The following is a 115,343-nucleotide window of genomic DNA, read 5'->3' on the forward strand; positions in this document are numbered from 1 at the left end:
CCACTGTGCTTCGTCCAGAACAAGGGTGCGCGGGTGGGTGGCGAGCGTGCTCTTGAGGAGGTGGTCGAACTCGGTGGCGTAGCGCGGGGGCTGTCCGGCAGCTCCAGGGCGGTGAACAGTTCGTGGCGCACGGCGCGGGTGGTGGCGCGGGCGTGGAAGGTGATGCGGCGAATGTCTTCGCTGGCTTGGAGTTCGCGGAGACAGCTGGTGACAGCGACCGTTTTACCGAAGCCGGCGCCGCCGTGGAGGCACATCATCGCGCGGGCGTTGATGGTGTCGGTGAGGTTCTCCCGGGCGGTGAGCAAGGCGCGGGTGGTGACCAGGCGGGCGTCGGGCAGGGCGGTGTACTGGTCGGCGGGCGCAGGCGGCAGGCGGGTCATGGCGTGTCCTCTTCCTCTGGGGTGGGGGTGGGCTTGGGGGGGTGGGTCGGGTGCGGGCTTTGAGGGTGTCGGGGTGGCCCAGTCGGCGGGTGGCGGTGCGGGTGGGATCAGGTCTGGCAGCGCCAGGTGGGCGAGGTCGTTCTCGTGCTGGCGGGCCAGTTCCCGGGTGGCTTCGGCCGCAGTGATCGTGTTCAGGCGCAGCGCGTCGGTGGGGGTGGTGGCGGGGGCGAAGCGTTCGTGGCGGAGTTGTTCAGCGGCCTTGGCGTCGGCCCGCAGGCGCCGGGCGCGCCGGGTGCGGGCGTGGCGCAGCGCGGTGAGTTGTTCGTCGGTGGCCTGGTCGGCGAGGTGGGCGGTGCCCAGGCGGCGGCCGTGGGGTGTGCAGACTTCGATCTCGTGGGTGTGGTGGGGCATGAAGCGCACGGTGACCTCGCGGCCAGCCTGTCCGGTCATCCAGTCGGCGATGTAGTCGCGGTTGCGGAACCGTAGGCCGTGGCTGGTGAGAACGCGGGGGCGGGCCGTCGTCTTCGAGAGTGAAGGACCACACGTCCGCGGCGGGGACGTCGTTGAGCGGAGTCGGGTCTGCCTGCCATGCCTGAAGCGGGGTGGCGCCGTGGAGCTCTGTGGGGAGGTGCTCGGTGTTCCACCACGTCACCCAGGCCAGGAGTTCCTCGGTGAAGGCCTGGAAGGTCATCGGCGGCCCGGTGGGGCGGCGGTCGGGGCGCTTGCGCGGCTTCTTGGGGGTGTAGCCGGGCAGGGCGGCGAACAGCATCACGGTGGCGCAGTGGTTGAGGTTCTCGATGCTGCCTTTCAGGTGCGGGCTGTAGGGCGGCAGGACGGTGATGTTGGAGTCCAGGGCGGTCAGTGCGTGGACACGGTACGGGAGAGGAAGTCGCGGCCGCGGTCGACCGCACGTGCGCGGGCAGCCCGCCGAAGGGCCCGTAGGGGGTGGTGCGCACGATCGCAGAGCGCAGGGCGGCCAGGACCGAGGCACGGGTCGGGCAACCCGGAGTGACCGCGACACCGGTGACGGCCTTTGGTCGCGCAGTCGATGAAACCAGGTGACGTAGGGGTGGACGAGAGTGCCGTCGGCGTCCACGTGGAGCGGGGCCTGGACGTGGTCGGCCTCCCACACCTCGTTGCGCCAGGTGCGGGGACGCTTGGCGAACACGTCATGGGCGCGGGCGGCCTCGGGGTCCTGGCGGTATCCGGCCCTCTCCCCCGCGGTCAGGTCCCGGCGGACCGCCCGCAGGAACGTCGCCAAAGAAGGCACCGGTTCGAGCAGCGGGACGGCCTGTGGAGGGGCGCCGCCCGGGACGGAAGAGCGAGGCGGCGGCACGGCCGGTTCGGAGGCGGAAGGGCCAGTGTCCGGTGGTGCGGGTGTGGTGGGTGTCGTGCGGGCGCGTGCGACGAGCTCGCGGTGGACGCGGAGGCGTTTGCCGTGCCAGTACGCCAAAAGCACCCGGAGTTCAGGGGTGATCTCGAAGCGGGTCGTACGGCGGGCGCCCGGGGACGCAGTGGTGGCGGGTGTGGTGCTGGCGTCGGCCAGCCACCTCCACACAGTGCGGTCCGAAACATTCAGGCACTGTGCGGTCGCCGACACATGACCGCGGCTGAGCCTGCCCTCGGCCCGCAGTCGAAGGAGATGGCGTACGGACGGGGCGCGCAGGGCAGTCAGCGATATTTCGTCCAGAGCCGGGACAGCAGGCTGGGCGTGCAGGGGTGCCGTGTCGGGGAGAGGGGCATGGTGCGTGTTTCACCGGTCGTCCTTCGGTGAGCCCCCGCTGGCGGGGCGGGGGTGGCCGGAGCAGGTTCGGCCGGGGCGCGGGGTTAGGAAGCGGGGCCCAGGCGGGCGCAGGCGGCGGACAGCAGAACGTGATCCACACGGGTGCCGGGGCGGCGGGCCAGGGCCGCGTACACGTGAGAGGTGACCTTCGCCCAGGTACGGAAGTTCCCCCGCGTGCAGGTCTCATCGGCGTGGCAGCAAGTCAGCGTCCGTAGCGGTGTCCCACAACGGGTGGAACAGGCGCCGGAAGATTTCAAGTCCAGTGAGACGGTCGTATCGCTATGGGGTTTGTGGTGCGGGTTCGCGGCCGCTTGGCCGGGTCGTTGATCCAGGCCGTCTGGGGTATCTCGGGTGGTCGGGGGCGGCGGCCGAAGCGTTCGGGGTGGCGGGCGTATGCCTCGGCGAGGGTGGACCGCGCGCTGGTCGCGGACTTCCTCGGCGGTCCCGAAGTGGACGGAGGCGGGGTGTGTGCCAGCCGATGCCGGAATGCCGGTGCTCGTGGTTGTAGTACGCGATGAAGGCGTCGAACCACTCGCGGGCGTGGGTCAGCGAGTCGAACCGTTCGGATAGTCCGACATGTACTTCGTGGTCTTGAAACTGGGCCTCGCTGTAGGGGTTGTCGTTTGGAGACCTTCGGCCTCGAGTGCGACCGCGTCACACCCAGGTCGATCAGCAGCTGGGAGACCTTCTTGCTCGTCATCGAGGTGCCGCGGTCCGCGTGCACCGTCTCGGCACGATGCCGTTGCGGGTGATCGTCTCGCGGATCAGCTCCTCGGCACGCACCGCGGATTCGGCCCGCTCGACGGTGTGGCCGACGATGTACCGGCTGAAGATGTCGATGATCACGTACGCGTGATACCAGACGCCCTTGAGCGGTCCGGCCGCCTTGGTGATGTCCCAGGTGAACACCTGCGACGGCGCGGTGGCGACCAGCTCGGGCACCGCCTTGGCGGGATGGGTGGCCTGGCCGCCGGCGCTCGCCGGACTGCCCCCGCTCGCGCAGGATCCGGTACATCGTCGAGACCGAGCAGTGATAGCGCCCCGCGTCCAGCTCACGCGCCCAGATCTGCGCGGGCGCAAGCTCGGCGTACTCCCTCGCTGTTCATCAACTCCACTACGGCCGCACGCTCTTCGGCTGTCAGGGCCGACGGCTGCACCTGCGGGACACGTGCTCTGCGCGGTGGTACCGGCCGCAGCCGGCGGTAGTGGGTGGCCCGAGAGCGCCCGGTCAGCCGACAGGCCGCCGTGATGCCCAGCTGAGCCTCGACGCCGGTGAACGCCTCGTCCACGACAGGGCCGGCGGCAGGATTCAGTCCGCGCTCTCGGAGATCATTTCCAAGAGCGCGGAAGCTTTTCCCATCACCTCGAGTGCGGCCTTGTTCCGGGCCAGGTCCTTCTGCAGCCGCTCCACCTGCTGCCGCAGCTTTCTCGTTCTCCACCTCCGTGGCGGACTTCTTCACACGGGCCGGGCCGGTCCGGCGGTCGACCAGGTTTTCCAGGGCACCGGCATCCCGCGCGGCCCGCCATTCCTTGACGTGCGAGTGGTAGAGCCGTTCGCGGCGCAGGACCGCACCCTTCTCGTTCCTGGGCGCGCCGTCGTACTCGGCGACGATCCGCAGTTTGTACTCCGGACTGAACGAACGGCGCTTCGGCCTGGGAGCCGGGTCGGATCCGGCGGGCTTGGTGCTGGTCATGAGGCGTGGTTCTCCTGTCGTGCCCTCTCAGGCTAACCCGCCGAAGCGGAACGTCTCACCCAAGGCTGACAGAGAGGGGCGGGTACCAGGGGACGAAAAGACAGCTCAGCGCACTGTTCCCCGTATCAGGCCAGGGCGACACCCAAACCCGCTGACACCACCCCACCCATTCACAGACCAGAAGTTGAGCTTTCGTAACTGGGTCGGATTTCCTGCAAGATCATTTGTACTCCGGAGGGGGCGCGTGCCATGGGGGTGTCCGCGACTGGGTCCGGTAAGACGATCACCGCCGCTGCGTGCGCTCTGAACCGCCCCGGCTGGACGCCAAAAGACGGGGGACTTCCCCCAATTGGGGAAGTCCCCCTCAACGACGGGGATCAGCCCTCAACGAGTTCAGCGTCCACGACGACTTCACCGTCGATGATGTCGCCATCAGCCTCAACCTTCACCTTGCTGAGGATGCGGCCGATGCGACGGATGGCGTCTTCCTGACGCTGGGCCTTCTCACTGCTGCGGGCCCGGCGCGCAGCCTTGTCCTCCGTGGCGTTCTCGATTACCTCCCGCGCCGTAGCCCAGTAGCCGGAGAGCAGCATCGACCGGGTCTGAGCTCCGGCCGGAGGCGCCGCCCTGCTCGCCCTTCGCTTCGGCCCTTTTGGGTAGGCATCACCGCTTCTGGCGCGGTCGTCCAAGCGGCGCTGACGGCTTGGCTGCGTTCAGCCGGGTCGGACACGCCCTTGGCTGCCGCCACTGCCTTCTTCACTCGCTGCTGCACCTGGTTGGCTACGAGCCGTACCCCGCCAGCCTGGGTACGCCCAGTACAGCTCGGCGTAGGCATGCGCGGCCTCTTGGTCGTTGGTGCGCTCCGCGTACGGCTGGAGCTTGCGCAGGTGACTGTCGGGCAGGGGCCGGCCCAGCTCTTTCTGCACGGTCTGCGCCAGACGCCAGGACTTCTGGAGGCGGTCGGCCTCGCTGGTGGAGAGGCCGTCGTGCTCCAGGTTTCAGGTACTGCTCCCAGGTGCGAGTGCCGTCGCCGCGGTACAGGCGGCGCCGTCGCACCACCTCCAGGGAGAAGCCGAGCATCCACCGGGCCGAGCGGGCGTTGTCGACTGCCCGGTGGGCCTCGGAGAGGAGACGCTGTTCCTGCTCATCAAGCGGGCCGTGCGCGGTCTCCGGCGTAGCGTCGACGTCCGGAAGGGACAGCCCCCAGTGCTCCATCGTGAAGGGCTGAGCGCGCATCTGCGGAGGATCAGCGGGCCGGTCAGGCACGGCGACAGTGTCCGACACTGGGGGCGCACTGCTGGCGGGAGACTGCTGGGCGCCCTTGTCGGCTGCTGCTCGGAAGTCGCGACGCTTAGTACTGCAACCGCATCTGCCGTGACTGGTGCTGGATTGGCTCGTTGTTCCGACTGTGCGATGAATCGTTGACGGTTGAGCAGGTCGAGTCGTGGTCCGAGGGGATAGCCGGGTTCCATGCTCGGTTCGCCCACCGTTTTGGCAGGTCGGAGCCCCGCGAGCGGGCGTCGGACTACCTGAACGGGTTGCTCGCGCCGCTTGAGAAGAAGAACGGGTGGACGCTGTCGGAGCAGGTCGGGCAGTTTGCGCCCCGACGGCGTCCAGCGCCTGCTCAACCACTCCGACTGGGACGAGAACGCGGTCCGCGACGATGTGCGGGACTTCGTCGTGGAGACCATCGGTGCCAAGGATGCGGTGCTGATCGGCGACGACACCGGCTTCCTGAAGAAGGGCACCAAGTCCGCCGGTGTCCAGCGTCAGTACACCGGCACAGCCGGCCGCACGGAGAACAGCCAGATCGGAACCTTCCTGGCCTACGCCTCCGCCAGGGGGCGGGCGTTGATCGACCGCGAGCTCTACATCCCCGTCTCCTGGACGGATGACCGTGACCGCTGCCGCGCGGCCGGGATCGACGACGAGGTCCCCTTTGCGACCAAGAACGAGCACTTCAAGTGGATGCTGCAACGCGCCATCGACGCGGGTGTCCCATTCGCGTGGGTCACCGCTGACGAGGCATACGGGCAGGTCAAGCACCTGCGAGTGTGGCTGGAGGAACGTCGGGTCGCGCATGTGCTGGCCACGAAGGTCAACGACACCGTGATCACCGCGCAGGGGGCGGACGCGCGGGTGGACCAGCTGGTGGCCGCGCTGCCCCGCCAGCGGTGGAAACGGATCTCCGGCGGGGCCGGCGCGCACGGTGAGCGGATCTACGACTGGGCGCGTGTCGCGATCCGCCCGTCCTGGGAAAACGGCTTCGGGCACTGGGTGCTGGCCCGACGCAGCGTCAGCGACCCGAGCGAGATCGCCTACTACGTCTGTTACGGCCCGGTCGCCTCCCGACTGAAAGACCTGGTCAAAGTGGCTGCCGCGAGGTGGGCGGTGGAGGAGTGCTTCCAGACCGCGAAGGGAGAGTGCGGCCTGGACCACTACCAGGTACGGCTCTACCGGGCCTGGTACCGCCACATCACCCTGGCGATGGCCGCCCTTGCCTACCTGACCGCCATCCGCGCCACAGAAGCCACAAAAGGGGCACTCTCGACGACGAGCAAGACCTCATACCCCTCAGCGTCCCGGAGATCCGCCGACTGATGGGCCACGTCGTCGTCACGCGCCACTGCCACAACAACGAGCACCATCTGCACTGGTCACGCTTCCGACGACGCAGCCAGGCCCGTGCCCGCCGCTCCCACTACAAACGCCGAGGCCACATTCTCCAGATGCGGTTGCAGTATTAGGCACTTTTGACCAGCCCCGCGTCTGCATCTCGGTGATCAGCTCACCGAATGGTCCCCTGGCCGCGTTTTCGACAGGGAAGCCCGTGGCCTGCTTGATGTCGTCAAGGACCGGGATCTTCACCGTGAGCACGTTGTAGTCGGCGTCGGCGAGCAGCCCCCGGATCTCCTTCTCGCTGCGGACGTTGGGGCGTACTCGGTTGAGGAGCACCCACATCGGCGGGGCGGTGCGTGAGGGCCTGTCGAACGCCGAGCGGCCGACCATGGTCTTGACCGGGGTGGAAGTGCGCGGCTGGTGAACACGCTGATAGTCGGCCATGGAAGGTTCCATGTGGACGATGACCAGGTCAGCCACCTTGAGCACGCTGTCGGCGATGTGCGGGTGGTTCTCGGTGTGACCGACATCGACGATGTCGATCCCGTCTTCTCCGAGCGGCGTGTACTCCTCAGCGAACTTGGCGGAGGCGTTGTGCTCGACAGAGAAGGGGAAGCCGGCGAGTTCGGACCACTGCGTGAGGTGCTCGGATTCGTCCGCGTCCCACAGCTGCACACGGTATCCAGCTTCGTGGAAGGCGTGTCCCATCATGCCGGTGTCGGTCGTCTTGCCCATACTTCGTGGGCTGATGTTGGCGATCAGCACGGCGGGGTCTCTCCTCATGCGGTGGCTACCTTCCGCATGATGCTGCCCACGTCTCGCGTGCCGCGAGGACGGGCACCACGTCACAAGTCGCGACCGCCTTGCTTCTGAACGAAAAAAGAGCACTGCACGCCGCGTTGACGGGGTGCAGGGCTTCGGAGGGCGCTGTCACGTTGTTGGGTGTGTGAGTGTCTGATGGTGCGTCGGGGCGTGGTGGGCGTGCGTTTCGGGCCTGGGGTCAGGCCGTAGTGGACCGGCCGGCGGCGGCGGTGGCCTGGTCCCAGATGTCGAAGCGGTGGTCATCTCGGTGCGGTATTCGGTGGCGGTCACCAGGTGGCGGCGTGGTCGGAAGTGGGGTGAGATGCTGCTGAACGCGGCGAGGAACTGCTGGGCTCCGCCGACGCTGCGCAAGCCTTTCATGGCGCGTTCGCGTTGCCGGGTCGGCCGATGACTGTTCTCGGCCCGGTTGTTGAGGCCCTTGTGGGCACGGTGCTCGACTGAGGGCATGACCTCGCGGTGGGCGGCGCCGTAGGAGCGCAGCTTGTCGGTGACGATCACCCGCGGCACCGTACGGGTCTTCTTCAGCAGTCCGCGGAAGAACCGCCGGGCCGCGGCGGTGTCCCGCCGGTTCTGGAGAAGGATGTCCAGGACGGTGCCGTCGGCGTCCACAGCCCGCCACAGGTACTTGTGCTCGCCGTTGATCTTCACGAAGACCTCGTCCAGGTCCCACTTGTCGCCCGGCTGCACACGCCGGCGACGCAGGCTGCTGGCGCAGGCCTGCCCGAACTTCGCACACCACCGGCGCACTGTCTCGTGGGAGACGACCACACCGCACTGCAGCAACAGCTCCTCGACCTCGCGGAAGCCGAGCGGGAAGCGGAAGTACAGCCACACGCAGTACGCGATGACTCGACCGGGTACCGGTGCCCCTTGCACGACGGCGACACGGACGACACGAGCGAACCCCTCCCCAACACGACCAACTCCAAGATCATCCCAAGCCCGTCAGCCAACGTGACAACGCCGTCCGGCGGGACGCCGAACTGCCTCGAAGGCAGCTTCGGCGCCCGTGTGGGCCCCGCCCGTCCGATAGAGCCGCGCCGGCCAGTAGGCCGCCTTTTCCTGGAACGGCAACAAAGATTGCCCCGGCGGGCGACATGCTCCACCCTTTGCGGCGGAGGTGATCGCCGTGACCGGCGCAAACAACAACACCAAGGACCGGACCTCGTACGACGTGATCGTGATAGGCGGCGGGGCGGGCGGGCTGAACACCGCGCTCGTACTCGCGCGGGCCCGTCGCACCGTCGCCGTCGTCGACGCGGGGGAGCCGCGCAACGCTCCCTCGGCTCACATGCACAGCTTCCTCTCCCGTGACGGCGTTCCCCCGTCCACCGTCCTCGAAATCGGCCGCGAGGAGATCGCGCGCTACGGCGCGGTCCGGATCGAGGGCCGGGTGGACCAGGTGGAGGCCGGCGAGGACGGGGGGTATGTGGTCCGCCTCGAAGGCGGCGCGACCCTGGACGCCCGCCACGTCGTGCTCGCCACCGGCCTGCGCGACGAGCTGCCCGAGATTCCGGGCGTGCGCGCGATGTGGGGCGAGGACGTGCACTTCTGCCCGTACTGCCACGGTTTCGAGGTCCGCGACCGTCCGATCGTCGTGCTCGGAGTGCACCCCGCCTCCCCGGGCCAGGCGCTGCTCCTTCGCCAGTGGTCGCCGCACATCGTGTACGTACCGCACAGCCAGCCGCTCACGGACGAGGAGCGCGAGCGCATGGACGCTCGCGGGGTCGAGGTCGTCGAGGGCCCCGTGTCCACGCTCCTGCGCAAGGAAGGCAGGCTGTACGCCGTCGAACTCGCCGACGGGCGGACGCTGGAGTGCGCGGGGGTGTTCCTCTTCCCGACGATGACCCCGAACGACGGGGCCTTCGACGGCCTCGGCTGCGAGCGGAACGAGCAGGGCTGGCTGGTCACCGACCCGGCCGGCCGCACCAGCCGCCCCGGCCTGTGGGCCGTGGGCAATGTGGTGGACTCGCGGGCCCAGGCTGTCACGGCGGCCGGCATGGGCGCGCAGGCCGCCTTCTACCTCAACCACGACCTCGTGGACGAGGAGATCGAGCGCGACCTCGCCGCGCACCGCGCCGCCACCGGCCGCGCGTCCCAAACGCCCGTGCCCGCGTCCTGACCACACGGACGGCCTCCCGGACACGGGCTCGCGCCCGCCCCCGGCTCACCCGCCGGGGGCGGGCGCGGGCCGCGTCGGGTGCGCGCGTACATGCATGCGCTCGCCCTGGCGGCCGAAGAGGCTCAGGACCTCGACCGGGCTCTCCCCGGCGCTGCCGAACCAGTGCGGCAGCCGGGTCTCGAACTCGGCCACCTCGCCGGCCTCAAGGATCAGATCGTGGTCGGCCAGGACCAGCCGCAGCCGCCCGGAGAGCACGTACAGCCACTCATACCCCTCGTGGGTGCACAGCTCAGGGGTGTCGCGGCTGGCCGGCAGGACCATCTTGTAGCTCTGCAAGGGGCCGGGCTGTCGGGTCAGCGGGAGCACCGTGTTGCCGTTCACCGCATGCGCCTTGAGCCGGACGCGGGGATCGCCCACCTCGGGCGCGCCGACCAGTTCGTCGAGGGGGACCCGGTGGGCCTGGGCGATGGGCAGCAGCAGTTCGAGGCTGGGTCTGCGCTGCCCCCCTTCGAGGCGCGACAGGGTGCTCTTGGAGATTCCGGTGGCCTCCGACAGTGCGGCGAGGGTGACACCACGAGCGGTGCGCGCGCGCTTGAGCCGGGGACCGACAGCGGACAGGGCCTGGGCGATCGTCAGTGACTGCTCCACGTCGCCATTAGACCGAGCGGTTCCTCGAATCGCAACTATGGATGCCGAGTTGGGGAAGAGGCACGGCTCGCACCGCCGAGGCACGGTTGGCCGAGGCGGTGCGAGGCGGGGTGAGGCAAGGGGGGACAGGCGTCCCCGGGGTGGGTCAGGGGTCCACGGGGTGGGTCACAGGCCGAGGGACCGGCCGATCAGCTCCTTCATCACCTCTGTCGTTCCGCCGTAGATCGTCTGCACCCGGCTGTTGGCCCACTCGCGGGAGATCGGGCTCTCCTTCAGATAGCCGTAGCCGCCGTGGATCTGAAGGCAGCGGTTGGCGATGTCGACCTGGAGCTCCGTCGTCCACCACTTCACCTTCGCGGCGTCCGTCACCGAGAACCGGCCGGCGTTGAGTTCGGCCACACAGTGGTCGAGAAACACCTGCGCTATCGTCAGTTCGGTTTCCATGGTGGCGAGTTGGAAGCGCGTGTGCTGGAAGCTGCCGATGGTCCGGCCGAAGACCTCGCGGGTCTTGGCGTACTGCAGGGTGTCCGTCACCATCCGCTCGGCCGCGCCCACCGCCACGGTGGCGATGCTCAGCCGCTCCCGGGGAAGCGCCGCCATCATGTAGGCGAGGCCCGCGTTCTCCTTGCCGATCAAATTGTCGGCCGGCACCCGGCAGTCGTCGAAGAACAGCTCGCAGGTGTCACTGGCGTGCCAGCCCAGCTTCTCCATGCGGCGCCCCCGCGTGAAACCCGGCGCGCCGCGCTCCACCACCAGCAGACTGATGCCCTGGGCGCCGCGCTCGGGAGCGGTCTTGGCGGCGACCACGATGACGTCGGAGTTCTCGCCGTTGGTGATGAACGTCTTCTGTCCGTTCAGGACATAGGAGTCGCCGTCGCGGACGGCCGTGGTGCGGATGTCGGCGACGTTGGAGCCGGCGTCGGGCTCACTCATCGCGATCGCCGCGACGAGCTCGCCCGAACACAGCCCGGGCAACCACCTCTTGCGCTGCTCGGCGGTGGTCCGCTGGTCGAGATAGGTGGCGATGATGTCGTTGTGGGCCACGAAACCGGGCGCCGTCGCCCGGGCCCACATGATCTCCTGCGACAGCACCGCGGGGTAGCGGTAGTCGGGCTCGCCGCCCCCGCCGTACTCGGGGTCCACGCCGATGCCGAGGAGCCCCGCCAGGCCGGCCTTGCGCCACACCTCCCGGTCCACGATGCCCTCCCGCTCCCAGCGGGCGTGGTGCGGCAGCACCTCCCGGTTCAAGAACTCCCGGCAGGTGACCCGGAACTGCTCGTGCTCGGCCTCGTACCGACTGCGTGCCATGCCGTCACCTCTGCCCGGGGTCGATGTCGTCGACGATGGTGGCCAGCGTGTCCTTGGGCCGCTGGACGGCGGCGAAGTGGCCGCCGTCGATCTCGACCCGGTGGACGTCGGCCGTGCTGTGCGCGGCCCACTGCCACACCTGTTCCGGCGGCGCGTAGACGTCCTGCCGGGCGGCGATCAGGGTGAGCGGGAAGTCCACCCGCAGCCCGCCCGCCTCCTGCGGGAACTCGGTCCGGACCACGTCGTCCTCGCGGAGCATGGCAAGCAACATCCGGCTCATCGTCGGGTTGGCGAGAACGGCGGCGGGGGTACCGCCGTCGGCGGCGGTCCTGGCGAGCAGTTCCTCGTCGGACACCGAGTCGAGCAGCGGGCCGGGCCGTTGGAGCGCGGGCGGCACCGCCCCGGACAGCACGGCCCGCTCCGGCGCGAGGCCCACCTGGCGGGTGACCTCCGCGGCCACCGCCAGGCTGGTGGTCGCGCCGAAGCTGTGCCCGAAGGTCGCCCAGCGCAGACCGGGGACCCGCTCCCGTTCCGTCAGCAGATCGGCCACCACCTGCTCGGCCATGCACCGTACGAGGGTGTGGAAGTTACCCGCTCCGCGTTCCTGGCGGCGGGTGCCACGGCCCGGCGCGTCCACGCCCCGCACCAGCAGGTGTGGCTCGCCCAGCGGCTGCCAGGCGCGGTAGACCAGGGAGGTCGCCCCGGCGTGCGGAAATCCGTAGAGCCGCACCGGAGGCCTTGATTGGGGTCGCACCGTCACTCCTTCGTGCTCCGGGCCAGCTTCTCAGCCAGCATCAGGGTGGTCAGATTGGTGGGCGCGCTGGGGATCACCGGGAAGAGCGAGGCATCGGCGATCCGCAGGTTCTCGGTGCCGTACACCCGTCCCTCCTGGTCGGTGACCGCTCCGGGATCGTCCTCGCGGCCCATCCGGCACGAACCGGCCGCGTGCCAGCCGGGGTTCATGATGTGGCGGACTCCGCTGCGCACGACCCCGTCGTTGGCGACCATCCGGTCGCTCCAGAACTGGGTCTTGGTCAGCCGGCTCGACAGGCCGGGGGAGCTCAGGAAGTTCCAGGTGCGGCGCACCCCATGGCACAGCCGCTCCACATCCTCGGGATCGGTGCCGATGCCCAACTCGATGACGGGTGAGGCGAGGGGATCGCGGCTGTCGAGGAAGACTCGGCCACGGGAGCGCGGACGCATCAGCATCACCGACATCCCGACGACCAGCGGCCAGCCGAGCCGGTCGGCGAAGCCGGGGATGGTGCGGCTCTCGACGTTGTTGAGCAGCCCCACCTGGATGTCCACGTCGTCGTCGAAGCCACTGCTCATCCTGGCCGCGACCTGACGCCAGGGCAGACCTGCGGTGCACACCCCGTCGGCCGGCTTGGACCAGATGACGACCGAGGGGTGGTCCACCAGATCGCGGCCCACCCCCGGCAGGTCCGCCACGGGCGCGATGTCCAGGGCCCGCAGAAGTGCGGCGCCGGCGACGCCCGAGCGTTGCAGGATGACGGGGGTGCCCACCGCCCCGGCGCTCAGGACGACATGGCGTGCCCGGATCGTGCTGAGCGTGCCGTCGGACTCGATCTCCACACCGACGGCCCGGTTCTTCTCGAACAGCACCCGGATGACCCGGACGCCGGTGCGCAGCTGGAGGTTGGGCAGATTGCGGGCGCCGTCGAGGAAGGCGGTGGCCGCGTCGATGCGTTCGCCGTCCACGGCGTTGCCGGGAATCGGGCCGACGCCCGCCTCATGGCCGTCGTTGAGGTCGGCGAGGTCGGTGACGCCCTGGCGGTTGCACTCCTCCCAGAACGCCGCGTCCAGCGGGTGCACGTCACCACGCGGGGTGCGGCTGATCGGCAGCGGCCCGCTGTCGCCGTGCAGCCGGCCGGGGAAGTCGGCGTCGTTCTCGATGTCCTTGTAGAAGGGCAGCACGCGCTCCCAGGACCAGTCCGGGTTGCCGGCGGCCTCCCAGGCGGCGAAGTCGCGGGGCAGGCCGCGCAGGGCGATGGCGCCATTGACGGCCGAACCCCCGCCGACGACCTTGCCGAGCTGATAGGGGAAGCGTTCCCACAGGGCCCGGTTCGCCACCCCGCCGCCGGCCGCCGCCGAACCCCCCGCGCCCTGCCCGACCAGGTCGTCAAAGCGGCTGCTTGTGCGCAGGTTGGCGCGGTAGTCCCAGTTGTGGCCGGCCAGGACGAGGCGTCCGGCGTCGGCCAGCGGGTGGGACCGGTCACGGGGGCGCGGCTGGTCGTCGCCGGCCTCGATGAGCAGGATGTCCCCGCAGTCCCGTGCGGCGAGCCGGGCGGCGGTCACGGCACCGGCGGAGCCCGCGCCGACGATCACGTACTCCCACTCGCGGGCCGGAGCGACGTCGTCATGGTGGGTGCTCACGCGGCGGACTCCTTGACACTCGCGATCAGTTCGGCGAACGACTCGATCGACGCGTTCATGAACAACCCCTCGACCATCTCCTGCTCCATGTCGGCCCCGATGCCGAACTCGGCGCGCAGATGGGCCAGCAGACCGACGGCGTGCAGGGAGTCGCCCCCGATGTCGAAGAAGCCCTCCTCGACCCCGAAGTCGCCGTGACCGAGCTGCTGGGACCAGAGCGCGAACAAGCGCTCCTCGACCCGGTCGCGCGGCGCCACCCGCGCGGACGCGGTGTCCGACGTCTCGTTCCACGGCGCGGGCAGCGCCTTGTGGTCGATCTTTCCGTTCGCCGTCAGGGGCAGGGTGTCAAGCGTCAAAAAGCGGCTGGGCACCATGTAGCCGGGCAGCAGGGCGGCCAGGGCCTCCCGCAGCACGGCCGGGTCCGGATCCGCGCCCGGCTCGGGCACCACGTAGGCGGCGATCTGCCGCTGCCCAGTACGGGCGTGGGCGGGCGCGGTGACGAGCGCGGTGCGCACACCGGGCTGGCGCAGCAGCGCGGCCTCGATCTCGCCCAGCTCGACCCGGTAGCCGTTGATCTTCACCTGGAAGTCCTCGCGGCCCAGGATCTCGATGTCACCGCCGGGCAGGTAGCGGCCGAGGTCGCCGGTGCGGTAGACGCGTTCCCCGGTGACCGGGTGGACCAGGAAGCGCTCGGCGGTGCGCTCGGGGTCGCCGAGATAGCCCTGGGCCACTCCGACGCCGCCGATGTGGATCTCGCCGGTGACCCCGACGGGGGACGGTTCGAGCCACTGGTTGAACACGTGCATGGTCTGGTTGGCCAGCGGCTTGCCATACGGAATGCTCGACCACTCGGGCGACACGTCCCCGATCGGGTGGTGGATCGACCAGATCGAGCCCTCGGTGGCGCCGCCGAGGCTGATCACCCGCATCGCGGGCAGCTTCTCGCGGATCCGGTTCGGCAGGTCCACCGGGATCCAGTCGCCGCTGAGCAGGGCCAGCCGCAGCCGGCAGCCGCGCGGCACTCCTTGTTCGCCGAGCGAGTCGACCCACATGCGCATCGGTGCGGGCACGCTGTTCCATATGGTGACGCCGTAGCGGCCGATCAGCTGCGACCAGTGGGCGATGTCGTTGCCGCGCGCGGGATCGGGCACCACCACGGTGCCGCCGGCGCCCAGGACACCGAAGAGGTCATAGACGGACAGGTCGAAGCCGGTCGGGGCGAGCGCCATCGTCCGGTCGTCCTCGCCGACGGAGAACCGCCGGTTGATGTCCTGCACGGTGTTGGCGGCGCTGCGGTGGGTGATCATCACCCCCTTGGGCTCGCCGGTGGAGCCCGAGGTGAAGATGACATAGGCCAGGTCGTCAGGGCCCTGCCGGCTCGCGGGCCGCTCGGCGGAACACTTGCGCGTTGCCTCGTCGTCCAGGGTGAGGACGCTCACCCCCTGCGGCCAGGCGAGCTCGTCCCGCAGGTCCGGCTCGGTGATCACGGCCCGCACGGAGCACCGGGCCAGCAGCTTCAGCCGCCGCTCCTCGGGCAGTTCCGGGTCGATGGCCACATAGGCGGCGCCGGAGTGCAGCACGCCGAGCAGCGCGGAGAACTGGGCGGCGCCCGGCCGCATCGACACGGCGACGATCTCGTTCGGCTCGGCGCCGAAGCTCTCGATGAGCCGGTGCGCGACGCGGTGCGCGTCCTCGGTGAGCGCGCGGTAGGTGGTCTCGGTGCCGGGCGTGATGACCGCGATGTGGCCGGGGCGGCGCGCGGCCGCTTCGGCGACGAGCTCGTGCAGCAGCGCCGGCGGGATGTCCTGGGCCGTGGCGTTGGCCCGCTCCCGCTCTTCGGCCTGCGCGCTCGGCAACGGCACGATCCCGCGCGTGGTCTCCCACACCGAGGCGTCGTCCACCAGCCGGCCCAGCAGCGTCACATACGCCTCGAACATGGCCTCAAGGGTGCCCTCGGGGAACAGACCCTCCACCGCGTTCCAGTTGACGCTGAGCCGGTCGTCGAGCTCCAGGATCTGGTTCTCCAGCCATACCTGGGGGGTCCGGCTGTGGTCGTGGACGAGGTCGCCGAACGACTCCAGGCGGCCCGCGTCCGGTGCGCCGGCGCCGAGCGTGCTGGAGAAGACCACGGGCATCGAGGCCCGGTTGTCGTCCCTGCGGCGGGCCAGGTCGCGCAGGACCCGGATGCCGCCGTGCGTGGAGTGCGCCAGGTCATCGAGAGCCTGGTGCTGCAGGCCCCGCGCCCGCTCCTCAAAGGTCTCAACAGCCCGGCCGCCGACGGCGAGCAGGCTCGGCGCCAGGAAGTCACCCATGACGGAGCCGAGCTGCGGGTGCAGCCCGAGCCGGTGGAACTGGGTGACGGTCAGGGTGAATTCCTGCCGCCGCGACCAGGCCCGCACCACCTCGGCGTACGCGGCGAGCAGCACACCCGAGGGGGTCAGGCCGTGCCGCTCGGCGCTCTCGCGCAGCGCCGCCCAGTGCTCCGGCGCGAGCACCGCCCGGTGCCGTACGAAGCGGGGGGTGCCCAGCTGCTCGGGCGCCGCGGCGAGCGGCAGCTCGGGCGCGGGGGGCAGCGTGTCGAGCCGGCTGGTCCAGTACTCCTCGGCCTCCGCGCCCAGGGTGTCGCCGCGCAGCTCCTCCTGCGCGAGCACATAGTCGCGGAACGACAGCTCAAGGGGTTCGGGAGACCAGGAGGGCTCGTCGTAGTGGCGGCGCCACTCACCAAGGAGCCGGTACAGGCCCCGCATGTCGAGGAAGAGCAGGTCCACGGCCAGGTGCAGCCGCAGCCGCCCGCCGTCGAGCAGTGTGGCGCGGATGTCGAACAGCGGGGCCCGGTCCACGGGCAGTACCTGGTCGGTCAACTCTGCTCGGATGGCGGCCAGTTCGGCCTCCTGAACCGCGCCGTCGCGGCCCCGCAGGTCGGTGGTGCGGATGATGTACGGGTCCACCTCGTGTGCGGCAAGTACCCGCTGGGTCTGGTTGGGCCCGGCCACCGTGCGCAGGGCGTCGTGCCGCTCGACGACCTTGCGCAGGGCCTCGGTCAGCTGGTCCACGTCGAGACCTGGACAGTCGAACTCGAGGTAGTACTGGCTGGAGATGCCGCCGAGCTCAAGTCCCCTGTGGCGGCCGATCAGATAGGCCTGCTGGATGTCCGTGAGCGGGAACGGCTCGTGACGGTGCTCCGGCTGCGGCTTGAGGTCGGGCAGCCGGGTGTCGTCCAGGCGGGGGTGGCCGTCTTGGCCGCGCAGCTGTGCGAAAAGATCCTCCATCGAGATCCGCCCCTTTTCATCAGATGCCCCGGTGGGCTTTCGAATTCCCGTACGGAATCGGAGGTTAGGCAGGGCGGCAAACGGTCTCAATACGGTCCGACCGTAGGGACGACCGTAGGGTTCGGTCCACACTCGACCTCCGCTGGACCCGCGCTGGACTACCGTGCGACGAAGGGGAGTTGACCATTGACCGCGGCCCGGAGCGCGGCGACATCATCGGGCATGGAAAATCGAAACTCCCCTCAGACCGCCGGGAAACGCATACTCGTCGGGGCCACCGGTTCCATTGCGGTGACCGGGCTTCCGTCGTATATCGAGGCGATGCGCCGAAGGATCGCGGGCAGCACGTTCACGGTTCTCCTCACGCACACCGCGGCCTCGTTCGTCTCACCCGACAGCCTCGCGCTCTTCGCGGAGCGCGTGGTGTACGGGGACTCATCCGCGCACTGGCCCACCGACAAGCCCTCCCGGCTCGCCGGTGACCACGACGTCCTCGCGGTCCTGCCGGCCACCGCCCACACCCTGGCCGCCGCGGCCGGCGGCGCCGCGCCCAACCGCGTGCTGACGGTGGCCCTTTCGGTGGACTACCCCGTCGTCTACTTCCCGGTGATGGGCGCCAAGATGTGGCACAAGCCGGCCGTCCAGCGCAACATCGCGCAGATCCGCGAGGACGGCGGGATCGTCAACGAACCCGAGTGGCACGACGGTTTCGACCCGACCACGGGCACCGCGAGCCACCACCCGGGGCTGCCCTCGCCGGACGCGGTGGCCACGGTGATCGACGGACTCCTCGCCAAACAGCGCTGAGCGGCCCCTGCCCGTGGCGTACGACGCGAGGCCCCAAGGGTGCGCGGGGCCTCGCGTCGTACGCGGTGCGTCAGGCGGCGATGGCGGTCGCCTCGACCTCGATGAGGAAGTCGGGTTCGGCGAGCGTGGCCACCCCGACCAGGGTGGTGGGCCGGATGACGTCCGCGCCCAGCTTGGCCGCGGCGCGCTCGGCGCCGGCGGTGATGGCCTCCCACTTGTCCAGCGACCAGTCCACGACGTAGACGGTCAGGCGCAGTACGTCGTCGAAGGTGGCGCCCGCGGCTTCGAGGCCGGTGGCGATGTTGAGGTAGACCTGCTCGGTCTGGGCCGCGAGATCGCCCATGCCGACCGGCTCGCCGTCGGCGGTGCGCGGGGTCTGGCCGCTGAGGAATATCACCCGGCTGCCGGTACCGACGGCCAGCTGCCGCCATCCGTAGGGCTTGGGGAGGCCCGGCGGGTCTATCGCCTCGACTGCCATGGCACTGTCCTTTCTCGAAGTGCCGTGCGGGCAGAAGCGTTGGGTCTGCCTGCCCGCACGGCTGCTGTGTGGTGTGGAAGGGGGAGTCAGCTGTTCTCGCGGCAGGTCGCGTAGTACTTGCGCAGCAGGCTGACCAGCTCGGGGTCGAAGCGGGAGGCGAACAGCAGCTCGGCCGGCGGGGTGAACTCCGGGTCGAGCTCGTTGGCCCAGGCCAGGGTGGCCGGGCGCAGGTCCATCTCGATCCACTGGTGCCACTCGACGGGGATCGTCCAGTCCTGCTCGTAGCCGATGCCTATCTGGTGGTCGATGAGGACGTCGACGATCTCCTCGCGGGTGCCCGTGGGCAGGGGCTGGCGCAGCGGGGTGAAGCGGTCCAGGTCGGCCTGCGGCTCCTCGCCCAGGATCCGGGCGGCGAAGTCCTGGGCCAGGAGCGGGGAGAGGTGCAGACCGTCGCGGTAGGTGCCGGTCATGATCCACAGGCCCTTCATGCCGCCCTGGCCGAGCAGCGGGGAGCCGTCCATGGACACCGGCCGGTTGCCCACCTGCACCTTGGTGACGTCGCTGTTCCACAGGTTGCGGCGGACCTGCCGGTGGGCGCACTGCAGGAGGAAGACGAGGTCGCGCATCTCGGCCGTGTCGCGCGGCTCCACGGAGATGACGTTGGTGGCGCCGAGGTAGACGTGCCCGTCGCCGCGCGGCACGACGTGCAGACCGCAGGCGAAGGAGCGGTTGGGGGTGCGGATGACGCTGTCGGGGATGGTGCCGTCCCCGGTCTTGACCAGCGCCGAGACACCGTATCCGCTGACCAGGCGCGGGACGCGGGAGCCGATGGGCAGGCTGTCGATGAGCTCCTGACTGCGCGCGCCGGCGGCCAGCGTCACATGGTCGGCGCTGATCGTCTGCCCGGAGGTGGTGACGACGCCGGTCACCTGCTCGCCCCGGTGCACGACGCGGGTCGCGAACTCCGGGACGAGGGTGGCGCCGGCCCTGACGGCCGCCTGCTCAAGGCGCTCAAGCAGGGCCGCGGAGTTGACGGCGTGCTCACCGGGTATGTGGAAGGCCCTCAGCGGCCGGGAGATCGGCTCGGCGTCCACCCAGTCGACGTCGGTGGCGTCGACGTCCTCGAAGGGCTCGTCGTAGCGGGTGAGCTCGGCGCGGATGGCGTTGTAGTTGGCGTCGTCGATCTCGGCCGTGCCGATGGTGTTGAGGATGACGCTCGTGCCGTTGGCCGTCCTCACCGGGGCACCCTCGGTGCCCTCCTCCAGCTGGGCGAGCCACTGCGGCCACAAGTTCTTGGCCTGGATGCCGAGTTCGAGCTTGGCGCGGCCCTGCTCGGTGGCGAGCAGCGAGGTGGTGACCTCACCGAAACAGCCGAGCATCGCTCCGGACGCGGTCGATCCGGCCCAGGGGCGGTGCGGCTGGCCCAGCACGGCGACGCGCTGTCCCCGCTGTGCGAGGACCCATGCGAGCGAAAGCCCGAGGACTCCATTGCCGACAATGGCGACGTCGAAGCCGGAACCGTTCGCGTTCCCGTTGGCGCTCATGACATTCCCATCTTCCGGGGCGACCGTGCCGCCCTCACCTGAAATCGAATTCGTCTGACCTAGCTCGATACGGGGTGTCCCGGCGTGGGCCGGGAAGGCGGATCAGCGGCGCTGGAAGGTGTACATCGTGAAGTCCATGTCCACGATTCCGCGCTCGTTGGTGTGGGCCGCGACCACCGGGGACCGCGGGAAGTCGGCCGCGGGCAGTTCGGCGGACTCGCTGCGGTGGCGGTGGCCCTCGAAACCGGCGTCGGCGGCCGCCCGCAGCAGCTTGTCCTTGTTGCCCATGGCCTCGCTGGTGCCGATGCACACCGTGCCGCCGGGGGCCAGGTGTCCCGCGACGTCGCGGAAGAACCTGCGCACCATCTCGTATCCGGGGTCGAAGACCGCGCGCTCGATCTGGTCGGCGTAGGGCCGGCTCTCGGGTGCCTCGATGAACGGGGTGTTCCAGAAGACGAGGTCGAAGGTCTCGGTGGGCTCAAGGGCGTCGAACAGATCGCTGGCGAGCGCCGTGACCCGGTCGGACACCCCGTGCTTTGCCGCGTTGCGGCGGGTGTTCTCGGCGGCGGCCGGGTTGATGTCGAGGGCGACCACGTGCTCGCTGCCGTTCTGGGCGGCGAGGACCGCGGCGATTCCCGCGCCGCATCCCATCTCCAGGAAGCGGCTGCCCTTCTCGTACGGCACCCAAGAGGCGAAAAGCCCGGGGCCCGGGTCGGTGTAGGGCGGAAACACCTCGGGAAGCAGTTCCCACTCCTGGTCCAGCAGAGTGAAGACCGTCTGCGTGGGACGGTCCGGACTCTGGATCTGCGACACCACCCAGTTGCCGAGTTCGTAACCGAGTTTGTTGTCCATGGGGTCCTCCCTCAGGGGGAGCCGCAGGGAGATCCTGTCGAGGATCGCCCTGCGGCTCCCTGCGATGGGTTGCTTGCGGCGTACGAGGAGCGCACGCCGTACGGTGGTGCGTGAGCGCGGACCTGGAGCGGGTGCGGGAGGGGCGAGGTCAGTTCTCGCCGGCCCCCGGGCTCCACGCCCGGCCGCGGGCCATCGTCCGTTCGATCAGGACGACGGGGATGGTGAGGACGGCAAGGCCCGCGCCCAGCCAGGGGATGACGTCAAGACTGGCTCCGGCTCCCATGGCCACGCCCGCCAGGACGGGCACGAGGCTGATGCCGAGCTGGAACATCGAGACGGCGGTGGCCCCCGCGAGCGTCGGCGCGTCGGCCGCCACGGTGAACACCCGCCCGTAGATGGCGGGGTTGAGCACGAACCCGGCGACGCCCAGGAGCAGCACCAGGATGACGACGGCCACGACATGGTGGCCGAGGACGGCGAGCAGCGCCGAGGTGACCAGAATGCCGCCCGCTCCGATGAGCAGCGCGTGATGCGGCCGCCCGTCGGCGATCCGGCCGCCCACCGACAGGCCGGCGAAGGCGCCGACGCCGAAGAGCACGAGGATCGCGGGCACCCACACGGAGCCGACGCCGGTGATGTCCTTCAGGAAGGCCGCCAGGTAGTTGTACGAGATCATGTACGCGGCGGTGCTCAGCAGGGTCGCCGCGTACACCACCCACAGCTGCGGCTTGCGCATGGTGCGCAACTCGCGGGCAACGCTGGGCTCTTGGACCGCCGTGGTCGTGGGGACGACGACGGCGGTGGAGATCGCGCCGAGCACGGTCAGGGCGACCACCGCCCAGAATCCGCCCCGCCAGCCGGTGAAGTGGCTGAGCAGCGCGCCGGCCGGGCCGCCGGCGACCATGGCGATGCTGAGTCCGCTGACCACCACGCCGGAGGCCCTTGCGGTGCGGTCGGGGGTGACGAGTCCGATCGCGGTGACCGCGGCGACCGCCCAGAATCCCGCGTAGGCCAGACCGCACAGGAAGCGGGTGATGATCAGCACGGTGAGGTTGTCGGTCACCAGGCCGGCCGCCACGAACAGGGCGAACAGGACCTGCGAGACCACCAGCGTGGTCCGGCGCGGCCAGCGCAGGGTCAGGACCGCGAGCGGCGGGCCGCCGATGACCACGCCGATGGCGAACGCGGAGATCAGCGAACCGGCGGAGGAGAGCGAGATGTGCAGGTCGTCGGCGACGTCCGGCAGGACGCCGGCGAGCAGGAACTCGGCGCTGCCCATGGCGAACAGGCTGAACGCGAGCAGATAGACCGCGAAGGGCAGCCGGTTGCTCGCCTTCGGGGAGGCCGCCTCGTGCGTCTCGGTCTGGGCGCTCATCGGCTGCCGCCTCCCGTCCGCTCGGTGGCCGTCCGTCGGCCGCGGGGGACGCACTCGGAATGTGTCGGCGCAAAGCCGCTGTGCGCCGGCACAGAGGGGGTCAAACGCATGGGCGAACTCCTTGTTCGGATGGTTCGGGCGGATCAGGGCGACCGTGCGCCGGTCGGCCGGGCTTGCGGAGTGCGGCGCCACGTGGCTCCCGCCGCGGCCGCCCGGGTGGCACGGACGCCTCCGCTGTCCGCCGGAAGGCGGTGGTGACCAGCGGTCCCCATGCTGGAACCGAGCGTGGCCAACCGACAATCTTTGTTGCCGAACCAGGGAAACGCGAGCGGGATCCGGCGAAGCCGCCCGCGCGCTTTCGCCACCGGGTCAGTCCTCACCGGGCACGGCCTCGCCCCAGCCCCACTTCTTGATGGTGGTACGGCTCGAAGGTGCCGCCCCACGCTGGGAGTTGGCCATCGCGCGGCGCGAGCCGAACTCGATGTACCCGACGAACGCGGAGCGGAACTCGGCGTCCTCGGGAAGGCCCACGACATCCATGGCCTCCAGCATCAGTTCCACCCACCGCGCGCGCTGCTCCGGCTTGATGGACCGGCCCCGGTGGCGCGAGACCATGTGCGGGTAGCCGCCGTGGTGCTCGGTGTAGGCCTCGGGGCCGCCAAGGACCTCGCCGAGGAAGGTCGCGACGTGCTGCGGGTGGTCGTCCTCCATGTACTGGAAGAGCGGTGCCAGCATCTCGTCCTTGCGTACGCGCCGGTAGAATTCCTCGGTGAGGCGTTCCAACGCCTCGGCGCCGCCGATGCGTTCGTACAGGGTGGGTATCCGGTCCGTCACTGGGTCACCTCTTCTGTGGGTGCTCGCTGTCCGTGGTGCGGCGTGCTCAGGCCGCGTACAGGTCGAAGGCCCGGGTGGGCGGGCCGCCCCGCGTGTCCGTGTCGAGCCGGGGGTCGACCATGAGCATCGCCTGGTGCAGGCGCTGGAGTTGGGGAGCCGGCTCAAGGCCAAGCTCCTCAATCAGTCCCCGGCGCAGCCTGCGGTAGAGGCCGAGGGCCGCGGACTGCCGCCCCGAGCGGTAGAACGCCACCATGGCCTGGGCGTGCAGCCGCTCGTGTGCGGGGTGACGCTCCGTCAACTGGACGAGTTCCGCCAGGAGTTCGGCGTGCCGTCCGAGCCGGAGCTCGGCGTCGACGCACCGCTCGGTGGCGAGCATCCGGCTCTCCTCCAGAGCGGCCGCGTGGATCCGCAGCGCCGACCCGGCCCGTACGTCCACGAGCGCCGGTCCCCGCCACAGCGCCAGGGCCTGGCGCAGCAGCCGGGACGCAGACTCGTCGTCACCGTCCGAAAAGGCCGCGTGGCCGGCCCGCGCCGCCCGCTGGAAGGCGAAGGCGTCCACGTCGTCCTCGGTGACCCGCAGCGCGTAGCCGCCGTGCCCGGTGGACAGGAGCTGTCGGGCCCTCGCCGGTCCTTCGGGGCCGCCCAGGCCCTCGGCCAGGGCGCGGCGCAGCCGCAGGATGTACGTCTGGAAGGTGTTGTGCGCGCTGCGCGGCGGCACTGGCCCCCACAGCTCCTCCCGCAGGACGGTCACCGGGACGAGCTGTCCCGCACGGAGCGCGAGGAGTGCCAGGACCTGCCGCGTCTTCGCCGCCGTGGGGACGACGGGAACACCGTTCGTCTCGGCGTGCAACGGGCCAAGAATCCGTATCTTCACGCGTCCTCCGTCGCTCGCTCGTATCCTGTCCGGCGCCCCGTCGTCGCCGGGGTGGCCGCTTGGGAAGGAAGGTAGGAGTGCGGGCGCCGCCGCCTCAATACGGTGCGACCGCAGGACTGACCGAAGCATCTGCGGCTGTGGTCGCCCTACGGTCGCGCGGGCACGCGAAGACGGCCCGCGGCGAGAACGCCACGGGCCGTCTGAACTGCGGTGCTGCCGCCGCGGGCCGGGTGCCTCACGGCACCGGACGCGGCCTTCGCGCGCCGGGGCGGGACCCGTGCGGGCGGCGCCGGGACACACGGGCGCCGCGCACACGGACGCGCCGTGGGGGGCGCCGTGGGGGGCGCGGTGGGGACGCGGTGGGGGGTTCGGCGGCCGGGTGCCGGGTGGGTCAGTCCCGGGGACCGCACAGGCGGGCCGTGTGCACGGTGACCGCCGTGAGGTAGAAGGCGTCGGGACGCCACAGGATGCCCGTACAGGCGTCCCCGTCCAGGAGCTGTTCCACGGTCAGCCGGTCGACGAGGTCGAGTTCGTCGCCCAGTTCTTCGAGGATGCGGCGCAACCGGGTGTGCAGATGCCGGCGCGCGGCCAGGCCCAGCGGGGCGGGCAGGTCGATGAGGAAGCTCCGGCTGCCGGTGGGGACGAGTCCGGCGGACGCCAGCATGCACGGCCAGTCCTCGATCACGGAGGTGACGCCCGGAAGCCGGGCCCTTCCGGCGGTAAAGCGTTCCTCAAGGGCGGAGTCGAGGCGGGCCTGGAGGCCGGGCTTTCCGATGCCGATGTCGCGGGGCAGGAAGCGGGGCGCGAGGCCGCGCTCGGCGACGGCGAGCATGCCGCCGGGCCGCAGCGCGGACGCCAGGCTCCGCAGCGCCGCCTGCTGGTCACCCAGATGCCGGCAGACATTGCCGGTCCAGATGAGATCGGCCGGCCCCAACCGGCCGAACTCCTCCGGCAGTTCGGCCTGCCGGGTGGTGACTTGCCCGCCCAGGCCGCACTCGGCGGCGCGGATCTCGGCCTGGGCAAGATGCTCGGCGGACCGGTCGACGGCGACGACGTCCGCCCGGGAGAAGACGCGGGCCAGTTGGCAGGAGGCCTCGCCGGGCCCGCTGCCGATGTCGAGGATCCGGCGGACCGCCGCCGTGACCCGGTCCTCGGGTCCGAGCAGGTCACGCAGCCAGTGCGACGCCTCCGCAAGGAAACCGGAGAGCGGTTCCGCGTCGTGCTCCGGCTCGTCACCAAGGGCCTCGCCGTCGAGGCCCTTGGCGCGGTGAGTGGGTGTCATACGGTCACCTCCAGCGGCCAGGATGTGGACGCCGCGGAGCCCGCGCAATTCTTGTTGCCGATTTGGGAACCGGGCCGCTCGGGCGCCGGTCCCGGGGTCAGTATCCGGCGACCGAAAGCAGGCGCCGGGCGGCCGCCGGGCGGATCAGATCCCGCCCGAACGTCTCCAGGATCTCCTGCTGTGCGGTGAGCGGGAAGTAGTGGTCGCCGGGGAACATCTCCACCCGCAGGGCGCGCCGGGTGCACCGGCGCCAGCCGCTCAGGTCCGCGCCGGTCAGGCCGCGATCGCGTACCCCGCCCATCGCGGTGACCGGGCAGTGCAGGATGTGGCGCGGGTCGCGCCGGTAGGCCTCCATGACGGTGAGGTCCGCGCGCAGTGCGGGCAGTGCCCGGGCCGCTCGTCGCGGGTCACGGGAGACCGGGGGCATCCGGCCCCGGTCGCGGAGCCTGCCGATCATGGCGGCGTCCGGCAGATGGCCCACCGCCCGCTCCGGCACGGTCCGGTTGTGCGGGATGCCGGAACCCGACACATACAGCCGTTCGGCCACCGCGTCGTGCTCCCATTCGAGCCGGGCCGCTGTCTCGTAGGCGAGCAGGGCGCCGAAGCCGTGCCCGTACAGCGCGAACGGCCGGTCGCACATGCGGGCCACGTACGGCATGATCTCGGCCATCAGCGCCTCAAGATCACGGCACGGTCTGGTGCGCGGATGGCGTCCGCGGCCGGGCAGTTCGACGGGCGTGATCACCAGTGAGCTGCCGGTGATCCGGGCCCACGGCAGATACACGCCGGCCGACACCCCCTCGAAGGGGAGACAGAAGAGCCGTACTGAATTGTCGCCCTGGGTGCCCTGGTCGCCGCTCATCGGTTCACCCTCCCGGCGAACAGGTTGTCCGCATCCTGCGGGCGCCGCGGGGTGCCGCCGCGCAGCAGGACGGCGTAGGCCTCGGTGGCCTGGTCGAGCAGCCGAAGGCCCGCCGCGCGGTCCATCACGTCCCGCCTGTAGCGCCAGGCGAAGGACCAGGTGCGGTCGTCGCGCCGGATGAGCGTGGCCCGCATTCCCGGTCCTTGGTCCAACGGGGTCCAGGCGGCGGCCTCCTGGGCCAGCCGCTCGGCGAGGCGGACGTCCTGCACGTCCGCGCGGGTGGCCCGCCAGTCGATGATCTGGAGCCGGAAGCCGGGGCCGAGCACCGTCTGCCAGGCCTGCTCGTACACCAGGGGCAGCAGGCCCGTCAGGGACAGCAGGAACTGCTCGGTGCGGCCGCCCCCGGACGAGGGGGAAACCGCCGCCGGCGGCCTGGCCGGGCGGTTTTCCCATAACGCGCGAAACTCCTCACTGGTCGCGGTCACGCGAGCACCCATCCTTCCGTCTGATTTCGCCATTGGGTCGCGGGGCCAATTCGGCGGTATCCGGATGAGCGCTTTCCGGGCACGTCGCCTGCGACCTTCGCAATGCCGCGCAGACCGTACCCATGCGGTACCTGTGCACATCAATACGGTGGGGCCGAAGGAATGACCGATGGAACACGCGCCGATTCCTTCGGCCGGAAGGCGTCCTGCCTAGGGAGCGGGGGCCGTGCTAGCGTCTGGACACGTCACAGGTGTACACTGTTCACCAGCGGTCGGCGGGCGTAGCGGGGGGACTCGAATTCACCGTCACAATTGTCCGAAGAAGCTCTTCCTGCCAGGGCTTCAACGGCTTGGCAGTGGCCGAGAAACGGCCTTGACGACGCTGGTTCGGACACGCTTTACCGGACCCGCTGCGTCGTCCAGTCATTCACTGTTCAGGAGATGTAGGGCGATGGTCCAGGAGCTGTTCGGCAGGAGCGAAGAATTCAAAATCATCACTGAGATGCTCGATTCCGCTGTCGCGGGTGCGGGCGCGGTCTCGCTGATGGAGGGAATGATCGGGACGGGGAAGACCGCTCTGCTCCGCTGGGCCGAGGCGACCGCCCGCGACAAGGGAATGGTCGTACTCTCCGCCACCGCGTCCCCCGTCGAACAGCACTTCTCGCTGGGCATCGTGCACCAGCTTCTGGCCACCCTGCCGCAGACCGCGCAGGGCTGGGAGCGCGCCCTGGCCACGTCCACCAAGAGCGACGGCGGCCGGACCGGGCACGACTACCCGCTGCTCGCGGAACTGTGCGCGGGCGTCGGCCGGGCGGCACGGTGCTCCCCGATCCTCCTGACGGTCGACTCCCTACAGCACGCCGACCGCGAGTCCCTGCTCTGGCTCGGCTTCCTCAGCCGCCGCCTGGCCAACCTGCCCGTGGTGCTGCTCGCCACCAAACGCTGCGGCGAGACGGCGAGCGACCAGCACCTGCTGGTCGAGTTCATGGAGGGCATCCGCCCCGACCGCCACATCCACCTGCGCGACCTGAGCCCCAGCGCCGCGTCCGATCTGGCCGCCGCGCTGTGCGGCCACGACCACGAGTCCGTGGACGCGCTGGTGGCCGGCGCGGGCGGCAACCCGTATCTGCTGACCGAACAGATGCGCAACGTACCCGCCGAGCAGATACGGACCACGTCCGCGGGCCCCGGCGCCCGGCCCCACGACGGTCCAGGGCATGCCGCCGACGAGATCAGCGCCGAGCAGCCACCGGCGGGCCCGCAGGACGAACGGGTGCACCTTCAGGGCGTCAAGGAGCGCATCCTGTGCATGCTCCGCCGTCTCGATCCGCACTGCCTGAAAATCGCCCGGGCGGCCAGCACCCTCGGCTCACCCCTGGATCCCGCCATCCTCTCCGACCTGTGCGGGGTGCCGACGGAGGAGGCGTGCCGCAGCCTGTCGCGGCTCACCGAGTCCGGGCTGCTGTGCCGGCACGACATGAAGTTCCGCCACCCCCTGCTGTCGGAACTCCTCTACCAGGACATCCCGTGCGCCGAGCGCGCCGAACTCCATCTGCTCGCCGCCCGGTTCATGCGGCGCAGGGGCGCGCCGCCCGCGGACGTCTCCGCGCATCTGCTGCGCTCCCACCGGCTCGACGAGCCGTGGATGGTCCGGCTGCTCCTGGACGCCGCGCAGGGCATGGTCGGCCGCGACCCCGCGCGGGCCAGGCGGCTGATCGAGAAGGCCGTCCTGCACGGCGTACCCGACGAACTGGCAGTCCGCGCCGAGGGAATGCGGATCCAGGCGCTCACCGCCCTCGACCTGCCGGCCTCCGCCCGCGCGCTCACCGCGCACGCCGCCGGGCCCCTGCGGCCCGAGGAACGGCTCCGTGAGGCGCTGCGGCTGTCCGACATCCTGCTGCGGCTCGACGAACTCAGCGGTGCCCGAGAGGTCCTGGAGAAGGCCCGGGCCGAACTCGGCTCCGCCGACCCCTCGTCGGCCGCACGGCTGCGGCGCCGGCTCACCCATGTCCGGCTCCACGAGGGCACCTACCGCGCGGATGACCGGTGCGGCGGGGAGGACCGGCTCGAACGGGTGCTGCTGCTGCGCACCGCGACGGGCGACTCGGCCCGGGCCGCCCGGCGCATCGCCAACCGGTCCCTGACCGTGCCCCGCGCGCCGTACGGCTCCTCCACCTGGTACCACGCGTTGCTCGCCCTGCTGTGGTCGGGCGACGTGGACGAGGCACGGCGGCACCTGGACACCGAGGTGCGGCTGGCCCGCGCCCAGGGAGCGGTGACCCGGATCGCGGAGGCCCTGGTCGTAAGGGCTCTGGTACAGCTGCACCGGGGCCTGCTCGCGGACGCCGAGGACGACGCCTGCCAGTCGCTCGAACTGCTCACCCGGATCCGTGCCTCGCGCCACCACGTGGGAGCGCTGGCCCGCAGCGTCCTCATCGACGTGGCCCTGGAGAAGGACGACATCGCCGCGGCCAGCGCCCTGCTCGACGAGGCGCCGCCGCTCGCGGGTGAGCAGCCCCGCACCTGGTGGCGGCTGTACCTCCTGCACAGCGCGGGCCGTGCTCTTGGCCGGCTCGGGCAGGTCCCGCGCGGTCTCGCCCTGATCGCCCAGTGCGAGGAGGAACTGGCCCGCAGGGGCATCGTCAACCCCGCGGTCCTGCCCTGGCGCTCCACCCGCTCCGGGCTCCTGCTGGCGCAGCGCAACGTGGTCGCGGCCCGCCGCGCGGCCCGCGAGGAGACCGAGCTCGCCCGCCGCTGGAACGCGCCCTTCGCGCTGGGCCGCGCTCTGGTCGCGGAGGCCGCGGCGAGCTCGGGATCCGAGGCGCTGCACCTCACGGGCCAGGCCCTGGACATCCTCGAACCGTCCCCCACGCCCCTGCTGTTCGCCCACGCCCTGTACGAGGCGGGGCGTGCCCACCGCCAGGCCGGCAAGGCCCGGCGCACCCGTGAACTGCTGCACCGGGCCAATGAGATGGCCATCTCGCTCGGCGCCGACGGGCTGGTGGAGGCGGTGCAGTGGGAGCTGCGGTACGCGGGCGGCCGGCCCGATCCGCGCAAGGACTCCGCCGAGTCGTTGCTCACCCCCACCGAGCGGCAGGTCTCGGAGCTGGCCGCGCGCGGGATGAGCAACCGGGACATCGCGCGGCTGCTCAAGGTGAGCCTGCGCAACATCGAGTCCCATCTCACTCACTCCTACCGCAAGTTGCGGATCAGCAGGCGGCACGAGCTGGCCAAGTACTTCCCGCCCGAGGAGGAGCCCGCGGCGCCGCCGGTACTGCTGCGGCAGATCCGCACCGCGCTCACCCCGCCACATCAGCTGCGGACCGGCTGACCATCGAGGGGCTCTCGCCGGCGGACGGACGGCCGTGCGGGGGGGGCGTGTGCTGGGGGCTCGGGGTGTGCTGGGGGTGCGACTCCGTGATCTGCGGAAGAACTGCCGGGCCGCGGCGGTGTCCCGCCGGTTCTGGAGAGGGATGTCCAGGACGGTGCCGTCGGCGTCCACGGCCCGCCACAGGTACTTGTGCTCGCCGTTGATCTTCACGAAGACCTCGTCCAGGTCCCACTTGTCGCCCGGCTGCACACGCCGGCGACGCAGGCTGCTGGCGCAGGCCTGCCCGAACTTCGCACACCACCGGCGCACTGTCTCGTGGGAGACGACCACACCGCACTGCAGCAACAGCACGACCAACTCCAAGATCATCCCAAGCCCGTCAGCCAACGTGACAACGCCAACGCGTCTACCAGGAGGAGACCATCCCCCGCGGGTGCGGGGAGCAGACTGCTCCCCGCACCCGCGGGGATGGTCCTGGCCAGGGCCCGTCGGACTGGTAGTCAGGTTCCCTGCAGCCCGCACGGAGTCCGCGTTGCGGCATGATGCTGCGTAGCTCAGTCGCTGAAAATGAACGGAATCGGGATTTCATGACGAGTGCGCCGGACTACAGCCAGGGGATCGACGTCGAACGTGCTCTGAAGTTCGCCGTGCAGCACATTCGTGGAGACCGCGTTCAGATCATTGAGGGGATCATCGAGACCGTGTCACCGACCTGGGATCACGAGCGTGCCGCGAAACTTGTGCGGCGGCAGATCGAGGCTCGGGTTGACGAGCTTGGATGCGTCGAGGGTTCCGGAAACCTGGATTTGCCTGGGTCGTCGAACTGGTACGTTCCCGACATCGCAGTCGTCCCTGAGGATCTCGCAAGGGGTGGCGGCGCGTTGCTTCCGGATCAGACGCTGCTGATCGTCGAGGTGACTTCAGAGTCAAATGCGGAGACGGATCGAGTGGTGAAGCGCCGCAGGTACGCGGAATACGGTGCTCCTCTCTACCTTCTCGTCGACCGCGTCGAGGGTAGCTTGACTTTGTTTTCAGAGCCGGGACGGCTTGGCTACACACGAGTCGACGGACCGCACCCCTTCGGGACGTCCGTGCACCTCCCCGAACCCTTCGGCGTAGACATCGATACCCGTGGCCTGCAGGCGATCTGATTTACGGCCAGGGCGAGTCCGATGTTGGGTAGCTCAGCTTCGAGACTGGTTATCCGGAAGGCCACGTGCTTCCTGCCGGCCGCGCGAGTGCGACACGGGCCAGGTCGACGCCGCTCGACGAGGTGTCACTCATACCGAACTCCCGTCGCGGTGGTGGTTCCGAGGAAGGCCGCGATGTCGGCGGCCGCGTCACGGTCGGTCAGGTCGTCCAAGCCGCGCTCGGCCTGGACGGCGGAGTAGGCGGCGAGACCTACGGCCAGGCCGTCCAGCACACTGCGCACCAGGTCGGGCCGCGATGCGGTCAGGGCACCGGACGCCTCCTGCTCGTCCCAGCCCTCCGCTGCCTCGAACTCGGCCGCCACGTGCTCGGCCGCGGTCTGCTGGGCGAGCTGGGCGCGGATGTACTCCGCCGGACGGGCCGGGCGCCAGGTCAGCATCCAGGAGTGGAGCTCCGCCGCGATCGTGTCGGCGTCCAGGCCCGCGTCGATCCACGGGCGCAGCACGAATTCCAGGCGCCGCAGCCGTACGCGCTGGGTCCACTGGACCCGGGCCCGCACCTGCCGGGTAATCCAGATACCGCGCTGCACCTGACGAGCCGTCCGGCGGCCCCCCGGGCTGTTGCCGCTGACTTTGTGGGCGGAAGGAGACGTGGTGGAGCGGCTCGCGCGCTCGCGCGAGGTGTCTTTACAACCTGTCTCAACATCAACTGCGGGCTGCCGGTGGTAACTACCAGGAGAATGGGGCTCACGGCCACTGGAGCAGGAGTTATCCACAGCCGGGTTATCCACAGGGTGGCCCCCACGGCGAACTGCCTGTTCGCAACGGCCGGTCCGGTGACTCTGCTTCCGCCGGGCGTCACTCCGAGCGCCCGAGGCGACGACCGCGAGCTCCCGGCCGGCGGGAGTCACTCCGCACACCCGCGCCTCGTAGCCCGTCCCGTCCAGCCGGTGCCCCATGGCGTCGTCGAACGCCTGGGGGATCACCGCGCCGTAGATCGTCGCCGTCGCCATGTACGCCTCGCCGGGCAGCGCGAGGTTGCGCTTGCTGCCGTGGACCATCCAGACCAGGGCGCCGAGCTCCCGCAGCACCTGTACATGCCGCTTCACTGTCGCCTCCGACAGCCCGGTCCGCTCGGTAACGCCCGCCAGGCCGTAGACCACGATGCCGCGCCGGAAGTCCATGCGGGCCGCGAGATCCCGCGCGACCACGACGGTCGTCGGACCGACCCTCGGGTGCAGGCCTGACCCCGCCAGCCAGACCACCGCTCGAAGCCACGCCCGCGGCTCAGCACGACGTGACCGTGTACGCAGCACGTCCTGCTCCTCCCCCACAACCGGCCGCTGCGGTGCGGCGTCCAGGGCGGGATGCTTGGCCGAGTCGACGGCCGCCGCGCTCTCAGCCGTACGAGCAACGGGCATCCGTAGGCCCGCAGGCGCCAGGGGGCTCATCGGAACACCGCCATGACGGAGACGGAGGCGGCGCGAGGGCGGATGAAAGGGCCTCTGCCCTCGCGCCCGCAGAGCAAGGGCAGGGGCAGGGAAGTGATCTTCACCGCGCAGCGCCCGCTCCGCAGCGCGGGAACAGGCCGGAAAAGGGATGTGTGGGCATGCCGAAGCTGGCCGCCGCACGAAACGTCGTGCACAATGACTCCCGTGACGCGGGGCCCGCCTCGTGACACGACGAAGCCCCGAAAAGGCTTCGGTTTCCGGAGAGAAACCTGATGTTGAACCGCTCGACCGGCGTACCACCGGGCGGGCAATCCCTTCGGGGAGCTCGTCAAAGCTCCCCGGTGTCAGATGGGCACTCCACCCGAGGTGACGTCAATCACCTCGCGGCTCGAAGGCCCGGGGCGGCAGGCCCTGATGGGTGCCGCCCCAGAAGGACCTATATCATCCCGGCTCCCTCAGCAGAGGCGTGTGCAGGGGCGTATGCAGGCAGCACGAACACCCCGTCGAAGGTCCAGCGACTGAGGTCGCTGAGCCCACGGCGGGGTGCAGTGTGTGCGCGTGCGGGTACGGGTACCCTGATCACGTCGCCACCTCCTGGTTCCTAGGAGTGCGCGGCCGGCCCAAGGACCTCCACTACAAGGTTCTTTGGCCTGAGTGGCCCCTCCCGGTTGCCAAGCCGGTCGACGGGGCCACTCGCATTTTGCTTTACGTCGATCGCCACCTTATCGCCCCAGAAGGACTCGTTCCCCGCTTGGGCGCGACGTGGCGCCCTAAGCGCTGACGGATCCTCATGAGGCGTTCCGGGGCGAGGAACGCGCCGGTGGCAGCGCGCTTTTCGGGGTTCGGTATCAGCTGGTGGGGGCGTCGCTGGCGGCACGATGTGCCTGGATCACGTATGCGTACGCGGCTCCGAGGTGGCCGTACGCCGTGGCAGAGCCCACAGGGATCGCGGAGGCGGCCGACTCTGCGGCCCGGCCCAGCTGCTGGGCAACGGCGGGGAGGAGGGGCGGCGTAGCTGCGAACTCACCCAGGCTCCGCGCGATCTCGGAGAGGGGAGCGTCCTCAAGTACGCCGGTCGGACCGTCCGCGCCCGAAAGTGCGGGGATCCACCCGTTCGCGTGAACCTTGCCCGGCCGAAACGCGTGCCGACGCTCGCGCAGGAACGGGCCCTGGAAAGGGCGATGGCAGCCAGGTCCACCTGCCCGGAGTGCAAGCGCCGGACCGGTTCGGCCAGTACAGCACCCACGAACTCGGCATCCAGCCCGAGGCGTACGACCCGAAACTCGACGTCGACTTCACCCCGCTGCGAAGAGCAGGACCTGACCCCCGCCGGCCTCGGCCAGGCCGCCTGAACCGTGAGGTGAACTAGCTGGTGACGCCTTCACGGGAGCGGGCCGGTATAGGCCGGTATAGCCCAGAATCCTGCTACGAGGGTCAGCCTCCAACACCGTGGCCTGGGCAGGTGATCCGATAGCGCTGCCGTGGGGACGGGGTTTGTGACGGTTCTCGTGAGCCCTCGCCGTATTCCAGAGGGATACCCGCGCTGATCTGCCAGCGGCAGAACACCAGCCGGACCGGGCCCGACGATCACTACAGTCCAGTCTCATGACCACGATTACGACGCGTACGGTCGAGTATCCGGCCGACGGTTTGACGATGATCGGGCACCTCGCGCTCCCGGCCGGTGTCGACCGCCGGCCCGCGGTGCTGCTCGGACCAGAGGGCATGGGGCTCAGCGACGTCGAGCGCCGCCGGGCCGATGCTCTCGCCGAACTGGGATATATAGCGCTGGCCTTCGACCTCCACGGCGGGCGCTATTTGGGCGACCCCGAGGAGATGCTGGCCCGTTGCCTGCCGCTGCTCGCTGATCCCGACCGGATGCGGGACATCGGCCATGCGGCGCTCGACGTGTTGCGCACCGAACCGCGGACAGACCCCGACCGGATCGCCGCCGTCGGCTACGGCACCGGGGGCGCCGTCGGGCTGGAACTCGGGCGCGGCGGCGTCAGCCTGCGCGCGATCGGGACAGTCAACGCAACTACCACGGGCCGACCGGGCGAGGCGGCGCGCATTCGCTGCCCGGTGTGGGCCGGGGTCGGGTCAAAAGACCCGATCATGCCGCCCGCGCAACGGGACGCGTTCACCGCTGAGATGCAAGCCGCGGGCGTCGACTGGCGCCTCACGGTCTACGGCGGCGCCTTGCACGCCTTCCACCACCCGCCGGTCGCCCACCCTGTGGTCCCCGGCGTCGGCTACCACCCACGGCACGCGCAGCGCGCCTGGCGCGACGTCGTCGACCTGCTCGCCGAGTGCCTGCCCGTGACGGAGTAACTGGGGCATGTCCCAGGTAAGCATGCTGGCGCCGGGCACTGACAGTCCCGACCAGCGGGAACAGTCTGCGCGTAAAAGGCCGGGCAGATGGGCGGGGCTCAGGACGTCGCTTCGGGCGGTCGTCCCAGCGGTGGGTGGTCCAGGCCCGGCGGATCAGACTACGAACGGTGATGATCGTGTCCGCGAGGTCGAAGAAGGCGTTGGCGACGGTCGCACGGCGCTCGTAGCAGCGGGCAATTCGGTGGAAGGCGTTCTGCCAGGCGTGCGCGGGCTCGACGTGCCACCGCTCGCCGGCCTGGATCGGCGCCCTCTCGCCCTTGTGCGCGATGCGGCCGTGCAGGTTGCGGGCGGTCAGTTCGGTGCGGGTCTTGTCCGTAGCCGGCATCCAGGTGCACGGTGATGTCGTCGGGCACGGCGGTGCCCCGAATGCGGGCACATCGCCAAGGAGAACCGGCTCACCCAGGAGAAGTTCCACTGCGTCGTCTGCGGCCACAGGGCGCACGACGACATGGTGGGCGCCCTGAACGTTCTACGGGCCGGGCTGGTTCGTCGCGAAGCCCAACCGGCATAGCGAGAAGCCCTCTCGTCCACGAGGGGGAGGAGTCACAGGTCCTCTTCGACGCTCTTCTGTCACCTGGCACGGTGCGCACCACGATCTCCTGAGGGAGTGAAATCCACTACCCGCCGCCGCTTCGGCCCGGCCGCGTCATCGGAGGACGTTGTCACCGCTCTACGGTAAACAGGCCACCGGGCCCGGCCCTCCACGCGAGGTCCGGGCCCGGCACATGTCCGGCTACTTCAACGGGTGCTGCCTTGTGGGGTGGGCCGTAGCGGCATGAGCGGTGAGTGCCGGCCCTTCGGCGGCCGCACGCGGGCTGCCGTCCTCGGGTCGCGCCCAGGGCAGCCCGCCCGTCGGTACGCGAGTCAGAACTTGACGCAGACAGGGCCTTGGTTGACGTTCACCACGCCGAGCTGCGTGACGGCCGCGTTGCAGGAGAAGTTCAGCCCGCCGCCGTTCTTGTGCCCCTCGTGCCTGTAGGAGGTACCAAAGTCGATGCAGACAGGGCCCTGGTTGACGTTCACCACGCCGAGCTGCGTGGTGAAGTCGTTGCACTGCGCGTAGAGCGTCGGCTCCCCTCCCCGCTCGGAGTAGTCGTTGGCCGAGGCGATACCGGGACCGGTCATCAGCGCGGCAGCGGCCAGAGCAACGGCCGCGAAGGTCTTACGGAAAGACAGCATGGTTTTCCTTCCAGGAAGCAGAGGATAGGGACGCAGCAGACTTCACCAGTGCCCGGCTCCCTCAGCCGGCCGGGACACGCTGGTTCATACGAACAGGCGCCACAATGCGCTCTCTTGGCCGTGCGCCGACTCGCACTCCCGGCCGGATGAGAGTGGCTCGCCCCGGTCGCACGCCCGTTTGCCGGACAGAGGTTCCTGCATTGTCAGGTGGTCGCGTCACCCCTGCCGCGCCGGGCGTTGCCCCAGGTGGGAGGGGTGCGGTCCTCGGTGGCCCTTTGGTGCTGAGGGGCGTCGGGGGCGCTGTCGGGTTGGCTGGCCGGGTGGGATGATCTTCGAGATGATCATGGTGGAGGGGGTTGTCCGTGGGCAGCACGCCGCCGTCGTACAAGGGGCACCGGTACCCGGTCGAGGTGATCTCCCACTGCGTGTGGCTGTACTTCCGCTCCCCGCTCAGCTTCCGCGAGGTCGAGGAGCTGATGCTCGAACGCGGCGTGGTCGTCTCCTGCGAGACAGTGCGCCGGCCTCCCGGTGGACTTCACCGACGACCAGTTCCGTGCCCTGGACCCAGCCGCTCTGGCTGCGGAGTTCCACGGAGACGCGGTATGGAAGAACGGGCCCCGCCGCGCGCTGATGGACACCGCCAGCGTCGAGCTTTTCGAAGCAGGCAAAGTCACGTCTGTGGACGGCGTCGCCATGCACACCGTGGCCGATGTCCGCGTCCCCGACGTGGAGGGGTTCCTCAGCTCGCAGCGACCGCCCTACACCCAGCTCCTGGTGAATCGTACGACGCAGTGGACCTTCCTGAAGTGACGCGACGTCCACGAGCTCGTCTCCCCCGACGGGCACGTGTATGTCATGCAGAGCCTCTCCAGGCACGTTGACCCGGACCTGGACCGCGACCAGCTGGCCACCCTTGGCGAGCGTCTGAGCCCTCCTGCCGGCTGGCAGTACCGCGTCCGCACGCTGGAGGAGGACCTGCGGGTGGGCCCGCACGGGGACGCGCACATCGTTCTCGACGAGTACGAGAACAACTACCAGCGTGAGGACTGACTGACGGGGCGCTGATCCCCGACCGGCGCCGGCCTGCTTCCGTGTAACTCCACCAGGATCCCCGGCCGGGCCGCCGACACGTTGTCCGTGTCTCCGGGAGGCCGGCGCTGCTGCCCGCCTCACCCGTTCGAGCGTCAAAAGGTGCGGTGGCTAAGCCCGCTGAAGCACGGTGGGCTGTATGACCGACACACCGCTGCGCCTGGAAGACCTTCGGGCGTACGCCCAAGGCGTACGCCCGGTGTGTGCGGGGTACGACCGACGCTGTCGTGCGCTTTGATCTGTGAGGCACAGCGTCGCCTGCGCCGACCAGGCGGCAGATCGTCAACGGAGTTCTCGCGCATGACTGAGGAAGAGTCCGGCACCCCCCATTGGCTGTTCGGCGATCAGCTCGGCCCCCATTTCGTCGATCCGGCGAGGGGCGGCCCTCATCGGGACGCGCCGCTGCTTATGATCGAGGCCAGGAGCGTCTTCCGGAGACGACGGTTCCACCGTGCCAAGGCCCACCTGATCCTTTCCGCGATGCGCCATCGGGCCGCCGAGCTCGGTGACCGCGTGCGGTACGTCAAGTCGGACACGTATCGCCAGGGCCTGCGCGAAGCGGTGGGGGACGCCCCGGTGACGGTGCACCATCCCACGTCCCACGCGGCCCTCGCCTTCGTGCGCGCGCTGCCCTCCGTACGCGTCTTGCCGGCACGCGGCTTTCTCGTGACTCACGACGCGTTCAGGAACTGGGCGGACGACCGCGGGACGAAGCACCTGCGCCAGGAGGATTTCTACCGATGGGTCCGCCAGACGCACGACCTGCTGATGGACGGTGACCGCCCCGCCGGCGGCCAATGGAACCTGGATCACGAGAACCGGCAGCCCCCGCCCCGCGGCGCCACCGGCCTGGGCGTTCCGGCGCCCTATCGCCCCCGGGAAAGCGGCATCGACGCCGAGGTGCGGTCCGACCTCGACCGCTGGTCGCGCGACGGGGACGTCGAGTTCGTCGGCGAGGACGCACCACGGGGATTCCCCGCCACACGCCGCGAGGCACTCGCCGCGCTCCGCCGCTTCGTCGAGCACCGGCTCGCCACGTTCGGCGCCCATGAGGACGCGGTCCTCGCCGCGGACGCGACGATGAGCCACAGCCTGCTCTCCTCCTCGCTCAACCTCGGCCTGCTGGATCCCGCGGAATGCGTCGAGAGGGCCGAGGCGCGCTGGCGATCGGGCGGCGTGCCACTCAACAGCGCCGAGGGATTCGTGCGGCAGATCGCCGGATGGCGGGAGTTCGTCTGGCACGTCTACTGGTACTTCGGCCCGCGGTACCGCGCGGGCAACGCCCTGCGCCACCACGAACGGCTGCCCGGCTGGTTCGCGGAACTGTCCTCGGACGCGACGGAGGCGAACTGCCTCGCCCACGTCCTGGCGCAGGTCAGAGCGACAGGATGGACACACCACATCCCACGCCTGATGATTCTGGGCAGTTTTGCCCTGCAACGGGGGTGGGAGCCCCAGGCCGTCACTGACTGGTTCCACCGCAGCTTCGTCGACGGCTACGACTGGGTCATGGTCCCGAACGTGGTGGGCATGTCGCAGTATGCGGACGGTGGCCGCATGACCACCAAGCCCTACACGTCCGGAGGCGCGTACATCGACCGCATGAGCGACCTCTGCGGCCCCTGCCGGTACAAGCCGTCCGTACGGGTGGGTGAGGACGCCTGCCCCTTCACCGCCGGGTACTGGAATCTTCTGCACCGCCACCGTGACCGGTTCGAACGCAACGCGCGGATGATCCGGGCGGTGCGGGGGCTGGACCGGCTCCCCGATCTCGAGGAGTTGCTGGAGCAGGAGCGCGACCGCCGGGACTGAGACCCGCCGCACGACGACCGCATCGTGCACCCTTGGTTGCACAGCGCGCGGAAAGGAGAGGCACGTGGATCAGCCGGCGGAAGAAGCCGCCTCGGGAGAGCCTGAGCAGCGGGCGCTTTCGCGTGGTCGGACACCGCACCGCCACAGGCCCCGTACCGGGCGTTCCGGGACAGTCCGCAGGCGCGTAGGCTGCTCGACGTACGTGAGGTCCACGCGCAGCCGGCGGCCCTCGACTCCCCGCGCGGGCAGCAGGTCATGGTCCGGCTGCCGGGAGTGCGCGTGACGGAGGTCCGCGGCCACTGGCGCACCCCTCCCTCCACGGCAACGACGGCAACATCGCCCGGTGGGTCCGCGTCAAGACCGAGACGCTTGTCCTCGGGGTCAAGGCCCATCGGGAGTTACACCGAATGTGAGACAGAGCCGAACGACTTACAGTCCCAGCCTCGGTCAGTGGTCTTCGATCGTCTGCAAGAGCGGCTTCCAAGCAGCAACAACTGCCCTGGGTCCGGGGTCAAGGCCCGTGTCCGGTAACCCCTGGCAGGCCTGCATGAGCGGGATGGGGCTCACCGTGCCCCAGTGCCCGTAACGTTGGTCAGCGGCGCATCGAGAACCTACGTACAAGAGCGGTGGACCTTGGGTACGAGTGGAAGGCAGCGTGGTGAGCAACTCGCCGACACCTGCGCTGAAGCCGGACGGCGCCGTATGCACCTCATCGGCCAGTTCCGGAGCATCGCCTCCCGCACACCGCATGCCGCCACGACGTATGCGCGTCACCTGCCCGGCCGGCATGACATCGGCACCGCCCTGAGGCGGACACCGGCATCGGTGTGGAACGACAATCTGACGGACTGCGCAGCCGCGCTCACCTACTACGCGGTGCTCGCGCTTTTCCCCACCCTCCTCGTCACGGTCTCACTGATCGGGATCGCCAGCCCCTCGGCCACAGAGAACCTCATCAGCAATGTGATCGCTGTTGTCCCGGCCGAGTCCCGGCCGGTAATGCACAGCACGCTCAGGAGCATGGCCGACCAGCGCACAGCTGCCTGGGTTCTGGCGGTCTTCGGCACGATCGGCGCTCTGTGGTCTTCCTCCAGCTACCTGGGAGTCTTCCGCCGAGCCCTGCACGCCATGCACGGCGTCGAGGACCTCCGGCCCGCATGGAGGACCGCACCACGACTGGTGATCACCGCTCTGGTATTGCTGGCGCTTCTGGTCACCAGCGCCCTGGTGCTCATCCTGACCGCCGAAGCGGCCCCCGTCCTCGGCCGGCTGGTGGGCATGGACAGCATGGCCGGCACCGCCTGGAACGTAGTGAAGTGGCCACTCCTGCTGGGCCTGGTCGCCGTCCTGGTGCTGGTGTTGTTCCGCTCGGGGCCGGCTCAGACGCGCGGCGTGCGGCAACGACTTCTGGGCGACGCTCTGGCCATGACCCTGTGGCTCGCCGCCTCCGCCGGCTTCGCCCTCTATGCCTCGCAGGTCGGCTCCTACAATCGGCTGTACGGCTCCCTCGCCGGGATCGTCGTCTTCCTGGTGTGGGTCTGGCTGTCCAACCTAGCCCTGCTCATCGGTGCCCAGTTCAACGCCGAACTAGCCAAGATCCACCGCTGACAAGAACCTGCGCCTCTCTCACGCCCCAGGGAAACCCGATGGCTGGGCGGTTCGGCCAAGGAGCATCAAGGGGGGCCGACCGGAGAATGCCGACTGTGTTGCTCGCTTCAGGCTATGGGGTAGCCGTCCGTGGTGGCAGCTGCTGCGGTCGTTGCTGTTGTCGAGTGTCACGCTGCCGTACTCTTCGTCGGCCACCTACTCGGCCTTGACCGAGATTCGGATATCCCGGCTATCGGGGTGGAGCCTGAGGCGTAGTTGTTCTGGGCTGTCGGCCGGAAGTATGAAGGGGAAGCCTCTCCGGTCAGACACAGCGTTCTTGGCTGTTGGCTCTACGGGGCGACCGCCTCCAGCTGCTCCGCCAGGGTCACCGCGCGCTCCGGGTCCTTGCCCCAGGCCGGAGTTCGCCGACCAGTTCGGTCTCGATGCGGTGGGACCGCCCCCCTCCCCCCAGCGTCACACGGGGCCCAGTTGAGGCTCGTCGAAGGCGGCCGCGACCTTGCGCCATCGTGTCGCGTGCAGGAGCAGGTCGTGATCCCGTCTCCGCTGGCTGGGCCGCCGACTGCGGTCGCCAACAGCAAGGATTAACCACCCGGGCGTCGCGCCAGCCAACCCGGCCATGACACAATCAAACTTGATCCGTTGGTGGTCAATGTCCGCCACGGTCGCTGAGGTACCCGACAACGCACTGTTGCCGCCATGCCCGCCCAACGTTTCCTGGGCGAGACGACCTGTACGGACACGTACGGTCCCTGCGTGAACCGCCGCGCAGCGCGCCACTCCACAGCTTGGGTATCGGAATGATGATCCTCGTCGAACTCGTCCAAGGCGCCCTCATTACCGGGCGCGCCTTCGACGTCGATGATGTACTGCTCAACACCACTGGTGCCCTCCTGGGTTACCTGCTGATCGGCCGCCGGATGGGTCGCGCAGTGCATCCCCTACGCCACCATTGGTGGCACCGGTTCACCAAACGCCAGCTGACTGCTGAAGAGCCGGCATAGGTACGCCGCGCCGCGCCCCCTGTTCCGCCGCCCATTGCCGGGCGCACCATGGAGTTGGGCGTCGAGGAGCGAGCCGGGCGAGGATCCGGCCATGGAGGCGGTTGGCCGGGCGGATGCGGTACGACTGACCGAGCAACTGCGAGCGGCGATGGGTGAAGCGCGGCGGGCACAGTGTCCCGGCACAGCGGGTACGGGACGCGCGCTGGGCGCGGGTGCGGATATCGCCTGGGTATGGCGGCGGGTGAGGTGAGTACTCGCGAGCCGAACTCGGGATCAGCAGGGCGCAGGCGTACCGGCTGATCGACATCGCGGAGTCGGCCGAAGGGCTGAGCCGGGCGATCGGCGCGGCCGGGGTGTCACCGGTGCGACCGGGGTGATCGATCTGGGACTGCCGCAGCGGGCGCTGCGCGAAGTCCACGGCCGGCTCGATGAACTGACCACCGTCGTCACCGAGCGGCTCACCACAGCAGCCCGATCCGGGTAGCTCGAGGGGCGGCGGTCCGCGCCATCGGCCGGGCGGTCGCCGCGCTCCCCCGCCCTCCCCTTGTCGTCAGCGGTGACACCGGCGAGGGCGACGACGGTGTTACGGAGCGGGCGCTCGCTGACACCGCAGCACCAACCCGCTGACACGAACGCGGTGCGACGCCTTGGGAAGCAGCTTACAACCGGGCCGGTCACATCAGCCGGCCTGCCGGGTGCCCGCCGGGATCGTCGGCCAGCACGATCGCGGCTGTGACTCGCTTGCCCACCGGCTCGGGGCGGATAACGGTGCATCGCTCCGGGCAACACGGCGCCGCACCAGGGGTGCGGCGCCGTGTTGCCCGGCCGGGCGGTCGGGTCAGTGGACGCTTTGAGGTGGGTCGGCTTGGTGCTGCTGGTGACGTTGCCCTTGGCCTTCCCTTCGGCTTTCGGGCCTTCTCGTCCAGATGGAGTTGGAAGCGGCGTTCGTACTCGACCTCGAAGTCGCCGGCGTCCAGTCTCATGCCGCGGGGCAGGGCCTCGACGTCGCGCTGTTGTTCGCGGAAGTCGTTGAAAGCGGCGATCATCGGGTGGAGCTGGAACCGTCCGCGGCGGACTACGGTGACGAGGCGGGCGGCGACCAGGTGGGGCGTGGCCCGGCTGGTCATGCCGCGCTTCATGGCGAGGCCGGTGGGGAGTTCGTCGTGCGTCGCGACGACCAGGCCACCTTGCTCCTGCTCGGTCATCATGAGCAGTAGCAGCGTGCCCTGCTTCTTCTTCCACTTCGCGGTGATACCCTCGCGCTCCGCCAGCCCAGTTCTGGGCCACCTCGCGGAACCGCTTGCAGCCCTCCTCTCCGCGAGCCTCATTGGCCGCGTGCACCGCCTCGTGCAGCAGGTAGCCGAACACAGCTTGCTGCTCAGCTGTGAGCCGCTTCGCCGTGCACGGTGAGAAGCCGGGAGAGGAGCACCTGTTGCTGCTCAGCGGCCATCTTCTGCAACACGAGTTCCGCGACCGCGGAGCCGTCATGCCACGGCATTTTGGTCACACGGCCGAGCGGTACGAAGGCCGACTCCCCCGGTCCAAGCGCTGGGACGTCTGCCTGCTGACTGTCGGGTTCCGCGCGCTGGTTTGGCAGCTCATCAGGAACATCCTCCGCCTTTGGACGAGCGGCGGAGTTATCACGCCGTGATAGGTCCGGCTGGGCGGAGTTATCACGCCGTGATAGGTCCGGCTGGGCGGAGTTATCACGCCGTGATAGGTCCGGCTGGGCCGGCCGCGTGATCTGCGTTGGGGCCGGGGCCTCAGCCCGCGTCGGGGCGGCGACTCTCTGAACTACTCCCCCGCTGGGGGCGACCGAGGACTTCTGCTTGGCGGAGGCAGTCGCTCGTGCATCCGCCTTCTGGCGCTGTTCCTCAGGGGGCAGTTTAGCCAGGTTCCGCACGTGCTCGATGGTGCGACGTCCGGCGACGAGGTCTGCTTGGAGTTCGGGGTTGAGGTCGAGGATCGACAGCTTTGAGGAGATGGTCGACTGACCGATGCCCAGTCTCTTGGCCGCCTTGTTCTGCGATCCGTAGAACTCGACCAGCTTGCGTAGAGCCTGGGCCTGCTCGAGTGGGTTCATGTCGTCGCGGTGGACGTTGGCGACGAAGGCCGCTTCGAGAAGGGATTGGTCGGTGGAGACGAGGGCGTTGTCGACGCTGACCCTGATCGTCGGAGCGCCGGCAAGCCGGGCGGCTTCGAGGCGGCGGTGGCCGTCGATGACGATGTAGCTTGCGCCTTCGTCCAAATCCTTTGCCCTGTCCGGGCGCTCGGCGAGGTAGGCACCCACGCTGGCGATCGTGATGGCGTTGATAAGCCCGATCTCGCGGATGCTGTCGGCCAGGCCATCGAGGTCGCGGAGTTCCGCACGGGGGTTGTCGGGGTTCTGGCTGATGTCATCGAGGGGGAGCTCGGTGGGATCGGGAACTCCATCGGTCGGCGCTCCGGTGGCGGCGCCGATGGCTGCTCGGCGTGCGCTGATGGGGCGTGCCTGTGCGAAGGATGATCCGGCGCCGAGGTTCTTGGCCTTGCTCACTTGCTGATCTCCCGGGCGAGGGCGCGCAATGCGACGGACTGGTCGCAGCGGGGCGAATAGGCGAGGAGGGGCCGCTTGGCGCGGACGGCCTCCTTCTGTTCTTTGAGGTCTCCGATGACGCCGACGACTCGGGGATCCTTTATGTCCATCCAGGACTGCAGGGATGACGTGGCGATGTAGCCGCGGCGGGCGTCGTAGTGGTTGACGACGAGGCCGAGGTAGTCGACGTCGAGTCCGAGGTCGGTGCGCATGTCTTCGATCTGGGACGTGAGGAGTCCGTAGGCGTCGGCGCTGCTGTCTTCGGCCTGGACCACGATGAGGGCGCCTGAGTTGCCTGGGGACTCCTGTGGACGGCGGCGGCCGTAGTAGGTGGCGGCGTCCATGCTCAGTCCGAGGCTGGGCGGACAGTCGACGAGGATGACGTCGTAGTGGGTCTCGATGGGGGAGAGGGCGCGTTCCAAAGATGCCTCACGCGCGCGTACCGATGCGAGGCGAACGTCAAGGAGGAAGGCGTCGGTGCACGCGGGCAGGAGGTGGAGGCGGTCGCCGAAGCGGTCCTCGTCGATGGGAACGATGAGGTCGCGGAGGTCGCCCTTGCCATCGCCGGCCATGTGGTTGGTGAGGGAGTCCCCGTCCATGGGGAGGGGCTCTTGTCCCAGCTGCCGGGTGAGGTGGCCCTGCGGGTCGAAGTCGACGAGCAGAACGCGTTGCCCGAGCCCCGGCAGGTCTTCGAGTGCGAGCGGGTCCTGCCTAGTGGTCTCGTCCTCGTTGAGGAGGGCAGCGAAGTGCTTGGAGACACGTACCGGTACGAGCGCGGTGGGGGCTTCCGCGAGTGCTTCTCCTGTGCCTGCGGTGATCGCGGTTTTGCCGACCCCGCCCTTCTGGTTGCAGACGACGATGCGGCGGACGATCTCCGGTCGCTTCACAGCGGGGGCGGGATTGATGTCCAGCCACATCTGCACGGACTGCGCGAGGCCCTGGATGAGGGATACCCCTCTTAGTTTGCAGTCCGCACGGAATCCCGACCACAGCTCGGCGGGCAGGAACGTCGCGAAGGACTCCGCGCCGCTCGTGTCGATGGGGCTGAGGTTGGACCCGAGGCCGCGCCAGGCTTCGATGCCTGCTTCGACGGCGTCCTGCATGTCAACGCCGTGCTGCACGGCGCGGATCTTCAACTCCTGGCGGAGCCAGGAAGGCAACTTGGAGACGACCTTTTCACGGTCGCCACTGGTGTCAGGTGACGTCATAAACCGTCACTCTACTAACGCGATAGATTATTTGGGCACGCCACGCGTTAGCTATGCATCTTTTTTTGCCGGCGTGGGCTATCACGGCGTGATAACCCACCCCGGCCCTGTGACCCGTCTCCACGAACCTTGACCGATCTCACCGAACCTTGGTCGCCTGGCCGCTGACCGGCTGGCAGCAGACGACACGCCTGGCGGACAACGGTCCGATTCGGTCCGGTTCGGTTCGGTCCGGACCCAGATAGTCAGTCAGTCAGGATCGGTTGGGGGCGCCGCCGAACAGCGGGTCCAGGGGAGCTTCCTCGTACCCGACAACAAGGCATGCCTCCGCGGCAGGTCCCCCGGGAGAGTTCCACGAGCCGGGCCAGGGCCGCCGCCTCGGACGGGAGTGCGGCCGGATCGAGGTCCAGTGCTCGGGCCGTGCGGTTGCGTCGTCGGTCGAGGCCGGGCAGGTCCTCACGGTACGCGTCGGCGACCGCCTGGAGTTCCTCGGCCATCCGTCCCGGAGCATCCCGTCACCACGGCGCCATGAGACACAGCCGCACCAACTCATCGAGTCCGAGGGCGAGCGGTCCGGCCTCGCCGTCGAGGCCCACGTTCATCACTGGGCGTTCCGCTGCGCCCTCGCCGACGAAGCAGAACGCGTCCCCCTGTGCCCGCCCGTGCGAACTGATCCAGCCGGGCACCGGAGGTGAGCCGAAGCCGGTCCTCCAGCTCATGGTCGGCCGGGGCCGTCGCGTCGAGGTCCGCGACCCCGTCGAGGAAGGCGACGACGTTTTCGGGCTCTCCTGTCGGATCCGTGGGTGGTCAGTGCGGGAGTTGACGGCCTGGTAGGTGGGGGCGGTGGCCGCCGAGGCTGAGCGTGGCCAGGGCGATAAGGGCCTGAGGGTTCTTGAAGCCGAAGGCGATCCGGGTGATCAGCCGGATCTTGGTGTTCATCGATTCGACGAGTCCGTTGGACAGGCCGTGCTCGGCCGCCGCGGTGATCGCGTCCCAGTGCTTGACGATGAAGCGCTGGAGCTCGACGAAGGCGTCGATGCGGCAGCGGCGGGCCCAGATCACCCAGTCCCGCAGGGCCTCGGGAGTGTCGGTGCCGGACTTCAGGGCGAGGCGCCTTCAGTAGGTAGGCGCGGTGCAGGACGGGGTGGGCCTTGGCGACGAATTGAAGCTGGGAGCGTTGGTAGGCGGTGAGGTCCTCGGGGTTCTTCCAGAGCGCGAAGCGGGCCTTCTTCAGAGACTTCGATCCCGGGGTGGTGCGGCCCTTGCCCTTGCGTTCGGTGTTCCAGACCTCACGGCGTACGACGTCCAGGGCGTCGGTGGCCCACTTGACCGTGTGGAAGGGGTCCATCACGCGCACCGCCTGCGGACAGTGCACGGCCACGGGGCCGGCGACCCAGTCCGCCGCGTCGGCCGACACGTGTGTGATCTTCGCGCAGCGTTCCGGGCCGAGCAGGGTGAAGAACATGTTCAAGGTTGCCTTGTCCCGGCCGGGTTCGGCCCACAGCAGACGCCCCGAATCGTGGTCGACGACGACGGTGAGGTACTTGTGGCGCTTCTTGTAGCTGATCTCGTCGATCCCGATCCGCCGCAGCCCGGCCAGCCGGTCGGTCTGTGCCTCGGTGTCCGCCCAGACCCGGGCGACCACGGCACCGACCGTGCGCCATCCGATCCGCATCAGCTGGGTGACGGCCGTCTTGGAACAGCAGGTGGCCAACCAGGCGACTCTGTGCCCGCCCGCGCCGAGCTCCGCAACGAGCTGCGCGCCGGAGGAGCCACGGGCCACGACCAGGAGGTGCGCGTCTGCGGACTGGCGCAGGATGTACTCCGCGGCGACGCGGCCGATCCCGCGACTCGCGCCCGCTCAGCACGATGGTGGCTTCGTGACTCCTCCCCCTCATGGACGAGGGGGCTTCTCGCTATGCCGGTTGGGCTTCGCGACGGACCAGCCCGGCCCGTAGAACGTTCAGGGCGCCTACCGTGTCGGCGTGCGCGGTGTGGTCGCAGACGACGCAGTGGAACTTCTCCCTGCTTGGTCTCGCAGCCTGAGTACGCATCAGCCCTGGCCACACGCAGGGGACCTATCACGGCGTGATACGCACAGCTCGCTCCCGACCTATCACGCCGTGATAGGTCTCCGGCTTCCCCAGTGGGTGTGCAGTCACCCATGCAACACCGAAGGAACGCACATTGAACTTCACATCCTCCACCGAAGGTGACATGGAGATCTTCCTTTCCGTGGTCGGTACGCATCTGGGCAAGATAGGCGCGGAGACCGTGCTCGATCTGTATGTGGATACAGCCATCACCGACCCTGCACCAGAGCGTGTCCTCGAAGAGATGATCGAGGAAGCAAGGTCGGCGCAAGGGCCGGCATCTGCCAGGCGCGGGGACCCTCTCATGGCCGTGCCTCTTGATCTGCACTCTCAAAGAGGCCTTGAGCGATTCTCGCTCCTCGCGCATCGCACCATTGGATGCGAGGCATCGGTGGGCGCTGAGCTCGTCTTCTCGACTGTTGAGAACGAGCGCATTGTCTGCCTCGACCTGCCGCAGGGTGACGTCGAGGCGCTCGAAGCCGAGGCCCGGCTGGAGGGCGCGAAGTCCCTCATCCGCGTCGCGTAGGCCTGTCGGGTCACATCGTGAACGGCGGCCCCACCTGACGCGCTGTAACCTCGGGGTGGCATTGCCTTCGCTGCTGCCGTGGCTGACCTCTCCAGGTACCAGCCGACCTCCCATTCACGACCAGGCCGTGGAGGCGAGCCGCCAAAGTGTTGCAGGGCGACGGCGATGACTTCGGGCCCGTGGTCGCCTCCCGGCCGGGTGTGGGCCCGCTCTCCGAAGGGACCGACGCGCACGGCGACATCCTGGCGCAGGCTCGGCGCCGAGGGTTCGGGGGAGCGGAGAGCATCGAGTGTCGAGCGAACCACGTTGCCTGACCTTCGAGGTTGAGGGTTTCCCGGGAGCATGCCCGCAGCAGCGGAAGATTCGTCGGGCCATGGGGCGGCTATCCTCCTGCCCGGGGTTGGCGGTGCGAGTGCCTACGGGCGTCTTGGGTACGCGCGGCGGATGAATCTGCAGGTGCGAACTGAGCTTCCAGCTGAGCATCGAGATATCTAGTGGGCGAAATCTCAACGCCTGCCGACAGCCACCCTGGCGAGCTCGACCCGGTTGGCAGAGTCAACTTGATGCGGCCCTGAAGGACCGGGCTTGGAGGTGGGGCGCCACTGGCTGTAGTGTGGCCTCCTCCGTCCGGACCACCTATGGGGTGGCTGGGACGCGTGACTCACGCCCCGCTGTCCACACAGCTTCGCCCTTGCGGTCGATGTTGTGGGACGCGCTGTCGTCCGCGTGCATGGTGACGCCACAGGCGCGGCACGCGAACGACCGCCCCTTGGGCTACGGTCCGATGAGTCGGGTCATCAGGTCACGTCACTCTGAGGGCCTCGCGGTCACTCGAAGAACGACTCAGCGGACACCTCCTCCTCCCTCAACCTCACTTGAGGCAGCCCCATTGGGCTGTTGAGGCGAGGCCCATGGTCGTCGAAATCTCACGTACGCCGATCTGACGGCCTCCCATCCGGGCTAGGACCCCGAGGCACCGAGAGCTCGGAGATCGGGCGTCTACGGCACGATTCTGTGGGTCGCTTTTGTGAGCAGAACAGCTTTTGCGTCGAATATGGAGCCAGGCCGTGCACTCCGTCGACAGCTTTGGCGTCTTCTCTTGACATCCTCCCCCTCCTGAAGGAGGGGGATTCCTACGGCTCGCGCCGTGGGGTTTTCTGCTTCGTCGCCGACTGCCCGCCCGGAGAACTCCGTTGAGGTCTTACACCGGCTCCACAGACTGTCACCGAGAGCCCCTCGGCCAGTACGTTCTTCGCGGCGTTCACGTCACGGTCGTGAGTGACACCGCACCTACACGTCCACATACGGATGTTCAGCGGCATCTTGCCCTGCAAGGTGCCGCAGGCGGAGCACAGCCTGGAGGAGGGGAACCAGCGGTCGATGGCGACCAGGTCCCTTCCGTGCCAGGCGCACTTGTACTCCAGCATGCCGCGCATCGTGCTCCAGGCAGCATCCGAGATGGCGCGGGCCAGAAAATGGTTCTTGACCATGTTGCGTACGGTGAGGTCTTCGATCACGATCGTTTGGTTTTCACGAACGAGTCGAGTGGTCAGCTTGTGCAGGTGGTCACGCCTGCGGTCGGTAATGCGGGCATGGACCTTGGCGACCTTGCGCCGGGCCTTGGCCCGGTTCGCTCCGTCACCCCTGGCCTTCTTCGCCAGCACCCGCTGAGCCTTGGCGAGACGGGCGCGGTCCTTGCGCTCGAACCTGGGGTTGGTGACCTTCTCTCCGGTGGAGAGCGTCACCAGGCTGGTGATCCCGGCGTCGATCCCGACCGTGTTCGTGGTCTGGGGCATGGTTGCGGGGATGTCGTCGCACAGCATCGACACGAACCAGCGCCCAGCCGGATCCTGCGAAACCGTCACCGTGGACGGCGTCGCACCTTCGGGAAGGGGGCGGGACCACACGATGTCGAGCGGTTCGCTCATCTTGGCGAGGGTCAGCTTGCCGTCCCGGTAGCGGAAACCGCTGGTGGTGTACTCAGCGGACTTCCGCGACGTCTTCCGGGACTTGAAGGCCGGGTACTTGGCCCGCTTCTGCCAGAAGTTCCCGAACGCTCCTTGCAGATGCCGCAACGTCTGCTGCAACGGCACAGACGAAACCCCGGACAGGTAGGCCAGCTCGTCGGTCTTCTTCCACGAGGTGAGCATCACGGAGGTGGCGTTGTAGTTGACCCGCTCCTGACGGAGCGTCCACGCCTCGGACCGTGCGGCGAGCGCCAGGTTGTAGACCTTGCGAACGCAGCCGAACGTGCGCGACAGCTCGACCGCCTGCGCATCGGTCGGACAGAAGCGGTACTTGAACGCCCGCTTCACCTGCTTCGTGGTCATGCTCACAAACTAGCGGTGCCGCGACTTAAGATCAAACCTGCGGGTCGCGGCACCGGAATCCGCCCTGGCGGCGAATCCCAGCCCACCGCCCTGCTCCGCACGGGCTGAGTTTCCTCCCCGAGCCAAAGCACGGGGTATCCACACAGGAGGAAGAGATGACCGTGGCCTCGGCATGGGGTTCGACGGCTGGCCGAGGCCAGGACGGTTGTGCGGTGGCCCGGGTCCGGGCGGCGACCTTGCGTTGTCTGCGGCTGCGGCCCGGTGGCGCAACTTGTGGACTGTCCGGTCCATCGGCGGCCTGGTCCAGCGGGGCGACGGCGGTCTGGGCGATCTCTTCCTCCGTGGCCCGATCCGATCCGCGCTCGGCAAGGATGCGGCGGGCGTGGTCCCAGTCACGTGTCGGAGATGTAGGCCATGCCCGGTCGCAGACGATCGTCTCCGGCGTGATCACCGGGACGGCCGCGGCGTTGGCCAGCCGTTCGTCGAGCGCGATGAGCGAGGCGTGCGGGAGGACCGAGCGGGACATCCGCAGCGCGTCTGCCCAGCCCGGCCGCATCGGCTCCGGGGTCATCGCCCGCGCCAGCAGCAGAGCGGCATCCTCCGTCTTCGTAGAGGGCCGCAGCACCGCCGCGGCCAGCGTGCGGGTCGCGATGTCCGCGATGCCGGTCAGCTCGACGGTGTCCACCGTGCCGTCGTCATGGACGACCAGCACGTCCAGGGGAGTTGAGTCGATCTCCATCACCTCGCCCGGCCGGACTACGGTGAGCTGACCGAACATGCCGTCCGGCTGCTTGGCCAGCGAGCGCCGGGTGCGGGCCGAGCCCAGGGTGTGCCGCCCGGAGGAGAGTGCGGACAGCAGCCGGTAGAACGTCGTCCGGGACGGCAATGCCACCACTCCCGGGCCGTGTTCGGCCTCCAGCGCGCGTTCCATCCGGCGCCGCAGGACCTGAGCGGACGCCGTGGAGCGACTGGTCTGGTCCTCCACGACCTTCCGCAGGGCCTCGACGACCCTCCGGTCGACGCGGCCGGTCCCGTCCGAGACGGACCGCAGCCGCGGGTCGACCAGGCCCAGTACGCCCTCGCGCTCAAAGCGTCCCCGTATCCGCTGGATCAGCTTCAAGGACGCGGGATGCCCACCCGCCTCAAGCTCCGCTGCCTTGGTCAGCTCCCGCTGCCGCAGCGACCGGACCGCCGGATCGTATGCGGCCCGCACCCGCCCGTGCGGGTCCTCCATCGGACGGCCGGTGAGCATCTGCACCAGGTGGCGCTGCCACCACTCCGCCCGTTCAACAGCCTTGAGAGGAAACCCCAGCACCCCGGCCGCCGGAACCGCCGCCCGTACCGAGGACGGCGTGACCACCTCGAAGCCGGCAGACGACAGCAGGTCGGCCAAGAGAACCACGCTCGGCAACTGGCTCTCGTCGACGAGGCGGACCGCAGTCCCCTCCAAAGCCGCCACCGTGTGCAGACGGCCGTCAAAACGGACCAGGTCACCTGCTCGCAGAAGTCGCGGACGCGACGGCATCACCGCCCCCTTCCCGTACCTCTCCGAGCCCGACCCGCGTACCCGCCGACAGCAGTCCCGCGCGGAGATCCACAACAAGGACGCGCTGCCAGAGCAGGTGGAGAGCACCGGAAGCACCGCGATCTGACCGCCCACCCGCCTGGCTCCGGCCAGCAGCGAGGCCCTCTCGCCGAACACCTCGACCAGACGATCGGCGACCCGTGGGCGGTGCACGCGCGGATGCCGGTGTGCAGTCATACAGGCACCCGTACGTACGACGCCGACCATTCACACCGACCGTACGAAAGGCCCTCGCCACCCTGCCCACAGAAGACTGGAACACCTCGGAACCTGCCTACAGATGACCGGGACGGTGATCCTCTTGCCCACGGAAGAGCGGGACTGCCCACACATCACTGGGATCGGACACATTCGACCAGGACAACACCGCATGGTGCCCCCGAACGCACTTCGCGCGCCATTCGTACGCCAAACGTACGCGCATCGTACGTTTCGTGGGGTAGGGTCTTGGTCAGGAGGTGCTCCATGTCCGAGTTGTTCGACGCGGTCGACGCACTGCTCGCGTCCCGCGCCGCGCTGCCGTCACCGGCGGAGCGCAAGCGGCTGCGCGCCGCGCACGGCCTGACGATCGATGAGGTGGCGGGCGCGCTGAAGGTGCGCCGGGCCACGGTATCCGGCTGGGAGTCCGGCAAGACCGAGCCCCGCCCGCCGGAGCGCGACGCCTACGCCCGACTCCTGGACAAGCTCGCCGAGCTCTACCCCGCCGACCCGGTCGCCCCCGTCCAGGACCCTGCGGTGCCGGCCACATTCACCGCTGTGCCCGCCCCGGCGGAAGCGCAGCCGCTGCCCACCGGTCCGGCGCCCGAGGCCGCGGGCATGGCTGAAACCAAGAACACCCCAGCCCCAGCAGCCGCCCCGCGTCCGGCGCCCGCCACCGGGCCGTCGTCCTCGTCGACGACGACGCGCCGTCCGGGTACGAAGAAGGCGGCCCCGGCCGCGACCACGGCGGGCGAGATCGACCCGCGGTTCGAGAACGGTCCGCTGGCGGTCGTCGACGTCGAGGACGGGAAGGTACTGGCGTACTGCGTCGGCGGCCTGATCCTGGACGTACCCGCCAAGTCGCTCCCGTCCTTGGTGGACTGGACGCTCAAGGAGGCGAAGCTCGGAGCGCCGAAGCTGTCCGGGCCGGGAAGGCCGGCCGATCCGCTGCTCGTGCTCACCGAAACCGCGCTGGAGCGTTACGGCCTCCCCCTCGCCCTCACCCAGGAAGAGCGGATCGCCGGACGCATCCCGGAGGGCCACAAGGTCATCAAGCAGCTCACCCGCGCCGACTGGAAGCTCACGAAGCGCGGCTTCGGACCGTGGGCGCGGATCTACCGCCCGGCCAAGGGCACGGACCGCCAGTGCGTCCAGCTGTGCATCCCCTCGTGGAACGCGCTGGACAACCGGCACTGGGGCACCGCCGGGCAGCTGCCGCCGGCGGAACTCGCACGGGTCCTGGGCGTGTATGCGGCCCGCGTGATGACCCCGCGCGGTTCCACAGCCGTCACCGGCCTGGAACTCATGACAGCACTGCACCCGCCGACCTACGCCGTGCGGGACGAGGAGACCGGCGTTCTGCGGCAGGCCGACGACAAGACCCCCGGCTCGCTGGGCAAGGACCCGGTGGACTGCGCCCCGTGCGAGGCCCCCGACGGGCACCCGCTGCTCAAAGACCTGCCGCGCTTCCACATCCGCACCCCGGCAGAGAAGGTTTTCGAGGAGGCGTACGACTGGGCCCGGCCGTTCACCGACGACGAGTGCATGCACCGCAACCTCGTGGGTCTGGACGTGAACATGGCGTTCGCCGCCGGAGCGAACGGGCTGCCCGTCGGCCTGTGCGCGCCGACGCACGTCAAGAACCCGGTGTTCGACCCGAAGCTGCCCGGCTCGTGGCTGGTCGACCTCAGCCACGTCGACCTGTCCCGCGTGAAGGTCAGCAAGGAGTGGGTGGAGCTGGACGCGAGTCTGCTGCCCAGCCCGTTCACGCCGAAGGGCAACCGCCCGGAGGGGCCGGCCTGGTACGCGACGCCGACCGTCGCCTACGCGGTGGAGCTCGGCTACGGCGTCGCACCGGCCGAGGCGTACGTCCGGCACGAGAGCGGCCGCTACCTGGACGGCTGGTACAACCGGCTGCGCGACGCCTACCTCGCCACCATGGCCGACCTCGGCGTCGGCGCCGACCTGTCGCCGGCCGATTTCCTCGCGGCAATGAACGGCTACAAGAGCCGTGACCCGGAGCTGGCGATCGTGGTGTCCGCTGTCAAGGCCACGGTGAAGGGCGGGCTGGGCAAGCTGCGTGAGCGGCCCCGGGGCGAGGGCTGGAGGCCCGGTGAACGGTGGCGGGCCCTGGAGCGCCCGACGTGGCGGCCGGACATCCGCGCGGCGGTCATCTCCCGCACGCGGATCAACCTCCACCGGAAAATCGTCAAGCACGCGGCGTTCACCGGGCAGTACCCGGTCGCGGTCAACTCCGACTGCGTCGTGTACGCGGTCGACGGCGAATCGCCGCTGGACTTCCTGCCCTACCGCGAAGGCAAGCCGCTGCCGGGCGGCTTCAAACTCGGGGTGAACCCGGGCCTGGTGAAGCACGAGGGCACGCAGACCGTGCTGTGGGGCGAGGGCGTACGGGAGCAGTACCAGGCACCTGAGCTCAACCTCGCCCGCTACATCAAGGACGGCATCGTCACCGACAAGGACAACGGGGAGTAGGCAGGCGATGAACAAGGAATTCGGGGACGGCCTGGACCAGGCGGTGCAGAAGTCCTTCACCCGCCCCGTGCCGAAGTCGGCCGGCGCGCAGATGCGCTACCTGGTCAAGCAGTACAAGGGCACCAGGGCGGTCGCCCAGATGCTGCGCGTCTCGCAGCGCACCGTCGAGCGGTACGTGAAGGACCAGATCAAGACGCCCCGCCCGGACCTCGCCGCTCGCCTGGAGCGCGAGGTGAAGGCCCGGTGGCAGCCGCAGATCCGGGCCAGGGCGAGGGAGAAGGCGGCGACGACCGGCGGCATCGTCATCGACGTCCACGCCCGCCTCGGCTACGCCGGGGCGCCGATGGACACGACGGACGAGGACCGCGTCCGCCACCTCACCGTGGCCCTCCCGCCCCAGCACGCCGCCCGCCTCTTCGACGCCCAGCAGCAGGGCGCCGGCGACGACCGGCTGCGCGAGCTCACCGCCGAAGCCCTCAAGGAGGTCTACTTCCAGGACGGCGGTCGCCGCGCCGGATCTCTGCAGGAGGTACAGATCAACGACGTGCTGAACCTGGAGTTCGAACTGTAGAGACCCCGCCCCGAACGACCCGCGAGCCCGCTTGTGACTGGGCGCTTCAGTTGGCGAGTATGCGCGCAAGTTGGCGTCGGACCCGGGGGCGTCGACGGCTGGAAACGCTCAGTCACAGGCAAGGTGGCTGACGTGTGAGAACGCCTATGTGAGGGGGTGTCCGGGGCCGGGTGCTCGGCAGTGTCTGGTTCAGCCCTGGAGGGCGGTGAGCCAGTCGGGCAGCAGGCGGTTGACCTCAGTGGGGCGTTCCTGCTGGATCCAGTGGCCGCAGCCCTCCAGCAGGTGGAAGGCGAACAGGGCGCTCTTCGACGGTGCCCACACGGGGGAGCAGCTGATGCGGGGCGCCCAGGGCGCTCTGGACGAGTTGCTGACCGAGCACGGCCGCGCGCTGCTCGCGCCTCCAACAGGGCCACTGGGGGAGGCGCTGCGCGCAACCGACGCTGTATGCACCGACGGGCACCCCGTGTCCCGGTGCGGCTCTACATGGCGACCGGTGACGAGCAGGTCACCACCGACTACACCGGACACTGCCAGGCGGCCGGCTCTGCTCAGGAATGGCGTGGACGCCCCGGCCGTCGATCGTGAGCTGGTCCGGTGAACTGCTCCAGCAGTGACTGGAGCGCCCCGGCTCCACGGTCCCGGCCCGGTTTCTTCGGTCAGAGCCGGGGGTCCCGGAGTCCGCAGGCCCGCTCAGGAACGGCCTGTGGGCTCGGTACGGCTCGTCCGACCGGTGGCGGGCCCGCAGAGCCTCTCCGCACCAGCTCGCCCCCTCTTGCCCCCTTCACGTCCCGGAACCGGGCATCGGGCGCAGACCCCGCCTCGGTGAGAACGCTTCCTGCGGGGGGGGGGGGGGGGGGGGGGGGGGGGGGGGGGGGGGCCACCACCGGGGCCTGGGCAGTGGGTGTCGCCGGGGTACGCGCACCCCGGCGACAGCTTCGCGTGGCCTGGGGACACAGCGCCGTTCAGTCCCTGTGTTCAGTCCCTCGACATAAGGCCAGGTCAGAGGCTATGCCAGCAGAAAAGTCAGGGACTGAAGGGACCGAAGGGACTCAACTTTCCTGTTCCACTGATCACGTGTGCGTGTGTATGCGTACGCGTAAGACTTAGTACCCATAGTCATGAGTGGCTCATAACTAGAAGTTTCAGTCCCTTCAGTCCCTCGAAAGAGAGGCGAAAGGCTTCTGACCTGCGCATTTACCGGAGGGACTGAAGAGGGACCGAACAGGCCGACTTTCTTCAGTCCCTAGCCCAGCGGGGCGAGGCGCTGAAGCCGACACGCCCGGCCTGGAATGCGGCGTAAACAGGTCGAGGGCGGCTTCCTCACCCAACTCCCCAGGGACGCAAAGGGACCGAAGGGACTCAAAGTCGGAAACGGCTACACAGAAGCCCAGTGCCCTGTTGTAGGCTCTGGACCCATTGGAAAACTCAGTCCCTTTGGTCCCTCGTTTGTCAGCAACAACTGCTCTGACCAGGTCTTTTTCTGGACAGAGGCTGAAGGTCTGTTGGCCCCCTGCAAGGACGATCAGCGTGCAGCGTCAGAGCGAGACCAGCGTTCCCCGTACTGCGGGACACGCCAGTCCCCACGAAGTCGCACGCTGGTGCGCCGCGAACGGCTGGCCCGTCCACCCGCTTGCCGTAGGACGCAAGACCCCAGCCGCGAACTGTGCCTCCTGCCGGAAGACCACACACCGGCCGCACCAATGCCCCTGCCACTCCGCGGGCAAGTGGTGCCACGGCTTCCACGCAGCCACGACCGACCCCGAACTCCTGGACGCCTGGTGGGGGAGCAACCCCACCCTCGGGGTCGGAGTCTCGTGCGGGCCTGCGCGTCTCGTCGTCCTCGACATCGATGCCCACAGTGTGGAAGTCCCCGACCGGAACCGGCTCCTGCCAGGAATCCCCATTCACGAGAACGTCAACCTCGACGGCCTGGCCTCAGGCTTCGACACCCTGGCTCTTCTTGCCGCGCTCCGAGGCAGGAAGAGCCCAGCAGACGATGACTCCACCCTTCGCGTCCGAACGCCCTCCGGAGGGCTCCACGTCTGGTACCAGGCCCCGGGCCACGGCCTCCGCTACAGGTCCTCGGTCGGCTCCAGCCCCAAAGTCGCCCTTGCCTGGCAGGTGGACATCCGAGCCACCGGCGGATACATCGTCACCCCAGCCACACGGACACCCGCCGGTACCTACCGTGCGCTCGGCACGACCCGCATCCCGGCCCCCCTGCCCAGTTGGCTCGCCACGGAACTCCACCGCACAGGTCACACCGTCAACGACCTTCCTGCACCCGGCATCCGCCCGAGCCCGAGAACGGCGGCCCCGGCCGCCAAGCAGGCTCACGGACTTCTCGAACCCCTCCTGGCCCAGGTGCAAGCGTGCGCTTCCGCATCCGAAGGGATGGGGTTCACGGAGAAGCTGAACCGCGCCGCCTACACGGCCGGAGGCCTGGTAGGCGCAGGCCACCTCGACCACAGCCAAGCGCACGACCTGCTCAGCGCGGCCGCCGACGCCGCGCGCCCCCACCGCCACCGTCACAGCAGCGCCGTCATTTCCTCTGCCCTGTCCGCCGGCGCCAGTCGGCCGCTCCATCTCAAAGGACGCCCATGAGCAGCGCCGACAGCTCCCGCTTCGACGCCACGGCAGCGGCTCAGCAAATGCTCGAGCTCGAGGTCCAGACCACACAGCCCAGCCTCCCCACCCAGCAGAACACCGCGAGCGTCACCATCCGCCAACCGGCCATGCCCCAGGGCCTGCTTCCGGCGATGCTCACCGACCGGGGCAACGCCAAGCTGTTCGCCGTCATGTTCGGTGACCAGTTCCGGCACGTGGAAGGCCTGGGCTGGTACCACTGGGACCAGTACCGATGGAAGCGCACCGGCGGAGAGAAAGCCGCAGTCTGGGCAGCCGGTGACCTCGCCGAACAGATGCCCGCCACCGATCCGACCGGGAACTTCAACGACCGGGAAATCAACGCCCACCGGCGCAGGTCGATGTCCACCCCCGGCATCAAGGCGCTGCTCACCCAGGCCAAGGCATCCCCGGCGCTGGCCCTGGACCCCGATGTCCTGGACGGCGACCCCTACGCCCTGTGCACCCCGGCCGGCGTGGTCAACCTCCACAGCGGCGATCTCCACAAGCCCGACCCCGAAGCCGACATGCACTCCAGGGCCACCAGCGTCGCCCCCGAAGCCATGCCCACCCCCCGTTGGCACCGCTTCCTCCACGACACCTTCGGCGAGGACGCCAAGGGCCAGGAGACCATCCACTTTCTCCACCTGCTGCTCGGCTACTCGATCACCGGTGACGTCGGTGCCCAGGTCCTGCCCTTCCTCTACGGCACCGGCGCCAACGGTAAGTCGGTCCTGCTCGACGTCATGACGCAGATCCTCGGCGACTACGCCCAGGCCGCCCCGCCAGGCTTCCTCATGGAGAAGGGCAAGTTCTCCGAGCACTCCACCGAACTGACGGAACTTCACGGCCGGCGCATCGTGGTGTGCTCCGAACTCAAACCCAACGACAAGTTCGACGAATCCCGGGTCAAGCTCCTGACCGGTGGCGACCGCATCATGGCCCGCCGCATGCGCCAGGACTACTTCAGCTTCAACCCCACCCACAAGCTCTGGCTGCTCGGCAACCACCGCCCCGAGGTCGGCACCGGCGGCCACGCCTTCTGGCGCCGTATCCGGCTCATCCCCTTCGAGCGCGTCGTCCCCGCCGCCCGCAAGATCGACAACCTGGCGAAAGAACTCGTGCAGAGCGAAGGCCCTGGCATCCTGCAGTGGCTCATCGAGGGAGCCAAGCTCTACCTCGCCACTCGAGACCCCCTCGCAGGCCCGGCCACAGTCCGCTCCGCCACGGAGGCCTACGCCACCACGGAAGACCACATCGGCCGCTTCCTCACGGAATGCTGCACCACCGCCGGCCCCGACAAGGGCCCGGACCGGGCCACCGGAGACCTCCGCGTGGAGCAGGGCCTGCTCTACGCCACGTACTGCAGCTGGTGCAGCGCCGGCGAAGGCATCCGCCCTGCCACCGCACGCGCCTTCGCCACCCGGGTCCGCCAGGAACTCTCCCTCGCCTCACCTGCCGACATGATGAAATCCAGCGGCAAGAAGTACTACCCAGGTCTCGGCCTCCTGGCCGACGAAGAACCTCAGGGTGACCATGCCTGATTCTCGCGCCCTACGCACCGGGACCGTGGCGGCCTATCCTGGACACGGTGCCCCCACACGGGAACGTGCTAGCCACACAAACACTGGCCCGCAAACGGACAAAGACAATGAAAAGGGGCTGCAGTCATGAGCTCGCTGCTGAACGAGAGCGACCTCTGCCACGAGAACGCAGTGGTCTGGCTGGAGAGCCCCGATGAGCTGGACTACGTCCGCCAGGCTCTCGACAAGACCCCCCGCCGCCGTGGCAGGCCCCGCTACGAACGCGACGGGCGCATGGTCGGTTACGCCGAACTCGACGCCCAGGCCGAAGCCGACCCCGACAGCGGCCTCCAGCTCCGCCGCGTCTTCTTCCTTCTCCCGCACGACCGCGATGCCAACCCGGACGGCCCCTACCACGAAGGCGCTCCAGGGGAAGCCGTCGACCCCCGCACCATCGAGCCCCGCCGCGTCGGCGACAAGACCCCCCGCTCCCAACGTGGACCTGCCGCGATAGCGGCCAACAGCAACTACTGCGGCTGAACTCCTGGTGCCGTAGCGGCTGAGGGTCCTTGATCCCCGCGCGGTCGGCGCAGAGGTGGCACAGGGCAGGCCCAGTACGTGGTGGACGGAAAGCCGCTCCGCGTCAGGCAGTTGTCCTTCGCCCGGCCCGCCGGCCGATGTGCCGTGCCCGCTCGTTCAGCAGCAGATGACCACAGCCCTCTGCGGCCGGAGGCGTTCCTGCGGGACTGCCGCCTGGGCCCTGATCACCGGGGCACCGGGGCACCGCAGCGACCGGTGATCCGTTCGGTCGCTTGCCGTCAGCTGCGGAGAACACCAGGTCGGAGACACTTCTCCACTTCCGTAGCGACTCAAGCGACTGAAAGTCCGGGTATATGAAGGCATTTCTGTGTGCGCGTGTGTTCCATAAATAGGTGAGTTGAGTCGCTTCAGTCGCTGTCGGACGTCCGAAGACGCTCCGAACTGCTGCTATGTCGATTTACGGGTTGAGCGACTCAAGGGCTTCGGTCGCTGGCGAAAACGTACGACCGAGTAGGTGCGTCTCGAGCCTCGAACCGGTGCAAGATTCGGGGGGACGAACTTCCGCACAGAGGGGATGTATTCGCTAATCTGTGTTGGTCGTTGGGTCGCTACGGTCGCTACTGAGGAACGGTGTATGGCTCCTGAGCTGCGCCTTCTGGGACTCTCCTCCGCACGTCCCGGCCGCGTCTGCCGGGCTGTGCCGCAGTCCCTGGCCACCGCCCGGTGGTCCGCGCAACAGGGCTGGCCGGTTCACCCGCTGGCCGTCGGCCGCAAGACCCCGGTGGGCAACTGCGACGCCTGCCGCCGTCCCGGCCACACCCACTCGGACTGCCGGTGCATCACGGAGGGCCGCTGGTGCCACGGTTTCCGGGCCGCCACCCGCGACGCCGAGAGGATCGGCCGGTGGTGGGGGAGCAACCCTGGTTTCGGGGTCGGGGTCTCGTGCGGCCCCGCAGGCCTGGTGGTCATCGACATAGACGCGCATCAACAGAGCCTCCCCGGTCGCAGCCGTCTGCTGCCGGGCATCCCGATACCGGAACAAGTGGACCTCACGGGCCTGACGAACGGCTTTCACACCCTGGCCGTCCTGGCAGCACTGCGAAACGCCCCCGACCCGGCCACCGACGGGAGCACCCTGCGTGTGCGGACCCCTTCCGGCGGCCTCCACGTCTGGTACCGGGCTCCCGACGCCCGGCCATGGCAGAGCTCCGCGGGCTCGGGCAGCGGGCGCGCGCTGGCCTGGCAGGTGGACGTCCGCGCCCACGGCGGGTACATCATCGCGCCGGGGACCACCACCAGGGCGGGGACCTACACCGCGCTCAGCCCGGTCACGAGCCCCGCGGTGCTGCCCACCTGGCTCGCCGAGGAACTCGAACGCACAGGGCACCTGCCCCAGGAGCGGCCGGCCCGGCCGAAGCCCGTACCGCCGAGAGCCCTCCAGGCCGTCGCCGCCGCAGGCGGCGGCAGACAGGGAGCCTTCGGCGTGCTCAGCTCGGTGCTGGCCGAAGTGACCGCCTGCGCCGCGCACACCGAGGGCGCCGGCTTCTCGGAAAAGCTCAACCGGGCCTCGTACACCGCGGGCGGGCTCGTCACCGCAGGACATCTCACCCAAGAGCAGGCCGAGCAGATCCTCCAGGACGCCGCCGCCGGGGCCCGCCCCGGTCAGGACCGCAGGGCGGCTCAGATCATCCGCAGCGGAATGACCGCGGGATCGCGCCGTCCGCTCTACCTGGGGAGATACGGATGACCTCAGGGGACGGTTCGCTGTACGGCTTCGACGCCCAGTCCGTGGCGGCTCAGATAATCGCCCGGAGCACGTCTCCCGTCGGCCGCGCCGGAGCGGAGGCCGCGACGCACCTCCCGGCGGAGAGGGGGGTGGCCCTGCTCCAGGAGCAGGTGTCGGCGGCGGGGTTGTTACCTGATTCGTTGACGGATCGGGGGAACGCGAAGTTGTTTGTGCGGTTGTATGCGCAGGATTACCGGCATGTGACGGGGCTGGGGTGGTATCGGTGGGACAGCACGCGGTGGCAGAGTGATGAGGACGACACGGTGTTGTGGGCGGCGGGGGAGATGGCGGAGAGTATCGCCACGACTGATCCGCGGGGGAGGTATTCCGACGCGGCGTTGCGTAAGCACCGGCGTCGTGCGCTGAGTACGTCGGGGATCAACGCGTTGCTGGTGCAGGCGAGGTCGGCGCCGGGGATGGTGCTGACGGCGGGGGCGCTGGACGCGGATCCGTATGTGCTGTGCACGCCGGCGGGGATCGTGGATCTGCGGTCGGGGGTGCTGCGGGCACCGGACCCGGACCGGGACTTCCATTCCCGCTCGACGTCGATCGGCCCGCGTCGGATGCCGACCCCGCGCTGGGACCGTTTCCTGACCGACACGTTCGGGGACGACGAGCAGGGCGCGGAGATGATCCGTTTCCTGCATCTGCTGCTGGGTTACTCCCTCACCGGTGATGTCGGGGCGCAGGTCATGCCGTTCCTCTTCGGGTCGGGGAAGAACGGCAAGTCCGTCCTCCTGGACGTCCTGATCAAACTCCTGGGCGACTACGCCGACGCCGCGCCTCCCGGGTTCCTGATGGCCCGCCCCTTCGAGGGGCACCCCACCGACCTCGCCGAGCTCCACGGCCGGCGGGTCATCGTGTGTTCCGAGGTCAGACCAGGCGACCGGTTCGATGAGGCCCGCGTGAAACTCCTCACCGGCGGCGACCGTATCAAGGCCCGCCGCATGCGCCAGGACTTCTTCTCCTTCGCGCCCACCCACAAACTCTGGCTCCTGGGCAACCACCGCCCCGAAGTCGGCACCGGCGGCTACGCCTTCTGGCGCCGGATGCGCCTGATCCCCTTCGACCGCGTCGTCTCCGACCACCGGAAGATCGACAACCTCGCCGACATCCTCGTCACCGAGGAAGGCCCCGGCATCCTCAACTGGCTCATCACCGGAGCCCACCACTACCTCAACAGCCCCCGCGACCTCACCGGACCCGAAACCGTCCGCATCGCCACCACCGCCTACGCCGAGACCGAGGACCACACCGGCCGCTTCCTCACCGAACGCTGCACCCTCCAGCCCCACCACCGCGTCGAACAGACCCACCTCTACAACGCCTACAAAACCTGGTCACGCAACGAAGGCATCACCCCCACCTCCTCCCGCGCCTTCGCCGCCCGCATCCGAGAAACCATCGGACTGTCCTCACCGAAGGAGATGCTGCTGTCGAATCAGCGCAAGTACTACCCAGGCATCGGGCTTCTCGCCGACGAGGAGGAGGAGGAGGCGGAGTGAGTGCTCTGATCGACAGGGTCGAGATCAGCGAGGAGGCGGAGCTGGTCTGGCTGGAGGACATCTCGGTGCTGGACTACGTGCGCCAGAGTCTGGACCGGTTGCCGACCCGGCGGGGGAGGCCCGCCTACCACCGTGACGGGCGAATGGTCGGATACGCGGTACTCCGCCCCGGGGCGAGGGCCTCGCGCTCCTCGGGCACCTTCCGCCGGCGGGTCTTCTGGCTCCTGCCCCACGACCGGGACACCGACCCCCAAGGCCTCTACGCCACCGGCGCACCCGCCGAGGCGATCGATCCCGCCACCCTCGACCCCCGCACCAAAGGACACAAGACCGAACGCTCCGAAGGCGGACCCCTCTCCAGCACCACCCACAGACTCGACGTCATCGATCCCGGGTCCCGGCCGGGGCAGCACAGGTGATCACGGCGTTTCCTTCTGGTCGGGGAGAAGCCCGATGCCTGGGTAGTACTTGCGCTGGTTCGACAGGACCATGACGCGGTGGTCGGACAGTCCGATGGTTTCTCGGATGCGGGCGGCGAAGGCGCGGGAGGAGGTGGGGGTGATGCCTTCGTTGCGTGACCAGGTTTTGTAGGCGTTGTAGAGGTGGGTCTGTTCGACGCGGTGGTGGGGCTGGAGGGTGCAGCGTTCGGTGAGGAAGCGGCCGGTGTGGTCCTCGGTCTCGGCGTAGGCGGTGGTGGCGATGCGGACGGTTTCGGGTCCGGTGAGGTCGCGGGGGCTGTTGAGGTAGTGGTGGGCTCCGGTGATGAGCCAGTTGAGGATGCCGGGGCCTTCCTCGGTGACGAGGATGTCGGCGAGGTTGTCGATCTTCCGGTGGTCGGAGACGACGCGGTCGAAGGGGATCAGGCGCATCCGGCGCCAGAAGGCGTAGCCGCCGGTGCCGACTTCGGGGCGGTGGTTGCCCAGGAGCCAGAGTTTGTGGGTGGGCGCGAAGGAGAAGAAGTCCTGGCGCATGCGGCGGGCCTTGATACGGTCGCCGCCGGTGAGGAGTTTCACGCGGGCCTCATCGAACCGGTCGCCTGGTCTGACCTCGGAACACACGATGACCCGCCGGCCGTGGAGCTCGGCGAGGTCGGTGGGGTGCCCCTCGAAGGGGCGGGCCATCAGGAACCCGGGAGGCGCGGCGTCGGCGTAGTCGCCCAGGAGTTTGATCAGGACGTCCAGGAGGACGGACTTGCCGTTCTTCCCCGACCCGAAGAGGAACGGCATGACCTGCGCCCCGACATCACCGGTGAGGGAGTAACCCAGCAGCAGATGCAGGAAACGGATCATCTCCGCGCCCTGCTCGTCGTCCCCGAACGTGTCGGTCAGGAAACGGTCCCAGCGCGGGGTCGGCATCCGACGCGGGCCGATCGACGTCGAGCGGGAATGGAAGTCCCGGTCCGGGTCCGGTGCCCGCAGCACCCCCGACCGCAGATCCACGATCCCCGCCGGCGTGCACAGCACATACGGATCCGCGTCCAGCGCCCCCGCCGTCAGCACCATCCCCGGCGCCGACCTCGCCTGCACCAGCAACGCGTTGATCCCCGACGTACTCAGCGCACGACGCCGGTGCTTACGCAACGCCGCGTCGGAATACCTCCCCCGCGGATCAGTCGTGGCGATACTCTCCGCCATCTCCCCCGCCGCCCACAACACCGTGTCGTCCTCATCACTCTGCCACCGCGTGCTGTCCCACCGATACCACCCCAGCCCCGTCACATGCCGGTAATCCTGCGCATACAACCGCACAAACAACTTCGCGTTCCCCCGATCCGTCAACGAATCAGGTAACAGCGCGGCTGTGCTGCCCGGTTCGGGTGTCGCCAGGTTGTGGACGTGCGGTGCGGACTGGCGTACGGCGGAGTGCGGGTGGCCGATCGGGGCGCTCGGGATGCTGTGCACGATGTGGAGGAGTCTGCTCTCGCGTACCGGGTCGGCACCGGTGCTCCGCCGGCCGGGAATTCCGTGCCGTCCGGGACCTCCGGACGGCACGTCGGCGCGAGGCCCGGTCATGCCGGCCGTCATGGTGGACGTTGTGTTCGAGGGGGGGTGACCTGCGTGGTCAATCGCGGGTCGGGCTCCCTCAGCCACGGATTCTCCTGGTCGTCGGTGGGTTCGGAAGTTCTGCCGCGCTCCGGCCTACGCGCGTCGACATCCCGCGTCAGGGTGTCCTCGAGGAATGCGCGTGGGCCTTGTCCAGGCCCTGCCGCCCGGGGCGGAGGGCTGGTCGGACGTCCTGCGGGGCGCGGCGCACGGCGGGGGAGCGGAGGTGGGGCCAGTGAGCGGATCGCGTCCCCCCGCCGTACGCGGGCCAGGGTGCGGTGGTGGGCGGGGCGGGGTGACGGTCGGTGCGGGTACCCCGCCCCGCCTTCCGTATGTCAGGCCGGTGCGGTCGTGACCAACGCGGATACGGCCACGACGTCCCCTTGGGTGGCGATGAGCTGGATACCGGAGGTGCCGAGTCTCTCTCCCTCGATCAGACAGGGCTGGTCGAGTTCCACGTAGCGCTTGAAGACCGCGTCGAGGGAGAGGGTGCGGGTCTCCTTCGGTGCGCACAGGGCTGTGGACGCCTGGTCGAAGGCCTCCAGGAGCACCATGCCAGGGACGTGGTCGTGCGGGTGGTCGAAGAGGACGGGGTGGGTGAGGTCGGGGCGCAGGAACCACAGGTTGTCCCGGGTCGTCGGGCTCAGGACGACATCGCCGTCGCTCTCTCGGCCGACCAGGGCGGGGGAGAGGGGGCGACCGGGGAGGAACGCCCGTGCACAGGCCTCGGCCGCGTCGGCGTAGGGGCCGCGCAACCTGCGGTAGAGAGCCTCGGGGTAGGAGGTGTACCTGATCTGGGCGGTGCCCACGCGTACTCCGTCGCGTACGGCCTCGACCTCCGCCGACAGCCGGGCGCAGCCCAGGCGGCGCCGGCTCACCGAGGTGTGGGAGATGTGCAGTTCGACGGCTGCCGGTTCCGCGGTGGTCCGCAGGCCCTCGGGGGTGGCGGAGCAGCTGATGTAATCCCAGCCGAGACGGTGGTCGAGGGGTATCCGGAACTCCGTGTGGGACAGCAGGGCCAGGGCCTGTCTGATGCTCTCCGTGAGGAGCAGAGGTCTGTGCGCCTCCGGCTCCGGGGTGTAGAACGGATGGGAGAAAGGCCATTCGGCGCTGACGACGTGCTGGTTCTCCGAGACACCGCGCCACGCGGTGATGAGCACTTCCGAGGGATTCGTCTTGCGGACCAGGCGGCTGGCTACGGTGGGGCGTTGCGGGTGCAGGCCGGTCGGGGCCTTGTTTTCGGCTGAACTCATCACGTGTGCACTCCCCCTGGATCATCGAATGCTGACCGTGCTTGGGTGCCTGAACGTGCTACGGCGCCCCGCCTCGAAGTCCGGACGGAGGGCCTTCGCTGTATCGTAAGAGTTATTCTTTTTTTGTCTACGAGACGGGACATATGACGGAGTCACCCGAGCAGCGCCCACTGATGCAGGAGCGCGCACGGCGGACGCGGGCCAAGCTCATCCGCGCTGCCGCCGAAGTGTTCGCCGAAAGTGGCTTCGCGGGTGCGAGCGTCTCGCGGATCACGGACCGGGCCGGCGTGACGCTCGGTTCCATGTACTTCCACTTCAAGAACAAGGAAGCGCTGGCTCGGGAGATAGTGCGCAGCCAGCCGGACATCGTCTCGCCGCCGCTTGCCGCGAAGGGCCTGCAGAGGTTGATCGACATCACTCTGACCTGGTCCTACCAGATGCTCGACGAGCCGCTTCTGCTGGCTGGGGCCCGACTGGTGACGGATCAGGAACTGTTCATCTCCGCCGAGGAGAACTCGCATCAGCAGTGGGCCGAGGTGGCCGCGCTGGCCTTGACGGAAGCGAAGGACATGGGTCAGCTCCGCGACGGTGTGGACATCCCGGCCTTCGCACGCATGGTGGTGAGCGCCTGCACCGGAGCGCAGATGCACGCCCAGATGGAATCCGGCCGACGCGATCTGCCCCAGCGTGTGGAGGAGATCTGGTACTGCGTGCTTCCCGCGATCGCCGGGCCGGGCACGGCCGAGCTGATGGTCTTCGGCGAGACGCGCGGCAGGCCGGCGGCCGGTCTGAAGAAGCGGAAGCCGTAGGGCCCAGGCTGACCCGGCGCCCCAGATTTCTGCCGATAGACCCTGGGCGTTCACCCGACGCCCGCTATGGTCGTGCCGGGGGGACACAGTGATCGGCGTCACGTCCCTGTCCTCGGCGGGGGCGTGTGGGGGAGGGGTACATGAACACAGGCTCGGGCGGATTACTGCGGAACAGCGGATTGCTCCGGGACAAGAGAATCATGATCACGGGTGCCTCCAGCGGGATCGGGGCCGCCGCGGCCCGTCTCTTCGCCGCCGAGGGCGCCTCGGTCATCCTGATGGCACGGCGCGAGAAACTCCTGTACGACCTGGTGGAGGAGATCCGCGCCGACGCGGGGCGGGCCGTCGCGGTCATTGGTGACGTCACCAGTCCCGCTGACGTCGAGCAGGTCGTCTCGGTGGCGGTGGAGCGTTTCGGAGGACTGGACGCCGCCTTCAACAACGCGGGGTGGGGTTCGCGGGGAACCGATCTGCACGAGACGGAGGACTCCGTCTACGACCAGATCATGGACGTCAACGTACGCGGGGTGTGGAACTGCCTGCGCCACCAGATACCGCTCATGCTGGACCAGCGCACCGGCGGAACGATCGTGAACACCTCCAGCACCGCGGGTCTTTTCGCCACCGGAGCGCTGGCTCCTTATGTGGCCGCCAAGCACGCGGTGCTCGGGCTGACCAAGGCCGCGGCCGCCGAGTACGGGTCCAGGGGAATCAGGGTCAACGCCCTGGTGGTGGGAAGCACCCGCACCGAGCTGACGGAGGGGAGCGTGCGCAGCGGGACGAAACGGCCTGTGGCCGCGCGCGCCATCCAGCACCGCATGGCGGACCCGCTCGAAATCGCCGAGGCGGCGGCCTGGTTGTGCAGCGACCGTTCCTCCTTCGTGACCGGTGGCGCCGTGCCCGTGGACGGGGGCTGCAGTGCGGTCTGACCCCCTCCCCCGACGCCGGTGTGACGGGCGCACCCGGGGCATGCGCCGTCATGGCGGGACCCCCGCGGCCGAGGAGGCGGGCCTCACCCGGGGGCCGGCTCGTTCGCCGCCCCCGTCATGACCAGCTGCCAGATACGGCTCAGCAACTCCACCGAACTGTCCGGGGTCGGCAACCCGGCGGCACGATGGCGGCGGAAGACGATCTCGGCACCGGCCACCAGGTGCACGATCAGCGCTGCCAAGACCTCGGGGTGCGCCGAAGGCAGCAGGTCCCCGTCCTCATAGGCCCGTTGCAGGAGTTCGTCGGCGGTGGGCAGCCAGATCTCCGTCCATGCCGAGCTGCCCGGACGCTCCCTCTCCAGTCGTAGCAGGGCTCGGACCGCGTCCTTCTGCTCGATGAGGCGGGCGAGTTCCAGAGTCAGATCGGCCAGGTGCCGCAAGGGCGCGTCGGAGAGGTCCTCGATCCGCTCGATGGCGGCCCTGACCGTGGCCCGCCCCTCGGCCTCGACGGCCTCGGCGAGGTCGGCCTTGGAGGAGAAGTGGAAGGTGACCGCACCCAGCGAAATGCCGGCCGCCTTGCTGATCTTGGCCAGCGAAGCACCGGCGTACCCGTCGAGGTCGAACTGCGCCGCGGCGGACCGCAGGAGAGTTCTCCGTGTACGTGCCGCCCGTTCCTGTTTCACCATGTCCTCTCCGACAATCTTCGGCCGTAGGGCGCACGCTGCGCGGCACCTCGATGCCGATAGGGGTTGCGGTGTTCTCCCTCGGGCGGTCGGCGACGTCCCAGCTCGGGCGGGACCGCGACGGAGGAGCAACCACGATGGCTCAAGTAGGTAAAAGGCTTGGTCAAGCGAGGGTTGGAGCGTCCTTGATCTTCGTTTACGACCAGGTTCGGCGCTCGTTCCCAACCGACGGGAGCGCTCCCCCGTCCTGTTGGAAAAAAAGATAACGTTCGCTATTCTATCGGAGCGCTCGATCGGATGCCCAGTAGAAGGGAACGAACCATGGCGGCCCACGACGTGAGCCACGCGCACGTGCCGGTCTCCGTACTTGCCGAGCAGGTCTTCGGGCATCTGCCGAGGGCCGATCAGCGGGCCTGGGCCCAGGCGTACCTGGCGGGCCTGCTGACCACCGAGGGCAAGAAGTCGGTACGCCGGATGGCCGCCACCGTCTCCGGTTCGCCCACCGCCTCCCAGTCGATGCACCAGTTCCTCAACGCCAGTCCCTGGGACTGGGCCCCGGCACGGGCCGAGTTGATGCGGTGGGCCGAGCAGCGGCTGTCCCCGCACGCCTGGGTGCTCTCGGCGGCGGTGCTCCGCAAGCGGGGCGACCACTCCTGCGGCGTGCACCGGCGCTTCGTCCCCGCCACCGGACGCTCCGTCAACTGCCAGTTGGCCGTCGGCGCGTTCCTCACCAGCGGGACGGAGGCCGTTCCCATGCACTGGGGGCTGCTGCTGCCCGGTACCTGGGCCGACGACCAGACACGCCGCGCACGGGCCCGCATCCCCGACGACGCCGACCACCGCACCATCGAGCAGCACGCGCTCGACCTCGTGGACCTGCTGTGCGCAAGCACCCAGCTCAGCGCCCGGCCGGTGGTGGCCGACCTCAGCCACCACACCGGGGTGGCCTCGCTGGTGCGCGGACTCAGCCGCCGCGGCCGCGAGTTCATCGTCTCCCTGCCCGGCCGGACACCGGTGGTCCCCGTCGTCGGCGGCACGACCGCGCGCGGCGCGTACGCCTCGAAGTTACCCGCAGCCGTGGAAGCACAGCGCCTGTTCGGCCTCAAACACAGCGCCCAGTTCAGACCCAACGCCCATGAAGGGCTCGACCGCGGTGCCGACCGCACCGCGGTGATGACCACGCTGGTGAGGCTGCCGCAGGTACGGCTCGCCCGGCAGGCACCGCACCCCACCTACCGGGTCTTCGGCGTCCGTTCCTGCGTGGGGCCCCGCTCCCCCCGGATCTGGCTGACCAACATGACACAGCGGCGTACCGACGAGCTGATCGCGCTGGCCAGACTCCAGCACCGGGCGGGCGCCACGGTGCAGTCGCTGGAGGACGATTTCGGGCTGCTCGACTTCGAGGGGCGGTCCTACCCCGGCTGGCACCATCACATGACGCTGGTCTCGGCCGCCTTCGCGTACAGCCGGCTGGAGCTGACCGGCGCCCGGCCCGCCGGCCTGGCGACGGGCTGAGCGAAGCGCCCCCTGCGAGGCCGTCGAAGGGGGAGCGGGCGCATCCGACGGGGCCGTGTGGCGCGAGGCTCACGCCGCCGCCGACGGGGCGTTCCGCCGAGGCGGCGGGGGAGGCATGAGGTGCCGGCGGGCCACGGCCGCGAGCAGGCCGTAGGCGACGGCCACCAGCACGACCGTGATGATCCAGGTACGCGACCCGGTCGGATCGTAAACCCGCCCCGCGTTGCCCACGTCCACGGCCGGCGCGGTCCGTCCGGCCTCGAAGGTGTCCCGGTCACTGCCGTACAGCTTGACGTTCCCGAGCTCCACAGTGCCGTCGGCGGACCGGAACGTTCCCGACCACTCGCACGTGGTGTGCCCGGCGTGTCCGGCGCACACGAGACGGGCCGCGGTGAAGATGCCCCGCGGCCCGTCCGCGGTGGCGGCCCTGGCCGCGTTGCCCAAGTCCGGCACCGTCAGCCAGAACAGCAGGACTCCGGCCAGCAGGAGTAGCAGGGACACGAACCCGGAGGGCTTTCTGCCGCTCCTCGCCATGGGATTCAGTCCTTGGGAGCGCAGGCACACCGCGCGGCGGCGTTGTCCGGCCGGTTCGCGCGGGTGTGCAGATACATCGCCACCACCATGGGCACCGTCACCAGGGTGTTGTAGAACAGGTGCAGTTCCACGCGGGGCGCGATCAGCTGGATCAGGCTCGTCGGAGCGGCCTTGCCCAGCAGGTGGGCCCCGGCGAGCACCTGTGCCAGGAGCAGCAGGTGCTCCAGGTGATGCCACACCTGGAGACCGAGGGACGTCTTCCACCAGGTGGCCGAACTGCCGGTGAAGCCCGGCCGCAGGAGGAACAGGAAGACCATCATCACCAGGGCGTATCCGTAGTGCATCCACTCCGAGGTGACCAGCCACGGGAACGGCACCCCGAGCACGCCGCGCGCCTCCGGGATCGGCCAGCCCATGACGTAGATCTGGTAAGCCTGGACCAGGTGCTCCGCCCAGTGTGCGACGACGATGAACATGAACACGCGCAAGCCGAGTTGATGGTGACGGCTGTTGATGGAGTCGATCCCGCCTCGCAGTGCGGACGGTGACACTCCGGTACTGATGGCCATGCTTGGACCTCCACGGTCGGGGAACGAGGAGAACAGTGGCCCATCTCACCAGGCCCCCGCGCGCGCGGGCTTCTTCCGCCGTGCTCTCTTTCCGCCCCCGCGACCGCCTCCCAGGTCCTGTGATGCAACCCGGGCGGTACCGTCGGGCATGCTGCCACGGACGTACGAAGGACAGGACTGCTCGCTGGCCCGTTCCCTGGAAGTCATCGGGGAGCGCTGGAACCTGCTGATCGTCCGCTCCGCCCTGCTGGGCGCAGGGCGCTACGACGAATTCCTCCGTCAGATGCCGATCTCGCGCAATGTGCTCGCCGACCGGCTCGGCCGTCTCGTCGAGCTGGGTGTCATGAGACGGGTCGTGTACCAGGAGAAGCCGGTACGCCACGAATACCCGCTCACGCCCATGGGCCGCGAGCTCACCGTCGCCGTGGTCGCACTGATGCAGTGGGGTGACCGGAATCTTCCCGCCGAACTGGGACCGCCGAGGCAGGCGCGGCACGTCGGGTGCGACGGCGACGTACGCGTGCGCCTGGGCTGTTCCTCCTGCGGACGCGACATCCACGAGGAGGAGGTGGCCGTGCGTCGGGCGCGCTGAGTTCCCGGCCTGCGCCACCCGGTCCGAGCATCGCAAGCGATGAGTTGCGGGCGCGTTCATTTACTATCAAACCCCTTGTGCCGCAAGGGTGTTGCGCATTTGCGAAGATGCCCTGATCTTTGCAGCGAGCCGACCATGAGGCCCTTCGCCACCCCCTCGGTGGCCGGTTGAAGGAGGCACGCGTGGCATCGGCGATGGGATCTCTGCGCAGACTTCTGATGGCTCCGTCCCTCCGTGACGTGAGCTTCGCGGGCCGCGGCTTCCCGGTGACCGAGACCGCCGCGACCCGGCAGCTGGAGGCCATCCCCCAGACGGTGGTGACCGGTTTCGAGTGGGGTATCGAGTCGAGGAGTCTCTGGGAGACCGAACGCCGGCTCTCCCTGGTGGACCTGGAGCTGCGGGGCTTCGCCTACGAGGGCGCGACCATGGCCTCGGTGATCCGGGACTCGATGCCGGGCCGTGGCGGTCGCACCGCTGAGCTGCTCCAGGGCGCCGGGCGCCGGCATATCTTCCTCAACTACATCGGCATCGGTTTCGCGATGGCCAAGCTGCCCAGGCCGCTGTGGAAGAAGGTCGTGCCCGAGCTGGACGGCGAGGACTTCTATCCGCCGATGACCTGGCTCGCGGTCGACGGCTACGGCTTCGACCGCGCCTACTTCGCCCCCGCGCGCTGGGTCGACGACCAGCGCCTGGACACTCCGTACGCCTGGGACGGCCACCCGGACTACTTCCAGCGGGCGGTGGACCAGGGCATCGGGCGCGCCCTGTGGTTCATCCACGGCGCGCGGGTGGAGGACGTCTGCGCCGCCGTCCGCAGGTTCGCCTCCGAGCGCCGGCCGGACCTGTGGGCGGGCGTCGGGCTCGCCGCCACGTTCGCCGGCTGTTCCACAGCGGCCGAGCTGGACGCGCTGCGCGCCCGGTCCGGCGAACTGAGCGGGCACGTCGCCCAGGGCTCCGTGTTCGCCGCGAAGGCACGCCACTTCTCCGGGACCGTTCCCGAGCACACCCGGACCGCGCTGCACGCGCTGGCCGGAATCACGGTCGAGTCGGCTGCCGCACTCGCCGACGACGCCGCGCCGCCGGCAGGCGCGGCCGACGGTGTCCCCACCTATGAGATCTGGCGCCGGTCGGTGCGCGAAAAGCTGCCGGTGAATTCCCTCTAAGCATTTCTGAAGTAGACATTCGGTCACCCTAATTTAATATGTTCGGATTCAAAGAAAAGGAATCGCAGGCAAAGGAATCGAGGGGCGGTCTTCTAGGTGTCCATGTTGCGTGCGCTGAGGCGCCGAGTTCTCACTCCCAACGTCCGGGAAACGCTGTTGGAAACACGGGGATTCCACGTCAAGAATGCCGAGGCCAAGCACCAGCTGGAGACGGTCGGGACGAGCTTCCTCCAGGGGTACGCCTACGCGGTCGAGGCGCGTACGGCGGACCAGGCCGTCGACTGGCTGGAGACCGTTCCCCGGGCCTTTCGCGGCTTCGCCTACGAGGGCGCCGGCATGGGCGCGGTCATGCTCGACTCCCTCACCGGGGGCAGCAGGAGGCTGACCGGGATCCTGGAGGGCGAGGGGCGCCGCCACAACTACATGATCTACGTCGGCATCGGCTGGGCGATGGCACGACTGCCCAGGTTCCTGTGGCCCGACGTGACCGCGACCGACCCTGTGCTTCGCTGGCTGATCCTGGACGGATACGGCTTCCACCAGGCGTACTTCAAGACCGGCTCCTACGTCCGTGACCCCGCCGCCGAGCACCATTTCACCTGGAAGGGCGGCCCGGACGCCTACAGCGCCCGCGCCATCGACCAGGGCATCGGGCGGGCCATGTGGTTCGTCGGGGGCACCGACCCCGACGTCGTGGCCGACCTCATCGGCACGTTCCCCGAGCACCGCCACGGCGACCTGTACGCCGGTGCCGGACTCGCCTGCACCTACGCGGGAAGCGTCGACGAGGACGAGCTGCGGCGCTTCGCCAAGCACGCGGGCGACCACCTGCCCAGCCTCGTGCAGGGTTCCGCGTTCGCCTGCGAGGCCCGGGAACGGGCCGGCACGACGACCGCCCACACGCACCTGGCGGCCCGCGTCCTGTGCGGCGGCCGGACCCCCGCGGAAGCCTCGCAGGTGTGCACCGACGCGCGGCCCGCCACCTGCGACGGCGGGGAGATCCCGGCCTTCGAGGCCTGGAGGCGGCACATCGCCACCACCATCAGTTCCGTTCCGCACGAGCAGAAGGGCGCCGTCGCATGACACATCCAATTTCCTGGCTGCGGAAACAGGCACCCGGGGTGATCGCACTCGTTCTCATGGTCGGCACCTTTTACGCGGTGAAACCGGCGGAGTCCAGCGCTTCCGAAAAAGCGGAGATGGCGGAGAGCTTCGATCTGAAGCCGATGGCGATATCCATGCCGGGCGGATACGAGAAACAGAGCGTCCGCAAGGTGAACAAGGCCTACAAGCACATCGAGGCGTGGATCTCCTCGGTCGGCGCGGGCGTCGCCATGAACGACATCGACGGTGACGGCCTGCCCAACGACCTGTGCGTCACCGACCCGCAGATCGACCAGGTCGTCGTCACCCCCGCCCCGGTGCCCGGACGCGAGAGCACCTCGTACGCCCCGTTCGTCCTCGACCCGGCGCCGCTGCCCAAGAGCGACATCATGGCCCCGATCGGCTGTGTCCCCGGCGACTTCAACGAAGACGGGGCGATGGACCTGCTCGTCTACTACTGGGGCCGCACCCCGGTGATCTTCCAGGCGAAGAAGGAGCCCGGGAAGGACACGACGACCATGGACCCGAAGTGCTTCGAGCCCGTCGAACTCGTCTCCGGCAACGGCACCGACGCCTACACCGGCCCGCTGTGGAACTCCAACGCCGCGGCCGTCGCCGACTTCGACGGCGACGGGCACAACGACATCTACATCGGCAACTACTTCCCCGACAGCCCCGTCCTGGACGACACCGTGCACGGCGGCGTGACGATGAACGACTCGCTGTCCCACGCCCAGAACGGCGGCGGCGGCCACTTCTTCCGCTGGACACCCTCCGGCTACGAGCAGGTCAAGAACGTCCTGCCGAAGAACATCGACCAGGGCTGGACGCTGGCCGTCTCGGCCACCGACCTGGACGGCGACCAGCGCCCCGAGATGTACCTCGGGCACGACTTCGGGACCTCGGCCCTCCTGTACAACAGGTCGACCCCCGGCACGTTCAAGTTCAGCGAGGTCAAGGCCAGGCACACCGCGACCACGCCGAAGTCCAAGGAGATCGGCCGCAGCTCCTTCAAGGGCATGGGCGTCGACTTCGGCGACCTGGACAACGACGGCCTGTACGACGCCTTCGTCTCCAACATCACGACGTCCTTCGGCATCCAGGAGTCGAACTTCGCCTTCATCGGTACGGCCCGTGACAAGGCCGACCTGCGGGCCGAGTTCCGCGACGGCGTCGCCCCCTACAAGGACGAGAGCGCACCGCTCAACCTCGCCTGGTCCGGATGGGGCTGGGACGTGAAGATGGGCGACTTCAACAACGACGGGATCCAGGAGATCACCCAGGCAGTCGGCTTCGTCAAGGGCAAGCGCAACCGCTGGGCGCAGCTCCAGGAACTCGCCACAGCCAACGACGCGCTGGTCAAGCACCCCCGCTTCTGGCCCCGGGTGGAGGAGGGCGATGACCTCGCCGGCGACCAGCACCTGCGCTTCTTCGTCCAGGACAAGGACGGCGAGGCCTACAGCGACCTGTCCAAGCAGCTCGGTCTGGCCGTACCCGTGCCCAGCCGGGGCATCGCCACCGGTGACGCCGACGGCGACGGGCGCCTCGACATGGTCGTGGCACGTCAGTGGGAGGACCCCGTCTTCTACTGCAACATGAGCCAGGACACCGGCGGCTACCTCAACCTCAGTCTGACGGACGAGGCCGGTTCGCCCGTGATCGGCGCGCAGGTCACCGTGACCCTGTCCGACGGCAGTACCCGCCTCGGGCGTGTCGACGGCGGCAGCGGCCACTCCGGCAAGCGCAGCCAGGACGTGCACATCGGCCTCGGCCAGGAGGCCGAGGGCCCCATGCGGACCCGCCTGACATGGCGTGACCGTACCGGGCAGGTGCGCAGCAAGGACCTCCAGCTGACCCCCGGCCGGCACTCGCTGGAACTCGGCGCCGACGTGAAGGAGAAGTGACCGTGCCCGAAACCAAGACACTCACGGCCGCGCCCCGGCACGACGTGAAGGTCACCACAGCCCTCCGCCGGTTCGCGATCTCGATCTCGGTCCTCAACATCGCCGGGTACACCTTCCTCGGCTTCGAGCAGCCCTGGCTGTGGCCGTTCATCGCGGTCCTCACCGCCTACGTGGTGGAGATCACGCTGGAGGCCGTCAGCGCCCGCGGCGAGAAGCGGGCCCCCCGCTACGCCGGCGGCGGGTTCAAGGGAATGGTCGAGTTCCTCTTCCCCGCGCACATCACCGGTCTCGCCGTGAACATGTTGACCTACGTCAACGACCGCGTCTGGGTGATGATCTTCGGCGTCATCGTGGCCGTCGGCACCAAGTGGGTCCTGCGGGCCCCGCTCAAGGGGCGCATGCGGCACTACATGAACCCGTCGAACTTCGGCATCGCGGTGATCCTGCTCCTCTTCCCCTGGGCCAGCATCGCACCGCCCTACCACTTCACCGAGTACCTGTACGGGCCCGCCGACTGGGTCCTCCCGGCGATCATCCTGACCCTGGGCACCATGCTGAACGCGAAGCTGACCGGCCGTATGTGGCTGATCATGGCCTGGCTCGTCGGCTTCGTCGTGCAGGCCGTCGTCCGAGGCCTGGTCATGGGGACCTCGATCCCCGCGGCGCTCGGCATGATGACCGGAGTGGCCTTCGTCCTCTTCACCAACTACATGGTCACCGACCCCGGCACCTCGCCCTCCAAGCGTTCCTCCCAGATCGCCTTCGGCGCCGGCGTCGCCGCGATGTACGGGGTGCTGACCGCTCTCGGCATCGCGTACGGCATCTTCTTCGCCACCGCTCTGGTGTGCCTGATCCGCGGCGGCTACCTGTGGGGCCTGCACTTCCTCTCCAAGCAGCGCGAGACCGTGGCACGGCAGGCGCTCCCGGTGGCCGCGTCCCCGGAGCACGGGAACGCTCCGGCCGAACAGTTCGCTCCAGCCCCGGAGCCGTCCGCCCCCGCGCCCGTACCGGCGGACGCCGCGCCGCGAACGGCGGCGGTCGTGCTCTCGGGCGATCCCTGCAAGGACGGCACCTGCTTCCACGGCAAGTGCGCGGCTGATCGAGTGACGAAGAAAAAGGCGGCGGTGCCCGTATGAGTCGAATAGCCATCGTCGGGCTCGCGTGCACGTACCCCGACGCCGCCACGCCCCGCGAACTCTGGGAGAACGCGGTCGCCGGGCGGCGCGCCTTCCGCCGACTGCCCGACGTCCGGATGCGCCTGGACGACTACTGGAACCCGGACCCCACGGTGCCCGACACCTTCTACGCCCGCAACGCCGCGGTCCTGGAGGGATGGGAGTTCGACCGTGTGGCCCACCGGATCGCCGGCAGCACCTACCGCTCCACGGACCTGACTCACTGGCTCGCCCTGGACACGGCGACCCGGGCCCTCGCGGACGCGGGCTTCCCCGACGGCCAGGGCCTGCCCGGGGAGCGCACCGGAGTCGTCATCGGCAACACCCTGACCGGCGAGTTCTCCCGCGCCAACGGGATGCGCCTGCGATGGCCCTACGTACGCCGGGTGCTCGCCGACGCGCTCAAGGGGCAGGACTGGGACGACGACCGCATCGGCACGTTCCTCCAGGGGGTGGAGGGCGCCTACAAGAAGCCGTTTCCCGCGGTCGACGAGGACACCCTCGCCGGTGGCCTGTCCAACACCATCGCCGGGCGGATCTGCAACCACTTCGACCTGAACGGCGGGGGTTACACCGTCGACGGGGCGTGCTCCTCCTCGCTGCTGTCGATCACCACCGCGGCCACCTCGCTGCAGGGCGGCGACCTCGATGTCGCCGTCGCCGGCGGCGTCGACCTGTCCATCGACCCCTTCGAGATCATCGGCTTCGCCAAGACCGGTGCGCTCGCCCGGAAGGAGATGCGGCTCTACGACCGCGGCTCCAACGGCTTCTGGCCGGGCGAGGGCTGCGGCATGGTCGTGCTGATGCGCGAGGAGGACGCGATCGCCGCGGGGCGCCGCGTCTACGCCTCCATCGCAGGCTGGGGCATCTCCTCCGACGGGCAGGGCGGCATCACTCGCCCCGAGGTGAGCGGGTATCAGCTCGCGCTGTCCCGTGCCTACGAGCGGGCGGGCTTCGGCATCGAGACCGTGCCGCTCTTCGAGGGCCACGGCACAGGCACCGCGGTCGGTGACGCCACCGAGCTCCAGGCCATCATGGGCGCGCGCACCCAGGCCGACCCGCGGGCTCCCAGCGCCGTCATCAGCTCCGTCAAGGGCATGATCGGCCACACCAAGGCGGCGGCGGGGGTGGCCGGACTGATCAAGGCGGTGATGGCCCTGGACTCCGCGGTGCTGCCACCCGCCATCGGTTGCGTGGACCCTCACGAACTGCTCACCACAGAGTCAGCAAACCTGCGGGTGCTGCGCAAGGCGGAGCGGTGGCCGAAGAACGCCCCGCTCCGCGCCGGGATCACCGCCATGGGGTTCGGCGGGATCAACACCCATGTCGTTCTCGACAGGTCGGCCGCCTCCGGGCGCCGCCGGGGCGCGAGCCGTCGGGCCACTCTGCTGGCCAACTCCCTCCAGGACTCCGAACTGCTGCTCCTCGACGGGGAATCGCCCGCGGCGCTGGCCCAGCGGCTGACGCGGGTGGCCGACTTCGCCGCACAGGTCTCCTACGCACAGCTCGGCGACCTGGCCGTGACCCTCCAGCGGGAACTGCGCGAGCTGCCCTACCGGGCCGCCGTCGTCGTCACCTCGCCCGAGGACGCGGAGCTCAGGCTGCGCAGTGCGGCCCGTACCGCCGGGACCCATACGCCCGGCGACGGCCCGGTCTTCTCCTCGGACGGCCGTACCTTCCTCGGCAGGGCCGTCGAGGCGGCCCGCATCGGCTTCCTCTTCCCGGGGCAGGGTTCCGGCACGTCCACCGCCGGTGGCGCGCTCGCCCGCCGCTTCACCGAGGCCGCCGACGTGTACGCGCGCGCCGGCCTGCCCACCGCCGGGGACATGGTCGCCACCGACGTGGCGCAGCCGCGCATCGTCACCGGTTCGACGGCGGGTCTGCGCGTGCTGGACGCGCTGGGCGTCGAGGCCGACATCGCGCTCGGCCACAGCCTCGGCGAGCTCTCCGCCCTCCACTGGGCGGGCGCGATGGACTCCAGCACCCTGCTGGAGGCCGCACGCACCCGCGGGGCAGCCATGGCCGAGCACAGCGCCTCGGGCACGATGGCCTCGCTGACCGCCACCCCCGAGGAGGCCGGGGCCCTCGTCGAAGGGCTCCCCGTGGTGATCTCCGGGTACAACGGCCCCCGCCAGACGGTGATCGCCGGAACGGTCGAGGCCGTCGAGAGCGTGACCGGGCGGGCAGCGGCCGCGGGCATCGCCTTCACCCGCCTCGCCGTGTCCCACGCCTTCCACTCACCCCTCGTCGCTCCGGCCGCCGACTCCTTCGGCGACTGGCTCGCGGGAGCGCGACTGGGCGGGATGGAACGCCGCGTCGTCTCCACCGTCACCGGCGCGGAACTGGAGAGCGACACCGACCTCGCCAAGCTCCTGCGACAGCAGATCACCGACCCGGTGCTGTTCACCCAGGCGGTCCGAGCGGCGGCGGCCGAGGTCGACCTGTTCGTCGAGGTCGGTCCCGGCCGTGTCCTCAGCACCCTGGCGGCGGGCGCCACCGAGAAACCCGCCATCGCGCTGAACACCGACGACGAGTCCCTGCGTGGTCTGCTCCAGGTCGTCGGAGCCGCCTACGTGATGGGTGCTCCGATCGTCCACGAGCGGCTCTTCAACGACCGGCTGACGCGGCCGTTGGAGGTGGGGGCCGAGTTCCGCTTCCTGGCCAGCCCCTGCGAACAGGCACCCGAGCTGACGCTTCCCGCCGCGCTCGTCCAGGAGCCCGACGCCGTAACGGCCGCGGACGCCGGCAGTTCGGCGGGGGAGTCGGCGTTCGACGTACTGCGCGCCCTGGTCGCCGAACGCGCGGAGCTTCCGCTCGAGCTGATCGACGAGAGCAAAAGTCTCCTCGACGACCTGCACATGAGTTCGATCACGGTCGGCCAGATCGTCAACCAGGCCGCCCTCCAGCTCGGTCTCGCCGCCTCTCACATCCCGACCAACTTCGCCACGGCGACCGTGGCCGAACTGGCCACGGCTCTCACCACCCTGGTCGACACCGGTGGGGACACCGATGCCGCGGCGCCCCTCGTCACGGGCGCCGCACCCTGGGCCCGGCCCTTCTCCGTCGACCTCGACGAACTGCCCCTCCCCGCCGCCGTGGCGGACACGAAGGGCGGAACCTGGGAGCTGTTCACCACTGACGGCCACCCCTTCGCCCACGACGTGCACCGCGCCCTGAAGAACGCCGCGGTGGGCTCCGGGGTCCTGGTCTGCCTGCCGCCCGCCTGCTCCCCGGAGCAGCTCGAACTCGCCCTGGACGGGGCGAAGTCCGCTCTCTCGGGCGAGCCGGAACGCCGTTTCGTCCTGGTGCAGCACGACCGGGGGACGGCCGCGCTGGCCAAGACCCTGCACCTGGAGGCGCCCCACCTGCGTACCACCGTCGTCCACACCCCGGTGGCCGACGGGGCCGCGGACCGGGTCGCCGACGAGGTCGCCGCGACGGCCCGCTTCAGCGAGGTACACCTCGCCGAGGACGGCAGCCGCCGGGTGCCCGTTCTCCGTGCTCTGCCCTTCGCACCGGAGCGTACCGACCACGTGCTGGGCTCCGAGGACGTCCTGCTCGTCACCGGCGGCGGCAAGGGCATCACCGCCGAATGCGCCCTGGCCGTCGCCGAGCGAACGGGAGCGGCTCTGGCCCTGATGGGCCGTTCCGACCCCGGCCAGGACCAGGATCTCGCCGCGAATCTGCAGCGGATGAGGGACAGCGGCGTACGGGTCGGCTACGTGGCCGCCGACGTCACCGACCCGGTGCGCGTCGCCGAGGCGGTCGCCGAGCTGACCGGGGCTCTCGGCTCCGTGACCGCCGTTCTGCACGGAGCGGGCCGCAACGAGCCGGCCGCGCTCACCGGGCTCGACATGGCCGCCGTCCACAGCACGCTCGCCCCCAAGGTCGACGGGCTGCGCAATGTGCTGGCCGTGGTCGGCGAGGAGAACCTGAAACTCCTCGTCACCTTCGGCAGCATCATCGGCCGGGCAGGACTGCGGGGAGAGGCGCACTACGCCACCGCCAACGAGTGGCTGGCCGGCCTCACCGAGGACGTCGCCCGCCGCAACGCGGGCTGCCGCGCCCTGTGCATGGAGTGGTCCGTGTGGTCCGGCGTCGGCATGGGCGAGAAGCTGTCCGTCGTGGAGTCGCTCTCCCGCGAGGGCATCGTGCCCGTCTCGCCCGACCAGGGCATCGAGATCCTGCTCCGACTGATCGCCGACCCGGACGCCCCCGTGGTGACGGTGATCAGCGGCCGCACGGAAGGCATCGGGACCGTGCGGCGCGAGCAGCCGCCGCTGCCGCTGCTGCGCTTCACCGGGGAGCCACTGGTGCGCTACCACGGTGTGGAGCTCGTCACCGAAGCCGAGCTCAACGCCGGGACGGACCTCTATCTCGCCGACCACCTTCTGGACGGCAACCTGCTGCTGCCCGCGGTGATCGGCATGGAGGCCATGGTCCAGGTCGCCTCCGCGGTCACCGGGCGAGAAGGTGTGCCGGTCCTGGAGGACGCGCGCTTCCTGCGCCCGATCGTGGTGCCGCCCACAGGAACGACCCGCATCCGGATCGCGGCCACCGTCACCGGCTCCGACACCGTGGACGTGGCCGTCCACGCGCAGGACACCGGTTTCGTGGCCGAACACTTCCGGGCCCGGCTGGTCTACAACAGCGGGGCGATCCCGGACGGTCCCCCCGGCCAGGCGGACCCGAACGTTCCGGACGTCCCGCTGGACCCCGCTACCGACCTGTACGGCGGCGTGCTCTTCCAGGGCGAGCGCTTCCAGAGGCTGCGCCGCTTCCACCGGGCCGCCGCGCGGCACGTCGACGCCGATGTGGCGATCGACGCGCCGTCCGGCTGGTTCGCCGGCTACCTGCCGGGCACGCTCCTGCTCGCGGACCCGGGGATGCGTGACGCCCTGATGCACGGTAACCAGGTGTGCGTCCCAGACGCGACCCTGCTGCCCTCCGGCATCGAGCGGATGTATCCGATGGCCGCAGGCGAGGACCTGCCGGAGCTGGTCCGCTACTGCGCGACCGAGCGCCACCGGGACGGCGACACCTATGTGTACGACATCGCCGTACGTACTCCGGACGGCACGGTCGTCGAGCGGTGGGAGGGACTCACCCTGCACGCCGTGCGCAAGTCGGACGGCTCGGGACCGTGGGTCGCGCCGCTGCTCGGCCCCTACCTGGAGCGGACTCTGGAGGAAGTGCTCGGCACCCATCTCGACGTCGCCGTCGAACCGGACCCGGCCGACGCCGAGGACTCCAGGACCGGTCGCCGAGCGGCCACCGCCCGGGCCGTCCAGCGGGCGCTGGGCGAGAGCGTGAAGGTGCGCTACCGGCCCGACGGCCGGCCCGAACTCGACGGCACGCGGCGTCTGTCGGCGGCCCACGGCCCGGGGATGACCCTCGGCGTCGTCGCCTCGACGACCGTGGCCTGCGACATCGAGCAGGTCACCGCCCGCGACCCGGCGGTGTGGGAGGGGCTGCTCGGTGAGCACGGGGACCTGGCCGCCCTGGTGGCCAAGGAAACGGGTGAGAACCCGGACACCTCGGCGACCCGGGTGTGGACCGCCGTCGAGTGCCTGAGGAAGGCCGGTCTGCTGGCCGGGGTGCCCCTCACCCTGGCCCCGCAGACCAGGCCCGGATGGGTCGTCCTGACGGCGGGCGGGCTGCGCATCGCCACGTTCGTCACCACACTGCGCCACGTCGGGGAGCCGGTGGTCTTCGCCTTCCTCACCGACGGCGCGGACGCCCCGGACCCGGGAGGGTCCCGGACATGACCGGCGCCGCGGAGCGGGTGCGGGGAGCGTTGCGCTTCCCGCACCCGGTCACCTCCACCCCAGGCGCCACCCACCGGGCCGACGGCCCGGACGACCGGCCGGCCGCCGTGACGAACCGTGCGGCGACCGCGCCGGTCCTCGATTCCCCACCGATCCCCGACACGTCGGCACAGCATCGAGCCGGGACCCGGCCGCCGGCAGGGAGGCAGAAATGAGTCCGATCACCGCTCCGCCCGCGGAGCCCGTCGATCTGAACGACCGAGCGCAGCTGCGGGGCGTGTTCGGGACGTTTCCCACCGGGGTCACCGTGGTGACCGTCGGCGGGAGCGAGCCCCGGGGCATGACGGCCAACTCGTTCACGTCCGTCTCACTCTCGCCGCCCCTGGTGCTCATCTGCGTCGGCAGGGACGCCGTCATGCACCAGCGTCTGACCGCCATGCCCACATTCGCCGTGTCGGTGCTGGAGGCCGGGCAGGAGAAGGCGGCCCGGCACTTCGCGGACAGCTCGCGTCCCCCGGGCGCCGACCAGTTCGACTCCGTGGACTGGCTGCTCGGCGAGAAGTCCGGCGCACGCCTGATCGCCGGTGCGGTGGCGCATCTGGAGTGCGAGAAGCGGCAGGTCTACCGGGGCGGTGACCACACGATCTTCCTCGGCGAAGTGCTCACGGCCACGCGTTGGCCGCTTCACGAGGGCATGCTGTTCTCCGGTGGCCGCTTCCGCCGGTTCGCGCAGGACCGGAGCGAAGGCAGGGCGGCATGAGGATCGATCCTCCCGGCCCGCCGCTGCGGGCGCTGCCGGGACTGCTGAGGAAGCTGGCGGTGGACCGCCTCGGCATGATGAAGGACGCGGCCGGCCTGGGGGACGCCGTCCGCGTCTCCATGGGTCCCAAGAAGCTGTACATCTTCAACCGGCCCGACTACGCCAAGCACGTTCTGGCCGACAACAGCGACAACTACCACAAGGGCATCGGCCTGGTGCAGTCGCGTCGGGTGCTGGGCGACGGGCTGCTCACCAGCGACGGCGAGACGTGGCGCGAACAGCGCCAGGTGGTGCAGCCCGCGTTCAAACCGGGCCGCATCAACCAGCAGGCGTCCGCCGTGGCCGAGGAGGCCGCAAAGCTGGTCGCCCTGCTCCGCGGCTACGAGGGGGGCGGGCCCGTGGACGTCCTCCAGGAGATCACCGGCCTCACCCTCGGCGTACTGGGCCGGACCCTGCTCGAATCGGACCTCACCGCGCACGAGTCGCTCGCGCACTCCTTCGAGGAGGTCCAGGACCAGGCCATGCTGGAGATGGTCAGTCAGGGCATGGTGCCCAGCTGGCTCCCGCTGCCACCGCAGGCGCGTTTCCGGCGCGCCCGCCGGGAGCTGTACCGGGTGGCCGATCTGCTGGTGGCCGACCGCCGCGCCGCAATGGCAGGCGGTGAGCCGGGCGACGACGCGCTGTCCCGGATCATCAGTGCGGCCGACCGGCGGCACGGGGGACCCGAGCAGGCCCGCAAGCGGCTGCGCGAGGAGCTGGTCACCCTGCTGCTCGCGGGCCACGAGACCACGGCCAGCACCCTCGGCTGGACCCTGCACCTGCTCGAGAGGCACCCGGAAGTACGTGCCCGGGTCCGTGAGGAGGCCCGTGCCGCCCTCGGCGACGGCGTCCCCGGACTGGGGGACCTTCATCGGCTGACGTACACGACCATGGTGGTGCAGGAGGCGATGCGGCTGTTCCCGCCGGTGTGGATCCTGCCCAGGGTTGCCCAGCGGGGCGACGTGGTCGGCGGCTACACGGTGGCGGCCAAGTCGGACGTGCTGATCTGCCCGTACATCATGCATCGCCATCCGGGCCTGTGGGACGCCCCCGAGCGCTTCGATCCGGAGCGGTTCGGACCCCGGCAGGTCGCCGACCGGCCCCGGTACGCGTACATCCCGTTCGGCGCGGGACCGCGCTTCTGCGTCGGCAGCAACCTCGGGATGATGGAGGCGGTGTTCGTCACGGCCCTGGTCACCCGCGACCTCGACCTGCGCACCGTCGCCGGCCACCGGGCGGTGGCCGAGCCCATGCTCTCGCTGCGGATGCGCGGGGGGCTGCCGATGACGGTCCACGCGGTGAGCTGACCGTGCGGCCTCGGCGCGGCGCCCCCGCGGTCAGGGCGACGGTGCGTCAGCGGGGCGCGTGCGGCCCCGGCTGCTCATCGGATGCGAAGCGAGCCAGCAGGACGGGTGGATCGAGCGCGTTCACCAGGCGCAGGAGGATGTCCACCGGCCGTAACAGCGCGCCGGGGTGCACGACCTGCGGTCCGCTCTGTCCGAGGAGGAGTTGTTCGGAACCGAACGAGTGCGGCTCATGGGTGTCGGGGACGGAGTGGGCCAGGATGTGCCAGGTACCCACAGGCACATCCCGGAGTTCGAAGGTTCCGGGGCCCTGCAGAGTGACCCAGCGCACCGGTCTGCCCTGGCGCAGACGGCCGGGAAACAGGCCTACGAAGACCTTTTCCGGTTTCTCGTCGGGAGGGGAATGAACACGTCCGCGCAGCGAGAGGTTCTGGGCGACGGGAGTATTGCGGCTCGCGGTGGAGGGGAACCCGGGCTGCACGCCCCCGAAGTCCCGGTAGGCACTCGGGGAAAGGCCTACACAGGCCTTGAACCGCGAACTGAAAGTACCGACACTGCTGTAGCCGACCTGACTGCTGATATCGGCCACACTATGTGTAGAGTGCACCAGAAGTCGTTTCGCTTCCTGCATCCGCAAAGCGGAAAGGAAGCGTCCGGGCGATGTTCCGGTGACCTCGCGGAAAATGCGGGTGAAATGGAACTTGCTGAACATCGCCGTACGCGCCATGTCGTCGATCGTGAGGTTCTGACCGAGGTTGACATGCATGTAATCGACCACCCGGCGAACCGCATTCTCGATGGTGTTCGTGGTCACCGTATCTCCCTGTCGAAGTAAGCTGTCAACGGCGAGTTGGCTGAGTCGCACGGACCTCCGCGACATCCGCCGCGGAGGTGTGCCGACGCCGGACCATCTCCTCGGCGAACCGGCGCCAGGCGTCGGAGCAGTGCTGCGCCAGCTCCGCCATCGAGTCGACGCAGTGGGCGGGGACCACGTCCGCGCGCCGGCGCCACGCCTCGTCGACGAGGAACCGGTTGTGGAGCCAGCGCATGAGCTCGCGTCCCTGGTCCGAGTGGCGCAGGGAGGGGTCGTGGGAGAGCTTGCGCAGCGCCTCCATCGGAGCCCGGGACCGGGGGGACACCGGCGGTCTGCCGGCCACGGCGGACGTCGCCGTGCGGCCCGGGCGGATACCCGGCACGACCGGCGCTCCGGCCGGCCGTGGCCTCTTCGCGGGCCCGGCCTCCAGCATCGCGCCCGCGCTCTGCCGGCTCTGCGGAACCGGGTCCTCACCGCGCAGCAGTCGGCGGCGGACGTCGTGTGCCGTGCCCAGCGACAGCCCGGTCTGCTCGACGACGGAACGCAGCGACAGGGCCGGGTCCTGGGTGAGCAGCGCGGCGGCGTGCAGGCGTTCGGCGGTACGGTCGAGAGGGTGGATGCGGCCGTCCGCTCCGGTGCGTACGTTCAGCAGCGGAGAACCCGCGGCTGAACATGTCCGCACACCCGCCACGGTCTTGGCGTCGAGCCCCACGTGCGCGGCGACGGCGCGGTCGGACAGGGTCGGGTGCGAGGCCAGGATGCGTGCCGCGGCGGTCTTGCGGTCGGCCACGGACAAGGGCAGCCCGTTGGTGATGTTCGCGGCGACGGACCGCAGGAACACCTGGTCCTCGGCGCCATCGAAGAACGTGACCTCGACGGTCTCCAGCCCCTTCAGCAGGGCAGCGCTGATGCGGTGCATGCCGTCGACGACCCGCATGGTCGGCCGGTGGACGAGCACCGGGGGCAGGGACGCGTAGACGGTAGCGAGGCGCTGTACATGGGCCCGGTCGATACCGCTCAGACGCGGCGAATCGGCAGGAATGAGTTCATCGATCCGTACGACACGCGGTGAGCGTTCCACGGCGCGTTGGGCAGAGTCACTTTTCACGTTTCCCCCAAGACATGAGGCCAGGGCTCACTTCCGCATGCGGTGCTCGTGCAGAAGCATTTCCACGTGCAGGTGATGAATGAAGACATCCGTTCGATGAGACTAGTGAGCACCTCGCTCGCGCGCGTAATTCCAGTCGCCGCTTCGCGCCAACTCCGGGGAGTCGGTTTCAAGTTCGCCTCTACTTTGGCTAGTTGCTTGAACCAGTCGAACGACCCTAGTTTTCTTCACGCCGCAAGGCATCACACTCCGGACCGTGAGAAAGGAGAGCGAGTTGCGCGACGACAATGAGCGAGGGGCGCCGGACAGCGACATCCGGACCATGACGCTGGAGGCCTACGCCGACACGATCGTGCCGGGCGAGAAGCGCTCCGCCGACGACCGTGCCATCGCTGGTGTGTCCACCGGCGGCGGAGCCGTCCAGGCGGGGGCCCTGGAGCTTCTGCAATGGGACGCGACAGGAATCCATGACGGCCTGGACGACCTGGTGCGCCTGGTCAACGAGCACGCACAGGCCTACGCCGCGGAGCGGGGACTCGCCCTGGACCCGGCCGTGCCGCCCTTCGTGGCACTGGAGTACCCGGACCGGGCCGCCCTGATCCAGCTGCTGACGAAACCCGGCCACCCGGAGAAGGAGTTCTGGGTACTGCTCTCCCTCTTCTGCAACATGGCCTTCGACTCGGCAGCGCACCTCAACACGGCACAGGCGATGGCCGACGGACATCCGGGGCTGAAGGCCATGGGCCTGACGCAGCCGGACGCGGACGGCCTGTGGCGGTTCGAGGACTACAGCTACGGCCGGGAGTTCGCCCGCCTCCACCCCGACACCACGTCCACCGGGAGTCCCGCATGAGCACCACTGCCGAGCGCACGGACGTCCTGGTCATCGGCAGCGGCTTCGGCGGCGCCATCGCCGCGTACCACCTGGCGGCAGGAGGCGCCGACGTCACCGTCCTGGAGCGCGGGCCGTGGCTGGAGAGCAAGGAGTTCGAGCACGACTACAAGCTCGGCTCCTCCTACACCCGGGTGTTCGACTTCACGGTCGGGGACGGCATGAGCATCCTCGGCGGGAACTGCGTGGGCGGCGGCAGCGTCGTCTACTTCGCCGCCATGCCCCGGGCACCCCGGTTCGTCTTCGACCGGCAGGGGTCCATCGGGCGACGGATGTGGCCGGGAGCGGTGAGCCGCGACACGCTGGACCCCTGGTACGACCGGGTCGAGGAGTCCCTCTCCATCACCAAGCAGAACTGGAACGACGTCAGTTACGCCGGTGGCCTGTGGGCCGCGGCCTGCAACCACTCCGGCCGCACCGCCAACCCGCTCGCCGTGGCCATAGACAACACCAAGTGCGTGAACTGCAACTGGATGATGGCCGGCTGCCGCTTCGAGGCCAAGCAGTCCCTGCTGGTCAACTATCTGCCTGCCGCCATCGCCCACGGTGCCCGCATCAGGCCCCTGCACGAGGTGCAGCACCTCTCGCGCACGCCCGACGGCTCCTACCGGGTGCACTACAACGTCGTGCACGACGACGACTACCGCCTCCAGGCCGGCAGCGGCGTCATCGAGGCGAAGATCGTCGTCATGGCAGCCGGCGCGGGTGCGACACCGGTCATCCTTCAGCGCAGCGAGGCGCACCTGGGCACGATGCCCCGGGCGGTCGGCCGCTACTTCTCCGGCAACGGCGAGCGGCTCAACACCGCCGTCATCGACGAGGCGAAGGCGGCCGAACTGTTCGGCCTGGAGCGCGGCGACGGACTGGCCTACGCCGCCAACCACATCGGCAAGGGTCCCACCGTGGCCAGCTGGGACAAGCTGGACGGCTCGCTGCCCGAATACTCCCGCTACTCCCTGGAGCAGCTCTACTTCCCGCCGGGTCTCGGCACGATCCTCGCGCAGGTGCCCGGTGCCACCGGACCGTCCTGGTTCGGCAAGGAGAAGAAGGAGATCCTGAAGCAGTGGGCGTCCTGGCTCACGATCTTCACGATGATCGAGGACGACAACGAAGGGGTCTTCGGCCCGCCGCCGGCGACGGGCAACTCCCACCGCATCTCGCAGCAGATGCTCGGCCGGGGCAACCTCCGGTACGAGCCGACGAAGAACACCCTGGGCGCCTGGGCCGCCTCGGACGCCGAGGTCAAGGAGATCCTGGAGAAGGACGGCCTGGCCAAGGTCATGCCGTGGACCAACGACCTGGTCGGCGCCTACACCGTCCACCCGCTCTCCTCCTGCCGGATGGGCGACGACCCGCACACCTCCGCCCTGGACGACCGCAACGAGCTCCGCGACCATCCGGGAATCTTCGTCACGGACGGATCCGCCGTCCCCGGCGCGCTGACGGTCAACCCCGCGATGACCATCGCCGCGCTCGCCGAGCGCGCGGTGCCGGGGATCGTGCAGGCCGCGCAGCGCCGGGGGATCTCCGTCACCTACGGCGCGCCGGCCCCCGACGGCTCGGCGAGCGGCCGCAAGAACGTGCTGCCGCTGCTGCCGTCGGCCCGCGGCTGATCACGCGCGCCCGGTCGGGCGCGCCCGCGTCCGCGCTTCCCTCCCGAGCCGAGCGGCCGCCCCGGAGGCGCCCGCGACCAGTGGGTTGTTTCACGCAACCCGGTGCGCAGACCGGCCCCGACAACCTACGGACGACCATGGAGGGTACAGACCGATGACCGCGACGACCCCTGACTACTTCGAGTACAGCCACACCGTCGGCTTCGAGGAGACGAACCTCGTCGGCAACGTCTACTACGTGAACTACCTGCGGTGGCAGGGGCGTTGCCGGGAGCTCTTCCTCAAGGAGAAGGCGCCCTCCGTCCTCGCCGAGGTGCAGGACGACCTCAAGCTCTTCACCCTCAAGGTGGACTGCGAGTTCTTCGCAGAGATCACCGCCTTCGACGAGCTGTCGATCCGGATGAGGCTCTCGGAACTGCGCCAGACCCAGCTGGAGTTCACCTTCGACTACATACAGGTGACCGAGAACGGCGGCGAGATCCTGGTGGCGCGCGGGCGGCAGCGGATCGCCTGCATGCGCGGCCCCAACACCGCGACCGTTCCGACCCTGATCCCCGAGGCCCTGGCCGAGGCGCTCGCGCCGTACGCCGCCCGGGGCGGCTCCCACGTGGTCCGCGCCGCGTAGCCGCACTCCGCGCACGTCAGCCCGTCGGCCGGCGGGTCGTTTCACGGCAGTCCATGCCCGACTTCGGAACACCTGTGTGAAGGAGAGAGAGAAATGAACACGCTCGAAGACGTTCTCAAGCACCTGGCCACCGACATCGATGAGCTCGCGCAGATGGTCGAGAAGATTGACGACGACGCCTGGAGCACCGCGACTCCCGCACCCGGCTGGACCGTCGCCGACCAGATCGCACACCTCACCTTCGTCTTCCATCTGGCCAGGACCGCCGCCGCCGCACCGGAGGAGTTCAAGGCCGTCACCACCGCCGCGGCCGGGAACTTCGACGGGGCGGTGAACGCGGCCCTCAAGCAGTTCAACAGCTTCCCGCCCCAGCAGCTGCTCGCCCGTTTCCGGGCCCTGGGCGAGGCCTCCGTCGGGGCGCTGGGCGCGGTGCCCGCCGGCCAGATCGTCCCGTGGCTCGTCAACCCGCTGCCGCCCGTGGTCCTGAGCTGCGCGGGGATCATGGAGGTGTTCGCCCACGGCCAGGACATCGCCGATGCCCTGGGGGTTCACCGAGTGCCCACCGAGCGGCTGCGCAACATCATGGACTTCGCCTGGCTGACCCGGGACTTCGGCTACGAGTCCCACGGTCTGACCCCGCCGGCCGAACCGTTCCGCTTCGAGCTCACCGCCCCCTCCGGCGAGCTGTGGACGGTCGGCCCCGAGGACGCCACCGAGACGATCAGCGGTCCCGCGCACGACTTCTGCCTGCTGGTGACCCGGCGCCGCCACCGTGACGATCTCGCGCTCTCCGCGTCGGGGCAGGAGGCGGACCGCTGGCTGGACATCGCACAGGCCTACCGCGGACCGGCGGGCCAGGGCCGTACGCCCGGCCAGTTCGCGGCCGCCGGGAACTGAGCAGCGGACCGGGGGCGGTTCCCCGGGACCGGGGCCGCGGCCCGTCCGCTCAGTACAGCTGGTGGGCGGGGGCCCCGGCCGGCCCGCGGTCCAGGCCGATGTCGGCCAGGGCACTGAGCACCATCGGCGGGTTGTCGGCCAGCCGCCGCATCAAGGGGAGCCACCAGTTCGTGCCGTAGGTCGCGTGGATACGGCACGGCCGGCCCGCCGCCCGGTGGCGGCGCAGCGTTTCGGGCTGGACGCCGTACAGCATCTCGATGTCCTGGACGTGTTCCAGCAGCCCGCGCTCCTTCGCCGCGGCGAGGACCTCCGCGTCCTGAGTGGCCAGGCTCAACCGGACTCCTCTGTCCAGGAGGAGCTCCGCGAGGTCGAGGTAGCGGTCGTCGAGTGCCGGACCCCGCGCCAGTGCGACGTCGGACGCTTCGGGAGAAGTGCCCTTCACCAGGCGTACGGTGCGGCCCGGCCCCGCCACCGTTAAGGCGTCGTCCTTGGTGCGGTGCAGGTGTGCCTGAAGGGTGACGCCCAGGTTGCCGTACCGGCCGCCCAGCGCTTCCAGGACGGCCAGGACGGTATCGACGTCGCCGGGGCCGTCCGTGTCCAGTACGACCTCGCTTCCCCGGAGCGCTCCGGACGCCGCGATCCGGCCGGTGTTGCGCAGGGCGGCCTCCGCCGAATGGGCGAGGCCGATCCGGGAGAGGTCCAGTCCGATCCGGTCGGGGGCCGGTTCGTGGGCGAGCAGCCCCAGGTACTCCTCGACCACGCCTTCGGCACGGGCGGAGTCGGCGACTCCCTGGTCGGGGCCGGTGAACTCGGCGCTCACCCGGTAGCCCTTGGCACGCAGCCGTGCGGACTGTTCGAAGAACCCGGCCCTGTCGGGGGCGAGCACGTAGCGCCTGGCGGCAGGGGAGAGCATGTCCCGCAGTGCAGAGGAGGGTGCGGTGAAGGCGGTCTGGCACCGCGCGTCGTCGGCAAGCCGGCGCAGCCCCTCGGCGGCTGCCTCCACCAGGGCTCGCTGGGACATCTCGTGGTTCACGGCAGAGCCTCGGCTTTCTTCTCGGTGGGATCCCCTGAGGCCGCGGCCGGCATGCCGACCGCGGGTGCGAGCGGCCTCGCGTCCGCCCCCGCTCCGCAGGCGCCTGGAGGGGTTCGTGGCGAGGCGGTTCGTGGTCCGCTCACGCCTCCGTTCCGCTGCACCCCGGTCGTGTACGAGAGGCACGTCCTGCACGCGGGATCTTTTGGCAAATTATTGCCAAAAGAATGCCGACTCAACATCCCGTTATCGCGCGAGCATCGGCAGGCGTTCTCGCCGATCAGCCCAATGATCCCCATGATGGCCGCCTGGAGTCAGAGAAGGGTACCGACTTTGCATACCAGCATGTTTCCCATGGGTAGGCAAGTCGTTGCCATGTTAATCGACAAGTTTGGCAATTTAGTGTCTAGCGCGAGGTGCGCGTGTATAAGCAGCCGCAGGAACGGAGGCAGGCAACCATGACAGTGCCGAGGAGGAACGCACGTCAGTACCGCGCGAAGGGGTCGGTGCCGGAACCGGAGACAGCGTCAGCCCCCGGCGTCGTCCCGCACTTTCCCGCGTGCCCGCATGAGGCACTCCGCCGCGAGCCGCCGGATCTCGGCGGCGAGGTTCATGTTGGAGTTCTCCTGCACCTGCTCGGCCAGGAGCTGGAGCCCCGTCAGCCACTCGTCCTCCTCGCCGCCCAGGACGCTCAGCTGATGGCCGAGAACCTCCAGGCGGATCCGGCTCTGGTACGGCAGCCGGAGCTCGGTCCTGCCGAGTCGCTCCAGCAACGCGCGCGCGTCCGCGAAACGGCCTTCGTGGAGGAAGGCGAGGCGAGCCCGCAGCGCGGTGAGGGACTGCTCCCTGCCGTCACCGGCGGGAACCGGCATGTGGGACCCGGCGCGGCGGGGAGCGGCGAGGGCGACGACGGCCGGCCCGGCGACGTACGGGAGTTCATGATCGGGGTGTGGAGCGAGCTCCTCGGCCGCTCGGACCTGACCGAGCATTCGGACTTCTTCGCGCGCGGCGGGGACGCCCTCCTGATCACCCGTCTGGTGCGCAGGATCGCCGAGAGGTTCGGCGTCGCGGTGTCGCTGCGCGAGCTGTCGCGGCGCAACCTCGGCGACCAGGTTGCGCTGGTGCACGCCTCGCGGCTGCGCTCGGCCCGGCGTGCCGCCCCTCGGCCCGCCGTGACCGTCGGTGACATCCGCAGGGTGCTGATGCGGGAATGGGGCGACCTGCTCGGCTTCCCGGACCCCTCGGAGGGTGCCGACTTCTTCGAGCACGGCGGGGACTCCCTGCTGATCACCCGTCTGGTGCGCAGGATCGACAGAGAGCTCGGTGTCGCGCTGCCCGTGCGCGACATGCTGGCCGCCCCGACCCTCGCCGAACAGACGTCGCTGCTCGCCGGCTTGATCGCGGGAGCCGACCGCTCCGTCTCCACACTCCACCGACAGTCCGACTGATACCCAGGCAAGTTGCCAAAGTCTGGCATATCGTTGCCACTGCGAGTGCGATTCACTAGCTTCCCAGCATCACGAGGTCTCATCGTCCCGCGGCCACGCCGCCCTCGCTAGGAGCTCGCATGGGTACCGCACTTCACGTTGCCCGACTGTCCCTCCTCATCGGCACGTTCGGACTCGTCACCCTCTTCCCCACGGCTTCGGCGCATGCCGCGAGGGGGGGAGAGGACGTGGAATGGCCCTTCGCCCGCACCTGTGCCGTCAACGACGTGTATTGGCCCTGATCCGCCGTCCCGTTCCCGCCTTCCCGGAAGGAAGAGCCGTGCCTCATATCGCACTCGACAACGAACTCCCCGGCATCAGCGGCCTGATGGCCCACCGTCCCGATACCGGCGCACCGCTGAGCGACCTCGCGGACGTCCTGCTGCGGGCACCGTCCTCGCTCAGCCCGGGGGAGCGCGAGCTCATCGCAGCGTACGTCTCCCAGCTCAACTCCACCGAGTTCTGCTCCGCCTCCCACGGGGCCTTCGCCGCCGCGCAGCTGCCTGGGGGGCAGGGCCTGGTCGAGGCCGTCCTGGCCGACCCCGCCACCGCGCCGGTCGACGGCCGGCTACGCGCGCTGCTGGCCGTCGCCGCCGAAGTCCGTAACGCCGCGCGCCCGGTCTCCGACGAGGCGATCGCCGCGGCCCGCGCCGAGGGCGCGGACGACACCGCCCTGCACGACACCGTTCTGATCGCCGCGGCGTTCTGCATGTACAACCGCTACGTCAGCGGCCTCGCCACCGAGCTGCCCGAGGACGGTGGGTACTACGGGCACGCCGCCCGGCGGATCGTCGCCGACGGCTACCGCGGCACGTCCGCACGGACCGACTGACGTGACGTACCCGGAAAGGGGCGACTGATGAGCACCCGGCGAACGTGGAGCACGGCCGACATCCCGGACCGGAGCGGCACCACCGCGGTGGTCACCGGCGCGAACTCCGGCCTCGGACTGCACACGGCGGAGGAACTCGCCCGGCGAGGCGCGCACGTGGTGCTGGCCGTGCGCGACACGGACCGCGGGGTCGCCGCGGCGGCCGGCATCCGGGCCCGCGTGCCCACGGCGGCCCTGACGGTCCAGCGGCTGGACCTCGCCAGTCCCGCCTCGGTGCGGGCCGGAGCCGAGGAACTGCGCCACCGGTTCTCCCACATCGATCTGCTGGTCAACAACGCGGGCGTGATGTGGGCCGACCGGGCCCGCACCCCGGCTGGACACGAACTCCAGTTCGCCACGAACCACCTGGGTCACTTCGCCCTCACCGGTCTGCTCCTGGACTCCTTGCGGGCCGCACCCCGCGGGCGCGTGGTGACGATCAGCAGTTACCTGCACAGGCTGGGGCGCGCCGACTTCCCCGACCTCGACGGCGGACGCCGCTACAACCGGTACCGGGCGTACAACCAGTCCAAGCTGGCGAACCTCATGTTCGCGTTCGAACTCCACCGCAGGCTGGTGGAGTCGGGTGCGCACCTGATCTCGCTCGCCGCCCACCCCGGACTGGCCGCAACGGGCCTGGGCCGCCACCTCCCGGCCCCCGTACGCGGGTTGGGCTCCGTATTCGCTCCGCTGCTCCTCCAGAGCGCCGCGACGGGGATGCTGCCGGGCCTGCGGGCGGCGACCGACCCCGGCGCGCGGGGCGGCGAGTACTACGGACCGCTCGGACTGACCGAGACGCGGGGCGCGCCCGGGGTCGTGCGTCCCGGCCGGGCAGCCTGCGACCCCGAAGCATGGCGTCGCCTGTGGGAGAGGTCCGAACACCTCACCGGCGTCCGCCACCCCTTGTGACCGTTGCCGTGATCATCAGTGTCCCGCACCAAGTCATCGGCAGACTCGGCCGGGTCAAGGACCGGCGGATGCCGTCCCGAGGCCGAGAAGGCCGCTTCGAGGTGCTCAACGCCCGCGAAGCCCCGGGCAGTCGCGCCCCGCACCGTCCGCGCCACCCGTTGCTCCAGATCCGCCTTCTGATCACCCGACGACACACGGCCCACGATCCACCCGTGCCGCCGTGCTGCTCACACCGGCCCGGCGGCACGGGGCACGGTGATCCGGCCGCCGATACGCACAGCCGTGGTCAGGGCGGCCCAGGACGTGAACTCGATGAGTTCACGGTCGGTGGGGAACCGGATCCTGAACGCCTCGACATCCTCAGGGAGCGTCATGTACGGCGCGAAGGCGGTCAGCAGCGCGAGACGGGCGGCGGGCATGTCCTCGGCCGGCAGCCCCGACACGGCGACCTCCAGCCAGCTCCGGCCGGGCCCGGGGGCTGCTCCGTCCCACAGGCCGAGGCGCGAGCGCAGCCGCTCCACGACCGGTTCGGGCACCCAGCGCGCCCCCTGCTCCACAGCGGCGAAGGCACGCCCCAGGGCCTCGGCCACGAAACGACTGCCCTCGGCCCACTCCAGCCCCGGGGGCAGCGGGGCCGGCGGCAGCAGCCCGAGCGACCCGCCCGGCGCCAGAGGCCCCGGGGCGACGGGGCGCATGGCCAGTGCGGTCGTGCGCATGATGGGTCCGCGCAGGGGTTCAGGCGTCCGGGCGGGCATGGGGGAGTCGGCCAGGAAGAGGGACACCATGCGGTTGATGTAGTGGAACGTCACCACGACGCCGCAGAGCTCGGGCGCCTGTTCGGCAGTGAGCAGGAACGGGCCCTCCCCGCCGGCCGCGTCGCCCTGGGAGCGCCGTCCGGTCGTCCTGGCCCACTCGACGAGCCCGGAACCGATCCCGTCCGGCGGCAGCGTCCCGAGGACCGCCTGGTGCACATGAACGCAGTACGGGCAGTCGTTGGCCCGCGACACCTCGGTGGCGACCGTCTCCTTCACCGCGCGGCTCACCCGCCCGTCGACCAGCAGGGTCTCCCGGAGCATCAGCCATGTCGCGGCCAGCGACGCGGCGGCCGGTGAGTGGAGAGCCAAGGGCGGTGCGAGCACCCCGAACTCGCCCTCCGTCTCCCGGTACACCTGCGCGACCAGGCCCCGGGCCCGGCGCGGGGCGATCACATCCACGTACCGCACCTGCCGCAGCGAACCCCGCAGCACAGCCCGCACGAGTGGCCTCACCGCAGCATCTCCTTCTCGTGGTTCACACGGGATCCCCTCTCGGGAGCCGGCCGGTCCGGCAGGTCCCCGTCGTCGGCGTCCCGCGCCCGCGCCCCCGTCGCCGGAGCTTCGACGCGGTCCCCCGGCGCGACGGAGCCGGGGCCGAACACCATCTGTTCCATCAGCAGGCGCACCAGCGCGGTCGCCGCTCCCTGAGTGGTGGCCGCGCTGTACTCGGCGGACGAGGCCGCCGCCGTGCCGAGGACCGTGCCGGCCGACGGCGTTGTCGTGGTGGCCGTGGTGGGGTGTGCCGCTCCGGTCGACTCCCGGGACGGGCGGTCGCTGTCGCTCATGGGCTGCCTCCCTGACGGCGCCGGCGTCCGGCGTGACCGGCGACGGACGCCGGCGCCGGCCGCGGCCGAGAAGCACATTCTCGACCCGCCGGCCGGGTCCGGGCTTCTCGTGGGATGCCCTCTCGCACGGGCTCGCCGGAGGGGGCGGGACGGCCGGCGATCGAGGAGATGCGGCGCTCCCGCGACCCGGCGGGAGCAGGGCGACGCCGTCCCGACCGATGCGCGAAGCCCCCCTTGCTTCCGCATGCCGCGGACAGGGCGTCTCCTGATTCCTGGAGGATCGACTGGACCTCACGTCCACGCCCGCCCGCACCGAACTGGTGGACCGAGCCTCGAAGCTGAGGCCGCTGCTCCAGTCGCACACGGCATGGACCGAGGAGAACCGGCGGCTGCACGAGGAGTCGGTCGAGGCGATGGCCGAGGCCGGCATCTTCCGTATGCGCGTACCGGCCCGCTACGGCGGTTACGAGTCCGAAGCCCGCACGCTGGTGGACGTGGCCGCGGAACTGGCCCGCGGCGACGGTGGATTCCGACCTGGATGGCGGGCCTCTTCCCGGACCACGTCCAGGACGAGGTGTTCTCCCGGCCGGACGTCAGGGGGTCCGGCACCCTCAGCCCCGGGGGCATGGCGGCTCCGGCCGACGGCGGCGTCGTGGTGAACGGCAAGTGGGGCTTCGTCAGTGGCGCCTGGCACAGTCACCGGCAGGTCCTGACCGCGGTCGCGCCCACGCCCGACGGCGGCATGCAGCCCGTGATGGCCCTCGTGCCGACGGACCAGCTGCAGACCGTCGACGACTGGTACACCCCGGGCCTGCGCGGCTCCGGGAGCGTCACCACCATCGCCTCGGACGTCTTCGTCCCCCAGAGCGGGTCCTTCCGCTGGGTGCGGTGCTCCAGCAGTAGTACGCCTCCGAACTCAACGCAGGCTCTCCGATGTTCCGGGCGCCGATGCTGGCCGGCCGGAAGATCACGTACACCGACTACGAGGAACAGGGTGCGGCGCCGATCACCCCCCCTTCAGCTCGGCGAGGCGGACCCTGCTGGCCGACGAGGCACGGTTCCAGGCCCACCAGCTGGCCGACGGCGGGGAGCACGGTGGCCGGCCTCGGCAGGGGGAGGGCGCTGACGGGCCCGGCTCCGCTCCGCGGGCGCGACGGACGGGCTCGAACGGATGAACGGGTCCCCACGGGCGAGCCCGGGGGCTATCGCCCCTCCGAAGGGCCCGCTCCCCTCTCGCCGTCCGCTGTGGGGACGAGGCCGGAGTAGCCGCCTTGGTGCAGGCGGTTTGCCGATGTCGCGAAATAGCCCTCGTCCGCGCACACCCCGAGACCTTCGACCATGCGGTTCATGAAGTTGAACAGGGCGCACACCATGACGGCGTCGTGCAGGGCCCGGTCGTCCCACCCGGCGGCGAAGACGGCTTCGGCGTCCTTCTCCGTGAGCCGTGCCGGGTGACGGGTGAGGGTGTCGAGATAGCGCAGCACCGGTCTGAGTCGTTCGTCGACCGGAGCGGCATCGAGGTCGGTGAGGGCCTCGGCCAGGAGGCCGGCGGGGACACCGAACGCTTCCGCGGTCGCGGTGTGGATGCCGTGGCAGTAGGCGCAGCCGTTGAGACCGGACACGTAGGCGGCCATCAGTTCGCGCTCGGCGACCGAGAAGGGCGAATCCTTCCGCAGAATCAGTTCGTGCAGGTCCAGAAGCGGCCGGGAGACGTGGGGATAGGCATGGAAGACCTGCAGGAGGGCCGCGTCCGGGGCCAGTGATCTGAGGTACGTCATCAGGTCGCCGTCTCTCCCTCGCGCACCGGTCGCGCCGCGCGCGTGTCGATTTCTTCCCTGCGGAGCCAGCACGCCGCCAGATGGGCCGCGGCCGCTGAGTCGGGCCGCCCGATGCCGTGGTGGCCGACCATGCGCAGTGCCCGGTTCCACGCGCTGCGCAGTGCCGTGGGGGAAAGGGGAGCTTCACCCGCCGCGGCCAGGGCCGGCCGGACGGACCGCCAGCGCTGTGTTCCCGCCTCGACGAGGGCATCGAACGTGAGGGATGTACGGACGTCGTGACGGGCGCGGTCCACCGCCAGCACGATCTGTGCCGGGTCCTCCGCGAGGGACGCCAAGCCGAGTCCGGCCTGCCGTCACGGGCTGCGGTCACCTCGGCGGGCAGGAGGCTCTCGCCGTTGGAGACGGTGGTGCCGAGGGCCAGCACCACGTGGTCGCCGACCACGCGCTCGCCGCTCTCGAGCCGGACGCCGACGCGCCCCGCCCTCTCGGGGGTGAGAGCCGTCACGGTGCGCCCGCGATGGACGGTCAGCCGGCCCTCCGCCTCCGCGCGTCGCAGCAGCGGCTGGAACTCGAACATCACGGAGGCTCTGCGCTGCCCGCGCATCAGGGACAGGCGGTCGTCCCAGCCGGTCCCGTCGAATTGGGCCCTGCCCTCGGCGCGGAAGAACGACGCGTTGACGTCGGCGCACTGGTAGCGCTCCGCGGACGCGCGGACAACCCACTCCACGTGTCCGCCCTGGGCGAGGGCGTTCGAGATGAGATGCGCGGCGCTGAGTCCGGCCCCGACGACGACGACCCGGCCGGCTCCGGCGGGCACGGGTTCGTCCCAGTAGCCGACCCCGTGGGGGAGCGCCTCGCCCTCCCACCAGTGGGAGGGAGCCCGTTGGCGTTCCTCACCCAGGCAGAGGATCGTGTAGGGGGCGGTCACGCTGAAGCCTTCGCCGCGCACGGTGACGGCGTCCGTGGTGGGGCGGACCTCCTGGGCCGTGGCCCGCCAGGTCCGCTCGTCCACATGGTGCAGGGTGGCGATGTGTCCGCAGTAGGCCTCGAAGACGTCGACCGGTACCACCGACCGGTGTCCGGCCTGCGCCATGCGGACCTCGCGGCGTTCCACGGAGTTGAGCCGCGACCAGTGCAGTCGTGCGAAGTCGAGCAGCTCGCAGTCGCGGTAGCCCTCAACGCCGGGATGGTGTTCGTAAGGGGATCGGAGCACCCGCTGCCGGAGGACGTCGACCCGGTCGAAGAAGCGGCCGCACGGGCTGCCACCCCGGTCCAGGAGGACGATGTCGTGGACACCGAGGTGCCAGAGCGCTGAGGCGACCGCGAGCCCGGCGGGACCGGCCCCGACGACGACGTCCGCACCGGCCGGGGGTGCGGTGGTCCGTGTGCCGCGTGTGCCGCGTGTGCCGGGGGCGAGGGGCCACTCCCGGCCCCGGGGTGAGTCCAGCAGGTGGGGCCCAGGAGTGAAGGTAATCACCCGATGACCGTCACGGGAACGATGATCTCGATGACCGGGCGCTGGGGCATCCCCTCGGCAACGAGCCGCTCCAGGGTCTTCGCCATGTCCGCGGGGCTGTCGGCGGCGACCGGACTATACCGGGAGTAGGAGTAGGTCGGCTTCCGGCCCGTCGTCTCCAGGGAGTACATCTTCACCACGGCCTCGCCGGGGCGTACCTCGCCGTCGTAGAAGGTCAGGCGGCGCTGGTCGGGCGTGATGAAGGACTTGGCGAACTGGCGCGACATGACCAGGGTGTCGGCGTCGGTGACGAAGACGGAGTCCTCGTCCGTGGTCGCCTGCATGGCGACCCAAGTCCTGTCCGTCAGGTTCGTCTCGGACTTGATTACCTGCCAGCACCCGGGCTCGGGAAGATTGACACACACCGAGACGTCGTGGTCGACGCTGTCGATGGCTCCGGAAATCATCAGGACACGGCGGCGCATGTCGGCCACTCCGGCCATCTGGATGTCACGCGCTCGCACCCGCGATGCAACGTCTATTCCTGGTACCTCTAGCGGCGGCATCGCGTCTCCGAACTCTTGGCGGCGAAGTCCAGGCGTTACAAGTGAGGCAGACGGTTTCACAGGGGTTATGGAGTGTCAAGAACACCTGTGACTGGGGGAGTTGAAGCGGCAACCTCCCTTCCGGTTCGATCCTCATGATTCGAGAAGGCGGTGCCGGGGTACGGTCCGCTGGCCCCGGTTCCCGATACGGGCGCCGCCCTGCTTCCCGCCCTCTTCACGGCCCGTCGGCCGGGCCGCCTGGCCGTCGCCATCCCTCCTCCCGTGCGCGGGGCCGCTGGGAGAAGCGACCGGCGCGAGCGCCCCGGGGGCGCTCGCCGCGGAGCCGCCAGGGCGTTTCCGGCAGGGTGCCGTGAGGAGGACCCCTCGAAGACGGCTCAGGCCGACCGGTCGGTGCTGTGGTCGATTCCCGGCGCGGTGTCCTGCGGGCCGATGTAAGCGATGGCGAACGTGTCGATGTCACGAATGTGGATCTTGATGGTCAGGCCTCCTCTCAGCACGACGAAGAAGTCCCTGGACTGCGTGAGGTCGTTGATGATCTCGTACGTACCGAACACCGTTCTGTCGGCGACCGCGAAGAGCGCGGAATGCGCCGCGTTCCTGGCGATCTGCCCGGCGGTCGTGGACCACTTCTCCAGAAGCTCCCAGCCCCCTTCCAGCCGGAGCTGAGGGCCGTGGAGGCCGTCTGGGCCCGCTGCCGGCCGTCGGTCGTCCCCCCGGGACCGGCTGTCGGCTCCCAGAGGACGCCCGAGCATGGCGCAGGCGAGTTCGAGGTCCTTCCAGCCGGTGGTGGTGGGCCTCTGCCGCACGACTGCGCGCAGGATGCGCTCGGCCGTCCAGGCGTCACCCGTCCCGAGGTATCCGGCTGCCTGGCTGTACAGGAAGTCGGCTTCCGTGGCGTGGAGCTGAGCGGCCGCGCTCACGAGGTACTCGATGCGCCGGTCGCGTTCGCTCACGGTCTTCGGCAGCAGTCCGGCGGCGTCGGCCGCACCGGTCGCGCACCGGACCTTGACTGTTCCGCCGACCTGATGGACGAGCAGTTCGAAGAACAGCCGGCTGCCCTCGTCGAGCAGGTGGGGGTCGACCACATCGACGCGGCACGGTCCCAGCTGGTCCACCCAGGCCTGCGCCACCTCACGGAAGCCGCGTACGACCCGTCGCCGGTGGAGGGCTCTGATCCGGTCGTGCGGACGCACCGTTGTGAAACGGTCCCCGTCGTACTCGCCGATGGCGCACGCCGGGTCGTCCGGAGCGATGAGTCTCAGTCCCTGGCGGGCCTTCTCGTGCCACAAGGACGTGATGCCCGTGCTGAGCAGAGCACGAACCGGTGAGAAACCGACCACGCTCCGCTCGGCCTGCACAGAGAACTCAAGCATCGCCCCTCCCGGACTCCTCGGCCCCGGATACGTCCCGCCGGGCGGGGGTGTTTCGCCCCACGCGCCTGCTGAATCCGTGAGCATGTGGTCAACCGACGTTGCGTGTGACAGGAAGGACGACTCCGTTCGTCACTGGCGAAGCCTTGACGAGCTTCATTCGGACTTCCTGGAAGAGCACCCGGGACATTCCCGTACTTCGCAAAGTAGCTACGTCTCGGTGGTGTCACATCTTCGAAATTGCTGTCGCCCCCCGGGGGCCGTGCGCGGGGCCGACCACTTCGCCAACTCCGTATTGCGGCACAGGCGGGCGGGGTGCAGGCGTTCCCGGTGTTCAAGTCGCCGTTCAGGCACGCCCAGGCGACCGCCCCTGTCGCGGGGCATCTCGTCACGCGCGGCGGCACCGGACCGTGACTCCGGGCCCGGTCCCCGCTCCGTCCGGCCAGAGGGTGCCGGAGTCGTCCCGGAGGGCGCCACTCGAACCGGCGTGATGAGAGCCGATCCGTGTCAGGAGGCTTCGGAGCCCCGGCCACTGCACCGGCGACGCTGCCAGGGGGAACGGCCTTCGACCTGGCCGGGCCGTCAGGTCGAGGGCGGGGGCGGGGGCGGGTGGGTCAGTGTGAGGCCGGGACGCGCGGTGGGGGACACGGGCCGGCGGGGTCTTCCGCACCGCAGGGAACCCTGGTCGGAGGTCTTCCGCTACGGGGACACCGGCAGGCCCTGCTCATCAGGAGTTGTCGGATCGAGGGCGGCACCCAACAATGGACGCCGACGAACGCTGTGTCAGCCATGAGCACAGGAGTGTTCGGTGCCGCACATAAAGATCGACAACGCACTTCCCGGCATCGGGGCGCTGATGTCCGATCGCCCTGACACAGTGGCTCCCCTCAACACGCTCGCCGACGCGCTCCCCGCGGGCCGTCGACGTTGAGCCGCGGTGAGCGCGGACTGATCGCCACGCCCGTCTCGCAACTCGACCGCACCCGGTTCTGCTCCGACACCCACGGCGCCGCGGCGTTCTCCACGTTCAACCGCTACGTCAGCTGCCTGGACACCGAACTGCCGACCGAACCCGGCTACCACGAAGAGGCCGCCGAACTGATCGTCAAGCGGGTTTACGGCGCCGCGCGCTGAATCGTGTTTCCCACTCAGGCTCCCGCAGCCCGCTCAGTCGCCCGTCGCCTGTCCACGTCGTTGCGACGGCGCCCTCTGCGCACGGTTCCGCGGTCACGGCTCGCACGGGGCCGGTAGCTCCTCAGCCCTGGCGGGCTTGCGGTGCCCCGCCGGAACAGCCGGTCCCCGTCGGCGGGTGCGGGAAGCCGGTAGCTTGGAACGCAGAGGCGTGGCCGAGCACGAGGGGTTGCTCAGGCGGCCACGCGACGTTGTGACCAAACGTCCTGGCTGTGGCGGCTTCCCTGCCGTGGCTGAGCACATGACGCTGTGGTTGGCAGCCTGAGCCCGGAGTTTCGCCGCTGCGTACGAGCCCGGTTCGGAGAGCAGTAGGCCACGTCGGACGAGGTGTTCGTCGGAAAAGTCCCCTTGTCGACGCCGGCCCGCAGCCGACGCTGTTCTTTACTTAAGAGGAATTTCGTAAAAGCGGGCTCTGACCTGGAGTTTCCCGAAAGCTAATGTCGGTGGCCGCCGACATTGGAGGGGCCCGAATGTCGGCGGCGGCCCACACCAGAGCCGGAGACTTGTGAATGAACGCAACTCTCTCGAAAATGTTGCGGCGAACCGCAAGTTCCGGTCCGCGGCGCCTCGCGATGCCCGGCCGCGTCGACTGCCCTCGGTCAGACCGAGGGCAGTCTGCTCTGTTACGGCCGCAGGCGGCTGTCCCGATCCGACCGCGAGCCCGTGGCCTGCGGCCGGTGAGTCCAGTGTCTGCCGCACGCGCGGCCATGGTGACTCCGGGGGACGTCCGATCCAGACGTGTGATCCAAGACCGACGGTAACTTGCGGATGGAAGTAAGTAATCCCGTCATAAGATGCAACCAGACGCAAGTTTTGCCGTACGGTGCTCGCACCTGTATGCGAAAGGACGACCACCGTGAGTGAAGTGGCACAGCCTCTGCGCGGGCGTCGCGCGGTACCGGCACCACAGTTACGGCCACTCCGCGCGGCCACGTCGGACACCAGCACCGACCTTGCGCGCCTGATCGCGGAGCAGTTCGGAAAAGGACCGGTGCACGAGGTCAGAACGACGGTGTACCGCCGGCCTCCGCACGACATGCTCGGTACCGAGGGGTACTCCCTCGTGAGCAACTACTTCCTTCGCAGGGTCCTTCCCTACTGCCTGATGCACGGCGTTATCAGCAAGTTGCAGGGCGCTATCCTGTCGAACATCATCGGCAGACAGAAAAAGGGCAGGATCGAGGTCACGCACGCCGAAATCGCGTCCGAGCTGGATGTGAAGAGAACCAGTGTCGGTCATGCGCTGGATGCCCTGTGCGAGAAGAATCTGATCCGTAAGGTAAAACGGGGCTCGTACGAGCTCAACCCCCGAGTCGCCTACAACGGGAACGGCAAAGAGCAGAGCGAGTTCCTCGCCGAGCTGCGGGCGCTCGATCTGGGTTCTCAGTTCCCCGACCGGCTCGCGCCCGAGCTCACCTTGTTTTCCTGGGCCGAGATCGCCTGACAGAAGGGATGATCCCCCCCGTGCTGTTCAATACCACCGGCCTCCTGGGCATGCTCCATCAGTTGCAGCTGACTCCCACTGCCATCGATGTCCTGTCCGTGATGACCAAGTGCCAGCGCTCCGGTGGGGCCGTCGACATGAAGCAGGCCGAGATCGACGAGATCCTGAACGTCGGACAGGCCTCCATGAGCAGGGCCATGGCCCTGCTGGTCGACCGTGGACTCGTGCTGCGCTCCGGCAACGGCCGGGGTCACCGCTACGCGCTGAACCCCGCAGTCGCCGGGTACGCCTCGCAGAGCGAGTTCGAGTCGGAGATGTCCCGGCAACTCGCGACGGGCGGCCCACCGCCCATTCTGGTGCCGGACTATGCCCGGCGTCCGCCGAAGGCCGGCAAGGGCGAGTTGCACGCGGTCGCCTGACCTCGGAACAGACGCAGCGAAGCCACCGGCGGGCCCGCCGGTGGCTTCACGTGCACCTGTACGCGCATGCGTGGTGACCAGCATGCCGGGCGGAGTCCCTTCGCACCAGACGGATTCTCGGGCGCTCGCCCCTGAACCGAACCTGCGCGGGCCTTCGGAGATGCGGCGGGCCGCAGCGAATACCGCGTCATGTGCCGTGCGGCGTCCGGACGGAGTAGAGATCCGGAATCGGAATGTCCGTACGGGATATCACAACAGCGGGTTACGGAGGTCTCGCGCGGAGGCGACGAATCAGCCCGTGGTGCTCGGCCGTCGAATTCGCTCCGGCGCGGGTCAGCATCCTGTGAGAAGGAGATGCTTTCCGGTGCTCCCACGCTGCTGTCATGAAGGGACGGACGGGACCGGCCGGAAGAGTTCCGTTCCGCGCCCGTAGGCCCGCACACCCGTCCCAGCGGATCAGCCACCGTGAAGGAGCCTGTCGTGGCGCGTGTTGAAGAAATGACGGTGGAGGGGGTTGCCGCTGCCTTCGTGCTGCAGTAGGTCGGCAACGTCGTGATCATCGCGGTGGTCTTCTTCCTGGTCGCCTGCCTGGCGGGCGACCGCCTGTACGCCTGGATGGTCCGGAGGCCGGTGCGGTCGGACGCCGGATGAGACGGTCGGCGAGGGCGTGACGCGGGGCCCGTGCGCATGGCTTCCTGGTACCGACAAAATAACGGTGCATCGTTTTTTTATCGATGCTCGGGAAAGCATTCCTTCGCCGGGGGTTCGTCCGCGTGTAAGACGCCTTCCGCAGGCGGTGCGCGCCCGGGGTCTCAGACGATAGGGGCGCTGGTGACGACGGCCGTCGCCGCCACCGCGGAATCCTGGGTGGCGACGAGCCTGATGTTGGTCAGAGTGAGGGCCTCCGTCGATATCAGACAGGGGCGGTCGAGTTCCACGTACCGGTTGAAGGTCGCGTCGAAGGACACGGGCCTCACCCGGTACGGTGCGGACGCCGCCTGGGCTGCCTGACCGAAGGCTTCGAGAAGCACCATCCCGGGGATGTGGTCGTGCGGGTGATCGAAGAGTACGGAATGCGTGGTGTCGGCGCGCAGGCGCCAGAACCCGTCGGTTCCGGTGGAACTGAGGACGACATCGCGTTCGTGCTCGCGGCCGACCAGGGCGGGTGGGGCCGGGGGCCCGGGAGGCAGCGCCCGTGCGAACGCCCGCGCGGTGTCGGCGTGGTGGCCGCGCAGCCGGTTGTAGATGGCGCCCGGGTAGGTGGTGTACCGCACCTCGGCGCTTCCCACGCTTCTTCCGTTGCGCTCCGTCTCCACGAGGGCGGTCATGCGGGCTGTGCCGAGGCGTCGCCGGTTCACGGAGGTGTGGGTGACGTGCATTTCCACTCCGTCGGGCCCGGGGGCTGTCAGCAGCCCTTCCGGGGCGATGGCGCACCTGAGGTAGTCCCAGCCGAGCGGGTGGTCGAGGGGGATGCCGAACGCGGTATGGGTGAGGAGGGCCAGGGCCTGGCGCAGGCTCTCGGTGAACAGCAGAGCGCTGTGGGAGTCCGGCTGTGGGGTGTAGAAGGAGTGGGCACGGGGCCATCGGGCCGTCACCACGTGCTGGGTGGCGGAGATCTCGCGCCAGTCGGAGATGAGCACCTCGGCCGGATCGGTCTTGCGAACGTACTTCTCGGCCACGGTGGGCCGTCCCGGCTGAACGCGACTGCTGATGGAAGCCATAACGAGTTCTCTCCCTATGGAACATCGAAGCTGAGCGTGCGCGGCCCATGACCGGTGTCTCAAGGGGCCCGCGTAGTAAAATAAGGAAGATTATTTTTTTTGTCTATGATGGGGAAACAGGTGTCCGATTTGCCCGACAGGCGTGTCGTGAAGCAGGAGCGTGCGCTCCGTACGCGGATGGTGCTCGTACGGGCGGCGGCGGAGGTGTTCGCCGAGTACGGGTTCGCCGGAGCCAGCGTTTCGAAGATCGCTGAACGGGCCGGCATGACGCTGGGAGCGATGTACTTCCACTTCAAGAACAAGGAGGCTCTGGCCCGCGAGATCGTGCGCAGCCAACCGGAACTGGTGTCCCCGCCGATCCAGGCCGAGGGGTTGCAGCACGTGATCGACCTGTCCCTGACCTGGGCGTACCAAATGCTCGATGACCCGTTGCTCCTGGCGGGGGCCCGCCTGGTGACGGACCAGGAACTCTTCATCTCCTCCCACGAAAACTCGCACAAGCAGTGGACGGAAGTGCTGATCGAGAGCTTCGAGAGCGCCAAGCGCATGCGGGAGCTGCAGTCCAGGGTCGAGGTGGCGCCGCTTGCCCGGCTGGTGGTCAGCGCCTGCACCGGGGCGCAGTTGCACGCGCAGATGGAGACCGGGCGACTGGACCTTCCCGCTCGGGTCGAGGAGATCTGGCGCTGCCTGCTGCCGGGCGTCGCGACGCCCAGTGCGCTGAAGCGCATGGAGCTCGGGGCCGAGCGCGGTCGGCAGGCGGCCTGATGCATCCGTGTCGGGAGTCCGCTCGTCGACCGCGCCCCGGGCCGTCACGGTCCGGGAGCGGGTCCAGGCCTCGGTCAGGGTGGTCGGGCGACCGCTCGCGTCCGGGGAGCCGACGACAGCCGGCAGGGCCCTCGTCCCGGCGCGGCCGCGGTCACCGAATGCCGGCACGCGCCCCGCCGGTAGGAGCCGGGCGGCCGTCTCGGGGATGGGGGAGACGGCCGGAACGGGTCGTCCTCCGGATTTGGCGACCTGCAGCGGCCCGTCTCCGCAGGTGTCTCGACGGCCTGCTCTGGGGCTAAGGTCGACAGCCTAGGAGCGCAGTGACCGATTCCATGTAACCGGTCACCGGGCGTGGTGAGTTGACGGGGAGGGGTCTCATGTACGTGACCAGGAACGGTTTGCTGCACCGCAAGAGAATAATGATCACGGGTGCGTCTAGTGTCTCGTGATCCTGTTCATGTCAGTTCGAGTTGTTATTGACGAGTTTCTTCATATTGGTCGCGACGAGCCGGACCTTCGCAAGGACCTCGCCCGCGGTCGCGGTCCAGGTGAACGGTTTCGCCGTCGTGTTCCAGGAGTTGATGTAGTCGCGTATCTGCTTGATCAGGACGTTGACGCTGGAGAACGTGCCGCGGCGGATCGACTGCCGGGTCAGGATTCCGAACCAGATCTCGATCTGGTTCAGACACGACGAGCCGACGGGGGTGAAATGGAAGTGGACGTGCGGGTTCTTTGCCAGCCACTCCTTGACCTCCGGGGTGGTGTGCGTGGAGAGGTTGTCCAGGACGACATGGATGTCCTTCCCGGCCTGCGGCTTCACCGCCTTCTTCAAGAAGGCCAGGAAGTCCTTGCCGTTCCGGGTTGGCCTGCACTCGCCGAGTACTTCGCCGGTGGTCACGCTCAGAGCGGCGAACAGGTTCGTGGTGCCGTGCCGGACGTAGTCGGCCGTGCGCTTCTCGCTCGCCGCGAAGGCGACCGGCAGCACCGGCTGGGTCCGGTCCAGCGCCTGGACCTGCGTCTTCTCGTCGATCGAGAGAACCACCGCGCCGCCCGGCGGGGCCAGATACAGTCCGATCACATCGGCCACCTTCTCCGCGAACGCGGGGTCTCTGGAAATCTTGAAGGTGCCGCTGCGGTGCGGCTTCAGGCTCTCCTCCCGCCAGATCCGGGCGATGTAGTGCCAGGACACGGTGACGTTCTCGGCCCGCTCCAGGTACTTCGCCAACTCCCGTGTGGACCAGTGCGAAAGCCCCGTGCCGTCCGGCGGCGTCATACGCGTCAGCGCAATCATCCGGGCCCGCACCCGCGCCGGCACCTGTTCGCGAGCACCACCGGGACGCTCCCCTTCCAGTCCGGCCAGTCCGTGCTCGGCATAGCGGGTCTTCCAGCGGTCCACGGTCGGCAGCGACACCCCAAGCAGCTCGGCAATGTCCTTGCGTCGGCGCCCCTCGCCCGACCACAGCACGATCCGGCCTCGCGTTGCTATGTCCGCAGGAACGTCCCGGCTGTTCACCAACTCCCGCAACTCGGCGGCCTGTTCCACGGAGAGCTCCATACCAAGAGACCCTGCCATACAAGATCAAGTAACGCCAACGGAATCACGAAACACTAGCGGGATAGGAGCCGCCGCGGGGCGCCTCTTCGCCGCCGAGGGGGCGTCGGTCGTACTGATGGCGAGGCGGGAGAAGCCCTTACTCGCCCTGGCCGAGGAGATTGCCGCTCTGGGAGGGCTGGCGGTCGCGGTGGCCGGGGACGTGACCTCGGAGAGGGACGTCGAGCGGGTCCTCTCGGTGGCGGTGGATACCTTCGGCGGGCTCGACGCGGCGTTCAACAACGCGGGCTGGGGCTCTCGGGGAACCGAACTGCACGAGACGGACAACGCCGTCTACGACCAGATCATGAACGTGAACGTACGGGGGGTCTGGAACTGCCTGCGCCGGCAGATCCCGCTCATGCTCGCCCAGGGGTCGGGCGGAACGATCGTGAACACCTCCGGCACGGCGGGCATCTTCGCGACCGGTGCTCTGGCGCCGTACGTGGCGGCCAAGCACGCTGTCCCCGGGCTGACGAAGGCCGCCGCCGCCGAGTACGGGGCAAGGGGGATCAGGGTCAACGCACTGGTGGTCGGCAGCACCCGTATCGAGCTGACCGAACAGGCAGCGTCAGGCACGCCCAAGCGGGTGTCCGGAACCCGGGCCATCCAGCACCGCATGGCCGAACCGTCGGAGGTGGCACAGGCGGCCGCGTGGCTGTGCAGCGACCGCTCCTCCTTCGTGACCGGTGGTGCGGTCCCGGTGGACGGCGGGTGTTCAGCGGTGTGAGGCCTCCGAGGCCGATATCCCCGGGAGGATGAGCTGCCAGATGTGCCTCAACTGGCCGACCGCGCTGTCGACCGGTTCCGCGGGGGAGGCCCGGTGGCAGCGCTGCACGGCCTCCGCACCCGCGATCAGGTGGGAGACCAGTGTCGCCATGACCGCCGGGCGCACGGAAGGGCGCAGCCGGCCGCTGGCATGGGAACGCTGCAGCAAGTCGTCCACCGCGGGCAGCCAGATCGACGAGCACTGCGGTGTGCCCGGACGTTCGCGCTCCAGGCGCAGCATGGCCCGGACGCTGTCGTCGTGCTCGATCAGCCGTACCAGCTCCAGGGTCAGCTCGACAAGCTGCCGCAGCGGAGGGGTCGAGGAGGCGCAGATCCGTGCGACGGCCTCCTCGACCGCCGACCGGCCTTCCTTCTCCACGGACCGGGCGAGTTCGCTCTTGGAGCCGAAGTGGAAGGTCAGCGCGCCCAGTGAGATGCCGGCCTCCGTGCTGATCTGTGACAGGGACGTGCCGGCGTAGCCGTCGCGGTCGAACTGGGCGGCCGCGGTCTCCATGAGAGTCCGACGGGTCCGCGCAGCCCTTTGTTGTTTCACCATGTTCTCTCCGAAGACGCCGGAAGTGTCGGCGTACTGGACACCGCTCCGCTCGATCGGTGGGTTGTTGTGTACGCCACCTGGCCAATTGGCACCGATCGCCCAGTCTCCGCGTGATCGTAAAGGGTCCACAACACCGAGTTGCCCAAGTGGAGCGGTGTGATCGCGGCGGCCGGGCCTCGCCTCTCGGTGGTGAGCCGCCGCCGGCCCGCGCTGAAGTCCGTTTGCGCCCGCAGGTTGAAAAAAAGATAACGCTCGCTATTCTCTTAGGTGCTCGCTCTGATGCCCGACGCCAGGGGAGGACTTCCGATGGAGGCACACGTCTTGGACCGCGCCCATCTGCCGGTCTCCGTGCTCACGGAACAGGTCTTCGGACATCTTCCGCGGGCCGACCAGCGTTACTGGGCTCAGGCCTACCTGCAGGGGCTGCTCACCACCGAGGGCAAGAAGTCGGTGCGACGGATAGCCGCCACGGTGTCGGACTCGCCGACCGCGTCGCAGTCCATGCACCAGTTCGTCAACGCCAGTCCCTGGGAGTGGAGCACGGCGCGCGCCGAGCTGTTGCGATGGGTCGAACGGCGCCTCGCACCGCGGGCCTGGGTCCTGGACGTGGCAGTGCTGCGCAAGCGCGGCGACCACTCCTGCGGTGTGCACCGGCGGTTCGTCCCGGCCAGTGGCCGGTCGGTCAACTGCCAGCTGGGCGTCGGGGCCTTCCTATCCACGGAGAGCGACGCGGTTCCCGTCGACTGGAACCTGCTGCTGCCCGGCACGTGGCTCGACGACAGGGAGCGCCGCTCACGGGTCCGCATCCCGGAGGAGTCCACCGCTCGCACCCTCGAACAACACGCGCTCGACCTCGTGGACGCTCTGACCGCGGGCACGCAGTCCAGCATTCCCCCGGTCGTGGCGGACCTCTCCTACTACAGCGGTGCGACCGCGCTGGTCCGGGGGCTGTCCCAGCGGAGCCGTGACTTCGTCATATGCCTTCCGGGCCGCACGCCGGTGGCGCCCGCCGGCCGTTCGACGGCTCAGGACGCGTACGCCTCCGAGTTCCCGGCGGCCGTCGAGGCGCAGCGGTTCTTCGCGCTCAAGCCCGTCGGGCACCTGAGGATCGAGACACTGGGCGGCCGGGAAGGGCGCGCCGACCGCGCTTCGGTCATGACGGCTCCGGTGTGGCTGCCCGGCGCACGCCTGACTCCCCGCTCCCCGCATCCCACCTACCGGATGTTCGCCGTCCGCCCTCACGCAGGGCGCCGCGTGCCGCGCGTGTGGCTGACGAACATGGTGCACCGGCGTACGGAGGAACTGGCGGCGCTGACCCAGTTCCAGCGCCGGGCATCGGGCACGGTGCAGAATCTGGAGAACGACTTCGGGCTTCTGGACTTCGAGGGCCGCTCCTACCCCGGCTGGCACCATCACATGACCCTCGTGTCCGCCGCCTATGCCTACGAAAGACTGGTACTCCTCGGCGCCCGTCTGCCCTCGGAACCGACGCTGGCGTACGCCAGCTGAGGCAGCACGGCCGTGAATGAACGCCCGTGTGGTAAACCGGACCGGCCCCTACCGCCCCGCCCCCTGTTCTCGTCCCCCCGCGGCAGAGGGGCGGGGTCCAACCGCCGGCCGAAGCCAGGGCCGGACCCGTGCCGGGGACGCGGACGGCCTGCCGGGCACGACCGGCAGCCGGATGATCCCGTTGAACTGCCCGCCCCCCCGCGCGTCAGGGCGGCCGGGCCCGGCCGGTTCACGCGGAGACGCGTATTCCTGTGGATCGTTCTTCCGCAGAGGCAGGGGCATGAGGTGTCGTCTGGCCAGAACGACAAAGATCGCGGCCCCCGCACCCGCCGGCAGCACCGTGAAAATCCACTCCTGTGAACCCTCCGGGCTGTAGACGCGCCCGGTGTTGCCCACGTCCACCACCGCGGTCCGCCGGTACGTCTCCAGGCTGCCCCGGCCGCTCCCGTACATCGCGACCCCCTGGCGCAGTACCGTCCCGTCGGTGGACCGGAACGTCCCGGTCCAGGCGCAGGACTCGTGCCCGGGGTGGCTGACGCAGGTGAGCCGGCCCGCCGTGAAGGTGCCCGCCACCCCGTCGACGGTCGCCGCCCGGATCACGCTGGCCGGCACGTACAGCAACAGGAGGTCTGCCGCGTGTCGCCGATGACGGTGCGTCCGGTGTGCTGACCTCGGTGCGCCGGTCGCATCGGCGCAGCGGAGACAGGGGGCGGAGCCGCCACGGGACACGTGGCCGGCCGCCCCTGTCTCGCGCGCGGTCGCGGAAGTACGGCCGCGATTCTCAGGGTGCGCCCCTGTCCTTCGTCCCGTCGGCCCCGTCGAGGAGGGCGATGAGCATCGGGGGGTCCAGTACGTCCTGGGGGCGCAGGACTATCTCCGCCGACCGCAGCAGGGCTCCGGGCTGAACCGTCACCGGGCCGTGCCGCCCGACCGAGAGCACGTCGGGCACGCGCTGGCCGAAGAGCTCGTGCTCCCGGTCGTAGGGCACCGAGTGGACCAGGATGTGCCAGGTACCGCCGGGGACGTCCTTCAATTCGAAGGCGCCGGGACCGTCGAGGACGGTCCAGCGCGCCGGCCGGCCCTGGCGCACGGTGTAGGGGAAGAGCCCGACGAACACCGGACCGGGGGCGGCACCGGGCGGGAGCACGATCCGCCCGCGCAGGGAGAGGCTGTGCGCCACGGCCGAGCTGCCCGCCGCTGTGGCGGGGAATTTCGCCGAGGTCCCTCCGAGTTCCCGATAGGCGCTCGGGGAGAGCCCGACACAGGTCTTGAATCGTGAGCTGAAGGTGCCGACGCTGCTGTAGCCGACCTGGCTGCTGATATCGGCGACGCTGAAATCCGTCTCCAGCAGCAGCCTTTTCGCCTCCTGCATCCGCAGGGCGGAAAGGAAACGCCCGGGCGAGGTGCCCGTCGCCTCCTGGAAGATCCGGGTGAAGTGGAACTTGCTGAACATCGCGGTGCGCGCCAGGTCATCGATCGTCAGGTCCTGGCCGAGATTCACGTGCATATAGTGGATGACTCGGCGAACGGATTGCTCGATGGTGGTCGTGGTCACCGTATCTCCTAGGAATGACGCGGCGTCAACGCCGAGTTGGCTGAGTGGCGTGCATTTCCGTGCGGCGGGTGGTGTCCAGGTGCTTACGCCGGGACACGTCCTCGGCGAAGCGGCGCCAGGCGTCCGAGCAGTGCCGGGCGAGTTCGGCCACGGACTCGGTGGTGTGCGGGGGTGCGAGTCCGCCCGTTTCTGCCAGGCTTCGTCGACGATGAAGTGGGTGTGCAGCCGGCGGACGAAGTCGCGCCCGGTGTCGGAATGGCGCAGGGAGGGGGCGCTGGCCAGCCTGCGCAGGGTTTCCAGTGGCCCGCGGGAGCGGGGGGACACCGTCGCCCCGCGGTGCGGGGCCGGTGCCGAACGCCTCGGCCATCCGGAGCGGCGGGAGCGGCGCGCTGTGAGCGGCGCCCTGCGGGGGCTCCGAGGCGTGCGCGGGCGCCCGTGGGGACGCGCTCTGCCGGCTGGGCGGAACCGGGTCCTCACCGCGGAGGGGCCGGCGCCGCACATCGTGCGCGGTGCCGAGTGAGAGGCCGGTCTCCCTGACGACGGCACGCAACGACAGCGCGGGACCCCTGGTCATCAGCTCGGCCGCGTGGATGCGGTCGAGGGGATGGGTTCTGCCGTCGGCGCCAGTGCGCATGTTCGACGGAGGAGATCCCGCGGCTGAACATACCCGGACCGAGGCCACGGTCTTCGAGTCGAGGCCCACGCAGGCGGCCACTGTCCGGTCCGACAGGCTCGGGTGGGAGGCGAGCAAGCGGCCCGGGGCCACCTTGCGCTCGGCCACCGACAGAGGCAGGCAGTGCGCGGCGTTCGCTGTCACCGAGCGCAGGAAGACCTGGTTCTCGGAGCTGTCGAAGTGCTGGACGTCGACCGTGTCGAGGCCCTGGAGCACGGCTGCGCCTATGCGGTGCATACCGTCCACCACTCGCAGGGCGGGGCGGTGCACCAGCTCCGGCGTCAGCGAGGCGCAGATGGCCGCGAGCCTGCGCACGTGGGATCCGTCGATGCCGTTCAGGCGCGGTGAGTCCGCAGGGACGAGGTCGTCGATGCGGACGCGGTGCGTGGCGCGCTTCGGCACGGGCTGGGAATCGCCGACGCTTTTCATGGTGCCTCCATAAATGAGACGAAAAGGCGCTTGCGCTCGCGGTTTTCCGGCGCAGAGGAATTTTCTGTGCGGCTGAAGAACACGTATCCGGACACGGAGCCTAGTGACCGTGGGCCAGAGGTTGAGGGTTCAGCGGAACCGATGCGGAGACTCCGGAGAGTTCATGTCGTTCTCGCTGCGACTTTGACCAGTTGTTTGAACACGCCCCTCGGCACAACTTGCTTTCACGCCGCAAGGGCGTCCCGCTCCGAATCGACCGGATGGAGAGTGAGTTGAGTAATCACGACCCGCAAGGCGCGCTCAGCGGCGAGGACCGCACCATGACCCTCGAGGCGTACGCGGACACGATCATTCCGGGAGAGAAGCGCTGGGCCGGGGACCGCGCGATCGCAGGCGCGGCCACCGGTGGCGGCGCGGTCCAGGCAGGGCGCTCGAACTGCTCGCCTGGGACGCCACGGGAATCCACGACGGACTCGACGACCTGGCCCGGCTGCTCAACGACCACACCGAGGACTACGCGAAGGAGCGGGGCCTCACGCTCGACCAGGACATGCCTCCCT

At 69.6% G+C, this 115,343-nt stretch carries 93 protein-coding genes and 15 pseudogenes (1 of these 108 running past the window's edge); 54 read left to right on the forward strand and 54 right to left on the reverse strand.

Annotated elements, in window-relative coordinates; genetic code table 11:
- Nucleotides 1-422: 422 nt before the first annotated feature.
- From F0344_RS36975 to F0344_RS34275, 5 genes and pseudogenes are all read right to left on the reverse strand, one after another.
- Nucleotides 423-2,046 (reverse strand): annotated as a pseudogene (locus F0344_RS36975) (Mu transposase C-terminal domain-containing protein); the annotation flags it as partial.
- 396 nt (nt 2,047-2,442) lie between these two features.
- Nucleotides 2,443-2,739 (reverse strand): annotated as a pseudogene (locus F0344_RS36980) (integrase core domain-containing protein); the annotation flags it as partial.
- A gap of 120 nt (nt 2,740-2,859) precedes the next feature.
- Complete coding sequence (locus F0344_RS34265; protein ID WP_185303047.1) at nt 2,860-3,105, reverse strand: integrase catalytic domain-containing protein; 246 nt, start codon at nt 3,103-3,105, stop codon at nt 2,860-2,862.
- Between the two features lie 110 nt (nt 3,106-3,215).
- Complete coding sequence (locus tag F0344_RS34270) at nt 3,216-3,857, reverse strand: hypothetical protein (RefSeq protein ID WP_185303048.1); 642 nt, start codon at nt 3,855-3,857, stop codon at nt 3,216-3,218.
- Between the two features lie 377 nt (nt 3,858-4,234).
- Nucleotides 4,235-4,450: a hypothetical protein gene (locus F0344_RS34275; RefSeq protein ID WP_185303049.1), complete on the reverse strand. Its 216-nt coding sequence runs from the start codon at nt 4,448-4,450 to the stop codon at nt 4,235-4,237.
- Between the two features lie 828 nt (nt 4,451-5,278).
- Here F0344_RS34275 and F0344_RS34280 point away from each other — a divergent pair.
- Nucleotides 5,279-6,458, forward strand: a pseudogene (locus F0344_RS34280) (IS701 family transposase).
- Between the two features lie 15 nt (nt 6,459-6,473).
- Here the strand turns inward: F0344_RS34280 and F0344_RS34285 are convergent.
- Entirely contained in the window at nt 6,474-7,241 is a 768-nt protein-coding gene (locus F0344_RS34285) for a plasmid partition protein (protein ID WP_185303050.1), read from the reverse strand.
- Between the two features lie 306 nt (nt 7,242-7,547).
- Nucleotides 7,548-8,174: pseudogene (locus F0344_RS34290) on the reverse strand (IS6 family transposase); the annotation flags it as partial.
- A 253-nt stretch (nt 8,175-8,427) separates the two neighbouring features.
- Between F0344_RS34290 and F0344_RS34295 the strand changes: the two are divergent.
- Nucleotides 8,428-9,420 carry an NAD(P)/FAD-dependent oxidoreductase gene (locus tag F0344_RS34295; protein ID WP_258050336.1) on the forward strand — a complete coding sequence of 331 codons (993 nt, stop codon included), beginning with the start codon at nt 8,428-8,430 and terminating at the stop codon, nt 9,418-9,420.
- Between the two features lie 45 nt (nt 9,421-9,465).
- Here the strand turns inward: F0344_RS34295 and F0344_RS34300 are convergent, their stop codons facing one another.
- From F0344_RS34300 to F0344_RS34320, 5 genes are all read right to left on the reverse strand, one after another.
- Nucleotides 9,466-10,068, reverse strand: coding sequence for a helix-turn-helix domain-containing protein (locus F0344_RS34300; protein ID WP_185303051.1), 603 nt, complete (start codon nt 10,066-10,068; stop codon nt 9,466-9,468).
- 165 nt (nt 10,069-10,233) lie between these two features.
- Nucleotides 10,234-11,376 carry an acyl-CoA dehydrogenase family protein gene (locus F0344_RS34305; RefSeq protein ID WP_185303052.1) on the reverse strand — a complete coding sequence of 381 codons (1,143 nt, stop codon included), beginning with the start codon at nt 11,374-11,376 and terminating at the stop codon, nt 10,234-10,236.
- A 4-nt stretch (nt 11,377-11,380) separates the two neighbouring features.
- On the reverse strand, nt 11,381-12,130 hold the full coding sequence (locus tag F0344_RS34310) for a thioesterase II family protein (RefSeq protein WP_258050337.1): 750 nt from the start codon (nt 12,128-12,130) through the stop codon (nt 11,381-11,383).
- A 2-nt stretch (nt 12,131-12,132) separates the two neighbouring features.
- Nucleotides 12,133-13,773: a GMC family oxidoreductase gene (locus F0344_RS34315; RefSeq protein ID WP_185303053.1), complete on the reverse strand. Its 1,641-nt coding sequence runs from the start codon at nt 13,771-13,773 to the stop codon at nt 12,133-12,135.
- A complete protein-coding gene (locus F0344_RS34320) occupies nt 13,770-17,042 on the reverse strand; it encodes a non-ribosomal peptide synthetase (RefSeq protein WP_185303054.1) in 3,273 nt (1,090 codons plus the stop codon). The genes F0344_RS34315 and F0344_RS34320 overlap by 4 nt, the downstream gene beginning before the upstream one ends.
- A 222-nt stretch (nt 17,043-17,264) precedes the next feature.
- Here F0344_RS34320 and F0344_RS34325 point away from each other — a divergent pair, with 222 nt between their 5' ends.
- The gene (locus F0344_RS34325; protein ID WP_185303055.1) at nt 17,265-17,849 is read left to right on the forward strand and encodes a flavoprotein; all 585 of its coding nucleotides are present in this window, start codon (nt 17,265-17,267) and stop codon (nt 17,847-17,849) included.
- A gap of 70 nt (nt 17,850-17,919) precedes the next feature.
- Here the strand turns inward: F0344_RS34325 and F0344_RS34330 are convergent, their stop codons facing one another.
- The 9 genes from F0344_RS34330 to F0344_RS34370 all read right to left on the reverse strand — a co-directional run bounded on the left by F0344_RS34330 (nt 17,920) and on the right by F0344_RS34370 (nt 26,435).
- Nucleotides 17,920-18,327: a RidA family protein gene (locus F0344_RS34330; protein ID WP_185303056.1), complete on the reverse strand. Its 408-nt coding sequence runs from the start codon at nt 18,325-18,327 to the stop codon at nt 17,920-17,922.
- An 86-nt stretch (nt 18,328-18,413) separates the two neighbouring features.
- Nucleotides 18,414-19,871 (reverse strand): NAD(P)/FAD-dependent oxidoreductase, encoded by a 1,458-nt coding sequence (locus F0344_RS34335; RefSeq protein ID WP_185303057.1) that lies wholly within the window; start codon nt 19,869-19,871, stop codon nt 18,414-18,416.
- Nucleotides 19,872-19,973: 102 nt separating this feature from the next.
- Nucleotides 19,974-20,723 carry a methyltransferase gene (locus F0344_RS34340; RefSeq protein WP_185303058.1) on the reverse strand — a complete coding sequence of 250 codons (750 nt, stop codon included), beginning with the start codon at nt 20,721-20,723 and terminating at the stop codon, nt 19,974-19,976.
- Nucleotides 20,724-20,871: 148 nt separating this feature from the next.
- Nucleotides 20,872-22,098: an MFS transporter gene (locus tag F0344_RS34345; protein ID WP_185303059.1), complete on the reverse strand. Its 1,227-nt coding sequence runs from the start codon at nt 22,096-22,098 to the stop codon at nt 20,872-20,874.
- Between the two features lie 369 nt (nt 22,099-22,467).
- The gene (locus F0344_RS34350) at nt 22,468-22,932 is read right to left on the reverse strand and encodes a group II truncated hemoglobin (protein WP_185303060.1); all 465 of its coding nucleotides are present in this window, start codon (nt 22,930-22,932) and stop codon (nt 22,468-22,470) included.
- A 46-nt stretch (nt 22,933-22,978) separates the two neighbouring features.
- Entirely contained in the window at nt 22,979-23,806 is an 828-nt protein-coding gene (locus F0344_RS34355; protein ID WP_185303061.1) for an AfsR/SARP family transcriptional regulator, read from the reverse strand.
- 391 nt (nt 23,807-24,197) lie between these two features.
- Complete coding sequence (locus F0344_RS34360; protein ID WP_185303062.1) at nt 24,198-25,088, reverse strand: class I SAM-dependent methyltransferase; 891 nt, start codon at nt 25,086-25,088, stop codon at nt 24,198-24,200.
- Between the two features lie 97 nt (nt 25,089-25,185).
- Nucleotides 25,186-25,950 carry a thioesterase II family protein gene (locus F0344_RS34365; protein WP_185303063.1) on the reverse strand — a complete coding sequence of 255 codons (765 nt, stop codon included), beginning with the start codon at nt 25,948-25,950 and terminating at the stop codon, nt 25,186-25,188.
- Nucleotides 25,947-26,435: a hypothetical protein gene (locus F0344_RS34370; RefSeq protein WP_185303064.1), complete on the reverse strand. Its 489-nt coding sequence runs from the start codon at nt 26,433-26,435 to the stop codon at nt 25,947-25,949. The genes F0344_RS34365 and F0344_RS34370 overlap by 4 nt, the downstream gene beginning before the upstream one ends.
- A 451-nt stretch (nt 26,436-26,886) precedes the next feature.
- Between F0344_RS34370 and F0344_RS34375 the strand changes: the two genes are divergently transcribed.
- Nucleotides 26,887-29,766, forward strand: a complete 2,880-nt coding sequence (locus F0344_RS34375; RefSeq protein WP_185303065.1) for a BREX system ATP-binding domain-containing protein — start codon at nt 26,887-26,889, stop codon at nt 29,764-29,766.
- 60 nt (nt 29,767-29,826) lie between these two features.
- Here the strand turns inward: F0344_RS34375 and F0344_RS34380 are convergent.
- Nucleotides 29,827-30,126: pseudogene (locus F0344_RS34380) on the reverse strand (DDE-type integrase/transposase/recombinase); the annotation flags it as partial.
- A gap of 227 nt (nt 30,127-30,353) precedes the next feature.
- Here F0344_RS34380 and F0344_RS34385 point away from each other — a divergent pair.
- Nucleotides 30,354-30,917 (forward strand): Uma2 family endonuclease, encoded by a 564-nt coding sequence (locus F0344_RS34385; protein ID WP_185303179.1) that lies wholly within the window; start codon nt 30,354-30,356, stop codon nt 30,915-30,917.
- Between the two features lie 125 nt (nt 30,918-31,042).
- Here F0344_RS34385 and F0344_RS34390 read toward each other — a convergent pair whose 3' ends face one another.
- On the reverse strand, nt 31,043-32,335 hold the full coding sequence (locus tag F0344_RS34390) for a cell wall protein (protein WP_185303066.1): 1,293 nt from the start codon (nt 32,333-32,335) through the stop codon (nt 31,043-31,045).
- A gap of 1,237 nt (nt 32,336-33,572) precedes the next feature.
- Here F0344_RS34390 and F0344_RS36645 point away from each other — a divergent pair.
- Nucleotides 33,573-33,734, forward strand: a complete 162-nt coding sequence (locus F0344_RS36645; protein ID WP_185303067.1) for a hypothetical protein — start codon at nt 33,573-33,575, stop codon at nt 33,732-33,734.
- 236 nt (nt 33,735-33,970) lie between these two features.
- On the forward strand, nt 33,971-34,696 hold the full coding sequence (locus tag F0344_RS34400; protein ID WP_185303068.1) for a dienelactone hydrolase family protein: 726 nt from the start codon (nt 33,971-33,973) through the stop codon (nt 34,694-34,696).
- A 100-nt stretch (nt 34,697-34,796) separates the two neighbouring features.
- Here F0344_RS34400 and F0344_RS34405 read toward each other — a convergent pair.
- Nucleotides 34,797-35,109, reverse strand: a pseudogene (locus F0344_RS34405) (IS5/IS1182 family transposase); the annotation flags it as partial.
- Here F0344_RS34405 and F0344_RS34410 point away from each other — a divergent pair.
- A pseudogene (locus tag F0344_RS34410) lies at nt 35,106-35,267 on the forward strand (zinc ribbon domain-containing protein); the annotation flags it as partial. The pseudogenes F0344_RS34405 and F0344_RS34410 sit on opposite strands and share 4 nt — an antisense overlap.
- 353 nt (nt 35,268-35,620) lie before the next feature.
- On the opposite strand, the gene F0344_RS34415 reads toward F0344_RS34410, so the two are convergent.
- Entirely contained in the window at nt 35,621-35,935 is a 315-nt protein-coding gene (locus F0344_RS34415; protein WP_185303069.1) for a hypothetical protein, read from the reverse strand.
- A 362-nt stretch (nt 35,936-36,297) separates the two neighbouring features.
- Here F0344_RS34415 and F0344_RS36390 point away from each other — a divergent pair.
- From F0344_RS36390 to F0344_RS34445, 8 genes and pseudogenes are all read left to right on the forward strand, one after another.
- A pseudogene (locus F0344_RS36390) lies at nt 36,298-36,456 on the forward strand (IS6 family transposase); the annotation flags it as partial.
- 7 nt (nt 36,457-36,463) lie between these two features.
- Entirely contained in the window at nt 36,464-36,745 is a 282-nt protein-coding gene (locus tag F0344_RS34420; RefSeq protein WP_185303070.1) for a hypothetical protein, read from the forward strand.
- A 45-nt stretch (nt 36,746-36,790) separates the two neighbouring features.
- Nucleotides 36,791-36,985: a hypothetical protein gene (locus F0344_RS34425; RefSeq protein WP_185303071.1), complete on the forward strand. Its 195-nt coding sequence runs from the start codon at nt 36,791-36,793 to the stop codon at nt 36,983-36,985.
- A gap of 339 nt (nt 36,986-37,324) precedes the next feature.
- On the forward strand, nt 37,325-38,836 hold the full coding sequence (locus F0344_RS34430) for a cryptochrome/photolyase family protein (RefSeq protein ID WP_185303072.1): 1,512 nt from the start codon (nt 37,325-37,327) through the stop codon (nt 38,834-38,836).
- A gap of 64 nt (nt 38,837-38,900) precedes the next feature.
- Nucleotides 38,901-39,222 (forward strand): annotated as a pseudogene (locus tag F0344_RS36985) (spore photoproduct lyase family protein); the annotation flags it as partial.
- A 247-nt stretch (nt 39,223-39,469) separates the two neighbouring features.
- Nucleotides 39,470-40,444 (forward strand): YihY/virulence factor BrkB family protein, encoded by a 975-nt coding sequence (locus F0344_RS34435; RefSeq protein ID WP_258050339.1) that lies wholly within the window; start codon nt 39,470-39,472, stop codon nt 40,442-40,444.
- Between the two features lie 761 nt (nt 40,445-41,205).
- Nucleotides 41,206-41,445: pseudogene (locus F0344_RS34440) on the forward strand (VanZ family protein); the annotation flags it as partial.
- Nucleotides 41,446-42,371: 926 nt separating this feature from the next.
- Nucleotides 42,372-42,662 carry a hypothetical protein gene (locus F0344_RS34445; RefSeq protein ID WP_185303073.1) on the forward strand — a complete coding sequence of 97 codons (291 nt, stop codon included), beginning with the start codon at nt 42,372-42,374 and terminating at the stop codon, nt 42,660-42,662.
- A gap of 161 nt (nt 42,663-42,823) precedes the next feature.
- On the opposite strand, the gene F0344_RS34450 is transcribed toward F0344_RS34445, so the two are convergent.
- The 4 genes and pseudogenes from F0344_RS34450 to F0344_RS36405 form a co-directional block, all read right to left on the reverse strand.
- The gene (locus F0344_RS34450) at nt 42,824-43,981 is read right to left on the reverse strand and encodes a ParB/RepB/Spo0J family partition protein (protein WP_185303074.1); all 1,158 of its coding nucleotides are present in this window, start codon (nt 43,979-43,981) and stop codon (nt 42,824-42,826) included.
- Nucleotides 43,978-45,228, reverse strand: a complete 1,251-nt coding sequence (locus tag F0344_RS34455; protein ID WP_185303075.1) for a ParA family protein — start codon at nt 45,226-45,228, stop codon at nt 43,978-43,980. Before F0344_RS34455 ends, F0344_RS34450 begins: the two co-directional genes overlap by 4 nt.
- Nucleotides 45,229-45,743: 515 nt before the next feature.
- Nucleotides 45,744-45,947 (reverse strand): hypothetical protein, encoded by a 204-nt coding sequence (locus F0344_RS36400; RefSeq protein WP_258050340.1) that lies wholly within the window; start codon nt 45,945-45,947, stop codon nt 45,744-45,746.
- Nucleotides 45,948-46,035: 88 nt separating this feature from the next.
- Nucleotides 46,036-47,008, reverse strand: a pseudogene (locus F0344_RS36405) (ISL3 family transposase); the annotation flags it as partial.
- A 407-nt stretch (nt 47,009-47,415) separates the two neighbouring features.
- Between F0344_RS36405 and F0344_RS34480 the strand changes: the two are divergent.
- Nucleotides 47,416-47,847 carry a hypothetical protein gene (locus F0344_RS34480; RefSeq protein ID WP_185303077.1) on the forward strand — a complete coding sequence of 144 codons (432 nt, stop codon included), beginning with the start codon at nt 47,416-47,418 and terminating at the stop codon, nt 47,845-47,847.
- 1,133 nt (nt 47,848-48,980) lie between these two features.
- Here the strand turns inward: F0344_RS34480 and F0344_RS34485 are convergent.
- Both F0344_RS34485 and F0344_RS34490 read right to left on the reverse strand, forming a co-directional pair.
- Complete coding sequence (locus F0344_RS34485) at nt 48,981-50,177, reverse strand: RNA-guided endonuclease InsQ/TnpB family protein (protein WP_185303078.1); 1,197 nt, start codon at nt 50,175-50,177, stop codon at nt 48,981-48,983.
- Nucleotides 50,178-50,208: 31 nt separating this feature from the next.
- Complete coding sequence (locus F0344_RS34490) at nt 50,209-51,939, reverse strand: hypothetical protein (RefSeq protein ID WP_185303079.1); 1,731 nt, start codon at nt 51,937-51,939, stop codon at nt 50,209-50,211.
- Nucleotides 51,940-52,227: 288 nt separating this feature from the next.
- Between F0344_RS34490 and tap the strand changes: the two genes are divergently transcribed.
- Nucleotides 52,228-54,453 carry a telomere-associated protein Tap gene (gene tap / locus F0344_RS34495; protein ID WP_185303080.1) on the forward strand — a complete coding sequence of 742 codons (2,226 nt, stop codon included), beginning with the start codon at nt 52,228-52,230 and terminating at the stop codon, nt 54,451-54,453.
- A 7-nt stretch (nt 54,454-54,460) separates the two neighbouring features.
- Nucleotides 54,461-55,024, forward strand: coding sequence for a telomere-protecting terminal protein Tpg (tpg, locus tag F0344_RS34500; protein WP_185303081.1), 564 nt, complete (start codon nt 54,461-54,463; stop codon nt 55,022-55,024).
- Nucleotides 55,025-55,213: 189 nt separating this feature from the next.
- Here tpg and F0344_RS34505 read toward each other — a convergent pair.
- A pseudogene (locus tag F0344_RS34505) lies at nt 55,214-55,321 on the reverse strand (alpha/beta fold hydrolase); the annotation flags it as partial.
- Nucleotides 55,322-56,551: 1,230 nt separating this feature from the next.
- Between F0344_RS34505 and F0344_RS34510 the strand changes: the two are divergent.
- From F0344_RS34510 to F0344_RS34535, 6 genes are all read left to right on the forward strand, one after another.
- Nucleotides 56,552-57,628, forward strand: coding sequence for a bifunctional DNA primase/polymerase (locus F0344_RS34510; protein ID WP_185303082.1), 1,077 nt, complete (start codon nt 56,552-56,554; stop codon nt 57,626-57,628).
- A complete protein-coding gene (locus F0344_RS34515; protein ID WP_185303083.1) occupies nt 57,625-59,193 on the forward strand; it encodes a DNA primase family protein in 1,569 nt (522 codons plus the stop codon). Before F0344_RS34510 ends, F0344_RS34515 begins: the two co-directional genes overlap by 4 nt.
- A 126-nt stretch (nt 59,194-59,319) precedes the next feature.
- Nucleotides 59,320-59,712, forward strand: coding sequence for a DUF6009 family protein (locus F0344_RS34520; RefSeq protein WP_185303084.1), 393 nt, complete (start codon nt 59,320-59,322; stop codon nt 59,710-59,712).
- Nucleotides 59,713-60,346: 634 nt separating this feature from the next.
- A complete protein-coding gene (locus F0344_RS34525) occupies nt 60,347-61,459 on the forward strand; it encodes a bifunctional DNA primase/polymerase (RefSeq protein ID WP_185303085.1) in 1,113 nt (370 codons plus the stop codon).
- Entirely contained in the window at nt 61,456-63,003 is a 1,548-nt protein-coding gene (locus F0344_RS34530) for a DNA primase family protein (RefSeq protein ID WP_185303086.1), read from the forward strand. Before F0344_RS34525 ends, F0344_RS34530 begins: the two co-directional genes overlap by 4 nt.
- Complete coding sequence (locus F0344_RS34535; RefSeq protein WP_185303087.1) at nt 63,000-63,422, forward strand: DUF6009 family protein; 423 nt, start codon at nt 63,000-63,002, stop codon at nt 63,420-63,422. Before F0344_RS34530 ends, F0344_RS34535 begins: the two co-directional genes overlap by 4 nt.
- Here F0344_RS34535 and F0344_RS34540 read toward each other — a convergent pair whose 3' ends face one another.
- Together F0344_RS34540 and F0344_RS34545 are read right to left on the reverse strand one after the other, a co-directional pair.
- Nucleotides 63,423-64,829, reverse strand: a complete 1,407-nt coding sequence (locus tag F0344_RS34540; RefSeq protein WP_258050355.1) for a DNA primase family protein — start codon at nt 64,827-64,829, stop codon at nt 63,423-63,425.
- Nucleotides 64,830-65,380: 551 nt separating this feature from the next.
- Complete coding sequence (locus F0344_RS34545) at nt 65,381-66,298, reverse strand: ScbA/BarX family gamma-butyrolactone biosynthesis protein (protein WP_185303089.1); 918 nt, start codon at nt 66,296-66,298, stop codon at nt 65,381-65,383.
- A gap of 143 nt (nt 66,299-66,441) precedes the next feature.
- Here F0344_RS34545 and F0344_RS34550 point away from each other — a divergent pair, with 143 nt between their 5' ends.
- Both F0344_RS34550 and F0344_RS34555 read left to right on the forward strand, forming a co-directional pair.
- Nucleotides 66,442-67,107, forward strand: coding sequence for a ScbR family autoregulator-binding transcription factor (locus tag F0344_RS34550; protein WP_185303090.1), 666 nt, complete (start codon nt 66,442-66,444; stop codon nt 67,105-67,107).
- A 200-nt stretch (nt 67,108-67,307) separates the two neighbouring features.
- On the forward strand, nt 67,308-68,036 hold the full coding sequence (locus F0344_RS34555) for an SDR family NAD(P)-dependent oxidoreductase (protein WP_258050342.1): 729 nt from the start codon (nt 67,308-67,310) through the stop codon (nt 68,034-68,036).
- 83 nt (nt 68,037-68,119) lie between these two features.
- On the opposite strand, the gene F0344_RS34560 is transcribed toward F0344_RS34555, so the two are convergent.
- Complete coding sequence (locus tag F0344_RS34560) at nt 68,120-68,722, reverse strand: TetR family transcriptional regulator (RefSeq protein WP_185303092.1); 603 nt, start codon at nt 68,720-68,722, stop codon at nt 68,120-68,122.
- Between the two features lie 318 nt (nt 68,723-69,040).
- Here F0344_RS34560 and F0344_RS34565 point away from each other — a divergent pair, with 318 nt between their 5' ends.
- Nucleotides 69,041-70,234, forward strand: coding sequence for an IS701 family transposase (locus F0344_RS34565; protein WP_185303093.1), 1,194 nt, complete (start codon nt 69,041-69,043; stop codon nt 70,232-70,234).
- 69 nt (nt 70,235-70,303) lie between these two features.
- Here the strand turns inward: F0344_RS34565 and F0344_RS34570 are convergent, their stop codons facing one another.
- Entirely contained in the window at nt 70,304-70,768 is a 465-nt protein-coding gene (locus F0344_RS34570) for a hypothetical protein (RefSeq protein ID WP_185303094.1), read from the reverse strand.
- Between the two features lie 5 nt (nt 70,769-70,773).
- On the reverse strand, nt 70,774-71,337 hold the full coding sequence (locus tag F0344_RS34575) for a hypothetical protein (protein WP_185303095.1): 564 nt from the start codon (nt 71,335-71,337) through the stop codon (nt 70,774-70,776).
- Nucleotides 71,338-71,485: 148 nt separating this feature from the next.
- Between F0344_RS34575 and F0344_RS34580 the strand changes: the two genes are divergently transcribed.
- The 8 genes from F0344_RS34580 to F0344_RS34615 all read left to right on the forward strand — a co-directional run bounded on the left by F0344_RS34580 (nt 71,486) and on the right by F0344_RS34615 (nt 85,149).
- Nucleotides 71,486-71,929, forward strand: coding sequence for a winged helix-turn-helix transcriptional regulator (locus F0344_RS34580; RefSeq protein WP_185303096.1), 444 nt, complete (start codon nt 71,486-71,488; stop codon nt 71,927-71,929).
- A gap of 182 nt (nt 71,930-72,111) precedes the next feature.
- Entirely contained in the window at nt 72,112-73,092 is a 981-nt protein-coding gene (locus F0344_RS34585) for a DUF1702 family protein (RefSeq protein ID WP_185303097.1), read from the forward strand.
- A 96-nt stretch (nt 73,093-73,188) separates the two neighbouring features.
- On the forward strand, nt 73,189-74,175 hold the full coding sequence (locus F0344_RS34590) for a DUF1702 family protein (protein WP_258050343.1): 987 nt from the start codon (nt 73,189-73,191) through the stop codon (nt 74,173-74,175).
- The gene (locus F0344_RS34595) at nt 74,172-76,100 is read left to right on the forward strand and encodes a CRTAC1 family protein (RefSeq protein WP_185303098.1); all 1,929 of its coding nucleotides are present in this window, start codon (nt 74,172-74,174) and stop codon (nt 76,098-76,100) included. Before F0344_RS34590 ends, F0344_RS34595 begins: the two co-directional genes overlap by 4 nt.
- A 2-nt stretch (nt 76,101-76,102) precedes the next feature.
- Nucleotides 76,103-77,236: an enediyne biosynthesis protein gene (locus F0344_RS34600; RefSeq protein ID WP_185303099.1), complete on the forward strand. Its 1,134-nt coding sequence runs from the start codon at nt 76,103-76,105 to the stop codon at nt 77,234-77,236.
- Nucleotides 77,233-83,043 (forward strand): type I polyketide synthase, encoded by a 5,811-nt coding sequence (locus F0344_RS34605; RefSeq protein WP_185303100.1) that lies wholly within the window; start codon nt 77,233-77,235, stop codon nt 83,041-83,043. The genes F0344_RS34600 and F0344_RS34605 overlap by 4 nt, the downstream gene beginning before the upstream one ends.
- Nucleotides 83,044-83,254: 211 nt before the next feature.
- On the forward strand, nt 83,255-83,803 hold the full coding sequence (gene sgcE6, locus F0344_RS34610; RefSeq protein WP_185303101.1) for an NADH-dependent FAD reductase SgcE6: 549 nt from the start codon (nt 83,255-83,257) through the stop codon (nt 83,801-83,803).
- Complete coding sequence (locus tag F0344_RS34615; RefSeq protein ID WP_185303102.1) at nt 83,800-85,149, forward strand: cytochrome P450; 1,350 nt, start codon at nt 83,800-83,802, stop codon at nt 85,147-85,149. Before sgcE6 ends, F0344_RS34615 begins: the two co-directional genes overlap by 4 nt.
- Nucleotides 85,150-85,195: 46 nt before the next feature.
- Here F0344_RS34615 and F0344_RS34620 read toward each other — a convergent pair whose 3' ends face one another.
- Nucleotides 85,196-85,960 carry a helix-turn-helix domain-containing protein gene (locus F0344_RS34620; RefSeq protein ID WP_258050344.1) on the reverse strand — a complete coding sequence of 255 codons (765 nt, stop codon included), beginning with the start codon at nt 85,958-85,960 and terminating at the stop codon, nt 85,196-85,198.
- A gap of 25 nt (nt 85,961-85,985) precedes the next feature.
- Entirely contained in the window at nt 85,986-87,041 is a 1,056-nt protein-coding gene (locus F0344_RS34625; RefSeq protein ID WP_185303104.1) for a ParB N-terminal domain-containing protein, read from the reverse strand.
- A 349-nt stretch (nt 87,042-87,390) separates the two neighbouring features.
- Here F0344_RS34625 and F0344_RS34630 point away from each other — a divergent pair, with 349 nt between their 5' ends.
- The 4 genes from F0344_RS34630 to F0344_RS34645 all read left to right on the forward strand — a co-directional run bounded on the left by F0344_RS34630 (nt 87,391) and on the right by F0344_RS34645 (nt 91,095).
- On the forward strand, nt 87,391-87,921 hold the full coding sequence (locus tag F0344_RS34630) for a DUF5987 family protein (protein ID WP_185303182.1): 531 nt from the start codon (nt 87,391-87,393) through the stop codon (nt 87,919-87,921).
- Nucleotides 87,918-89,573 (forward strand): FAD-dependent oxidoreductase, encoded by a 1,656-nt coding sequence (locus F0344_RS34635; protein ID WP_185303105.1) that lies wholly within the window; start codon nt 87,918-87,920, stop codon nt 89,571-89,573. Before F0344_RS34630 ends, F0344_RS34635 begins: the two co-directional genes overlap by 4 nt.
- A 154-nt stretch (nt 89,574-89,727) precedes the next feature.
- Nucleotides 89,728-90,198, forward strand: a complete 471-nt coding sequence (locus tag F0344_RS34640) for an acyl-CoA thioesterase (protein ID WP_185303106.1) — start codon at nt 89,728-89,730, stop codon at nt 90,196-90,198.
- Nucleotides 90,199-90,291: 93 nt separating this feature from the next.
- Nucleotides 90,292-91,095 (forward strand): TIGR03084 family metal-binding protein, encoded by an 804-nt coding sequence (locus F0344_RS34645; RefSeq protein ID WP_185303107.1) that lies wholly within the window; start codon nt 90,292-90,294, stop codon nt 91,093-91,095.
- Between the two features lie 49 nt (nt 91,096-91,144).
- On the opposite strand, the gene F0344_RS34650 is transcribed toward F0344_RS34645, so the two are convergent.
- A complete protein-coding gene (locus F0344_RS34650) occupies nt 91,145-92,128 on the reverse strand; it encodes a hypothetical protein (RefSeq protein WP_185303108.1) in 984 nt (327 codons plus the stop codon).
- 524 nt (nt 92,129-92,652) lie between these two features.
- A complete protein-coding gene (locus tag F0344_RS34655; protein ID WP_185303109.1) occupies nt 92,653-92,997 on the reverse strand; it encodes a hypothetical protein in 345 nt (114 codons plus the stop codon).
- Between F0344_RS34655 and F0344_RS34660 the strand changes: the two genes are divergently transcribed.
- From F0344_RS34660 to F0344_RS34675, 4 genes are all read left to right on the forward strand, one after another.
- Nucleotides 92,998-93,573, forward strand: a complete 576-nt coding sequence (locus tag F0344_RS34660; protein WP_185303110.1) for an acyl carrier protein — start codon at nt 92,998-93,000, stop codon at nt 93,571-93,573. It begins immediately after the preceding gene.
- Between the two features lie 119 nt (nt 93,574-93,692).
- A complete protein-coding gene (locus F0344_RS34665) occupies nt 93,693-93,854 on the forward strand; it encodes a hypothetical protein (RefSeq protein ID WP_185303111.1) in 162 nt (53 codons plus the stop codon).
- Between the two features lie 38 nt (nt 93,855-93,892).
- Nucleotides 93,893-94,444 carry a carboxymuconolactone decarboxylase family protein gene (locus F0344_RS34670; RefSeq protein ID WP_185303112.1) on the forward strand — a complete coding sequence of 184 codons (552 nt, stop codon included), beginning with the start codon at nt 93,893-93,895 and terminating at the stop codon, nt 94,442-94,444.
- A gap of 27 nt (nt 94,445-94,471) precedes the next feature.
- On the forward strand, nt 94,472-95,392 hold the full coding sequence (locus tag F0344_RS34675; RefSeq protein WP_185303113.1) for an oxidoreductase: 921 nt from the start codon (nt 94,472-94,474) through the stop codon (nt 95,390-95,392).
- A 227-nt stretch (nt 95,393-95,619) separates the two neighbouring features.
- Here F0344_RS34675 and F0344_RS34680 read toward each other — a convergent pair whose 3' ends face one another.
- Both F0344_RS34680 and F0344_RS34685 read right to left on the reverse strand, forming a co-directional pair.
- Nucleotides 95,620-96,660, reverse strand: a complete 1,041-nt coding sequence (locus tag F0344_RS34680) for a carboxymuconolactone decarboxylase family protein (RefSeq protein WP_185303114.1) — start codon at nt 96,658-96,660, stop codon at nt 95,620-95,622.
- Entirely contained in the window at nt 96,657-96,992 is a 336-nt protein-coding gene (locus F0344_RS34685; RefSeq protein WP_185303115.1) for a hypothetical protein, read from the reverse strand. Before F0344_RS34685 ends, F0344_RS34680 begins: the two co-directional genes overlap by 4 nt.
- Before the next feature lie 284 nt (nt 96,993-97,276).
- Here F0344_RS34685 and F0344_RS34690 point away from each other — a divergent pair.
- Nucleotides 97,277-98,071: pseudogene (locus F0344_RS34690) on the forward strand (acyl-CoA dehydrogenase family protein); the annotation flags it as partial.
- A 123-nt stretch (nt 98,072-98,194) separates the two neighbouring features.
- Here F0344_RS34690 and F0344_RS34695 read toward each other — a convergent pair.
- Nucleotides 98,195-98,770, reverse strand: coding sequence for a carboxymuconolactone decarboxylase family protein (locus F0344_RS34695; protein ID WP_185303116.1), 576 nt, complete (start codon nt 98,768-98,770; stop codon nt 98,195-98,197).
- The gene (locus F0344_RS34700; RefSeq protein WP_185303117.1) at nt 98,770-99,105 is read right to left on the reverse strand and encodes a DUF6187 family protein; all 336 of its coding nucleotides are present in this window, start codon (nt 99,103-99,105) and stop codon (nt 98,770-98,772) included. Before F0344_RS34700 ends, F0344_RS34695 begins: the two co-directional genes overlap by 1 nt.
- 392 nt (nt 99,106-99,497) lie before the next feature.
- Here F0344_RS34700 and F0344_RS36990 point away from each other — a divergent pair, with 392 nt between their 5' ends.
- Complete coding sequence (locus F0344_RS36990; RefSeq protein ID WP_374940178.1) at nt 99,498-100,085, forward strand: hypothetical protein; 588 nt, start codon at nt 99,498-99,500, stop codon at nt 100,083-100,085.
- Here the strand turns inward: F0344_RS36990 and F0344_RS36995 are convergent.
- The 3 genes and pseudogenes from F0344_RS36995 to F0344_RS34715 all read right to left on the reverse strand — a co-directional run.
- Nucleotides 100,047-100,247: pseudogene (locus F0344_RS36995) on the reverse strand (hypothetical protein); the annotation flags it as partial. The gene F0344_RS36990 and the pseudogene F0344_RS36995 overlap by 39 nt on opposite strands.
- Nucleotides 100,244-100,729 (reverse strand): DUF6423 family protein, encoded by a 486-nt coding sequence (locus tag F0344_RS34710; RefSeq protein WP_185303183.1) that lies wholly within the window; start codon nt 100,727-100,729, stop codon nt 100,244-100,246. The gene F0344_RS34710 and the pseudogene F0344_RS36995, both read right to left, overlap by 4 nt.
- Nucleotides 100,730-101,166: 437 nt before the next feature.
- A complete protein-coding gene (locus F0344_RS34715; protein WP_185303118.1) occupies nt 101,167-102,165 on the reverse strand; it encodes a DUF6235 family protein in 999 nt (332 codons plus the stop codon).
- An 805-nt stretch (nt 102,166-102,970) separates the two neighbouring features.
- Here F0344_RS34715 and F0344_RS37000 point away from each other — a divergent pair.
- From F0344_RS37000 to F0344_RS34730, 4 genes are all read left to right on the forward strand, one after another.
- Entirely contained in the window at nt 102,971-103,093 is a 123-nt protein-coding gene (locus F0344_RS37000; protein ID WP_374940179.1) for a hypothetical protein, read from the forward strand.
- Complete coding sequence (locus F0344_RS37005; protein WP_374940180.1) at nt 103,090-103,296, forward strand: hypothetical protein; 207 nt, start codon at nt 103,090-103,092, stop codon at nt 103,294-103,296. Before F0344_RS37000 ends, F0344_RS37005 begins: the two co-directional genes overlap by 4 nt.
- 913 nt (nt 103,297-104,209) lie before the next feature.
- Complete coding sequence (locus F0344_RS34725; RefSeq protein WP_185303119.1) at nt 104,210-104,797, forward strand: replication/maintenance protein RepL; 588 nt, start codon at nt 104,210-104,212, stop codon at nt 104,795-104,797.
- 20 nt (nt 104,798-104,817) lie between these two features.
- Nucleotides 104,818-105,216 (forward strand): MarR family transcriptional regulator, encoded by a 399-nt coding sequence (locus F0344_RS34730; protein WP_185303120.1) that lies wholly within the window; start codon nt 104,818-104,820, stop codon nt 105,214-105,216.
- A gap of 812 nt (nt 105,217-106,028) precedes the next feature.
- Here F0344_RS34730 and F0344_RS34735 read toward each other — a convergent pair.
- Nucleotides 106,029-106,937: a ScbA/BarX family gamma-butyrolactone biosynthesis protein gene (locus F0344_RS34735; protein ID WP_185303121.1), complete on the reverse strand. Its 909-nt coding sequence runs from the start codon at nt 106,935-106,937 to the stop codon at nt 106,029-106,031.
- A 129-nt stretch (nt 106,938-107,066) separates the two neighbouring features.
- Between F0344_RS34735 and F0344_RS34740 the strand changes: the two genes are divergently transcribed.
- The gene (locus tag F0344_RS34740; RefSeq protein WP_308461020.1) at nt 107,067-107,702 is read left to right on the forward strand and encodes a ScbR family autoregulator-binding transcription factor; all 636 of its coding nucleotides are present in this window, start codon (nt 107,067-107,069) and stop codon (nt 107,700-107,702) included.
- A gap of 460 nt (nt 107,703-108,162) precedes the next feature.
- On the opposite strand, the gene F0344_RS34745 is transcribed toward F0344_RS34740, so the two are convergent.
- Nucleotides 108,163-109,257 carry an IS630 family transposase gene (locus tag F0344_RS34745; RefSeq protein WP_185303122.1) on the reverse strand — a complete coding sequence of 365 codons (1,095 nt, stop codon included), beginning with the start codon at nt 109,255-109,257 and terminating at the stop codon, nt 108,163-108,165.
- Nucleotides 109,258-109,273: 16 nt separating this feature from the next.
- Between F0344_RS34745 and F0344_RS34750 the strand changes: the two genes are divergently transcribed.
- Nucleotides 109,274-110,023, forward strand: a complete 750-nt coding sequence (locus F0344_RS34750; protein ID WP_258050357.1) for an SDR family NAD(P)-dependent oxidoreductase — start codon at nt 109,274-109,276, stop codon at nt 110,021-110,023.
- On the opposite strand, the gene F0344_RS34755 is transcribed toward F0344_RS34750, so the two are convergent.
- A complete protein-coding gene (locus F0344_RS34755; RefSeq protein ID WP_258050345.1) occupies nt 110,012-110,575 on the reverse strand; it encodes a TetR/AcrR family transcriptional regulator in 564 nt (187 codons plus the stop codon). The genes F0344_RS34750 and F0344_RS34755 overlap by 12 nt on opposite strands.
- 348 nt (nt 110,576-110,923) lie before the next feature.
- Here F0344_RS34755 and F0344_RS34760 point away from each other — a divergent pair, with 348 nt between their 5' ends.
- Complete coding sequence (locus tag F0344_RS34760; RefSeq protein ID WP_185303125.1) at nt 110,924-112,126, forward strand: IS701 family transposase; 1,203 nt, start codon at nt 110,924-110,926, stop codon at nt 112,124-112,126.
- 48 nt (nt 112,127-112,174) lie between these two features.
- On the opposite strand, the gene F0344_RS34765 is transcribed toward F0344_RS34760, so the two are convergent.
- From F0344_RS34765 to F0344_RS34775, 3 genes are all read right to left on the reverse strand, one after another.
- On the reverse strand, nt 112,175-112,738 hold the full coding sequence (locus tag F0344_RS34765; protein WP_185303126.1) for a hypothetical protein: 564 nt from the start codon (nt 112,736-112,738) through the stop codon (nt 112,175-112,177).
- 169 nt (nt 112,739-112,907) lie between these two features.
- Complete coding sequence (locus F0344_RS34770) at nt 112,908-113,681, reverse strand: helix-turn-helix domain-containing protein (RefSeq protein WP_185303127.1); 774 nt, start codon at nt 113,679-113,681, stop codon at nt 112,908-112,910.
- Nucleotides 113,682-113,706: 25 nt separating this feature from the next.
- The gene (locus F0344_RS34775) at nt 113,707-114,783 is read right to left on the reverse strand and encodes a transcriptional regulator (protein ID WP_258050346.1); all 1,077 of its coding nucleotides are present in this window, start codon (nt 114,781-114,783) and stop codon (nt 113,707-113,709) included.
- A gap of 260 nt (nt 114,784-115,043) precedes the next feature.
- Between F0344_RS34775 and F0344_RS34780 the strand changes: the two are divergent.
- Nucleotides 115,044-115,343: pseudogene (locus tag F0344_RS34780) on the forward strand (DUF5987 family protein) (it continues 291 nt past the right edge of the window).

Source organism: Streptomyces finlayi, from assembly GCF_014216315.1.
Lineage (GTDB): Bacteria > Actinomycetota > Actinomycetes > Streptomycetales > Streptomycetaceae > Streptomyces > Streptomyces finlayi_A.

Coding starts and splice junctions, on each gene's coding strand:
- F0344_RS34515 (WP_185303083.1), top strand. CDS start 57,625: ATGAGCAGCGCCGACAGCTCCCGCTTCGACGCCACGGCAGCGGCTCAG.
- F0344_RS34360 (WP_185303062.1), bottom strand. CDS start 25,088: ATGACACCCACTCACCGCGCCAAGGGCCTCGACGGCGAGGCCCTTGGT.
- F0344_RS34615 (WP_185303102.1), top strand. CDS start 83,800: ATGAGGATCGATCCTCCCGGCCCGCCGCTGCGGGCGCTGCCGGGACTG.
- tpg (WP_185303081.1), top strand. CDS start 54,461: ATGAACAAGGAATTCGGGGACGGCCTGGACCAGGCGGTGCAGAAGTCC.
- F0344_RS34270 (WP_185303048.1), bottom strand. CDS start 3,857: ATGACCAGCACCAAGCCCGCCGGATCCGACCCGGCTCCCAGGCCGAAG.
- F0344_RS34455 (WP_185303075.1), bottom strand. CDS start 45,228: ATGACGTCACCTGACACCAGTGGCGACCGTGAAAAGGTCGTCTCCAAG.
- F0344_RS34415 (WP_185303069.1), bottom strand. CDS start 35,935: ATGCTGTCTTTCCGTAAGACCTTCGCGGCCGTTGCTCTGGCCGCTGCC.
- F0344_RS34545 (WP_185303089.1), bottom strand. CDS start 66,298: ATGAGTTCAGCCGAAAACAAGGCCCCGACCGGCCTGCACCCGCAACGC.
- F0344_RS34485 (WP_185303078.1), bottom strand. CDS start 50,177: ATGACCACGAAGCAGGTGAAGCGGGCGTTCAAGTACCGCTTCTGTCCG.
- F0344_RS34400 (WP_185303068.1), top strand. CDS start 33,971: ATGACCACGATTACGACGCGTACGGTCGAGTATCCGGCCGACGGTTTG.
- F0344_RS34605 (WP_185303100.1), top strand. CDS start 77,233: ATGAGTCGAATAGCCATCGTCGGGCTCGCGTGCACGTACCCCGACGCC.
- F0344_RS34330 (WP_185303056.1), bottom strand. CDS start 18,327: ATGGCAGTCGAGGCGATAGACCCGCCGGGCCTCCCCAAGCCCTACGGA.
- F0344_RS34520 (WP_185303084.1), top strand. CDS start 59,320: ATGAGCTCGCTGCTGAACGAGAGCGACCTCTGCCACGAGAACGCAGTG.
- F0344_RS34430 (WP_185303072.1), top strand. CDS start 37,325: ATGACTGAGGAAGAGTCCGGCACCCCCCATTGGCTGTTCGGCGATCAG.
- F0344_RS34365 (WP_185303063.1), bottom strand. CDS start 25,950: ATGAGCGGCGACCAGGGCACCCAGGGCGACAATTCAGTACGGCTCTTC.
- F0344_RS34340 (WP_185303058.1), bottom strand. CDS start 20,723: ATGGACAACAAACTCGGTTACGAACTCGGCAACTGGGTGGTGTCGCAG.
- F0344_RS34390 (WP_185303066.1), bottom strand. CDS start 32,335: ATGCCCGTTGCTCGTACGGCTGAGAGCGCGGCGGCCGTCGACTCGGCC.
- F0344_RS34565 (WP_185303093.1), top strand. CDS start 69,041: ATGGCGGCCCACGACGTGAGCCACGCGCACGTGCCGGTCTCCGTACTT.
- F0344_RS34525 (WP_185303085.1), top strand. CDS start 60,347: ATGGCTCCTGAGCTGCGCCTTCTGGGACTCTCCTCCGCACGTCCCGGC.
- F0344_RS34385 (WP_185303179.1), top strand. CDS start 30,354: ATGACGAGTGCGCCGGACTACAGCCAGGGGATCGACGTCGAACGTGCT.
- F0344_RS34755 (WP_258050345.1), bottom strand. CDS start 110,575: ATGGAGACCGCGGCCGCCCAGTTCGACCGCGACGGCTACGCCGGCACG.
- F0344_RS34735 (WP_185303121.1), bottom strand. CDS start 106,937: ATGGCTTCCATCAGCAGTCGCGTTCAGCCGGGACGGCCCACCGTGGCC.
- F0344_RS34630 (WP_185303182.1), top strand. CDS start 87,391: ATGACGCTGGAGGCCTACGCCGACACGATCGTGCCGGGCGAGAAGCGC.
- F0344_RS34715 (WP_185303118.1), bottom strand. CDS start 102,165: ATGCTTGAGTTCTCTGTGCAGGCCGAGCGGAGCGTGGTCGGTTTCTCA.
- F0344_RS34695 (WP_185303116.1), bottom strand. CDS start 98,770: ATGACGTACCTCAGATCACTGGCCCCGGACGCGGCCCTCCTGCAGGTC.
- F0344_RS34635 (WP_185303105.1), top strand. CDS start 87,918: ATGAGCACCACTGCCGAGCGCACGGACGTCCTGGTCATCGGCAGCGGC.
- F0344_RS34580 (WP_185303096.1), top strand. CDS start 71,486: ATGCTGCCACGGACGTACGAAGGACAGGACTGCTCGCTGGCCCGTTCC.
- F0344_RS34425 (WP_185303071.1), top strand. CDS start 36,791: ATGCAGAGCCTCTCCAGGCACGTTGACCCGGACCTGGACCGCGACCAG.
- F0344_RS34760 (WP_185303125.1), top strand. CDS start 110,924: ATGGAGGCACACGTCTTGGACCGCGCCCATCTGCCGGTCTCCGTGCTC.
- F0344_RS34570 (WP_185303094.1), bottom strand. CDS start 70,768: ATGGCGAGGAGCGGCAGAAAGCCCTCCGGGTTCGTGTCCCTGCTACTC.
- F0344_RS34655 (WP_185303109.1), bottom strand. CDS start 92,997: ATGCCGGTTCCCGCCGGTGACGGCAGGGAGCAGTCCCTCACCGCGCTG.
- F0344_RS36400 (WP_258050340.1), bottom strand. CDS start 45,947: ATGAGCTGGAGGACCGGCTTCGGCTCACCTCCGGTGCCCGGCTGGATC.
- F0344_RS34445 (WP_185303073.1), top strand. CDS start 42,372: ATGGAGTTGGAAGCGGCGTTCGTACTCGACCTCGAAGTCGCCGGCGTC.
- F0344_RS34555 (WP_258050342.1), top strand. CDS start 67,308: ATGATCACGGGTGCCTCCAGCGGGATCGGGGCCGCCGCGGCCCGTCTC.
- F0344_RS34275 (WP_185303049.1), bottom strand. CDS start 4,450: ATGCTGCTCTCCGGCTACTGGGCTACGGCGCGGGAGGTAATCGAGAAC.
- F0344_RS34775 (WP_258050346.1), bottom strand. CDS start 114,783: ATGAAAAGCGTCGGCGATTCCCAGCCCGTGCCGAAGCGCGCCACGCAC.
- F0344_RS34745 (WP_185303122.1), bottom strand. CDS start 109,257: ATGGAGCTCTCCGTGGAACAGGCCGCCGAGTTGCGGGAGTTGGTGAAC.
- F0344_RS34645 (WP_185303107.1), top strand. CDS start 90,292: ATGAACACGCTCGAAGACGTTCTCAAGCACCTGGCCACCGACATCGAT.
- F0344_RS34685 (WP_185303115.1), bottom strand. CDS start 96,992: ATGAGCGACAGCGACCGCCCGTCCCGGGAGTCGACCGGAGCGGCACAC.
- F0344_RS34375 (WP_185303065.1), top strand. CDS start 26,887: ATGGTCCAGGAGCTGTTCGGCAGGAGCGAAGAATTCAAAATCATCACT.
- F0344_RS34665 (WP_185303111.1), top strand. CDS start 93,693: ATGGGTACCGCACTTCACGTTGCCCGACTGTCCCTCCTCATCGGCACG.
- F0344_RS34560 (WP_185303092.1), bottom strand. CDS start 68,722: ATGGTGAAACAGGAACGGGCGGCACGTACACGGAGAACTCTCCTGCGG.
- F0344_RS34530 (WP_185303086.1), top strand. CDS start 61,456: ATGACCTCAGGGGACGGTTCGCTGTACGGCTTCGACGCCCAGTCCGTG.
- F0344_RS34490 (WP_185303079.1), bottom strand. CDS start 51,939: ATGACTGCACACCGGCATCCGCGCGTGCACCGCCCACGGGTCGCCGAT.
- sgcE6 (WP_185303101.1), top strand. CDS start 83,255: ATGAGTCCGATCACCGCTCCGCCCGCGGAGCCCGTCGATCTGAACGAC.
- F0344_RS34305 (WP_185303052.1), bottom strand. CDS start 11,376: ATGGCACGCAGTCGGTACGAGGCCGAGCACGAGCAGTTCCGGGTCACC.
- F0344_RS34675 (WP_185303113.1), top strand. CDS start 94,472: ATGAGCACCCGGCGAACGTGGAGCACGGCCGACATCCCGGACCGGAGC.
- tap (WP_185303080.1), top strand. CDS start 52,228: ATGTCCGAGTTGTTCGACGCGGTCGACGCACTGCTCGCGTCCCGCGCC.
- F0344_RS34335 (WP_185303057.1), bottom strand. CDS start 19,871: ATGAGCGCCAACGGGAACGCGAACGGTTCCGGCTTCGACGTCGCCATT.
- F0344_RS34710 (WP_185303183.1), bottom strand. CDS start 100,729: ATGGCCGGAGTGGCCGACATGCGCCGCCGTGTCCTGATGATTTCCGGA.
- F0344_RS34320 (WP_185303054.1), bottom strand. CDS start 17,042: ATGGAGGATCTTTTCGCACAGCTGCGCGGCCAAGACGGCCACCCCCGC.
- F0344_RS34575 (WP_185303095.1), bottom strand. CDS start 71,337: ATGGCCATCAGTACCGGAGTGTCACCGTCCGCACTGCGAGGCGGGATC.
- F0344_RS34325 (WP_185303055.1), top strand. CDS start 17,265: ATGGAAAATCGAAACTCCCCTCAGACCGCCGGGAAACGCATACTCGTC.
- F0344_RS34595 (WP_185303098.1), top strand. CDS start 74,172: ATGACACATCCAATTTCCTGGCTGCGGAAACAGGCACCCGGGGTGATC.
- F0344_RS34550 (WP_185303090.1), top strand. CDS start 66,442: ATGACGGAGTCACCCGAGCAGCGCCCACTGATGCAGGAGCGCGCACGG.
- F0344_RS34345 (WP_185303059.1), bottom strand. CDS start 22,098: ATGAGCGCCCAGACCGAGACGCACGAGGCGGCCTCCCCGAAGGCGAGC.
- F0344_RS34640 (WP_185303106.1), top strand. CDS start 89,728: ATGACCGCGACGACCCCTGACTACTTCGAGTACAGCCACACCGTCGGC.